The sequence below is a fragment of the Streptomyces sp. NPDC048650 genome, from assembly GCF_043199095.1.
Lineage (GTDB): Bacteria > Actinomycetota > Actinomycetes > Streptomycetales > Streptomycetaceae > Streptomyces.
Map to the genome: position 1 here is coordinate 281,704 of NZ_JBICVM010000007.1, position 115,343 is coordinate 397,046.

92 protein-coding genes, 2 tRNA genes and 3 pseudogenes (2 of these 97 only partly in view) are annotated in these 115,343 nt (G+C 71.6%); 52 read left to right on the forward strand and 45 right to left on the reverse strand.

All coding sequences use genetic code 11. The features are described from left to right. On the reverse strand, nt 1-45 hold the 5' portion of the coding sequence (locus ACGFML_RS21845) for a Zn-ribbon domain-containing OB-fold protein (protein ID WP_393546406.1). Its footprint begins 429 nt before the window's first position; only the first 45 of its 474 coding nucleotides appear in the window; its start codon is at nt 43-45; its stop codon lies beyond the left edge, outside the window. Between the two features lie 48 nt (nt 46-93). Next, entirely contained in the window at nt 94-1,245 is a 1,152-nt protein-coding gene (locus ACGFML_RS21850; RefSeq protein ID WP_393546031.1) for a lipid-transfer protein, read from the reverse strand. A 121-nt stretch (nt 1,246-1,366) separates the two neighbouring features. On the opposite strand from ACGFML_RS21850, the gene ACGFML_RS21855 reads away from it, so the two are divergent. Next, nucleotides 1,367-2,989 carry a FadD3 family acyl-CoA ligase gene (locus ACGFML_RS21855; RefSeq protein WP_393546033.1) on the forward strand — a complete coding sequence of 541 codons (1,623 nt, stop codon included), beginning with the start codon at nt 1,367-1,369 and terminating at the stop codon, nt 2,987-2,989. Nucleotides 2,990-3,185: 196 nt separating this feature from the next. Here the strand turns inward: ACGFML_RS21855 and ACGFML_RS21860 are convergent, their stop codons facing one another. The 5 genes from ACGFML_RS21860 to ACGFML_RS21880 all read right to left on the reverse strand — a co-directional run bounded on the left by ACGFML_RS21860 (nt 3,186) and on the right by ACGFML_RS21880 (nt 9,395). After that, nucleotides 3,186-3,782, reverse strand: a complete 597-nt coding sequence (locus ACGFML_RS21860) for a TIGR03086 family metal-binding protein (RefSeq protein ID WP_393546035.1) — start codon at nt 3,780-3,782, stop codon at nt 3,186-3,188. Between the two features lie 138 nt (nt 3,783-3,920). After that, entirely contained in the window at nt 3,921-5,504 is a 1,584-nt protein-coding gene (locus tag ACGFML_RS21865) for a class I adenylate-forming enzyme family protein (RefSeq protein ID WP_393546037.1), read from the reverse strand. Between the two features lie 151 nt (nt 5,505-5,655). Further along, entirely contained in the window at nt 5,656-5,868 is a 213-nt protein-coding gene (locus tag ACGFML_RS21870; protein ID WP_393546039.1) for a hypothetical protein, read from the reverse strand. A gap of 204 nt (nt 5,869-6,072) precedes the next feature. Continuing rightward, nucleotides 6,073-6,243, reverse strand: a complete 171-nt coding sequence (locus tag ACGFML_RS21875) for a hypothetical protein (protein ID WP_393546041.1) — start codon at nt 6,241-6,243, stop codon at nt 6,073-6,075. A 209-nt stretch (nt 6,244-6,452) separates the two neighbouring features. Further along, nucleotides 6,453-9,395: a BTAD domain-containing putative transcriptional regulator gene (locus tag ACGFML_RS21880; RefSeq protein WP_393546043.1), complete on the reverse strand. Its 2,943-nt coding sequence runs from the start codon at nt 9,393-9,395 to the stop codon at nt 6,453-6,455. A gap of 368 nt (nt 9,396-9,763) precedes the next feature. Here ACGFML_RS21880 and ACGFML_RS21885 point away from each other — a divergent pair, with 368 nt between their 5' ends. After that, nucleotides 9,764-11,038 carry an amidohydrolase family protein gene (locus ACGFML_RS21885; protein WP_393546045.1) on the forward strand — a complete coding sequence of 425 codons (1,275 nt, stop codon included), beginning with the start codon at nt 9,764-9,766 and terminating at the stop codon, nt 11,036-11,038. Between the two features lie 27 nt (nt 11,039-11,065). Here ACGFML_RS21885 and ACGFML_RS21890 read toward each other — a convergent pair. Continuing rightward, nucleotides 11,066-11,275, reverse strand: a pseudogene (locus ACGFML_RS21890) (UTRA domain-containing protein); the annotation flags it as partial. Nucleotides 11,276-11,425: 150 nt separating this feature from the next. Here ACGFML_RS21890 and ACGFML_RS21895 point away from each other — a divergent pair. Continuing rightward, entirely contained in the window at nt 11,426-11,758 is a 333-nt protein-coding gene (locus ACGFML_RS21895) for a hypothetical protein (RefSeq protein ID WP_393546047.1), read from the forward strand. A gap of 38 nt (nt 11,759-11,796) precedes the next feature. On the opposite strand, the gene ACGFML_RS21900 is transcribed toward ACGFML_RS21895, so the two are convergent. Next, nucleotides 11,797-11,982, reverse strand: a complete 186-nt coding sequence (locus ACGFML_RS21900; protein WP_393546049.1) for a hypothetical protein — start codon at nt 11,980-11,982, stop codon at nt 11,797-11,799. A gap of 231 nt (nt 11,983-12,213) precedes the next feature. Here ACGFML_RS21900 and ACGFML_RS21905 point away from each other — a divergent pair, with 231 nt between their 5' ends. The 6 genes from ACGFML_RS21905 to ACGFML_RS21930 all read left to right on the forward strand — a co-directional run bounded on the left by ACGFML_RS21905 (nt 12,214) and on the right by ACGFML_RS21930 (nt 20,650). After that, on the forward strand, nt 12,214-13,164 hold the full coding sequence (locus tag ACGFML_RS21905; RefSeq protein ID WP_393546051.1) for a TIGR03619 family F420-dependent LLM class oxidoreductase: 951 nt from the start codon (nt 12,214-12,216) through the stop codon (nt 13,162-13,164). A gap of 66 nt (nt 13,165-13,230) precedes the next feature. Continuing rightward, nucleotides 13,231-14,028 (forward strand): SDR family NAD(P)-dependent oxidoreductase, encoded by a 798-nt coding sequence (locus ACGFML_RS21910; RefSeq protein WP_393546053.1) that lies wholly within the window; start codon nt 13,231-13,233, stop codon nt 14,026-14,028. Between the two features lie 313 nt (nt 14,029-14,341). Continuing rightward, on the forward strand, nt 14,342-15,472 hold the full coding sequence (locus ACGFML_RS21915) for an LLM class flavin-dependent oxidoreductase (RefSeq protein WP_393546055.1): 1,131 nt from the start codon (nt 14,342-14,344) through the stop codon (nt 15,470-15,472). 90 nt (nt 15,473-15,562) lie between these two features. After that, nucleotides 15,563-17,302, forward strand: a complete 1,740-nt coding sequence (locus tag ACGFML_RS21920; RefSeq protein ID WP_393546057.1) for an amidohydrolase family protein — start codon at nt 15,563-15,565, stop codon at nt 17,300-17,302. Beyond that, nucleotides 17,299-18,783: an aldehyde dehydrogenase family protein gene (locus ACGFML_RS21925; RefSeq protein ID WP_393546059.1), complete on the forward strand. Its 1,485-nt coding sequence runs from the start codon at nt 17,299-17,301 to the stop codon at nt 18,781-18,783. The genes ACGFML_RS21920 and ACGFML_RS21925 overlap by 4 nt, the downstream gene beginning before the upstream one ends. Nucleotides 18,784-19,084: 301 nt before the next feature. After that, the gene (locus ACGFML_RS21930; RefSeq protein WP_393546061.1) at nt 19,085-20,650 is read left to right on the forward strand and encodes an APC family permease; all 1,566 of its coding nucleotides are present in this window, start codon (nt 19,085-19,087) and stop codon (nt 20,648-20,650) included. A 130-nt stretch (nt 20,651-20,780) separates the two neighbouring features. On the opposite strand, the gene ACGFML_RS21935 is transcribed toward ACGFML_RS21930, so the two are convergent. Further along, a complete protein-coding gene (locus ACGFML_RS21935) occupies nt 20,781-22,337 on the reverse strand; it encodes a CehA/McbA family metallohydrolase (RefSeq protein WP_393546063.1) in 1,557 nt (518 codons plus the stop codon). Between the two features lie 179 nt (nt 22,338-22,516). Between ACGFML_RS21935 and ACGFML_RS21940 the strand changes: the two genes are divergently transcribed. From ACGFML_RS21940 to ACGFML_RS21950, 3 genes are all read left to right on the forward strand, one after another. Then, nucleotides 22,517-23,341, forward strand: a complete 825-nt coding sequence (locus tag ACGFML_RS21940; protein WP_393546065.1) for a TIGR03619 family F420-dependent LLM class oxidoreductase — start codon at nt 22,517-22,519, stop codon at nt 23,339-23,341. Nucleotides 23,342-23,558: 217 nt separating this feature from the next. Beyond that, nucleotides 23,559-23,960, forward strand: coding sequence for a VOC family protein (locus tag ACGFML_RS21945; protein WP_393546067.1), 402 nt, complete (start codon nt 23,559-23,561; stop codon nt 23,958-23,960). Between the two features lie 146 nt (nt 23,961-24,106). After that, nucleotides 24,107-26,776 carry a bifunctional FO biosynthesis protein CofGH gene (locus ACGFML_RS21950; protein WP_393546068.1) on the forward strand — a complete coding sequence of 890 codons (2,670 nt, stop codon included), beginning with the start codon at nt 24,107-24,109 and terminating at the stop codon, nt 26,774-26,776. Nucleotides 26,777-26,851: 75 nt separating this feature from the next. Here ACGFML_RS21950 and ACGFML_RS21955 read toward each other — a convergent pair whose 3' ends face one another. Continuing rightward, nucleotides 26,852-27,064, reverse strand: a complete 213-nt coding sequence (locus ACGFML_RS21955; RefSeq protein WP_393546070.1) for a DUF397 domain-containing protein — start codon at nt 27,062-27,064, stop codon at nt 26,852-26,854. Continuing rightward, nucleotides 27,061-27,900: a helix-turn-helix domain-containing protein gene (locus tag ACGFML_RS21960; RefSeq protein ID WP_393546072.1), complete on the reverse strand. Its 840-nt coding sequence runs from the start codon at nt 27,898-27,900 to the stop codon at nt 27,061-27,063. The genes ACGFML_RS21955 and ACGFML_RS21960 overlap by 4 nt, the downstream gene beginning before the upstream one ends. A 446-nt stretch (nt 27,901-28,346) precedes the next feature. Here ACGFML_RS21960 and ACGFML_RS21965 point away from each other — a divergent pair, with 446 nt between their 5' ends. Next, nucleotides 28,347-28,718 (forward strand): ATP-binding protein, encoded by a 372-nt coding sequence (locus tag ACGFML_RS21965; RefSeq protein ID WP_393546408.1) that lies wholly within the window; start codon nt 28,347-28,349, stop codon nt 28,716-28,718. An 18-nt stretch (nt 28,719-28,736) separates the two neighbouring features. Here the strand turns inward: ACGFML_RS21965 and ACGFML_RS21970 are convergent, their stop codons facing one another. Together ACGFML_RS21970 and ACGFML_RS21975 are read right to left on the reverse strand one after the other, a co-directional pair. Further along, the gene (locus ACGFML_RS21970) at nt 28,737-28,991 is read right to left on the reverse strand and encodes a hypothetical protein (RefSeq protein WP_393546074.1); all 255 of its coding nucleotides are present in this window, start codon (nt 28,989-28,991) and stop codon (nt 28,737-28,739) included. A 67-nt stretch (nt 28,992-29,058) separates the two neighbouring features. Next, nucleotides 29,059-30,018, reverse strand: a complete 960-nt coding sequence (locus ACGFML_RS21975; RefSeq protein WP_393546076.1) for a D-2-hydroxyacid dehydrogenase family protein — start codon at nt 30,016-30,018, stop codon at nt 29,059-29,061. Between the two features lie 297 nt (nt 30,019-30,315). Here ACGFML_RS21975 and ACGFML_RS21980 point away from each other — a divergent pair, with 297 nt between their 5' ends. After that, nucleotides 30,316-31,437: an ADP-ribosylglycohydrolase family protein gene (locus ACGFML_RS21980; protein WP_393546078.1), complete on the forward strand. Its 1,122-nt coding sequence runs from the start codon at nt 30,316-30,318 to the stop codon at nt 31,435-31,437. 47 nt (nt 31,438-31,484) lie between these two features. On the opposite strand, the gene ACGFML_RS21985 is transcribed toward ACGFML_RS21980, so the two are convergent. The 3 genes from ACGFML_RS21985 to ACGFML_RS21995 form a co-directional block, all read right to left on the reverse strand. Then, complete coding sequence (locus ACGFML_RS21985) at nt 31,485-33,065, reverse strand: sodium:solute symporter family protein (RefSeq protein ID WP_393546080.1); 1,581 nt, start codon at nt 33,063-33,065, stop codon at nt 31,485-31,487. 368 nt (nt 33,066-33,433) lie between these two features. Then, nucleotides 33,434-34,219, reverse strand: coding sequence for an SDR family oxidoreductase (locus ACGFML_RS21990; RefSeq protein WP_393546082.1), 786 nt, complete (start codon nt 34,217-34,219; stop codon nt 33,434-33,436). 120 nt (nt 34,220-34,339) lie between these two features. Continuing rightward, nucleotides 34,340-35,563, reverse strand: a complete 1,224-nt coding sequence (locus ACGFML_RS21995; protein ID WP_393546083.1) for a PLP-dependent aminotransferase family protein — start codon at nt 35,561-35,563, stop codon at nt 34,340-34,342. Nucleotides 35,564-35,767: 204 nt separating this feature from the next. On the opposite strand from ACGFML_RS21995, the gene ACGFML_RS22000 reads away from it, so the two are divergent. Continuing rightward, nucleotides 35,768-36,700: a hypothetical protein gene (locus ACGFML_RS22000; RefSeq protein ID WP_393546085.1), complete on the forward strand. Its 933-nt coding sequence runs from the start codon at nt 35,768-35,770 to the stop codon at nt 36,698-36,700. A 119-nt stretch (nt 36,701-36,819) separates the two neighbouring features. Here ACGFML_RS22000 and ACGFML_RS22005 read toward each other — a convergent pair whose 3' ends face one another. The 3 genes from ACGFML_RS22005 to ACGFML_RS22015 form a co-directional block, all read right to left on the reverse strand. Continuing rightward, complete coding sequence (locus ACGFML_RS22005) at nt 36,820-37,029, reverse strand: DUF397 domain-containing protein (RefSeq protein WP_393546087.1); 210 nt, start codon at nt 37,027-37,029, stop codon at nt 36,820-36,822. 217 nt (nt 37,030-37,246) lie between these two features. Further along, entirely contained in the window at nt 37,247-38,113 is an 867-nt protein-coding gene (locus ACGFML_RS22010) for a helix-turn-helix domain-containing protein (RefSeq protein ID WP_393546089.1), read from the reverse strand. 242 nt (nt 38,114-38,355) lie between these two features. Continuing rightward, nucleotides 38,356-39,111, reverse strand: coding sequence for a GPP34 family phosphoprotein (locus tag ACGFML_RS22015; protein ID WP_393546091.1), 756 nt, complete (start codon nt 39,109-39,111; stop codon nt 38,356-38,358). A gap of 191 nt (nt 39,112-39,302) precedes the next feature. Between ACGFML_RS22015 and ACGFML_RS22020 the strand changes: the two genes are divergently transcribed. Both ACGFML_RS22020 and ACGFML_RS22025 read left to right on the forward strand, forming a co-directional pair. Continuing rightward, on the forward strand, nt 39,303-42,248 hold the full coding sequence (locus ACGFML_RS22020) for a D-alanyl-D-alanine carboxypeptidase (protein ID WP_393546093.1): 2,946 nt from the start codon (nt 39,303-39,305) through the stop codon (nt 42,246-42,248). 196 nt (nt 42,249-42,444) lie between these two features. Further along, the gene (locus ACGFML_RS22025) at nt 42,445-43,899 is read left to right on the forward strand and encodes a glycosyltransferase family 39 protein (protein WP_393546095.1); all 1,455 of its coding nucleotides are present in this window, start codon (nt 42,445-42,447) and stop codon (nt 43,897-43,899) included. Here the strand turns inward: ACGFML_RS22025 and ACGFML_RS22030 are convergent. Further along, nucleotides 43,896-44,723, reverse strand: coding sequence for an ATP-grasp domain-containing protein (locus ACGFML_RS22030; RefSeq protein WP_393546097.1), 828 nt, complete (start codon nt 44,721-44,723; stop codon nt 43,896-43,898). The genes ACGFML_RS22025 and ACGFML_RS22030 overlap by 4 nt on opposite strands. A gap of 170 nt (nt 44,724-44,893) precedes the next feature. Then, the gene (locus ACGFML_RS22035) at nt 44,894-45,646 is read right to left on the reverse strand and encodes a helix-turn-helix domain-containing protein (protein ID WP_393546098.1); all 753 of its coding nucleotides are present in this window, start codon (nt 45,644-45,646) and stop codon (nt 44,894-44,896) included. 64 nt (nt 45,647-45,710) lie between these two features. Between ACGFML_RS22035 and ACGFML_RS22040 the strand changes: the two genes are divergently transcribed. Next, entirely contained in the window at nt 45,711-46,679 is a 969-nt protein-coding gene (locus ACGFML_RS22040; protein WP_393546100.1) for an isocitrate lyase/phosphoenolpyruvate mutase family protein, read from the forward strand. Here the strand turns inward: ACGFML_RS22040 and ACGFML_RS22045 are convergent. Further along, complete coding sequence (locus tag ACGFML_RS22045; protein WP_393546102.1) at nt 46,616-46,945, reverse strand: hypothetical protein; 330 nt, start codon at nt 46,943-46,945, stop codon at nt 46,616-46,618. The two genes, ACGFML_RS22040 and ACGFML_RS22045, sit on opposite strands and share 64 nt — an antisense overlap. 249 nt (nt 46,946-47,194) lie before the next feature. Here ACGFML_RS22045 and ACGFML_RS22050 point away from each other — a divergent pair, with 249 nt between their 5' ends. Both ACGFML_RS22050 and ACGFML_RS22055 read left to right on the forward strand, forming a co-directional pair. Beyond that, complete coding sequence (locus tag ACGFML_RS22050) at nt 47,195-48,013, forward strand: hypothetical protein (protein ID WP_393546104.1); 819 nt, start codon at nt 47,195-47,197, stop codon at nt 48,011-48,013. After that, nucleotides 48,010-49,296 (forward strand): sensor histidine kinase, encoded by a 1,287-nt coding sequence (locus ACGFML_RS22055; protein WP_393546106.1) that lies wholly within the window; start codon nt 48,010-48,012, stop codon nt 49,294-49,296. The genes ACGFML_RS22050 and ACGFML_RS22055 overlap by 4 nt, the downstream gene beginning before the upstream one ends. A gap of 189 nt (nt 49,297-49,485) precedes the next feature. On the opposite strand, the gene recQ is transcribed toward ACGFML_RS22055, so the two are convergent. After that, nucleotides 49,486-51,540 carry a DNA helicase RecQ gene (recQ, locus tag ACGFML_RS22060; RefSeq protein ID WP_393546108.1) on the reverse strand — a complete coding sequence of 685 codons (2,055 nt, stop codon included), beginning with the start codon at nt 51,538-51,540 and terminating at the stop codon, nt 49,486-49,488. A 283-nt stretch (nt 51,541-51,823) separates the two neighbouring features. Between recQ and ACGFML_RS22065 the strand changes: the two genes are divergently transcribed. Together ACGFML_RS22065 and ACGFML_RS22070 are read left to right on the forward strand one after the other, a co-directional pair. Next, on the forward strand, nt 51,824-52,258 hold the full coding sequence (locus ACGFML_RS22065) for a MazG nucleotide pyrophosphohydrolase domain-containing protein (RefSeq protein ID WP_393546110.1): 435 nt from the start codon (nt 51,824-51,826) through the stop codon (nt 52,256-52,258). Between the two features lie 42 nt (nt 52,259-52,300). Beyond that, entirely contained in the window at nt 52,301-52,990 is a 690-nt protein-coding gene (locus ACGFML_RS22070) for a M24 family metallopeptidase (protein WP_393546112.1), read from the forward strand. Between the two features lie 68 nt (nt 52,991-53,058). On the opposite strand, the gene ACGFML_RS22075 is transcribed toward ACGFML_RS22070, so the two are convergent. Continuing rightward, nucleotides 53,059-53,334: a hypothetical protein gene (locus ACGFML_RS22075; RefSeq protein WP_393546114.1), complete on the reverse strand. Its 276-nt coding sequence runs from the start codon at nt 53,332-53,334 to the stop codon at nt 53,059-53,061. A 95-nt stretch (nt 53,335-53,429) separates the two neighbouring features. Between ACGFML_RS22075 and ACGFML_RS22080 the strand changes: the two are divergent. Next, nucleotides 53,430-53,819, forward strand: a pseudogene (locus ACGFML_RS22080) (transposase); the annotation flags it as partial. Between the two features lie 71 nt (nt 53,820-53,890). On the opposite strand, the gene ACGFML_RS22085 reads toward ACGFML_RS22080, so the two are convergent. After that, complete coding sequence (locus ACGFML_RS22085; protein ID WP_393546116.1) at nt 53,891-54,676, reverse strand: amidohydrolase family protein; 786 nt, start codon at nt 54,674-54,676, stop codon at nt 53,891-53,893. Nucleotides 54,677-54,784: 108 nt separating this feature from the next. Between ACGFML_RS22085 and ACGFML_RS22090 the strand changes: the two genes are divergently transcribed. After that, nucleotides 54,785-55,138: a MerR family transcriptional regulator gene (locus tag ACGFML_RS22090; protein WP_393546118.1), complete on the forward strand. Its 354-nt coding sequence runs from the start codon at nt 54,785-54,787 to the stop codon at nt 55,136-55,138. A gap of 183 nt (nt 55,139-55,321) precedes the next feature. Here the strand turns inward: ACGFML_RS22090 and ACGFML_RS22095 are convergent, their stop codons facing one another. Both ACGFML_RS22095 and ACGFML_RS22100 read right to left on the reverse strand, forming a co-directional pair. Then, nucleotides 55,322-55,582: a hypothetical protein gene (locus ACGFML_RS22095; RefSeq protein WP_393546120.1), complete on the reverse strand. Its 261-nt coding sequence runs from the start codon at nt 55,580-55,582 to the stop codon at nt 55,322-55,324. 75 nt (nt 55,583-55,657) lie between these two features. Continuing rightward, nucleotides 55,658-56,779: a hypothetical protein gene (locus ACGFML_RS22100; protein WP_393546122.1), complete on the reverse strand. Its 1,122-nt coding sequence runs from the start codon at nt 56,777-56,779 to the stop codon at nt 55,658-55,660. Between ACGFML_RS22100 and ACGFML_RS22105 the strand changes: the two genes are divergently transcribed. Then, entirely contained in the window at nt 56,774-57,004 is a 231-nt protein-coding gene (locus tag ACGFML_RS22105; RefSeq protein ID WP_393546123.1) for a hypothetical protein, read from the forward strand. The genes ACGFML_RS22100 and ACGFML_RS22105 overlap by 6 nt on opposite strands. 922 nt (nt 57,005-57,926) lie before the next feature. Here ACGFML_RS22105 and ACGFML_RS22110 read toward each other — a convergent pair. From ACGFML_RS22110 to ACGFML_RS22135, 6 genes are all read right to left on the reverse strand, one after another. After that, a tRNA-OTHER gene (locus tag ACGFML_RS22110) sits at nt 57,927-58,004 on the reverse strand. Between the two features lie 142 nt (nt 58,005-58,146). Then, nucleotides 58,147-59,922 carry a YDG/SRA domain-containing protein gene (locus tag ACGFML_RS22115; protein ID WP_393546125.1) on the reverse strand — a complete coding sequence of 592 codons (1,776 nt, stop codon included), beginning with the start codon at nt 59,920-59,922 and terminating at the stop codon, nt 58,147-58,149. Continuing rightward, nucleotides 59,919-60,509 (reverse strand): hypothetical protein, encoded by a 591-nt coding sequence (locus ACGFML_RS22120; protein WP_393546127.1) that lies wholly within the window; start codon nt 60,507-60,509, stop codon nt 59,919-59,921. The genes ACGFML_RS22115 and ACGFML_RS22120 overlap by 4 nt, the downstream gene beginning before the upstream one ends. A 384-nt stretch (nt 60,510-60,893) precedes the next feature. Beyond that, nucleotides 60,894-61,493: a hypothetical protein gene (locus ACGFML_RS22125; RefSeq protein WP_393546129.1), complete on the reverse strand. Its 600-nt coding sequence runs from the start codon at nt 61,491-61,493 to the stop codon at nt 60,894-60,896. A 34-nt stretch (nt 61,494-61,527) separates the two neighbouring features. Next, nucleotides 61,528-62,157 carry a hypothetical protein gene (locus ACGFML_RS22130; protein ID WP_393546438.1) on the reverse strand — a complete coding sequence of 210 codons (630 nt, stop codon included), beginning with the start codon at nt 62,155-62,157 and terminating at the stop codon, nt 61,528-61,530. A 127-nt stretch (nt 62,158-62,284) separates the two neighbouring features. Beyond that, a tRNA-Arg gene (locus tag ACGFML_RS22135) sits at nt 62,285-62,360 on the reverse strand. A 513-nt stretch (nt 62,361-62,873) separates the two neighbouring features. On the opposite strand from ACGFML_RS22135, the gene ACGFML_RS22140 reads away from it, so the two are divergent. Continuing rightward, the gene (locus ACGFML_RS22140; RefSeq protein ID WP_393546131.1) at nt 62,874-63,035 is read left to right on the forward strand and encodes a hypothetical protein; all 162 of its coding nucleotides are present in this window, start codon (nt 62,874-62,876) and stop codon (nt 63,033-63,035) included. 10 nt (nt 63,036-63,045) lie between these two features. Here the strand turns inward: ACGFML_RS22140 and ACGFML_RS22145 are convergent, their stop codons facing one another. Continuing rightward, a complete protein-coding gene (locus tag ACGFML_RS22145) occupies nt 63,046-66,147 on the reverse strand; it encodes a BTAD domain-containing putative transcriptional regulator (RefSeq protein WP_393546133.1) in 3,102 nt (1,033 codons plus the stop codon). 258 nt (nt 66,148-66,405) lie between these two features. Here ACGFML_RS22145 and ACGFML_RS22150 point away from each other — a divergent pair, with 258 nt between their 5' ends. From ACGFML_RS22150 to ACGFML_RS22225, 16 genes are all read left to right on the forward strand, one after another. After that, entirely contained in the window at nt 66,406-66,594 is a 189-nt protein-coding gene (locus tag ACGFML_RS22150) for a lysine biosynthesis protein LysW (protein ID WP_393546134.1), read from the forward strand. Continuing rightward, on the forward strand, nt 66,591-67,460 hold the full coding sequence (locus ACGFML_RS22155; RefSeq protein WP_393546136.1) for a RimK family alpha-L-glutamate ligase: 870 nt from the start codon (nt 66,591-66,593) through the stop codon (nt 67,458-67,460). Before ACGFML_RS22150 ends, ACGFML_RS22155 begins: the two co-directional genes overlap by 4 nt. Before the next feature lie 14 nt (nt 67,461-67,474). Next, entirely contained in the window at nt 67,475-68,104 is a 630-nt protein-coding gene (locus ACGFML_RS22160; RefSeq protein WP_393546138.1) for a degT/DnrJ/EryC1/StrS aminotransferase, read from the forward strand. After that, nucleotides 68,101-69,420, forward strand: a complete 1,320-nt coding sequence (locus ACGFML_RS22165) for a DegT/DnrJ/EryC1/StrS family aminotransferase (RefSeq protein ID WP_393546140.1) — start codon at nt 68,101-68,103, stop codon at nt 69,418-69,420. The genes ACGFML_RS22160 and ACGFML_RS22165 overlap by 4 nt, the downstream gene beginning before the upstream one ends. Continuing rightward, nucleotides 69,413-70,480: an N-acetyl-gamma-glutamyl-phosphate reductase gene (argC, locus tag ACGFML_RS22170; protein WP_393546142.1), complete on the forward strand. Its 1,068-nt coding sequence runs from the start codon at nt 69,413-69,415 to the stop codon at nt 70,478-70,480. Before ACGFML_RS22165 ends, argC begins: the two co-directional genes overlap by 8 nt. Continuing rightward, the gene (locus ACGFML_RS22175) at nt 70,477-72,333 is read left to right on the forward strand and encodes a M20/M25/M40 family metallo-hydrolase (protein WP_393546143.1); all 1,857 of its coding nucleotides are present in this window, start codon (nt 70,477-70,479) and stop codon (nt 72,331-72,333) included. The genes argC and ACGFML_RS22175 overlap by 4 nt, the downstream gene beginning before the upstream one ends. After that, nucleotides 72,330-73,148, forward strand: coding sequence for a 1-deoxy-D-xylulose-5-phosphate synthase N-terminal domain-containing protein (locus ACGFML_RS22180; protein ID WP_393546145.1), 819 nt, complete (start codon nt 72,330-72,332; stop codon nt 73,146-73,148). The genes ACGFML_RS22175 and ACGFML_RS22180 overlap by 4 nt, the downstream gene beginning before the upstream one ends. Next, the gene (locus ACGFML_RS22185) at nt 73,145-74,092 is read left to right on the forward strand and encodes a transketolase family protein (RefSeq protein WP_393546147.1); all 948 of its coding nucleotides are present in this window, start codon (nt 73,145-73,147) and stop codon (nt 74,090-74,092) included. Before ACGFML_RS22180 ends, ACGFML_RS22185 begins: the two co-directional genes overlap by 4 nt. Nucleotides 74,093-74,169: 77 nt before the next feature. After that, nucleotides 74,170-75,432, forward strand: a complete 1,263-nt coding sequence (locus ACGFML_RS22190; RefSeq protein ID WP_393546149.1) for an ATP-grasp domain-containing protein — start codon at nt 74,170-74,172, stop codon at nt 75,430-75,432. After that, a complete protein-coding gene (locus ACGFML_RS22195) occupies nt 75,432-76,724 on the forward strand; it encodes a hydrolase (RefSeq protein WP_393546151.1) in 1,293 nt (430 codons plus the stop codon). Before ACGFML_RS22190 ends, ACGFML_RS22195 begins: the two co-directional genes overlap by 1 nt. After that, nucleotides 76,721-77,965 (forward strand): MFS transporter, encoded by a 1,245-nt coding sequence (locus ACGFML_RS22200; protein WP_393546152.1) that lies wholly within the window; start codon nt 76,721-76,723, stop codon nt 77,963-77,965. Before ACGFML_RS22195 ends, ACGFML_RS22200 begins: the two co-directional genes overlap by 4 nt. Beyond that, a complete protein-coding gene (locus tag ACGFML_RS22205; RefSeq protein WP_393546154.1) occupies nt 77,958-78,926 on the forward strand; it encodes an NAD-dependent epimerase/dehydratase family protein in 969 nt (322 codons plus the stop codon). The genes ACGFML_RS22200 and ACGFML_RS22205 overlap by 8 nt, the downstream gene beginning before the upstream one ends. Next, nucleotides 78,926-79,222, forward strand: coding sequence for a putative quinol monooxygenase (locus ACGFML_RS22210; protein ID WP_393546156.1), 297 nt, complete (start codon nt 78,926-78,928; stop codon nt 79,220-79,222). The genes ACGFML_RS22205 and ACGFML_RS22210 overlap by 1 nt, the downstream gene beginning before the upstream one ends. Before the next feature lie 135 nt (nt 79,223-79,357). Beyond that, nucleotides 79,358-88,537: a type I polyketide synthase gene (locus tag ACGFML_RS22215; protein WP_393546158.1), complete on the forward strand. Its 9,180-nt coding sequence runs from the start codon at nt 79,358-79,360 to the stop codon at nt 88,535-88,537. 25 nt (nt 88,538-88,562) lie between these two features. Beyond that, on the forward strand, nt 88,563-95,300 hold the full coding sequence (locus ACGFML_RS22220; RefSeq protein ID WP_393546159.1) for an amino acid adenylation domain-containing protein: 6,738 nt from the start codon (nt 88,563-88,565) through the stop codon (nt 95,298-95,300). Between the two features lie 55 nt (nt 95,301-95,355). Next, complete coding sequence (locus tag ACGFML_RS22225) at nt 95,356-96,486, forward strand: acyl-CoA dehydrogenase family protein (RefSeq protein WP_393546161.1); 1,131 nt, start codon at nt 95,356-95,358, stop codon at nt 96,484-96,486. Nucleotides 96,487-96,502: 16 nt separating this feature from the next. Here ACGFML_RS22225 and ACGFML_RS22230 read toward each other — a convergent pair whose 3' ends face one another. Together ACGFML_RS22230 and ACGFML_RS22235 are read right to left on the reverse strand one after the other, a co-directional pair. Further along, on the reverse strand, nt 96,503-96,802 hold the full coding sequence (locus ACGFML_RS22230; protein ID WP_393546163.1) for a hypothetical protein: 300 nt from the start codon (nt 96,800-96,802) through the stop codon (nt 96,503-96,505). Continuing rightward, nucleotides 96,799-96,960, reverse strand: a complete 162-nt coding sequence (locus ACGFML_RS22235) for a hypothetical protein (RefSeq protein WP_393546165.1) — start codon at nt 96,958-96,960, stop codon at nt 96,799-96,801. The genes ACGFML_RS22230 and ACGFML_RS22235 overlap by 4 nt, the downstream gene beginning before the upstream one ends. Before the next feature lie 138 nt (nt 96,961-97,098). Between ACGFML_RS22235 and ACGFML_RS22240 the strand changes: the two genes are divergently transcribed. Beyond that, a complete protein-coding gene (locus ACGFML_RS22240) occupies nt 97,099-97,755 on the forward strand; it encodes a TetR family transcriptional regulator (protein WP_393546167.1) in 657 nt (218 codons plus the stop codon). 26 nt (nt 97,756-97,781) lie between these two features. Here the strand turns inward: ACGFML_RS22240 and ACGFML_RS22245 are convergent, their stop codons facing one another. Continuing rightward, nucleotides 97,782-99,032 (reverse strand): M6 family metalloprotease domain-containing protein, encoded by a 1,251-nt coding sequence (locus ACGFML_RS22245; RefSeq protein WP_393546169.1) that lies wholly within the window; start codon nt 99,030-99,032, stop codon nt 97,782-97,784. Nucleotides 99,033-99,298: 266 nt separating this feature from the next. Between ACGFML_RS22245 and ACGFML_RS22250 the strand changes: the two genes are divergently transcribed. Together ACGFML_RS22250 and ACGFML_RS22255 are read left to right on the forward strand one after the other, a co-directional pair. Then, nucleotides 99,299-99,946 carry a TetR/AcrR family transcriptional regulator gene (locus tag ACGFML_RS22250; RefSeq protein WP_393546410.1) on the forward strand — a complete coding sequence of 216 codons (648 nt, stop codon included), beginning with the start codon at nt 99,299-99,301 and terminating at the stop codon, nt 99,944-99,946. Between the two features lie 248 nt (nt 99,947-100,194). Continuing rightward, nucleotides 100,195-101,724, forward strand: a complete 1,530-nt coding sequence (locus tag ACGFML_RS22255; RefSeq protein WP_393546171.1) for an MFS transporter — start codon at nt 100,195-100,197, stop codon at nt 101,722-101,724. A gap of 110 nt (nt 101,725-101,834) precedes the next feature. Here the strand turns inward: ACGFML_RS22255 and ACGFML_RS22260 are convergent, their stop codons facing one another. Beyond that, a complete protein-coding gene (locus ACGFML_RS22260) occupies nt 101,835-102,332 on the reverse strand; it encodes a MarR family winged helix-turn-helix transcriptional regulator (protein ID WP_393546173.1) in 498 nt (165 codons plus the stop codon). Nucleotides 102,333-102,516: 184 nt separating this feature from the next. Then, the gene (locus ACGFML_RS22265) at nt 102,517-103,566 is read right to left on the reverse strand and encodes a questin oxidase family protein (RefSeq protein WP_393546175.1); all 1,050 of its coding nucleotides are present in this window, start codon (nt 103,564-103,566) and stop codon (nt 102,517-102,519) included. A gap of 402 nt (nt 103,567-103,968) precedes the next feature. Between ACGFML_RS22265 and ACGFML_RS22270 the strand changes: the two genes are divergently transcribed. Continuing rightward, nucleotides 103,969-104,394, forward strand: coding sequence for a pyridoxamine 5'-phosphate oxidase family protein (locus ACGFML_RS22270; RefSeq protein ID WP_393546177.1), 426 nt, complete (start codon nt 103,969-103,971; stop codon nt 104,392-104,394). A gap of 88 nt (nt 104,395-104,482) precedes the next feature. On the opposite strand, the gene ACGFML_RS22275 is transcribed toward ACGFML_RS22270, so the two are convergent. After that, nucleotides 104,483-105,028: a hypothetical protein gene (locus ACGFML_RS22275; RefSeq protein ID WP_393546179.1), complete on the reverse strand. Its 546-nt coding sequence runs from the start codon at nt 105,026-105,028 to the stop codon at nt 104,483-104,485. Between the two features lie 315 nt (nt 105,029-105,343). Next, nucleotides 105,344-105,886, reverse strand: a pseudogene (locus tag ACGFML_RS22280) (GNAT family N-acetyltransferase); the annotation flags it as partial. Nucleotides 105,887-106,061: 175 nt separating this feature from the next. Here ACGFML_RS22280 and ACGFML_RS22285 point away from each other — a divergent pair. The 5 genes from ACGFML_RS22285 (at nt 106,062) to ACGFML_RS22305 (ending at nt 111,885) form a co-directional block, all read left to right on the forward strand. Continuing rightward, the gene (locus tag ACGFML_RS22285; RefSeq protein ID WP_393546181.1) at nt 106,062-107,063 is read left to right on the forward strand and encodes an RNA polymerase sigma factor RpoD/SigA; all 1,002 of its coding nucleotides are present in this window, start codon (nt 106,062-106,064) and stop codon (nt 107,061-107,063) included. Between the two features lie 467 nt (nt 107,064-107,530). After that, a complete protein-coding gene (locus tag ACGFML_RS22290) occupies nt 107,531-108,304 on the forward strand; it encodes a DeoR/GlpR family DNA-binding transcription regulator (protein WP_393546183.1) in 774 nt (257 codons plus the stop codon). Beyond that, entirely contained in the window at nt 108,301-109,248 is a 948-nt protein-coding gene (pfkB, locus tag ACGFML_RS22295) for a 1-phosphofructokinase (protein ID WP_393546185.1), read from the forward strand. The genes ACGFML_RS22290 and pfkB overlap by 4 nt, the downstream gene beginning before the upstream one ends. A 64-nt stretch (nt 109,249-109,312) precedes the next feature. After that, a complete protein-coding gene (locus tag ACGFML_RS22300) occupies nt 109,313-111,445 on the forward strand; it encodes a fructose-specific PTS transporter subunit EIIC (protein WP_393546187.1) in 2,133 nt (710 codons plus the stop codon). Between the two features lie 101 nt (nt 111,446-111,546). Further along, complete coding sequence (locus ACGFML_RS22305; protein ID WP_393546189.1) at nt 111,547-111,885, forward strand: hypothetical protein; 339 nt, start codon at nt 111,547-111,549, stop codon at nt 111,883-111,885. 156 nt (nt 111,886-112,041) lie between these two features. On the opposite strand, the gene ACGFML_RS22310 is transcribed toward ACGFML_RS22305, so the two are convergent. Together ACGFML_RS22310 and ACGFML_RS22315 are read right to left on the reverse strand one after the other, a co-directional pair. Next, complete coding sequence (locus tag ACGFML_RS22310) at nt 112,042-113,370, reverse strand: Ig-like domain-containing protein (RefSeq protein WP_393546191.1); 1,329 nt, start codon at nt 113,368-113,370, stop codon at nt 112,042-112,044. A gap of 81 nt (nt 113,371-113,451) precedes the next feature. Continuing rightward, complete coding sequence (locus tag ACGFML_RS22315) at nt 113,452-114,645, reverse strand: CaiB/BaiF CoA transferase family protein (protein WP_393546193.1); 1,194 nt, start codon at nt 114,643-114,645, stop codon at nt 113,452-113,454. Between the two features lie 279 nt (nt 114,646-114,924). Between ACGFML_RS22315 and ACGFML_RS22320 the strand changes: the two genes are divergently transcribed. Continuing rightward, nucleotides 114,925-115,185 (forward strand): hypothetical protein, encoded by a 261-nt coding sequence (locus ACGFML_RS22320; protein WP_393546195.1) that lies wholly within the window; start codon nt 114,925-114,927, stop codon nt 115,183-115,185. Nucleotides 115,186-115,236: 51 nt separating this feature from the next. Here ACGFML_RS22320 and ACGFML_RS22325 read toward each other — a convergent pair whose 3' ends face one another. After that, on the reverse strand, nt 115,237-115,343 hold the final stretch of the coding sequence (locus ACGFML_RS22325; protein ID WP_393546197.1) for a YIP1 family protein. The gene runs 508 nt beyond the window's last position; only the last 107 of its 615 coding nucleotides appear in the window; the start codon falls outside the window, past its right edge — the gene reads right to left on this strand; it ends in the stop codon at nt 115,237-115,239.

The following is a 115,343-nucleotide window of genomic DNA, read 5'->3' on the forward strand; positions in this document are numbered from 1 at the left end:
GCCGGCGTCGCTGTCGGCGGCGGGGGCGGGGGCGGCGGGGGCCATGCCGGCGGGCAGGGCGGCACGGACGGACTCACCAGTGCTCATGGGCAGTCAACTCCTCAGCAGCAGGGCCGAGGTGGGGACTCCCTCGCCCGCGGTGACCAGACAGGTGGCGGCGTCCGGGACCTGGGCGGTGCTGGTGCCGCGCAGCTGCTTGACGCCTTCGTTGATGAGGTTGAAACCGTGGACGTACGCCTCGGAGAGGCCGCCGCCGCCGGTGTTGAGGGGGAGCCGGCCGCCGATCTCCAGGGCGCCGCCTTCGGTGAACGCCGCGCCCTCACCGCGTCCGCAGAAGCCGTAGCCCTCCAGGGAGAGGGGGATGAGGGGGGTGAACGCGTCGTAGATCTGGGCCACGTCGACGTTCTGCGGCCCGAAGTCGGCGCCCTTCCACAGCCGGCGGGCGGCGGTGTGGGCGGGCCCGGCGAGCGGGTCGTCGTTCCAGTAGTTGACCATGCCGTGGTGCTGTGCGGGCAGGCCCTGGGCGACGGCATGGACGTAGACGGGCCGCTGCCGGCAGTCGCGGGCGCGCTCGGCCGGGACCACGACGCAGGCCAGCGCGCCGTCCGTCTCCAGGCAGTTGTCGAACAGGCAGAGCGGTTCGCTGATCCAGCGTGCGGTCATGTACATCTCGCGGGTCAGCGGGCGCTCGTACATCATCGCGTCGGGGTTCTGGTTGGCCCGGTTGCGGCAGGCGAGCGCGACGTTGAAGAGGTGGTCGCGGGTGGCGCCGTACTCGTGCATGTAGCGGCGGGCCAGCATGCCGATCTCGTCGGCGGGGCGCAGCAGCCCGAAGGGGCGGGTCCACTGCGCCGGGGTCGGGAGCTGCACCTGGGTGTTCTTCCAGGGCCGTGGGCCCGAACCGCGCTTGCGCGAGCGCCAGGCGACACCGACGTTCGCCTGCCCGGTGGCGATGGCGGCGGCGAGATGCGCCACCGTCGCACAGGAACCCCCGCCGCCGTAGCCGACCTTGGAGAAGTGGGTGACATCGCCGGCGCCGATGGCCTTGGCGATCTCCACCTCGTCGGTCTCCTCCATGGTGTACGAGGCGAACGCATCCACCTCCGACGCCGCGATCCCCGCATCGTCCAGCGCCGCCACGATCGCCCGACAGGCCAAGGTCTTTTCGGATTCCGGGAGTTGTTTGGCAAAAGGCGTCTGTCCGATGCCGGCTATCGCCGTAGCGTCCTTGAGGGTCGCCCCCATCGCCACCTCCGTGGTCGGCCGTCAGTGCTGACAGCCGAGGAGGCTACCGCTAATCTGACGGGTAGTCAGCTAGTGGGCGGACAGCTCTTTTTCGGCCGGCTCTTTCGCGGGAGGCAGCGCGATGCACGGTGATCTGGATCTGCGGGCGGACCTGGAGTACGGCTCCCTGGCCCGACTGGTGCGCACGGCCGCGGAGCGCTACGGGCCCCAGGAGGCCGTGGTCGAGGGCCGCAACCGGATCTCGTACGCCGAGCTGGGCGAGCGGGTAGAGCGGGCCGCCGCCGCCTGTATCGCCGCCGGGGTCGCGCCCGGCGACCGCGTCGCCGTCTGGGCGCCCAACACCCTCGACTGGATCGTCGCCGCCCTGGGCGCGGTGACGGCCGGCGCCGTCCTCGTCCCCGTCAACACCCGCTTCAAGGGCGCCGAGACCGCCGACGTGCTGCGCCGCACCCGCGCCCGGCTCCTCTTCGTCACCGGCACCTTCCTCGGCACGTCCTATGTCGCCTCACTGCGCCGCGCCACCCGGGAGGGCACCGGCACCGGCCCGCTGCCGGGACTGCCGCATCTGGAGCGGATCGTGGTCCTCGCCGAGGACGCCCCGACCGACTTCACCGCGTGGCCGGAGTTCCTCGCCGCCGGCGCCTCCGTGCCCGCCGCGACGGTCCGCGCCCGGGCCGACTCCCTGGGCCCGGACGACCCCTCCGACATCATCTACACCTCCGGCACCACCGGCCATTCCAAGGGGGCGGTGATCACCCACGCCCAGACCCTGCGCGCCTACGCCCTCTGGAGCGAACTCGCCGGCCTCCGGCAGGGCGACCGCTACCTGATCGTCAACCCCTTCTTCCACACCTTCGGCTACAAGGCCGGCATCGTCGCCTGCCTGCTGCGCGGCGCGACGATGATCCCCCAGCCGGTCTTCGGCGTGGAGACCGCGCTCGCCAATATCGCCGCCGAGCGGATCTCCGTACTCCCCGGGCCGCCCACCCTCCACCAGCAGATCCTCGACCACCCGGCCCGCGCGCTGCACGACCTCTCCGCACTCCGCCTCGTCGTCACCGGCGCGGCGGTCGTCCCCCTGCAGCTGGTCGAGCGGCTGCGCAGCGAACTGAAGATCTCCACCGTCCTTACGGCGTACGGCCTTTCGGAGAGCTCCGGCATCGTCACGATGTGCCGCCGCGGCGACCCGCCCGAGGTCATCGCCTCGACGTCGGGCCGCGCCCTGCCGGGCACCGAGGTCCGGGTCGCCGACGCCGCGGGCCGCCCGATGCCGTCCGGAGCGGCGGGCGAGGTCCAGGTCCGCGGCTACCACGTCATGTCCGGCTACTTCGAGGACCCGGCCGCCACGGCCCGCGCCCTCACCCCCGACGGCTGGCTGCGCACCGGCGACGTCGGCGTCCTCGACGCCGACGGCAACCTCCGTATCACCGACCGCATCAAGGACATGTTCATCGTCGGCGGCTTCAACGCCTATCCGGCCGAGATAGAGCAACTCCTGCTCCGCCACCCGGACATCGCCGATGCTGCCGTCATCGGCATCCCGGACGGCCGGCTGGGCGAGGTCGGCAAGGTCTTCGCGGTCCGCCGGGCCGGCTCGGCGCTCACCGCCGACGGCCTGATCGCCTGGTCCCGCCGTGAGATGGCCAACTACAAGGTGCCGCGCGAGGTGGCGTTCGTCGCGGAACTGCCGCGGAACGCGAGCGGCAAGGTGGTCAAGAGGCAGCTGCGCGAAGGGGCCAGGTGACCCGGTCGTCCGCCGGCCCCGTCCCCCGCGCCCGCGCCGCCGCTCGCATCCGCGCCGCGCACCCGTCGTCCACCGGCCAGGACCCCACCGCCGGTTCCGCGGCCCCGCACCGGTCCGCCGGTCCGGGCGGCCCGTCCCGGTCACTGCCCCGCCGCCCGCCGGCGTGCGGGTCACGCGCCGGGCTGCGACCCGGGAGTCACGGCTTGGCCGGCGTCCAGTCCGGCCGCCGGCCGCTGAGCGCCACCACCCGGTCGAGGAGCGAAGCATCCGCCGGCACCGGGACCGGCGCGGCGAACATCGCCCCGGGGGTGCCGCCCGACTCCTCGGCCCAGGATGTGAGCAGCGCGAGGGAGACGCCGAGATCGGCCGGCTCGGGCGCGTACGCCTGGCCGGTGGCGCGCGCCAGGTCCCAGCCGTGCAGCACCAGCTCGTTGAGCGCGACCCGGCCCGCGACGGCGGCGGGCAGCGGGACGCCGCCCGCCTGGGTCTCGCCGTCCCATGCCTCCGGGGTGCGCCAGGCCGCCGCCAGCTCGGCCAGATTCCGGTCCAGGTCGGCGCGCCAGCCGGGCGTCACATCCGGCAACGAGGAGCCTGGCGGTGTGCTGGTCGAGGGTCCGATGTCCTTGCGCGCCGCGTCACGGAAGGCGCCGGTCAGGCCGACGAGATGGCCCAGGAGGTGCCGCACCGCGTATCCCTCGCACGCCGTGGGCGCGTCCAGCTGCTCCTCGGCGGTGTTCTCCGCCAGCTCTGCCACCAGCTGGGTCTGCGCGCCGAAGTCGATCATCTCGGTCATGTTCCGGTCCTTCCGTCCTGCCGGGGAGCTGTCCACGCGGCTGCCAGGGGCGGGCCACTGCCCGCCCCGGCCCACCGCGCTCCTCCCAGTGAAGACTCCTCCGGCCCCCGGAACCCATCGCCACACCGTCGACACCCCCTATGACGTGTCCTGGGGGGTGTCGACGCCCGGCCCGGCGTAGCGCTCCCGCAGAGCGGTCTTGAGCACCTTGTTCAGTGGCCCGCCGCGCGGCAGCCGGTCGGTGATCTCCAGCTGTTCGGGCAGCTTCTGCGTCATCAGACCGGCGGCCCGCAGATGGCCGGTGAGCCCCGCCAGGGTCAGCGGCCCGGCGGCCGGGTCGGCGGGGGTGACCACCGCGCAGACCCGCTCCCCGCGCTCCCGGTCCGGCAGCCCGATGACGGCGACGTCGTCCACCGCCGGATGGGTGCGCACCAGCTCCTCGACCTCCTGGGCCGAGATGTTCTCGCCCTTGCGGATGATGATGTCCTTGAGCCGCCCGGTCAGCACGAGATGCCCGTCGGGGCGCAGATACCCCAGGTCACCGGTGTGGAAGGAGCCGTCCTCGCCGAACGCCTCGGCCGTCAGGGCCGGATCGGTGTAGCGCCGGAACAGCATCGTCCCCCGGAGCGTCACCTCGCCCGGTTCCCCGGTGGCGGCCTCGCCGCCGTCCGCCCGCACGATCCGGACCCGGGCACCGGCCACGGGTCGGCCCACCGTTGTGCCCAGCTGCTCATCGCTGTCGTACGGCGTCCCCATGGTGATCATCGGGCACTCCGTCATGCCGTACCCGTGGACGATCGCGCAGTCCAGCTCCCGCCCCGCCGCCGCGTACAGCTCCGGCGGCAGCGGCGCCCCGCCGCCGGAGAGCAGCCGCAACGACGGGATCAGCCGCCCCACGCCCGGCGACTGTGCCCGGTACCGCCGCGACTCCTCCGCGAACGCCTGGTAGAACGCCGTGCTCCCGCCCGCCATGGTCACCCCGAGCCGACGGTAGACCGCGGCCGCCCGGTCCGCCTCGAACGTCTCCAGCACCACCGCCGGAAAGCCGCTGACCAGCATCGCGATGACGTAGTCGGGCCCCGCTATGTGCGCATACGGGAAAGCGATCGAGCCGATGTCGTCAGCCGACATCCCCAGCGCGGTGGCCAGTCCCACTCCGCCGGCGATGAGCGAGGCGTCGGTGTGCTCGACGCCCTTGGGGGAGGAGGTCGTACCGGAGGTGTAGTAGATCCATGTCGCCCGCCCGTCGGCGCCCGCGGGCACCGGAGCCGGCAGACCTCCCGGATCGCCCGTCGGCAGTCCGTCCGCCGTCGAGACGACCCGCACCCCCTCGCGGGCCAGGCTCCGCGCCATCGCGCCGTAGTCGAAACCCCGCCACGCCCCCGGTACGAGCACGAAATCGGCCGCCGACTCCGCCAGTATGAAGCCGACTTCCCGCTCCCGGTGCAGCGGGATGACGGGTGTCTGCACGGCCCCCAGCCGGGCCAGCGCCAACGAGAGGACCACGGTCTCCACCCGCGTCGGCAGCTGCCACATCACCCGCGTGCCGGACCCGATCCCCAGCCCCCGCAGCCCGGCGGCGACCCGCAGCGCCCCGTCCCGCACCTGGTCGAAGGTGACGCTGCGCCCGTCCTCGTCGAAGAACATGGGGCGCCCGGCCGAGGCGCGCGCCCGGTGGTCGACCAGTTCCCAGAGGGTGTGGATGCGGGCGGGGTCGAACATGGCGCCTCCTCGCGGATCGCGGGTGGCGTGACTCTAGCACCGGAACTGACGAAGCGTCAGATGTCGGGAGTGGGCGGGGCGACGGCCGAAACCGCGTCCGGCGGGGGCTGAGCCGGTGGCTCAACCCCCGCCGGACGCGGTTTCGAAGAGGTCAGGGTGTGTGGCTGTCCCCTGCCGTCAGCGAGGGGAGTGACGTCAGCGGAGTGTGGCTGTCCGACGGGGCCACGGGGCGGTGGTTGTCCCCGGCGATGACGTTGCCGCCGGAGTCGGCCGGGCGTCCCTGAGCCGTCGCCGGTGCCGCAACGGCGACGGCCGCCGCTGCCGCTATCGCGGCGATGGCCAGGGATTTCTTGATTCGGGTCACTGTGCTCCTCCGTCAGGGGCGCGTGGGTCGTTTGTGTGACGCTAGCGTTGACTAAGACGTACGTTCGATGAATGGCCGGAATGCGCCGGACGGTGGCGCGATGCGGTATGACGTCCGGCATGCCGCAGGGGCCGGCCCCGATGGCTCCCCTCCATGCCATCGCGACCGGCCCCTGCGATCCCCCGAAGACTCGGTGGTGGGCCGTTACCGGGGCTCGATGATGGGGGTGTGGTTGTCCCCCGTCGTCACCATCTCGCCCGGCTTGCGGGGTGCCTTCTTCTTGCCGATTCCCGGTGCGGCAACCGGGGTGTGATTGTCCATCGGCTTGATGACTTCACGCTCGTTCGGCTCTGGAGCCCTGTTCTCGGTGGCCACGTTCATCAACTCCTGTGTGTGGGCGCTTGGTGGTCCACCCGGCCGGCAACTCCCCCGAGGGTCGCCGGACGGGTGAACCAGGCCGTACACCTTACGGTGGGGCCGTGGCCGAGCCGCTTGCCCCCCGAGGCGGCGGATCGGTGAGTAAGAGAATGGCCTGTCGCGATGAACGATCGATAAACGTCTCGGGGAACGGCTCTGACGTGCAGCTATACGACGTTGAGCGGCCGGAGGAGGTCCTGGACCGTGGTGCGCTCGGGCGACCCCAGCTGGGCATAAACGGCAAGGGCCTCCTGCCAGCAGGCCCGTGCACGGCCGCTGTGTCCCACCTCGTTGAGCGCACGACCCAGCAACGTCAGGATGTTCGCCCGCCACCAGTCGCCGCTCACGCCGCGCAGCGCGGTGAGTGCCTGGTCGGCGCTGGTGGCCGCCTCGGCGGGCCGGTGGTCCGCGAGGAAGATCTCCGCCAGCCTGAAATGCGTCATACCGACCCAGAACCGCTGCCTGCTGTCCTGGAAGATGGCCAGCGCCTCGGTGAGCTGATGCGTGGCATCGTCGCGCCGGTTCGCGCGGGCGTACGCCAGGCCCAGCGCGTACATGCCGTTGGCCAGCCGCCGGGTCGCCCCGAGCTGCCGGTATATCGCGATGCCTTCCCTGGCGAGCTGAATCGCGCTGTCCAGACGGCCGGTGTGCAGGTGAACGCGGGACAGGTTGCACAGCGCGCTCGCCTCGGACTGCTTGTTGCGGTCGTCGCGGAAGGCGGCCAGCGCCTGGGCGAGGTAGGCCTCGGCGTCGTCGAAACGCTGCTGGATGGACGCGATGATGCCGCGGTCGTTCGGTGCGTACGACGACGCGAAGGGGTCCTCGGTCGCCAGGCCGAGCAGCATCGACGACTTGGCGTGGTCGTCCGCCTCGTCGAGGCGGCCGGCCAGTGTGTGGACGTTGGCGAGCGCGGTGTGGATACGCGCTTCGGCGTGCTGGTCCGCGCCTTCGCGGGCGGCCTCCAGCAGAGAGTTGTTGACCTGTTCGTACTGAAGGGCGTCGGCACCGGACTCGGCGAGGTCCCGGGTCAGCAGCAGCAGGTCCACCGCGCGCCGCAGGGAGCTCGGCCCTCGCGACTGCTGAGCACACGCCAGGATGCAGGCGGCTTCACCGAACAGCCAGCTCAGTGCCGCCGTACGGTCGGTGAAGGTCAGTCCGGGGTGGTGCGGGGACTCCATGTGGTCCACCAGCCGGTCCCCCGGCCGCTCCAGCGCGTACATCCCGGCGGCCGTCGCCAGGTAGAAGTCCAGCAACCGCGACAACGCCGCCGCCCGCTCCGACTGCGGATGCTCGTCGCGCTCCGCGCACGACCGCGCGTACAGCCGCACCAGGTCGTGGAAGCGGTAGCGCCCGGGTGCGGCGGACTCCAAGAGGCTGGCGTCCACGAGGGATTCGATGAGGTCCTCCGCGTCGTCGCCGTCCAGGTCGAGGATCGCCGCGGCCGCCGGTAGCGAGATGTCCGGGCCGTCGGCCAGTCCCAGGAGGCGGAAGGCGCGGGCCTGCTGCGGCTCCAGCTGGCCGTAGCCCAGCTCGAAGGTCGCCTTGACGGCCAGGTCGCCGGCCCGCAGTTCGTCCAGGCGGCGGCGTTCGTCGGCGAGTTTGCGGGCCAGGGTGGAGACGGTCCAGGTGCGGCGGGAGGCCAGGCGGGAGGCGGCGATGCGGATGGCGAGGGGCAGGAAGCCGCAGGCGCCGACGACGGCCATGGCGGCCTGGCGTTCGGAGGTGACGCGTTCCTCGCCGACGATGCGGGTGAAGAGGGCCAGTGCCTCCTCGGGGCTCATCACGTCCAGGTCGATGAGGTGGGCGCCCGCCAGGTCGATCATGCGGGCGCGGCTGGTGATGAGGGCGGCGCAGCCCTCCGTGCCGGGCAGCAGCTGCCGGACCTGTGCCGCGTCGCGGGCGTTGTCCAGGAGGGCCAGGACGCGCCGACCGGCCAGCGTGGAGCGGTAGAGGGCGGAGCGTTCCTCCAGGCCGTCGGGGATGGCCGAGTCGGGGGTGCCCAGGGAGCGCAGGAAGGCGCCGAGGACGGCCTCGGGCTCGGACGGGGCGTGGCCGGCGCCCTGGAGGTCGACGTAGAGCTGACCGTCGGGGAAGTGCTCGCGGGCGGCGTGGGCGACATGGACGGCGAGGGTCGTCTTGCCGACGCCGCCGATACCGGTGAGCGCGGAGACCGCCATCACGCTGCCCTCGGCGGTGGCGAGTTGATCGCCCAGCTCGGCGACGAAGGCCGTGCGGCCGGTGAAGTCGGCCACGGTGGCCGGCAACTGCTGGGGCCGTACGAGGCCGCGGTCCGCGCTGCCGGTGCCGTCGGTGACGACGGGCGGCGCGTCCAGGTCGCTGTCCGCGCGCAGGATGCGCTGCTGGAGGTCGGAGAGCGAGGCGCAGGGCTCGACGCCGAGTTCGTCGTCCAGCAGCTTGCGAGTGTCGGTGTAGACCGCCAGCGCCTCCGCCTGCCGCCCGCTGCGGTACAGCGCCAGCATCAGCAGTTCGCGCAGTCGCTCGCGCAGGGGGTGGGCGGCGGTGAGGGCGGTCAGTTCGGAGACGGCCTCGGCGTGGCTGCCCAGTTCCAGGTCGAGTTCCAGCAGCGTCTCCACCAGGGACAGCCGCCACTCGTTGAGGCGGGTGCGCTGGGTCTCGGCGTAGGGGCCCGGAAGGCCGGCCAGGGGTTCGCCGTCCCACAGGTCCAGTGCACGGTCGAGCAGTTCGCGGGCGCGGCTGGGGTCTCCGGCGGTCCTGGCCTTCTCCGCCTCGGCGGCGAACTGCTCGGCGTGGTCGTGGTCGAGGTCCAGCGGCCGGCTGTTCGTCGACCGGATCGCGTATCCGCCGGACTCACTGACCAGGGTGTTGGCGTCCGAGCCGAGCGCCTTGCGGAACCGGGAGGCGTAGGTGCGCACCGCGGCCAGCGCGGCGTGCGGGGGTTCGTCGCCCCACAGCGCGTCGACCAGCTCGGCCGCGGTGGCGGTGCGCCCGCCCCGCAGCAGCAGTGCGGCCAGCAGGGCGCGTTGCTGCGGTGAGCCCGCCGCCAGCGCCGTGTCGCCGCGCCAGGCCCGTACGGGACCGAGCACGGTGAAGCGGAGCCGCCCCTGCCCCTGCCCCGTACCGTCGTCCATCATCTCCCCCTGCTCTGTCCCGGTCGTCTACACACTGTTCACACACGTAAGCCGTGCGCAACGGTCAGTCTGCCTTGTCAGGGCCCCTTGCGTCAGTAGGGGTCCCCAGCGTCCACAAAGCCTCCCCGGGAGCTGGCGGACGCCGGCGGAGGAGGCGCATCAGGGGCGCGGAGTCTCGGACTCCGTACGCCCTCCGTGCGCCTCCCCAAGGTTCTGCACGCGAACAGGGCGGCGCACGGTTCTCGTTCGGCGCGACCCGGGGCCGAAGAAACGCCCCGGGCGCCCCGCCCCGGTGCCCCCTTCCCGCCGCCGCCGGCGATCCGCTCCCGTTACTGACGGCCCGTCAGATCAGCGCTACCGTAGCGCGTATGGACACCACGCAGAGCAAGGAGAGCGCCCCGGACGCCTCGCCCGCAGCGGGCGTCACGGACTTCCCCCGGATCATCTCGGTGGACGACCACACGGTGGAGCCGCCGCACGTCTGGCGGGACCGGCTCCCGTCGAAGTACCACGGCACCGGTCCGCGCATCGTCCGGGCACCCGTGAAGGACATGACGTTCGTGGGCGGCAGGTTCGCCCCGAAGATGGGCGCCCCGGGTGACGAGGGCCCGCCGGCCGACTGGTGGGTCTACGAGGACCTGCACCGTCCGCTCACCCGCCTGGACACCGCCGTCGGCTGCTCACGCGACGAGATCAGGCTGGAGGGCATCACCTACGAACAGATGCGGCCGGGTTCCTTCAGCGTGCCCGAGCGGTTGGCCGACATGGACGTCAACCACGTCCAGTCCGCGCTCTGCTTCCCCACCTTCCCGCGCTTTTGCGGCCAGACCTTCACCGAGGCCAAGGACCGCGAGCTGGGGCTGCTGGGGGTGCGGGCGTACAACGACTGGATGGTGGAGGAGTGGTGCGGCCCCCAGGCGCGGGGCCGGCTGATCCCGCTCGCCCTCGTCCCCCTCTGGGACGCGGAACTGGCCGCCACCGAAGTGCGGCGCAACGCGGCCCGCGGCGTCCGGGCGGTCTGCTTCAGCGAGATACCGCCGCACCTGGGCCTGCCCAGCATCCACACCGACTACTGGGACCCGTTCCTGCGCGCCTGCGACGAGACCGGCACCGTCATCGCCATGCACATCGGCTCCTCGTCGAGGATGCCCTCCACCTCCGCCGACGCCCCGCCCGCCGTCGGCTCCACCATCACCTTCGCCAACTGCTGCTTCTCGATGGTCGACTGGCTGATGAGCGGCAAGTTCGACCGCTTCCCGAACCTGAGGATCATGTACGCCGAGGGCCAGATCGGCTGGATCCCATACATCCTGGAGCGCGCGGACGTGGTCTGGGAGGAGAACCGGGGGTGGGGAGGCGTCGCGGACAAGGTGCTGCGGCCGCCGTCCGAACTGTTCGCGGAACATGTCTACGGATGCTTCTTCGACGACGCCTTCGGCCTGAAGAGCCTGGACGCGATCGGCGTCGGCAACGTCCTGTACGAGACCGACTACCCGCACTCGGACTCGACCTGGCCGAAGTCGCGAGAGGTGGGCGAGACGCAGATGGGGCACCTGGCGCCGGACGTGGTGGAGCGGATCGTGCGGGGCAACGCGATCGAGCTGCTGGGGCTGACGGGGGAGGGGCTCTGGGCGGGGGCGTAGCGGCTCACGCCTCCGGGAGGGTGGATTTCACTCCGGCGTGAACTCGTATTGGAGCTCGTAGAGGTGGCCCGCCTTGACCATGACGGTGACCTCGACGGGCAGCTCGTGATCGCTGTGAACGACGCGCAGGGTCCGGAGGACGGGCAGGTTGCTGGAGAGGTGGAGAGCCTCGTACTGCTCTTGAGTGGGCACGCGTGCCGAGACCCGGTCGATGCTGAACCTGGGCGGGTGTCCCAGCGGCTGTTTCGGCCGGCAACTGGCCGCCACCGGCTGGCCGAGCCGTACCCCGCAGCGCGGCGAAGGGGGTTTGGTGCCTCGCGCCTTCCGCATCGCCGTGCACGGTCCGGACATCGGCCCCCGGCCGCTCCGCGGGGCGGGGGTGGCCGCGTGAGGGGGGAACCACAGACGGCGCGACTGCTGCCGTGGTCGACCCCGGACGGTAAGACCTGCCTCCTGGTGGGGGAGGGCACGGGATTCCTCTCCCGTGTCGCGGACAGCGTGGAGTCCGTTCGGCTCGGCATGGCGGACGATCTCCTCGGCCACGCGGGCGAGATGCTCGGCGATCGCAAGGCGACGGCGGAGGAGCTGCGATTCCTCGGGCGTCGCCTGACCGAGGCCCTGCGGGACGTGTGCCGCGTGGCCGAGAGCCGGGGCGCTTCTCGGCCCGGGCCGGAGCGTGCGCCCCACGGCGACGACGGCGTCGTCACCGGACCCGACTGAGCCCCGGCAGGCGCCCGAGTCCGGACGGGGAGCGGGTGTCACGCCGTCGCACCGCCTGATCGGATGGCTCTCCGCTGCCGTGCGTTCGGTGGCGTGGTCCACGCTTCGGCCGCGCCCACCGAATCCGCGCCGGCCCGGTCCTCGAGGTCCCAGCGGATCGCCACCTCGACGCCGTCCGCGCCGCCCAGGTCGTCGGCCGGCGCGGCGGCCACCAGGCCGGACACCCCGCCCCTCCACGCCGAGGACGGCAGTATCGGTGCGGTCGGGTGTGCAACGCCGTGACCGTGGCGGCCCGTTGCAGGCGCGGGTCCAGCGGGTGATGTCTCGCCCCGCGCCGCCGCCTTCTCTGCCGTGTCGCCCCTCTTGCCTGATGGTGTGTCAGCCACGACGATGGCCCCGCACAGTAATTGACGGACCGTCAGATATTTGCGGAGTGTCCGGGAGGAGCTGTCCGGATGGTGTGGATGCCGCCCGAGGGGCGATTGGCGTACGGAATGCAGCTACCGGTGCAGTCGCAGAGCACCCTTTATGCGGAGAGCTGGGAGGCGGCGGCCGGGCCGGCGGATCTGGTGGAGATCGCACGGGTCGCCGACCGGCACGGATTCGCGTACATCGCCTGCTGCGAGCACATCGCGATTCCCCGCCGGCTGGCCGGGGCGATGGGCACGGTCTGGTACGACCCGGTCGCCACCCTCGCCCACCTCGCCGCCGTCACCGAGCGGGTCCGGCTGCTCAGCCATGTCGCGGTCGTCGGCCTCAAGCATCCGCTGATCAGCGCGAAGCAGTACGCCACGCTGGACCACCTCTCCGGCGGGCGGCTGATCCTGGGTGTGGGCGCCGGGCACGTACCGGAGGAGTTCGAGGTGCTCGGGGTGGAGTTCGGGCGGCGGGGCGTGCTGCTGGACGAGACCGTCGACGCGCTCAAGGCGGCGCTGGGGCCGGAGGAGTTCGCCGACTTCACGGGGAAGCAGTTCGCCTTCTCCGGGCTCGGGCAGGCGCCGCGGCCGGCGCAGACGCCTCGGCCGCCGATCTGGGTGGGCGGCTCGTCGCCCGCGGCGGTGCGCCGGGCAGCGGTCCGCGGCGACGGATGGCTGCCCCAGGGCGACCGACGGGACCAGCTGCCGGGCCGAATGGCCAAGCTGCTGGCCCTCCGGGAGGCCGCCGGGATCGAGGAGCCGATCGTGATCGGGACCATCGCCGAGCCGCTGTACGTGGGGGAGCCGGGGTGGGACGTGGGGCGGCGGACCCTGACGGGGGCGCCGGAGCGGATCGCCGCATCGTTGCGGGAGTACCGCGCGATGGGTGTGGCCCAGATACAGGTGCGGTTCCGCAGTCGGAGCCGCAGTGAACTGACCGATCAGATGGCCGCGTTCGCGCAGGGGGTCGCCGCGCATCTCGACGACTGAAGCGAGTGGGGCCGGGGTGGGTGCGGCGCCGACCGCCGTGCCGCACCAGAACGCTGGGAGGCGGGCATGGGAAAGCTGGCAGGCCGGGTCGTCCTCATCACGGGCGCGGCACGGGGGCAGGGTGAGCAGGAGGCGCGGCTCTTCGTGGCCGAAGGGGCGCGGGTGGTGCTCTGCGACGTGCTGGACGGGCCGGGCGAAGCGCTGGCCAAGGAGCTGGGGGAGGAGCGGGCCCGGTATGTCCACCTGGATGTGAGCCAGGAGGCGGACTGGGAGGCCGCGGTGGCCGCCGCGAAGGCCGCGTACGGGAAGATCGACGGCCTGGTCAACAACGCCGGGATCCTGCGGTTCAACGAGTTGGTCAGCACGCCGCTGGCGGAGTTCCAGCAGGTGGTGCAGGTCAACCAGGTCGGTGCGTTCCTGGGGATGAAGGCGGTGACGCCCGAGTTGGTGGCGGCCGGCGGGGGGACGGTCGTGAACACCGCCTCGTACACGGCCCTGACGGGGATGGCGTATCTGACGTCGTACGCCGCCACCAAGGCCGCCATCGTCGCCATGACGCGGGTGGCGGCGATGGAGCTGGCCGGGAAGGGCATCCGGGTCAACGCGATGTGCCCGGGGGCGGTCGATACGCCGATGACCAACCCGGACCGGGTGGCCGCGGACGGCGGGCCGAAGGCGGCGGACGCGGCGGGCAGCGCGGCGCTGGACGAGTTCTACGGGAAGGTCGTCCCGATGGGGCGGATCGGGCAGCCGGAGGAGGTCGCCAGGCTGGCCCTCTTCCTGTCGTGCGAGGACTCGTCGTACGTCACCGGGCAGCCGTTCGTCATCGACGGCGGATGGCTGGCGGGCGTCTCGGTCTTCTGAGGTCGCCAAGCGCCCTTCGGGGGCACCAGGGCCCTATCTGACGGTGCGTCAGCTATTGACGACGGATGCGGGCGATGCCAGAGTCGGGCGGTGTCCTCGACCTGACGTACCGTCAGATGTGCGCCGGTCGGGCGCCGTCAGTCAAGGGCTCGCCCCCGGCCCGCCGGCCCCGCCGCCCGCGGCCGGGTGGATTGTCAGTGGGTCCGGCTACCGTCGATTCGTGACGGAGCGTATGGCGAACGTCGACGGAACGTTGTCAATGATCGGTGATCTTCCGGGGGGCGACCCCCGCACCCCGAAGGAGTGAGCACCCATGGAATTCGGGCTCTTCGTGCAGGGATATGTGCCGGCCGCGCGGGCCGAGACGGATCCCGAGGCCGAGCACCACGCACTGATGGAGGAGGCCGAGTACGTCATCCAGGCGGACAGGTCCGGCTTCAAATACGCCTGGGCCTCCGAGCACCACTTCCTGGAGGAGTACTCCCACCTCTCCGCGAACGACGTCTTCCTCGGCTATCTCGCGCACGCCACCGAGCGCATCCACCTCGGCTCCGGCATCTTCAACCCGCTCGCCCCGGTCAACCACCCGGTGAAGGTCGCCGAGAAGGTCGCCATGCTCGACCACCTCTCCGCGGGCCGCTTCGAGTTCGGCTCCGGGCGGGGTGCGGGCAGCCACGAAATCCTCGGCTTCATGCCGGGTGTGACGGACATGAACCACACCAAGGAGATCTGGGAAGAGACCATCGCGGAATTCCCCAAGATGTGGCTCCAGGACGAATACGTCGGCTTCAAGGGCAAGCACTGGGAGCTGCCACCGCGCAAGGTGCTGCCCAAGCCGTACGGCGCGTCGCACCCGGCGATGTGGTACGCCGCCGGGTCGCCGTCCTCGTACGCGATGGCGGGCCGGAAGGGCCTGGGCGTGCTCGGCTTCAGCGTGCAGAAGGTCTCCGACATGGAGTGGGTCGTCGAGTCGTACAAGACGGCCGTCAAGGAGGCCGAGGCGGTCGGGGACTTCGTCAACGACAACGTCATGGTGACGTCGACGGCCATCTGCGCGGAGACGCACCAGAAAGCGGTGGAGATCGCGGTGGGCGGCGGGCTCAACTACCTCCAGTCGCTGCTCTTCCGCTACCACGACACCTTCCCGCGGCCCGACGGCATACCGGAGTGGCCCGAGCTCCTCCCCGAGTACACCGAGGAGATCATCGAGCTGCTGATCGCCGAGGAGCTGATGATCTGCGGGGACCCGGACGAGGTGCTGCGGCAGTGCAAGCGGTGGGAGCAGGCCGGCGCCGACCAGCTCTCCTTCGGACTGCCGATCGGGGTCGGGTCCGAGGACACCCTCAACACCATCAAGCTGATCGGTGAGCACGTCATCCCGAAGATCGACACCGACCCGGTGCACCGCACCACGCGCTTCCGCCGGGCGGCGGGCACCCCCTAGACCGTTTCGCACCCGCCCGCCCGCGCTCCACGAGGGCGGCGCCACGGCCCGGCGCCGCCCCACGAACCGCACCGAGAAAGGGATCCCGCCATGCTCGACCACCTCATCAAGGGCGCGACCGTCGTGGACGGGACGGGCGCGCCCTCGTACGCCGCCGACCTCGGCATCCGGGACGGGCGGATCGCCGTCGTCGCGGAGCCCGGGACGGTCACCGAGGAGGCCCGCAGCAGCGAGGACGCCCATGGGCTCGTCCTCGCACCCGGCTTCGTCGATCCGCACACGCACTACGACGCCCAGCTGTTCTGGGACCCGTACGCCACCCCCTCGCTGAACCACGGCGTGACCACCGTCGCCGGCGGCAACTGCGGCTTCACCCTGGCCCCGCTGCACCCCGATCGCCCCGAGGACGCCGACTACACCCGGCGGATGATGAGCAGGGTCGAGGGCATGTCGCTGGTCGCCCTGGAGGAGGGCGCACCCTGGAACTGGCACTCCTTCGGCGAGTATCTGGACGCGCTGGAGGGGCGGATCGCCGTCAACGCGGGCTTCATGGTGGGCCATTGCGCCCTGCGCCGGTACGTCATGGGGGCGGACGCGGTGGGCGGCCGTCCGACCCCGGAGCAACTCGCCGACATGCTCCGGCTGTTCCACGACGCGATGGACGCCGGGGCCTGGGGGCTGTCCACCACGCAGTCCGCCACCCACTCCGACGGCGACGGCGAACCGGTCGCCTCGCGCCACGCCCGCCCCGACGAACTGCTCGCCCTCTCCCGCGCGGTGGGCGACCACGAAGGCACCCAGATCGAGGCGATCGTCTCGGGCTGCCTCGACCAGTTCGACGACGACGAGATCGGCCTGTTCGTCGAGATGTCGGCGACCGCCGGACGCCCGCTGAACTGGAACGTCCTCACCATCGACGCGGCGGTGCCCGAGCGCGTACCCCGCCAGCTGACCGCCAGCGAACGCGCCCGCCGGGCAGGCGGCCGGATAGTGGCGCTGACCATGCCGATCCTGACCCCCATGAACATGTCGCTGGGCACCTTCTGCGCCCTCAACCTCATACCCGGCTGGGGCGAGATCCTGGGCCTTCCGGTCCCCGAGCGGATCGCCCGGCTGCGCGACGCGGACGTACGGGCCGAGATGCTGCGCCGCGCGGACAGCAAGGAGGCCGGGGTCTTCCGCCGCCTGGCGAACTTCGCGCGCTACGTCATCGGTGACACCTACTCCGCGGCGAACGACAAGCTCACCGGGCGTGTGGTGGAGGACATCGCCGCCGAACGCGGCCAGGACCCGTTCCACTGCCTGGTGGAGATCTGCGCCCAGGACGATCTGCAGACGGTCCTGTGGCCGATGCCGACCGACAACGACCCGGACAGCTGGGCGCTGCGGCAGGCGACCTGGCAGCACGAGGACGTGCTGCTCGGCGGCTCGGACGCCGGCGCGCACCTGGACCGGATGTGCGGGGCCCCGTACACCACCCGGTTCCTCGGGGACTGCCTGCGCGGCCGCAAGCTCGTCGGGCTGGAGCGGGCCGTGCAGATGCTGACCGACGACCCGGCCCGGCTGTTCGGGCTGCGCGAGCGCGGCCGCATAGCCGAGGGCCACCACGCCGACCTGGTGCTCTTCGACCCGGAGCGGATCGACGCCGGGCCCGCCACCCTCGTGCACGACCTGCCGGGTGACAGCCCCCGGCTCGACTCGAAGGCGATCGGGGTGGTGAGCGTGCGGGTCAACGGCGTCGAGACCATCCGGGACGACAGGGTGACCGGGGCGGTCCCGGGGACGGTCCTGCGGTCGGGGCGGGACACGAGGACGGTGAGCACCCGGTGAGCGGAGCGGGCGGGGTGGGCGGGGTGGGCGGCGCCGAGCGGCTGTTCATCGACGGGGAGTGGGTGGCGCCGGAGGGTGGCCACTACGACGTGATCAACCCGGCGACCGAGGAGGTCGTCGGGCGGGCCCCGGAGGCGAGCCGGGCGCAGGTGACGGCGGCGGTGGCCGCGGCCCGGGACGCGTTCGAGGGCTGGTCGCGCACCGCGCCGGCGGAGCGCTCGGCGATCCTGGACCGCGCCGCCGAGGTGATGCGCCGCGAGTTCGTCCGGTACGCGGAGCTGGCGCGGGCGGAGAGCGGCGCGACGACGGGCACCGCCCGCGGGATGCAGGTGGGGGTCGCGGTCGCCCGCTTCAAGCGGTACGCCCGCGGTGCCCTGGAGCCGGTGGAGACCCCGGTGGTGCCGCAGGTCAACGAAGCCGGACCGATGGGGCGGGCGGGCATCTTCGGCGCGCTCGCGGTGCGCCGCCCGGTCGGCGTCGTCACCTGCATCACTTCGTACAACAACCCCTGGGCGAACCCGGCGGGGAAGGTGGCGCCCGCGCTGGCGATGGGCAATACGGTCGTGGTCAAGCCGGCGCCGCAGGATCCGCTGTCGGTATACCGGATGGCCGAGGTGCTGGCGGAGGCCGGGGTGCCGCCGGGGGTGGTCAATGTCGTCACCGGCGCGCGGCCGGAGGTCGGCGAGGCGGCGGTCGCCGCGGACGGCGTGGACATGGTCAGCTTCACCGGATCCACGGCAGTCGGCCGGCAGATCGCCGAGGAGTGCGGCCGGGGTATGAAGCGCCAGCTGATGGAGCTGGGCGGCAAGGGCGCGGCGCTGGTCTTCGACGACGCCGACCTGGCGAGCGCGGTGTCCGGCATCGGCACCACCTTCTCCTTCTACAGCGGGCAGATCTGTACGGCGCCGACGCGGGTGCTGGCGCAGCGCGGGATCTACGACCGCCTGGTGGCAGGGCTGGCCCGGTACGCCGGGAAGCTGACGGTCGGGGACCCGGCGGATCCGGGCACGATCGTCGGCCCGGTGATCTCCGCCGCGCACCGGGACCGGATCGAGGCGTATGTCGAGCTGGCCCTGAAGGAGGGCGCGCGGCTGGTCACGGGGGGCGAGCGCCCGGCGCGGGAGCGCGGCTTCTATGTGGCGCCGACCCTCTTCGCGGACTGCACACAGGCGATGCGGGTGGTGCGCGAGGAGATCTTCGGCCCGGTGGTCGTGGTGGTCCCCTTCGACGACGAGGAAGAGGGCATCGCGCTGGCCAACGACAGCGACTACGGGCTGCTGGACTACATCTGGTCCGGCGATGTGGCCCGCGCCTTCCGGGTCGCGGGGCGGCTGCGGGCGGGTGGCGTCGGCATCAACACGGTCGGCCGGAACATGGAGGCGCCGTTCGGCGGGTTCAAGCGCAGCGGGGTCGGCCGCGACGTGGGTTCGTATGCGCTCCATGCCTACAGCGAGCTGCAGTCGATCGTGTGGCCGGGGTGAGAAGTGGGCCACACGGCCGGGGAGGGAGGGCGGTCGTAGAGCCGGAGTGCGACCCCCCTTGCACGCCGCGCGGAAAATTTCCAGAGAACGGACGGGAAAATTTTGAACTATCCCAAAACGGACATGGCTGCGGTTCCCGCAGAGCGGAAGACGCGAGTGAAGGCCATTGAGTCGAAGGTGGATCTCGAATAGCCCGAAGAATTGATGTGCTGTGAGGCTGAATTTGCCTGCATAGTTAAGGTGCTTCCATGCGGAGGTTCATCCTCCGGATACGGAAACAGCAGGGCTTAACGTCCTGTTCATGGTTCAAGTAGACCCCCGGCCGCAGACCGGAGACACGGTAACGAGCGCGGGCGGAAGCGGCAGCGACACCCGCAGCAAGGGCCTCAGCGGTAACTCCGTAGGGCTGCTCGGCAGCGCGGTCATCGGCATCTCGACCGTCGCACCCGTCTACTGCCTCACCTCCACGCTCGGCCCCACCGTCGGCGAGGTCGGCGTGCAGATGCCCGCGGTCTTCCTCGCCGGGTTCCTGCCGATGCTGCTGGTGGCCTTCGCCTACCGCGAGCTCAACAAAGCCGTCCCCGACTGCGGTACGTCCTTCACCTGGACGGTCAAGGCCTTCGGCCCGCGCGTCGGCTGGATGTGCGGATGGGGGTTGGTGATCGCGACGATCATCGTGCTCTCCAACCTCGCCGGGGTCGCCACCTCGTTCTTCTACCTCCTGCTCGGCGAGCTCACCGGCAGCCCGGCCATCGCCGGCCTGGACGGCAACAAAGTCGCCCACGTCCTGACCTGTCTGGCCTTCATCGCCGCCGCCACGGCCATCAGCTACCGCGGGATGACCGCCACCAAGGGCGTGCAGTACGCCCTGGTCGGCCTGCAGCTCGCCGTGCTTGCGGTGTTCGTCGTGATGGCCGTCGTCAAGGCGCAGTCCGGCGATCTGGCCGGCTCCCTGCACTTCTCGGTGACCTGGCTCGACCCCTTCGCGGTCAAGTCCTTCTCCGCCTTCACGGCCGGCCTGTCGCTGTCGATCTTCATGTTCTGGGGCTGGGACACCTGCCTGACCGTGAACGAGGAGACCGCGGGCAGCGAGAAGACGCCCGGCCGCGCCGCCCTGCTGGCCATGATCGTGCTGATCGGCTCCTATCTGCTGACCGCCGTCGCCGCGCAGATGTTCTCCGGCGTGGGCCACAAGGGCCTGGGGCTGGGCAACCCGGGCACCGCCGACAACGTCTTCGCCGCCCTGGCCAGCCCCGTCATGGGCACCGTGCTCGGCGTCCTGCTCTTCGTCGCGGTCCTCGCCTCGGCCGCCGCCAGCCTGCAGACCACCTTCATCCCGGTGGCCCGCACCGTCCTGGCGATGAGCACCTACGAGGCCCTGCCGGCCTCCTTCGCGAAGATCCATCCGCGGTTCCGCTCCCCGGGCAAGGCGACCGTCGCGGCGGGCACCGCCACCGGCGTCTTCTACGCCGTGATGAGCTTCCTGAGCGAGAACGTCCTCATCGACACCATCTACGCGCTCGGCCTCATGATCTGCTTCTACTACTCGATCACGGCCTTCGCCTGCGCCTGGTTCTTCCGCCGCGACCTGCGCAACTCGGTCCGCGACCTGCTGTTCAAGGGCGTCTTCCCGGCCCTGGGCGGCATCCTGCTCGCGGCCGTCTTCTTCAAGACCCTGCTCGACATGTGGAACCCCTCCTACGGCTCCGGCAGCTCGGTCTTCGGCGTCGGCTCGGTCTTCGTGATCGGTGTCGGCCTGCTGCTGATCGGTGCCGTCATCATGCTGGTGATGCAGCGCCGCAGCCCGGCGTTCTTCCGCGGCGAGGTGCTGACGCGGACCACCCCGGCGATGGTCGTGGAGGACTGACAAGGCCGGCGGGGCCCGTCATCTGCGGGCGGGCCCCGCTGTTGTCGGCCGGGCCCGGAGCGATCCGGGCCCGGCCGTGGCATCAGAGCCGCCACGCCGCGGATCTCGCGGTTCACGAGGGCGGTGACGGTCAGGCCCGCCCCAGGAACACCGGGTTGGTCATCGCCGCCATGGGGCCCGGCAGCCCCGCCGTGGTGGCCGGATGGCGGACCTCGGCGCGCAGATAGGCGGCGTGGTCGGGAGTGGTGTGCCAGCTCACGGTCCCCGCACCGGATTTCGGGAGCGGGGAGGAGTACACCAGCCCCTGGTCGGTGACGAACGAGACCGTGCAGCCCGGGGCGCCCGAGACCGTCAGGCGTGCGGTGACCCCGGCCGTCCCGGCGACCGCCAGGCGTTCGGCGATGCCGGCGTGCTCCCCGCGCTCGCCGGTGACCGCGAAGGCGAGATCGACCGCCGAGGACTCGGCGATCCAGACCCGGCCGGCCCGGATGCCGTCCTGAAGCGCCCGCCGCGAGAGGTCCTCGGCCAGGACGACGGTCTGCGGCAGGCCCACGACGTCCGGATCGCGATGCGCGTCGCTGTGCCCGACGGCCGGCAGCCAGGCCGCCCTGCCGCGGGTGTGCGCGACCAGGGTGTTGTCCCACTCGGCGAGGGTGACCTCGTCATCGGGCGTGTACGGGCCGTTCCAGACCTCCACCGCGTCCGCGTCGTTCAGGCCGAACTTCCAGCTGCACCCGATGCAGGTGGCGTGCGGGTGCGCCGGGATGACGAGCCCGCCGGCCCGGCGGACGGCGCGTGCGTACGCGCCGAAGGCGTTGTCACGGGCCCGGTAGCGCCAGTCGATGAAGACCCCGGGGTCGGTGCCCATCGCGACCACGTGGCCGTTGCGGGTGGTGATCTCCTCGCCCGTCAGGATCAGCAGGTCATCGCCCCACAGGCCCTCCCAGGCGCGGTGCGCGGAGGTGGTGTTGTGCTCGGAGGTGGTCAGGAAGTCCAGCCCTGCGGCGCGGGCCAGCGCCGCGATCTCGGCCGGGGTGCGCTTGCCGTCGGAGTGGACGGAGTGCAGATGGTTGTCGCCGCGGTACCAGGCGCGGCCGCGGCCCCGGGCGCGCTCGGGAGGGTAGACCGGGGTGGGGGTGCGGCCCGGTGCGCCGTACCGGAGGGTGACCGTGACGTCGTAGGCCAGCCCCTGTGGTGCGACGGTGTACGGGCCGAGCGCGATGTGCCACGTCCCGGCGTTGACGGGGCCCGGGAGATAGCCGGGGGTGGCGTCGTCGGCGCGCAGGAAGAACTCCGCGCGCGCCCCGCCCGACCAGCCGCGGAACCCCGCGCCGCCGAGCGCCGTGCCGCGTTCGTCGAAGATGCCGATGTCGCAGGCGTTTGTGGGCGTGCCCTCGGGGACCGACGGTCTGTCGTACTGGTAGGCGACGGCGATCTCCCGGACGCCGTCCGGCACTTCGATCGGGAGATAGACGAAGTCCGGTGCGCCGGCGGGCAGCCGGCCGGTGATCCGGCGGGTCCGTTCGGCGCCGCCCGCGCCGCCCGCGCCGCCCGCGCCGCCCGCGCCGCCCGCGCCGTTCGTGTCCGCGGCCCCGGATGCCGCGTCGGCGAAGCTCACCGTGCCGAGCGTCAGCGCGCCCGCCGCGCCCGCACCCGCCGAGAGCCTCAGAACCTCGCGTCGTTCCATCCCCGCCCCCTACCGTCTGCCACCGCCGCATGTCGCGGCGTATCGGCTCGCTGTCACCGCGTTTCGCCCTGTGAAAACCGTTGTACGCACGAGTGACACGGAGGGAAAGGGCTGTGGATAACCAGCGGTCGGTAAGGCACCATGCGGTCACCCACACGCCTGACGGAGGTGTCCCCACCATGCGGATCGCGACCACGATTTTCCTGACGGACGAGACGATCCGGCCCGACCGGCTGGCCCGTGAGCTGGAACAACGTGGCTTCGCCGGGCTCTATCTCCCCGAGCACACCCACATCCCCGCCAGCCGGGACACCCCGGCGCCCATGGGCGAGCCACTGCCCCGCGAATACGGCCGCACCCTCGACCCGTTCATCGCGCTCGGCCAGGCCGCAGCGGTCACCGAGCGACTGGGCCTGGGCACCGGCATCACCCTGGTCACCCAGCACGACCCGGTGGACCTCGCCAAGCAGATCGCCACCCTCGACTTCCTCTCCGGTGGCCGCTTCACCTTCGGCGTCGGCTACGGCTGGAACGTCGAGGAGGCCGCCGACCACGGGGTGGAGTGGTCCACCCGGCGCGCGCTGACCCGCGATCGGATGGCGCTGATGCGGGCCCTGTGGGCCGACGCACCGACCGCCTACCAGGGCGAGTTCGGCTCCGTGCGGGCCTCCCTCGCCTTCCCCAAGCCGGTGCACGGAGCGCCGCGCACCCTGATCGGGGGGTCGGCCGGGCCCAAGCTCTTCGGACAGATCGCCGAGTTCGCGGACGGCTGGCTGCCGATCGGGGGGCGCGGGCTGACCGAAACCGTTCCGGTGCTGCGGCAGGTCTGGACGGACGCCGGACGCGACGGCGAGCCCGTGGTGGTGCCGTACGCGGTCCGGCCCTCGCCCGGGAAGCTGGCGCACTACCGCGAGCTGGACGTCCCGGAGGTGGTGCTGCAATTGCCGCCGGCCGGCGAGTCGGAGGTGCTGCGGACGCTGGACGACTTCGCGCAGTACCTGTGAGGGGGCGGCGGGCTTCGGCCAGGAGGCGGCGCGGCGCCTAGGACCATCGGCGTACGGCCGTACGCGGGGGTCGGTACCGCAGACCGATCCGCGCCCGTCCCGGCCGGTCGTAGCGTGGGTAGTGGCGGTTCCGCAGCGCGCCACGGACCGGCCCACCGCTGTTGTGTCGCCGCAGCATTCCGCCGTATCCGCAGATCAACGGTCCAAGGAGATCCACATGCCCAGCCTCGACCACACGATCGTGCACAGCACCGACCGTTTCGCCTCCGCACGCTTCCTCGCCGGCCTTCTGGACGCGCCCGAACCGAAGGAGTTCGGCCCGTTCGCCGCCGTCGCGATGGACAACGGCGTGACCCTCGACTACGCCGAGGAGCTCGTCCCGGACAAGGAGTTCGTGCCGACGCACTACGCGTTCCTGGTGACCGAAGCCGAGTTCGACGCGATCTTCGCGCGCATAGAGGAGCGGGGGCTGCCGTACTGGGCCGACCCCCGGCACACCCAGGCGCAGCAGCTCAACACCCGGGACGGCGGCCGCGGTCTGTATCTCGACGACCCCGACGGCCACAACCTGGAGTTCCTCACCCGGACGTATTCGGACGAGCTGCTGGCCGGGCTGTAACCACCCGCCGCGGGGGTGTGCCCGCCCACCGCCGGGAAGTGCCCCGGACCCACGCGGAGGGAACCTCCATCTGACGTGATCAGCGGCACACCGGCGGTCCGTTCTCCGGCGGCGGCTGTGTCGGAGCGCGCTCGTATGCTCGGAGGATGACTTCCAGCGCGCAGGGACCTGACCGGGGATCTGACCAGCGGCACGACCACGGGTCCGGCCGAGCGGCGGACGGTGCGCCGGCCGCCGACGACCGTCCGGAACGCCCGACCGCGAACGCCATGCGCCGGGCGCTCAAGCGGGCCCGCGACGGCGTGGCCCTGGACCCCGCCGAGGCCACGGTGCTGCTCCAGGCCCGCGGCGAGGACCTGACGGACCTCTGCGCCTCGGCGGCCCGGGTCCGGGACGCGGGCCTGGAGGCCGCCGGGCGCCCCGGAGTCATGACGTACTCGCGCGGCGTGTTCATCCCCCTGACCCGCCTGTGCCGGGACACATGCCACTACTGCACCTTCGTCACCGTCCCCGGCAAGCTCCGCCGCGACGGCCACGGAATGTTCATGTCGCCCGACGAAGTGCTCGACATCGCCCGCCGCGGCGCCGAGATGGGCTGCAAGGAAGCCCTGTTCACGCTCGGCGACAAGCCGGAGGAACGCTGGCCCGAGGCCCGCGAATGGCTGGAGGCGCACGGCTACGACGACACGCTCTCGTACGTACGCGCCATGGCCATCCGCGTCCTGGAGGAGACCGGGCTGCTGCCGCACCTCAACCCCGGGGTGCTGTCCTGGACGGACTTCCAGCGGCTCAAGCCCGTCGCCCCGTCCCTGGGGATGATGCTGGAGACCACCGCCGAGCGGCTGTGGAGCGAGCCCGGCGGCCCGCACTACGGCTCGCCCGACAAGGAACCCGCCGTCCGGCTGCGCGTCCTGGAGGACGCCGGCCGCTCCAACGTCCCCTTCACCACCGGGCTGCTCATCGGGATCGGCGAAAACTACGCGGAGCGCGCCGAGTCCCTCTTCGCGCTGCGCCGCATCCAGCGCGCCTACCACGGCATCCAGGAACTGATCATGCAGAACTTCCGCGCCAAGCCGGACACGGCCATGCGCGGAATGCCGGACGCCGAACTGGAGGAGCTGGCCGCCACCGTCGCCGTGGCCCGGCACATCATGGGGCCGTCCGCCCGTATCCAGGCGCCGCCCAACCTGGTCGACGGGGAGTACGCGATGCTCATCGGCGCCGGCATCGACGACTGGGGCGGGGTCTCGCCGCTGACCCTGGACCACGTCAACCCCGAGCGGCCGTGGCCGCAGATCGACGACCTGGCGGCGCACACCGCCACCTGCGGCTTCACGCTGCGCGAACGGCTGCCCATCTACCCCGAGTTCCTCCAGCGCGGTGAGCCCTGGCTCGACCCACGGCTGCTGCCGCACGTCCGCGCCCTGGCCGACCCGGAGACGGGCCTGGCCCAGGAGGACGCGCTCGCGGTGGGCCTGCCCTGGCAGGAGCCCGACGAGGGGTTCTCGATGGCCGGATCGGGCCGGACGGACCTGCACCACACCATCGACACCGAGGGCCGGACGTCGGACCGCCGCGACGACTTCGACGAGGTCTACGGCGACTGGGAGGCGCTGCGCGAGGCCGCCGCCCCCGGGATGGTGCCCTCCCGGATCGACGCGGACGTGCGGCAGGCCCTGTCGCAGGCCGCCGACGACCCCACCCGACTCACCGACGACGAGGCGCTGGCCCTGTTGCACGCCGACGGCCCGGCCCTGGACGCGCTCTGCGGTATCGCCGACGACCTGCGCCGCGCCACGGTGGGCGACGACGTCACCTACATCGTCACCCGCAACATCAACTTCACCAACGTCTGCTACACCGGCTGCCGTTTCTGCGCCTTCGCCCAGCGCCGCACGGACGCCGACGCCTACACCCTGTCCCTCTCCCAGGTGGCCGACCGCGCCCAACAGGCGTGGGACGTCGGCGCGGTGGAGGTCTGCATGCAGGGCGGCATCCACCCGGATCTGCCCGGCACGGCGTACTTCGACATCGCCCGCGCCGTCAAGGAACGCGTCCCCGGGATGCACGTACACGCCTTCTCGCCGATGGAGGTCGTCAACGGCGCGACCCGCACCGGGCTGTCGATCCGCGAGTGGCTCACCGAGGCCAAGGCCGCCGGCCTGGACACCATTCCCGGCACCGCCGCCGAGATCCTCGACGACGAGGTCCGCTGGATCCTGACCAAGGGAAAGCTGCCCACCGCCACCTGGGTCGAGGTCATCAAGACCGCCCATGAGCTGGGCATCCGCTCCTCCTCGACGATGATGTACGGCCATGTCGACCAGCCTCGTCACTGGCTCGGCCACCTCCGCCTCCTGGCCCGGATCCAGCAGGAGACCGGCGGCTTCACCGAATTCGTCACCCTCCCCTTCATCCACACCAACGCCCCCGTCTATCTGGCCGGCATCGCCCGCCCGGGCCCCACCACCCGCGACAACCGCGCCGTGACGGCGATGGCCCGGGTGCTCCTCCACCCGCACATCACCAACATCCAGACCAGCTGGGTCAAGCTGGGCACCGAAGGCGCCGCCGAGATGCTCCGCTCGGGCGCCAACGACCTGGGCGGCACCCTGATGGAGGAGACCATCTCCCGGATGGCGGGCTCCGGTTACGGCTCGTACCGCTCCATCCAGGACCTGATCACGATCGCCGACGCGGCGGGGCGACCGGCCAGGCCGCGTTCGACGACCTACGGCCCGGTGACGCCGGAGCGGCAGGCCGCGGCGCTGGCCTCGGACGGCCATCTGCCGGAGCTGCTGCCGGTGGTGGAGTAGGCGGACGCAGGCGCATCCGCTCAGGAAGGGAGCGGATGCGCCGAGGCGTGCGGTGCGCCGTGGAGGGGCGGCCGGTCAGCCGATGGGCCGCACGCCCGCCACGAAGGCCGCGAACGCCGCTGCGGGGAAGTCCAGCACGGGGCCGCTCGGGTCCTTGGAGTCACGGACGGCGACTCGCTGGTAGAGGTCGGCCACATCGACGCATTCGTTGCCTTCGCCCCCGCTGTAGCTGCTCTTGAACCACGCCGGGCCCGGTATGTCGGTTCCGGACGGCGTGCGTTCAGTCATGGGGACAGCTCCTGTCGGGCTTTGGTCAGCAGCTGCAACGACGCCGTGGCGTCGGCTGCCTGCGAGCGTAGGTAGTCGAAGGTGAGCTTATAGGCGGAGACGTCTTCGGCATCATCGAGATACAGGCCACGACGGCGCATCTCGATGTAGACCACGGCCATGGAGTTGAGCGGGTTGCGTTCATCGTTCCTGCCGAGGATCACGAAGTGGCCGGCTCCTGCGGCATGGGCGCCTGCGCTGAACGGCAGGATCTGGATCTCGACCGTGGGGCTCTGCGCCATCTCGTGGAGGTGGTCCAGTTGCTCCGCCATCACCTGCGAGTTGCCGACGGTCCGGCGAAGGACTGCTTCGTCCAGCACCGCCCACAGTTGGAGTGGGGGTTCCCGTCGGAGGATGCTCTGGCGTTGGATCCGGGCGTCCACCATCCCTTCGATCGCATCATTCGGGCTGCGCACTTCGCGCGCCTGATGGATGGCGAGGGCGTAGTCCCGGGTCTGCAACAGACCAGGAATGACCGTGTTGGCGTAGAGGTGCTCGTACTCGGCTTCGTGCTCGAAGGACACCAGCGGGTCCATCCACTCCGGCACCGCACCGTTTCCGACCCACCAGCCGTCGGTCTGCGTCCGTGCCACGCGCACCAAGGCTTCGCGTTCACTCGCAGATGCACCGCAGGCATCAGCGATCGCCTTGACCGTCGCCCAACGAATCCGGGCCCGGTCCTGCCACATCTCGTAGCGGCTCACCGTCGCCTTGCTGACTCCGGCCAACTCGGCAACCTGCGTCTGCATCAGGCCGCTGCGCTCGCGCAGAGCGATCAGGCCGCGGGCGATCTGCATACGTCCCGCAAGAGGGAGTTGACCCCGTGCCCGACCTCATCAGCAGGACCCGCACCCGCCTCCGTGCCCTCCTGGAGGCCGCGCGATGAACACCGACGACCCGGATGTGCGGCTGCTGCCCCGGACCCTCGGCGACGGCCGCCCCTGCTACGTCCGCACGGACGGCATCGGGCCCGTGTCCCGGCTGGCCCATCGCATCGAAGCCGTGCAGCTGGGGCTCGCGGGCAGGTCCTCGGGCAGGCGCGGGAGGTGCTCGGCCGGACCGGCGTGCATCCGACGTCCGAACTCGGATTACTTGCGGCCCAGTTGATGGAGGCGCTGCATGACGTGCTGCTCATCGTCGAGGGCCGGGGCACCCGGCTCGCCTCGCCGGATGATGACGAGGAGGGCGACGACGAGGAGGGGGCGACGGCCCCGCTGCGCCCCAGGCGTCGAGACTGCTCTCGCTGCCGGGCGGGGAACCGGCTTCCGCGGGGGCTGCCCGGCGGTTCGTACGGGAGGTGAGCGGGTCCTGGGGGCTGCCCGTGGAAGCGGCGGAGGCGCTGGAGGCCGTCGCGGGGGAACTCGTGGCCAACGCGGTGGAGCACAGCGACAGCCGGTTCATCGCTGTCGGGCTGTGCGGATCGCGCGCCGCCCGGGTGGCGGGTGTGCGGGTGACGGACGAGGGGCCGGGCGGGGCGTCCGTACCGGAGAAGCCGTCCGCCGAGCAGGAGCACGGGCGCGGATTGCTGATCGTACAGGCGCTCGCCGAGCGCTGGGGACAGCGGAAGGGGGACGACGGGCACACCGTCTGGGCCGAGATCGCCGTCGGCCCGTAGGCCGCTGCAGGGCCGCGGTCAGTCCCCGTCGTACTCCGACTCGTGCTGAAGGATGCACTGCTGCCACTGGGACAGCGCCTCCTCACGGTCGCCTCCGGTGTCCTGGGCGGCGACGATCAGCGCGTCGGCGGCCATCGCTGCCAGCCGTACGGCGATGTGGCAGACGTCGCGCTGGGGGAGCGGCCGGAGGAGTTCCACCGCGCCGTCGCTGTCGCCGGAGAGGGCGGAAGCGACGACGGCCATGGTGGTGCGGTCCCACTCGTACTCGGACATGTGAGGAGCATGCCCACCTTGCGCCGCCGCGATAGTCGAACGGATGAGCCCACCGGAACGGCCCGCCTCACCCCAGCTGCCGCAGCACCCGGCCCGCCATGAACGCCGTGACGTTCTCCACCGCCTGCTCGAAATACCCCTGGTAGTTGCGCCGGGTGACGTAGCCGAGGTGCGGCACCGCGAGGACGTTCGGGAGGGTGCGCAGCGGGTGGCCGGCGGGTAGTGGCTCCTGCTCGAAGACGTCCAGGCCGGCGCCGGCGATGCGGTCCTCGCGCAGCGCCTGGAGCAGGGCGGGCTGGTCGACGATGGCGGCGCGGGAGGTGTTGACGAGGTAGGCCGTGCGGCGCATCCGGCGGAGTTCGGGGGCCCCGATCAGGCCGCGGGTGCGGTCGCCGAGCACGAGATGGACGGAGACGAAGTCGCTGGTCTCCAGGAGCTCTTCCTTGGTGGCGGTCGCCCGCACACTGGCCTGTGCGGCGCGCTCCGCGGTCAGGTGGGTGCTCCAGGCGACGACGTCCATCCCGAAGGCCAGACCGACCCGGGCGACCCGGGTGCCGATCTTCCCGAGGCCGAGCAGCCCCAGCCGGCGGCCGTACAGATCGGCGCCGAGCGTGCTCTGCCAGGGCCCGTCCGCGCGCATCGCGGCGCTCTCGGTGGCCACATTGCGGGCCAGGCCGAGGATCAGCGCCCAGGTCAGCTCGACGGGCGGTTCGGTGTTGCTGTCCGTGCCGCAGACGGTGACGCCGTGCCGCGCTGCGGCCGCCAGGTCGATGGAGGCGTTGCGCATACCGGAGGTGACCAGCAGCCGCAGGCGCGGGAGCCGGGCGAGGAGTGAGGCGGGGAATGGGGTGCGCTCGCGCATCGCGACGACGATCTCGCAGTCGCCGATCGCCTCGACCGCCTCGTCCTCGGAGGCGAAGGGGTGCCGCAGCGTCCGGACGGCCACGGTGCCCTCCAGCGGCGACCAGTCGGCCGTGTCGAGGGCGACGCCCTGGTAGTCGTCGAGTACGGCGCAGTGCACTGGCATCGGGCGTTCTCCCGGTGTGGTCGGGGGCGGTACCGGGCCGCAATCACGGCAATCTCCGCGGGTCGCCGCGGCGGTCGTGGGGGACTCCTCACATTACGATCCTGGGCTCAATCTGATCATTCTTGGTCGATTACAGTGCTGTGGCGGGGAGCCTGCAAGGACCCGGGACGTCGTGAGTGTGTGGAGGGGCGCAGTGAGCGGGTGCAGCGAGCGAGCCCTTGAAGGGTGCGCGCCGCGCGAATGCGAGGCCGAGCGGGTGTGGAGGTCCCCCCGGCCGAAGGCTGGGGGAGGTGCGGCATGAACACGGCGGCAGGCAGCACCGCGATCTGGGGCCGTGTCGAACAGCAGGACTTCCGCAGCCGGGTGCGCGGCTGCCTGCTCGGGGGCGCCATCGGTGACGCTCTCGGGGCGGGCATCGAATTCGACTCCCTGGACGCGATCCGCGAGGCGCACGGCCAGGAGGGCGTGACGGACTTCGTGCCCGCCTTCGGGCGGCGCGGCGCGGTCACCGACGACACCCAGATGACCCTGTTCACGGTGGACGGCCTGATCCGGGCCCAGGTGCGTCGTGACACCGGTGCCTGGCACCCGCCCACCGACGTCCACCGCGCCCATCTGCGCTGGGCCGTCACTCAGCGCGACTGGGGACCGGACGAGCGTCGCAAGGACGACGGTTGGCTCGCCCGTGAGGAGTGGCTCTACGCCCGGCGGGCTCCCGGCCGGGCCTGCCTGAGCGGCCTCGGCGACGAGGTGATGGGCACGCTGGAGAAGCCCAAGAACCCCGACTCCAAGGGCTGCGGCGCGGTGATGCGCTCCGCGCCGTTCGGACTGCTGGTCGGCTGGGAGTCGCAGCTGGTGTTCCAGCTGGCCGCCGAATGCGCGGCGCAGAGCCACGGCCACCCCACCGGCTATCTGGCGGCCGGCGCCTTCGCCGTCATCAGCCATTGCCTGGCCCGCGGTGAGGACCTCGACGGCGCCGTCCAGAAGACGCTGGCCCATCTGGCCACCCGCCCCGGCCACGAGGAGACGACCGACGCCCTCAAGCGCGCGCTCGGCGCCGTACGCCAGGGCATGCCGACACCCGCCCGGGTCGAGTCGCTGGGCGAGGGCTGGACGGCGGAGGAGGCCCTGTCGATCGGCGTGTACTGCGCGCTGGTCGCCGAGGACATCCGGCACGGCCTGCTGCTCGCCGTCAACCACGGCGGCGACAGCGACTCCACGGGAGCCATCTGCGGAAACCTGCTGGGCACCCTGCACGGCGAGACGGCGCTGCCGCCGGACTGGCTGGTCGAGCTGGAGGGCCGGGAGACGATCCTGCAACTGGCCGACGACTTCTCGATGGAGATGACACAGGGACCGGCGCTGCACGGCCCGGCCGGCTCGTCGCCGGGCTGGCTCGCGCGCTACCCGCGGGCGTAGCGCCCCCGTACCCGGCCGGGCAGTGTCCGGGGCCCTCCCGGCCGTCGTCACAGCGGATCGGACGCGCCGCCCTCCCTCGCAACCGGCACGTCGCCGCCCGGCGCCGGCGTGCCCTGGTGCGGGACCGGCAGGGCGTCGGACGTGTCCCCGTCGTCCCCCGCATTGATCCGCGCCAGCAGCGCGTCCCGCTCCGGCGTCCCCTCCGGCCGGATCCACCCCACCAGAAGGAAGAGCACCAGCGAGGTGGCGACCGGCGACACGATCTGCACCTGCAACTGCACCCCGTCCAGCCCGTAGTTGGTCAGCCAGAAGGCGAACAGCCCCGCCGCCCAGGACGTCAGCGCCGCGGTGGGCCCCGACTTGCGGAACACCGGGAGCATGCCCAGCAGGAACGGGATGGAGATCGGCCCGACGAGCCCGGCCACCCACTTGATGACAACGGTGATGATGTCCTTGAAGGCCGGCGAATCGACCTGTGTGGCTATCGCCATCGACAGCGCGAGGAACGTCACCGTCGACAGCCGCGCCGCCAGCAGCCCGGCCCGATGGCCCCAGCCCCGCGCCCGGGCCGACAGCGCCGGGGCGATGTCGCGGGTGAAGACCGCCGAGATGGCGTTGGCGTCCGAGGAGCACATCGCCATCGTGTGGGAGAAGAAGCCCACGACGACCAGCCCCAGCAGGCCGTGCGGCAGGAGCCGTTCGGTCAGCAGCGCATACGAGTCCGACGCGTCCGGCTTCTGGGCCTTCACCAGCAGCGGCGCGACCCACATCGGGAAGAACAGCACCGCGGGCCACACGAACCACAGCGCCGCCGACAGCCGCGCCGAGCGCTTGGCCTGCCGGGCGCTGCCGGTGGCCATGAAGCGCTGGGCCTGGTTCCACATGCCGCCGCTGTACTCGAAGGTCTTGATGAAGAGATAGGCGAGCAGGAAGGTGAGGGTGTACGGGCCGACGGTCGGCTGGGCGTGGCCGTCCGGCAGCCTGTCCCATACGGTCCACAGCGAGCTGACGCCGCCCAGTTCGCCCATGACGGTGACCAGCATCGCGACCCCGGCCAGCAGCTGGATGACGAACTGCCCCAGCTCGGTGAGCGCGTCCGCCCACAGGCCGCCGACCGTACAGTAGATGCCGGTGATCACGCCGGTGATGAGGATGCCCTGGTTGAGGGACATGCCGGTGAAGACGGACAACAGGGTCGCGATGGCGGCCCACTTGGCGCCCACGTCCACGATCTTGAGCAGCACGCCGGACCAGGCGAGTGCCTGCTGTGTCGGCAGGTTGTAGCGGCTCTTGAGGTATTCCAGCGGCGAGGCGACCCCGAGCCGCGATCGCAGCCGGTTGAGCCGCCCCGCGAACAGCTGGGCCCCGATGGCGATACCGATGGCGATCGGGAAGGACCAGGTCACGTAGGAGGTGACGCCGTACTGATAGGCGATGCCGGCGTACCCGGTGAACATCACGGCGCTGTAGCCGGACATGTGGTGCGAGATGCCGGACAGCCACCACGGCATCCTGCCGCCGGCGGTGAAGAAGTCGCTGACGTCGTCCACCCGTTTGTGGGACCACATGCCGATCGCGACCATCACACCGAAATAGCCGATGAGCACGGTCCAGTCGAGACTGTTCATGCCCCCTCCAGGGGTCCGCCTTGTGAACGTGCCGATGACGTTCCAGATCAGGAAGCACTTCGCCGTGGCGTCCTGTGGGGCGGTGCCCCCGCGCGGGAGTGGGGACTTCGGGGATTGAACCGTTCGTTGCGTGGGGCGGTCAAGACATCAATGGTCATGGATATGAACCACGATCAGTAAAGCGAACGATTTTACTTTCCCTTGACTGTCGTGGGCGTTGTCCCGGCCAGGTCGCCGAACCCACCATGAACGGACACTTCGCCGGGCTCCGTTGCGCCCGAACGCACCGCGGCCGCACAGGAGCGGGATCCTGTGCGGCCGACCGCAGAAGAGGGGAGGGCGTGCCTCGAAAGGCCCGACGCGCCCAACTAGCGCATCAGCTCACCCGCGTTGACCAGCAACGACTGGCCCGTGATGGCGCGTGCCCGGTCGGAGGCCAGGAAGGCCGCGGTGTCGGCCACGTCGGCGTCCGTCGCCAGTTCCGGCAGTGCCATCCGCTCGGTGAGCCGGGCCAGCACCTGCGACTCCGGTACGCCCTCCACGTCCGCGGTGAACCGTACGTACGCCTGGACCGGCGGGCCCCACATCCACCCCGGTTGCACGGTGTTCACTCGGATCCGGTCCGGCCCCAGCTCGCGCGCCAGCGAGTACATCGCAGAGATCAGCCCGCCCTTGGATGCCGCATACGCCGCCTGCTGCACCTGCGAGGGCGCGGCGAGCGACGACTGGGTGCCGATCATCACCACCGACCCGCCGCCGCGCGCGGTGAGCGACGGCAGGCAGGCGCGGGTCATCCGCAGCGTGCCGAAGAGGTTGACGTCGACGACGTCGCGCCAGGACTCGAAGTCCGCATCCCGGAGACCGCCGAAGAGCGAGTCGAGCGCGGCGACATGGATCACCGCGTCGATGCCCCCGAACCGCTCCACGGCGAGCGCGGCCAGCGCCTCGCACTGCGCTTCGTCGCCGATGTCGGTCGCCCGCCAGGCCGTACGCTCCCCCGAAGGGTCGATCTCCGAGGCGGACTTGGCGAGGTTCTCCGCGGTCCGGGCCCCCAGGACGACCGACGCGCCGTCCCGGACGCACGCCGCCGCGACCTGATGGCCGAGTCCGGCCCCGACGCCCGAGACGACCACGGTCTTGTTCTGGAGCAGCATATGCGCCTCCCGGGCTGTATCTGACGCAACGTCAGGTAGGCCGTCAGGGTAGGGCCGGAGCGCGGAGAAGGCCAGAGGGGCGCCCCACGCCCGCCATGCGCCCGTCCCGGCGACCGCCCGTCACCCGTACCGGCGAGCGCCCTCCAACGCCTTCCGCAGCCGGGCCAGGCCCTCGTGGATCTCGTCCGGCGCGTGGGTGACGAAGGACAGCCGGACGGCGGTGGCGTCCGGCGTCCCGGCGAAGAACGGCGCTCCCGGCACATAGGCCACGTCGTGCCGGACGACCTCCGGCAGCAGTGCCGCCGCGTCGTAACCGGCCGGCAGCGTCGCCCACACGAACATCCCGCCCGCCGGACGGTTCCACCGCGAACCCTCGGGGAGCGCGGCGGCGAGCCCGTCCACCAGGGCGTTCCGTCGCTCCAGATAGGCGCTGCGCACCCGGGCCAGATGCGCGTCCAGGTCGGCGGCCGCCAAGTACCGGGCGGCGGCGGCCTGGTCGATGGTCGAGGTGTGCAGATCGGCGGCCTGCTTGGCGACGGTGCAGGCCCGCCGCAGCGCGGCCGGGGCGCGCAGGGTGCCCAGGCGCAGGCCGGGCGCCATCACCTTCGAGAAGGAGCCGAGCAGCGCCGTACGGTCCTCCGCCCCCGGGAAGGACGCGAGCCACCGCTGGGGCGTGCCCTCGAAGCGCAACTCCCCGTAGGGGTCGTCCTCGGCGATCCACAGCCCGCGGCGCGCGGCGATCTCGGCGACCGCCGCCCGTCGCTCGGCCGTCAGGGTGCGGCCGGTGGGGTTCTGGAAGGTCGGGATGACGTAGAGCAGCTTGGGGTTCTCCCGCCCGGCGATCTCGTCCAGCGCGGCCGGGTCCAGACCCTCGTCGTCGGTCGGCACCGGCACCACCCGGGCACCGGCGAGCGAGAAGATCTGCAGCGCCGCGAGGTAGCAGGGGTCCTCGACCAGCACCACGTCGCCCGGCTCCAGCAGCGCGGTGGACAGCAGCGACAGCCCCTGCTGCGAGCCGGTGGTCACCAGGAGGTCGTCGGCGCCGGTGGGCAGTCCGCGCGCGGTGGTGCGCGCCGCGATGGCCGCGCGCAGCGCCGGATCGCCCTCGCTGGTGGAGTACTGCAGCGCCCGGCGCGGCTCCCGGTCCAGCACATGGCGGAAGGCCGCCGCTATGCCCGCCACGTCGAAGAGTTCGGGGGCGGGCAGTCCACCGGCGAACGAGATGACCTCGGGTCGCGCGGTGAGCGCCAGGATGTCGCGTACCGGCGAACTGCCGGTGCGCGCCGCGCGGGCGGCGAGCTCGGGGACGGGGGCGGCGGTGCGGGCAGGGACGGCGTCCGGCATGACGGCTCCAATCGCTCGGATTGCGGGCTGCGCCGGCCGACGTATGCGGAGTTAACCGGTGTGAGCCGCAGATGGCGGGGAGCTTAGGCGGCCCGTGACCGGTGTGCACGGCTGCCCGCATGGTGGGCGGCCCGACGGCCGCGCGCTCCCCGGCCGTGCACACCCCCTCCCGTTCTGACGCAACGTCAGCTACATCTGTCTGTCATGACCGAGCCCACCGAGCCCACCGAGCCCACCGAACCCGCCGAGCCTGCCGAGACCGCCGAGACCGCCGAACCCGCCGAGACCATCGAGGGCAACGCCCACGCCGCCACGAGTGCGACCTACGCCGAACTGGCCGCCGTCGGCCCCTACGGAGTGCGCCCGGGGCATGCGCTGATCACCATGGTCGAGCCGCATCCGGGCCATGAGCACGCCTACAACCGCTGGTACGAGGACGATCACTTCATCGCCGGCGCGATGGCCATGCCGTGGATCTTCGCGGGTCGCCGCTGGGTCGCCACCCGCGAACTCCAGCTCCTGCGCACCCCGGAGAACTCCGCCGTCGCCCGGCCGGTCACCGCCGGCTGCTATCTCTCCACCTACTGGCTCACCGAAGGCCGCTACGACGAGCACATGAAGTGGACCGTCGGCATCAACCAACGCCTCAACCGCGACGGGCGGGTCCACCAGGACCGTACCCATGTCTTCACGGCCTTCCAGGACCACGAGGCGACGGTCTATCGGGACGGCGCGGCCGGTCCGCGTGACTTCCACGCACTGGACCACCCCTACGCCGGCCTGGTGCTGGAGGTGATCGACGCGGACGGCCCCCAGCGGCGCGCGGAGCTGCTGGAGTGGCTGCGCACCCGACACCTGCCGCGGCGGCTGGCGGGCTCACCTGCGGCGATGGTGACGGTCTTCCGGCCCACCCCGCTGCCGGGCGACCGGATGTCGTACGTGCGGCAGGTCGAGGGCGTCGACACCCGGCTGACCCTGTTGTGGTTCCTGGAGGACGATCCGTGCGCGGTGTGGGCCGCGCACTTCGCCGACCGCGAGGCGGCGGTCGCGGCGTCCGGCCTGGGCCGGGTGGAGCTGGTGGCGCCGTTCCTGCCGACCGTCCCGGGCACGGACCGGTATGTGGACGAACTGCGCTGAGGGGAGTGGGGGTTCCCCACGGGCGGGCATGGCCGAGCCCCCTCGGCCGGGACGGCGATCCAGTCGAGAGGGCTCGTGTCCGCGCGGGCGGGCGCGGACGGGGGTGCATGAGGCTCAGCTCACGCCAGGTCGAACGAGCCGCCGGCCACGTCCGACACGAAGCTGCTCCAGGCGGAGTTGTCGAACGTGAGGCGCGGACCGCTGGGGTCCTTGGAGTCACGCACCGCGATGGCTTCCGAGGTGGGCACGGCCATCTCCACGCACGCGCCGTTGCCACCGGAGTACGAGGACTTCGTCCAGGAGAACGCGGAATTGGGCTGCACAGCCATTTTCACTCCAACTCACTCTGAGTTACCGCGGATTCGGTACTGCTGACGCTACGCGCCAACATCACGAGTCGCAGGAGCCGTTCACCCTTCCGAATGTCATATTCCTTGATCTCTTTTCACGGCGGGTGGTGCCGGTGTACCGTGCGATCCGGCTATCCGGAACGGGGTATTCCATCCCCCTCTGCATCATTTTTCCTATGCTCCCCGACCGCCCCATTCACCCCATGGCGTCCGCGTGTTCCTTGGCCGCCGCGGCGATGAACTCCCGGCTCTGGTCGGCGTTCAGCGCCTGTGCGCGAAGGTGCTCGTACATGATCGTGTATTTGTGCACATCGTTGGTCTTCTCCAAATACAGATCACTGGTGACACCCTCGATGTACACCACGCTCGAATCCGAGGCGTCATCGAATTCCAGGATGGAGAACGTCCCCGACATTCCGGCGTGCGCGCCCGTGTCGTACGGCAGCACTTGCACCGTCACCTGCGGCAGATTGCTCATCTCGACCAGGTGCTCCAGCTGCTCGCGCATGATCAGGTGGCTTCCGACCACCCGCCGGAGCGCGCTCTCGTCCAGCACCACCCACAGCCGCAGCGGACGCTTGGGGTCGTCGACCCGCTCCTGGCGACGCATCCGCACCTGGATGCGCTTCTCCAGACTCTCCGGCGCCAGCTCGGGGACGGCGCCGGGGATGACCGCCTCGGCGTAGCCGGGGGTCTGCAGCAGTCCGGGCACCAGCAGGGATTCGTAGACCCGCAGTGAGGCCGCCTCGGTCTCCAGGCCGATGTAGACGCTGTACGGGATGTCTCCGAAGGCGTGCCACCAGCCTTGCTGGCGCGAATCCTTGGCCATCTGCATCAGCGAATCGACTATGCGGTGATCGTCCACTTCGTAGACCCCGCACAGGTCACGGACATCGCGCTGGCTGATGCTGCGGCGACCGTTCTCGAGCCTGCTGATCTTCGACTGGGAGACCAGCAGTCGCTCGGCCACCTGCTCCGCCGTCATGCCCTTGTCCTCGCGGAGCCTGCGCAGCTCCTGGCCCAGCCGGCGTCGCCTGACGGTCGGGTTGATGTTGGACGCCACGGGTAGTGCACCTCCGGCTCCGTACTGCTGTCGTGTTCTGTCCAGCAGGGTGCCACTTCGTTGCCACGCCGCGCAGTCGAATGCACACAGAAGGCGAGCGGGCGTGCGCGTGGGGTGGCGGTCCGGCCGTCGTCCAGAACGGCCGGTCCGCCACCCCACGCGTTCTTGCCGCGGCTCCCGAACGGATCTGCGGGACAAAGGGATACGGATGTTGAGGGTGCGTGTGGTGCTGCCCTACCGCGTCAGCGGGCGCCGACGCGGGCCATGCTGCCGTGACCGTGCCGCGACTGCGCCGGCATGCCCGCCGGCTCCGTGGCCCGGGCCGGCTGTCGTACGGATGCCGGTCCCGCGGCCTGTGCCCTACGGGGCTGTGCCACGGCGCCGTTCTGCACATCCATGACGGCGTGTGCGACCAGCCCGCCCATCGGGTCGTGCCGGATCAGATCCCGGAGGCGGGAGCGTGATGAGCGCCCTTCGTTCCCCGGGTAGAGGTGCTTGCCGAGTCCGACCGCGTGGGCCAGTGCGGCGAGCGCCGCGGTCCGCGGGTCCGGTGGTACGCCGGTGCGGATCGCGTTGTCCAGCCGGGCCCTGATTTCCCGGCTGATGGCCGTCTCCGTCGCTTGGTAGCGCGTCGTCGGCAGCACCCCGCACATCTGGCCTGCCACGGCATGCACCATGCCGCACCGTTCCAGATGCGTGAGATACGTCTGGCGCAGCCCCAGTCGGGGCCCGCCGATCCAGTGGACCGCGCGCACCGGACTGCCGCGTCGGCGCAGCAGTTCGAGCGCGGAGTCCAGAGTCGGATCTCCTGTCGGCCGTGACATCACCACGGCGATACGATCCCCGTCTGGGGCTATCCGTCCTGCCAGAGCCAGCTCTACTAGCTGGGCCCCGGCCAGGCCGAGGTCGAGCGACTGCGGCTGCGCTGTGGTGCCCGTGGTCGGGTCCAAAGCGAGCAGCAGAAGCTCCTCCGGAATTGTTCTGCGGCTCCTGCCCATCCATGCCTCCCCGCGTGGATGAATGACAGGGTGACCCCTCTCACATTCATCTGTCGAGGGTGCGTGGGTGGTTCGGTAGGGAACCGGCAGGTATGTCGTTCTCGTCTAGCGCGTCGGCAACATATTCCGTGGGGCACGGTGCGTAGCCGGTTCGCGTGGCGGCGAGATGGCGCCGCGCGGACACAGGACACTTGGGAACACTGGCTGTGGTGGAGCAGGGCGACGTAGTGAAGGAGACATCGGTGGCGGGCGAGTCCCCCGACAAGTCGGACAAGAAGCAGTCGTCGGGCAAGACGGCGGGGAGCGAACGCGATCCGCGCCTGTCCGTCTTCCGTGGGGACTCGGAAGCGGCGGACAGGGCTGCGGCGGCGAAGTCGGGCGGGGGTCCCGCGAAGCCCGCTGCGAAGTCGTCCGCGAAGCCTTCGTCCGCGAAGTCTTCGGGAGCGGCGGACACGGCCGAGGCCGACGGGGCGGAGGCGCCCGACGAGCCGGTGGCCGGGGCCGACTCCCCGGCGAGCCCTGAGGTGCCGCAGGAGGCCGCGGCGGGGAACGGTGGCGCCAAGGGCGGCGATGACCGCCTGCGGGCCGCTGTGGCGGCCTGGGTCGCGGACAAGGGTGACGCGGGCGGCAGCGGCGCGGAGGCGGATGCGGAGGTCGAGCCGGCGGCGGAGGCCGACGGTGAGGGCGAGCCGGGGAACGGTGAGGGCGAGCCGGGGACCGGCGCCGAATCCGAGTCCGAATCCGAGCCCGAGTCCGAATCTGAATCCGAGGCGGAGGCGGAGTCGGAGGCTCCTGGCCGGGCCAGGACTGAGGCCAAGGCCCAGGGCAAGGCCGACGTCGAGGCTCCGGCCGACACCAAGGCCGAGGGCAAGATCGAGGCCGACGCCGAAGCGGACCCGAAGGGCGCCGAGGGCGCGGCGAAGGCCGACGCCAAGACTGCCGCGCCGGCGGCGACGGAGGACGCCGAGGCGGAGCCGGAGGCGGCTGCCGAGGGCGACCGCCCTGCCGAGCCCAAGGCCGAGCCCAAGGCCGAGCCCAAGGGTGAGTCCAAGGGTGAGTCCGATTCCAAGGCCAAGGTCGAGCCCAAGGCCAAGTCCAAGGGCGATTCCAAGCCCGTGGATCAGCCCACGGCCGTGTTCAAGACGGTCGACCCCGGGAAGGGCAAGGGCGGCGGCGAGGCGGCGGCCGATGAGGCGCCCGTCGATGACGCGACCCGGACGTTTGCCATCGCGAAGCCCAAGGGGAAGGGTGCGGCCGGCGAGAGGGCGGTGGACCAGCCCACCACCGCGTTCAAGATCACGCCGCCCGGTGGTGCCAAGGACACGTCCGGTGCCAAGGGGGGCGACAAGGCCGAGGCCAAGGCCGGTCCCAAGGGCGACGGCAAGGCCGGTCCCAAGGGCGACGGCAAGGCCGGCGACAAGGGCAAGGCCCCGACCGACGCGAAGGCCCCGACCGACGCGAAGGGCGCGACCGACGCCAAGGCCGCCCCCAAGGGCAAGGAGCAGCCCAAGCGCACGGAGCGGGATGCTGAGCGGACCAGCCAGTTCGTGGCGCTGAAGTCGACGGACGACGGTGCGGCGGAGAAGTCCCTCGGGAAGACGGCGGACCGTACCCCCGCCCGTACCTCCGCCAAGGCCCCCGCCAAGGCCCCCGATAAGGCACCTGCCAAGGCACCTGCCAAGGCCCCCGACAAGACGCCCGACAAGGCCCCCGCCAAGGGTCCCGGGGCGCTGCCCCCCGAGGCGCCGGCCGCCACTGCCGCCGCCCCGGCCCCGCCGCGCGAGGAGTCCGGCGCGCTGCCCGAGTCCGAGCGGACCCGGCAGCAGCCGCTGCCGCCGCTCGACCTCCTGGCCAGTCTCACCAACACCCCGCCGCCGCCCGAGACCACGCTGCGCACGGTCGTCCGCCGGTTCAAGATCTGGACGCCGCTGGCGGTGCTGCTGGCGGTCATCTTCGTGGTCGTCCAGGCGGTGCGGCCGCTGCCCAACCCGACGCTCGTCCTTGGTGACGCCAAGTCCTCGTTCACCTTCGAGGGTGGCAAGCTCACCATCCCGTGGCCCGAGCAGGGGCAGGCGGCGGTCAAGGTGGTGGGCTCCGGCGAGCTGGGGACGTTCGGCGAGCAGAAGCCGGTACCGACCGCGAGCGTCGCCAAGATCATGACGGCCTACGTCATCCTCAAGGGCCACCCGCTCAAGAAGGACGACAAGGGCCCGGACATCGAGGTCGACGCCACGGCGGTGGCCGAGGGCGGTTCCACGGACGAGTCGCGGATCGAGGGGCTCAAGGCGGGGCAGCGGTTCAGCGAGCAGGACATGCTCAAGATGCTGATGATCCCGTCCGGCAACAACATCGCCCGGCTGCTGGCCCGTTGGGACAGCAAGTCCGACAATGTGGCGGCGTTCGTCAAGAAGATGAACGATGCCGCCAAGGACCTGGGCATGAAGAAGACCACCTACACCGACCCCAGCGGCCTGGACCCCAAGACCGTGAGCACCGCCGTCGACCAGCTCAAGCTGGCCGAGGCCGTCATGAAGTTCGATGCCTTCCGGCCGATCGTGGCCATGACCAATGCCGAGATCCACGGCCTGCCGGGGCGGATCAACAACAACAATGACAATCTGCTGCTGGCCGGGCTGAGCATCAAGGGCATCAAGACCGGTTCCAGCACAGCGGCCGGCGGCACGCTGTCCTGGGCGGCCTACAAAACCGTGGGCGGCAAGGACCGGATGATCCTCGGCACGATGATGGACCAGCACTTCAAGGGTCTGGATCCCAACGCCTCCAACAGCCTCACCATGGTCAAGGACAACAGCAAGAAGGTCATCGAGACGGTACGCAACGCGCTGACCTCGGCCACGGCGGTGAAGAGGGGCCAGATCGTCGGCTACGTCGACGACGGCCTGGGCGGGCAGACGCCGGTCGTCGCCACCAAGGACCTCAAGGCGGCCGGAGTTTCGGGCCAGAAGCTGAAGTTGAGCATCGGCGGCGACAGGACCGTCCCGCACACCGCCAAGGCCGGCACCGAGGTCGGTGTGCTGACGGTCGGCAACGGGCAGAGTGCGCAGAAGGTGCCGGTGGCCCTGCAGAAGGACCTCGTCGAGCCGACGTTCGGGTCGAAGCTGACGCGGATCGGCTGAACTGCGCGGCGGGGCTCCCGGATCCCACGTGGGGTCCGGGAGCCCCGTTAGTCTTGCGAGCCCCCCGGCGCCCGCTCCTCCCCGTCCCGGGCGGCCGTACGAATCACCGGAGCCCGTCATCGACGCAGCGCAAGCAGAGCAGACGACGTTCGCGTCCGCCCTGGCCGCCCGTGGTACCTGGGCGGCACCGGGAGCGGTGGTACTGACGCCCGCCGCACTGATACTGCTCCTGGGGGCCTGGGGGATCCGCCGCCAGGACGCCATATGGCGCGACGAGGCGGTCACTTACGACATGGCGCACCGCGCCCTCGCCGATCTGTGGCCGACGCTGCAGCACGTCGATGTCGTCCACGGCCTCTACTACGCGCTGATGCATCTCTGGTTCGCCGCCTTCGACGCGTCCCTGGGCGGCGCCCTCGGCGCGGTGGCCGGCCTGCGGCTGCCCTCCGTCGCCGCCATGACCGCCGCCGCTGCCGGCGTCGCCCTGCTGGGACACCGCCTGGTGGGGCGCCGCGCGGGCCTGTTCGCCGGCGTCGCCTTCGCCCTCGTCCCCGTCGTGCAGCAGTACGCGCAGGAGGGCCGCTCCTACGCGATGGTCTGCGCGCTGGTCGTCTGGGCGACGTACGCCCTGGTGTCGGCCACCGCCGACCCGTGCCGCCGACGGTGGTGCACCTACGCGGCCCTGATGCTGTGCGCCTGCCTGCTGCACGAGTTCGCCGCGCTGGCGCTGCCCGCCCACGGCGCCGCCGTCGTCGTGGCACGTCTGCCCCGCCGGGTGCGGCGCGCCTGGACGCTCGCCGCCGCCGCCGTGCTGGCCGCACTCGCCCCGCTCGCCGTCTTCAGCACCCGTCAGGCGTCGCAGCTCGGCTGGCTCATGTGGCCGGACCCCGTACAGCTGTTGACGTTCGCGGTGCTGGCGGTGGTGGGCGCCGGCTGTGCGCGGGTGCGGGTGCGCTCGCGCGGCCCGATCGGCCTGCGTGCCCTCGGTCTGCCGCTGCTCCTGCTCCCCACTCTGTTCCTGTTCTTCCTCTCCTACGCCGAACCGGCCTACGTCGACCGCTATGTCCTCTACTACGTCGCCGGCTTCGCCCTCCTCGCCGGCGCCGCGCTGGCCCGACTGCTGCGGCCGGCGGGCGAACAGGGCCAGACCCGCGCGCGGCGGCTGTGGTGGACGGCCGTACCGGCGCTCGTGGTGGTCGCGCTGCTGCCCGTCGACGTCCATCTGCGCAGCCCGGAAAGCCGGGTCGACGACGTCGCCGCGATCGGCCGCACCGTACGCGAGATGGCCGCGCCCGGGGACGGACTGCTGTTCCTGCCCGCCCGGCGCCGCATCTGGCTCGCGCCGCAGCCGCACGCGTTCCGCGGTCTGACCGATCTCGCCCTGGCCAAGAGCCCGGTGGACTCCCGCACGCTCTACGGCACCGAGCGCTCCGGCGACACCATCCGCGACCGGATACTCGCCACCCGGCGCATCATCGTCGCCGGTGACCCGGACGGACAGCCGGCCGACCTCACCGACCAGGAGATCGCCAAACGCACCACCCTGCGCCACGCGTTCGAGGTCTGCGCCAGCGCCGAGGTGCACGGGGCCCGGATCACCCGCTACGCGCGGCCGGGGGCGTGCCGGACGGGCCGGGGGACGGCTCCCTAGGAGGTGTCCCCGAGGCGGCAGGAGGCGTCCCCGTGGGGCGTCGCCCCCGGGGCCGGGCGCAGATAGCGCCGGTCGCCGTCCGCCACGCGGGCGAGGGGGCCCGCGGCGCGTCGTACCACCTCCAGTACGCCGTCCGGGTCGGCGGCGTAACTGTGCGCGAACCACGGCATGTTGGCCTCCACGACCGCCCAGCGGCCGTCGTCCAGCAGTCCCACGTCGACCGTGGCCGCGGTGGGGAGCGGGGCGTGCTCGGCCAGCCGGGCGGCGAAGGCGCGGACATCCGGCGCGAGCGGGTCCGCGGGCAGCGGCGCCGGGTCCAGGCGTCCGTGGACGGCGTAGCGGGTGGCCGCGGTGAGGGTGCCGTCCAGGAGGAACAGCCGGTACTCGGCGGCGAAGGAGACGACGTCCGAGACCAGCACGGGGGTCCGCGGCGCGGCGGGCGGCAGCTGCTTGCCGTCCGTATGGACGCCGGGCGGGAAGGACTTGTCGCTCGGCGGTTTGACGAAGAAGGCGCGGCCGGGGCGGCGCCGGGCCGCCTCCGCGTGTGTCATCAGCTCGACCCGCCGGTGCAGGAGGGAGGGGGGCAGCCGGGCCAGCCAGTCGTCCGGCGGCTCCAGCAGGCCCAGGCGCAGCGGCCCGGCCACGCGGTCGGCGAGGTGCGGGCCGCCGTACCAGTGCACCGCCCGCCCGGTCAGTGTCCGCACGGCGTCCGGTCCGGTCAGCACGGCCGTCGCCAGGCCGCGCCGGGTGGCCGCTTCGGTCAGCAGCAGGGCGGTGCTGGTGCGCTGTGCCGAGATCAACAGGAGGGGGCCGGGGGCGCTCACTGCGGTGGCTCGACCAGGGCGAGATCTTCGGGGCCGGTGGGGCGCCGGAGGGTGCGGGTGGCGGGCGCGGGCCCGTCGCGGCGTGGCGCGGACCTCCCGGGTGTCTCGGTCATGGCCGTACGGTACGGGGGACCACCCGGCAACAGCCTCCCCTTTCCCGGGCCCTCCGGTCACATCAGCCCCGCCGCGGCGCCGTCGATGCCGAGCAGTTCGTGCAGCGCCTCCGCGCCGTCCGGCGTGAGGCGAACGGCCCGGCCGCTGCCGATCCGGCGGACCCAGCGGCGCTCCAGCAGGCGGTCGCAGAGCCGGGCACCGGCCGTGCCCGCGAGATGCGGGCGGCGCTCGGTCCAGTCCAGGCAGCCGCGGGCCTGGGGCCGGCGCCCGGCGCGCAGGGCGGCCGGATCGATCCCCAGGCCGTCGGTGAGCCAGCCGCGCCCGGCGTCGGTGAGCGCGAAACCGCCGGACTGGTCGACCAGCCCGCGTGTGGTCATGGCGTCCGTGATGGCCACGCCGAGCCGCCCGGCCAGATGGTCGTAGCAGGTGCGGCCGCGTGCGAGCGCCGCGGACGCCCCGGCGGCGCGCAGCCCCCGGGGCGGGGCGGTGGGCGGGTCCAGGTGGGCGGTCAGGGACTCGATGAGCTCGGCCACGCGGGGGCTCGCGAGCCGGACGTACCGGTGGCGGCCCTGGCGGTGCTCGACCAGCAGCCCGCCCTCCGTCAGCCGGGTCAGGTGCTCGCTCGCGGTCGACGGGGCGACCTGCGCGTAGGCCGCCAGCTCGCCGGCCGTCCAGGCCCGCCCGTCGATCAGCGCCAGGCAGAACACGGCCCGGGTGCGGTCGGCCAGCAGTCCGGCCAGCCGGGCGAGCTCGGTGCCGTGGGCCAGGCCGTCGGCGCCGGCCGGGGCGTTCGCCGGAGGGTGTGTCATACGGTCCATTGTCCGCCGTGACACTTCGGCGGCGGCCGAACGGAGCCGCGCCTACGGTTCGCGTATGAGCCGTCCGAGCCGTCCGAGCCGTCCGAGCCGTCCGAGCCGTCCGAACAGCCTGAGCCGTACGAGCCCGCCGGGCCCCGCCGCCCCGGCCACCGCCTTCCGTGCCCTGCACCGCGGCGGCGAGCCGCTGGTACTGCCCAACGCCTGGGACGTCGCCTCGGCCCTCGCGCTCGCCGACGCCGGGTTCCCGGCCGTCGGGACGACGAGCCTGGGTGTCGCCGCGGCGCACGGAGAACCCGACGGGCAGGGCCTGGCCGGGGTGCGGGACGCGACGGTGGCTCTGGCGCGGCGGCTCGGGGACCGGCTGCCGTGCCCGTACACGGTCGACATCGAGGGCGGATACGGCGGTGACGGGGACGGGGCGGCCGACCGGGTGGCCGACCTGGTGGCGGAGCTGGCGGCGGTCGGAGCGGCCGGTATCAACCTGGAGGACGGGCTCCCCGGTGGCGAAGGGCTGCAACCCGCCGCCCGGCAGGCCGAGTTGATCGTCGCGGTGAAGGAACGCGCGCCCGGTGTCTTCCTCAACGCCCGGATCGACACCCACTGGCTGGTGGACGCGCCGCCTCCGCTCTCCGCCGCGCTCGACCGCGCCGAGACGTATCTGGCGGCGGGCGCGGACGGCATCTTCGTGCCGGGTGTCGTGGCGGACGACGAGATGTCCGCCCTGGTGTCCGCCGTCCCCGCGCCGTTGAACATCCTCTTCGCGCCCGGGCGCCACACCGTCAGCCGTCTGGCGGATCTCGGCGTACGCCGTATCAGCACCGGCTCGTTGCTCTTCCGTACGGCCCTGGGGGCCGCCCTCGCGGCGGCGGAGTCGGTGCGGTCGGGAGAGGGGCAGTCCGGGGAGCCGGGCGGTGCCGGCGTGGTGGAGTACGCGCAGGTTCAGCGGCTGCTGGAGGCGGGTCAGGCGCGCTGCGCACGGCCTTCCCGGCGCGCACCGGCCGGTCGGGCGGACCGGGCCGGGTAGCCCTCGTGGCGGCGGCGGAGGACGGCGACACCCACGCCCGCGGCGCCGAGTGCGCCCATCCCGCCGATGAGTCCGGCCCTGGGCAGGTGCCCGATCCTCTCGGCCACGCCGGCCAGTCCCTTGTCCGGCAGCATGATCTGGGTCCGGCTGCCCGCGGGTGCGGTGGAGTCGGCGGCGACGGCGGCCCCGGCGGGAAGCACCAACGCGGCCAGCGCGCAGGTCGCGACGGCGACGGTACGGATCACGGAGCGGCGCTGGGCCGGCATGGGTACTCCTCGTCGGGGCGGCTCGGGCCGCCCTGGGGGTGCGGCGTCGGTCACTACGCTACGGAGCGTCCTTAACGGCGACCCATACGTTGTGTAACAGTCACCAAGATCTCTGCTGTAGGTCGTGTGACGCGGCCACCTTCGGTAGCTTGGTCAAGCTATGCCTTATATCAAGCTATGCACCATAAGGGGCATAGCTGGCGTATGTGGCGCATTGCGTGAGGTGTGGAGGCGAAGGGTGGCGGTGCCATGCTGCGGTCGCGGTGGCGCTCCCGCCCTCCTCTGACCTCCCTTGCCGCCCTTGTCTCCCTTGCCGCCCTGGCCCCGCTCCTCGGCCTGCTCGCGGGGTGCGCGGGCGTGGAAGGGCCGGAGAGCGAGGGCCGGGCGCGGGACGTCAAGGCCCCGCTCGCCCTGTGGCCGGAGTATTCGCCCGCCCCGCCCCGCCGTGAGGAGAACCCTGCCGCGCGCAAGCCCGTACCGGGCCTCCCGCGCGTTCCCGGCGGCAGCATGGCGGCCGCGGACCCGCTCACCGTCCTCGACGCCGACATCTCCGCGGGCGGCGGCACCCCGCCCGCCCCGAAGGCCGTGCGCCGCCCCGTCCTGCACGACCTCACCGCCGACGGCAAGCCCGACCTGATCATGGCCGTCGACTTGGATCCTCGGAACAGCGAGCTGCGCGTCTACAGCGTCCAGAAGCAGGTCGTCACCCGTGTGCTGGTGCTGCGCGGGGTGCTGGCCGGGGTCGAGCTGGCGGCGGGGCACCTCGTCATCCGCGAGCCCACCAAGGACCCGCGCTACGTCAGCGTCACCGACTACACCTGGGACAACGGCGAGCTGGGCCTGTGGGATCTCACCCTCGACGACGCCAGGACCCCGCAGACCCCCTCGCAGCACCCGACGCCCACTCCCGCCTCCGTGTCGTCGCCCGCCTCCGCGCCCGCTTCCGCCTCCGTGTCGTCGCCCGCCTCCGTGCCCGCTTCCGCCTCCGTGTCGTCGCCCGCCTCCGTGCCCGCTCCCGCCTCCGTGCCGTCCCCCGCCTCTGCGTCGTCGCCCGGGGCGGGTTCGTGAGGCGTCCTTCGGTGTCCCTCCGTTGGAAGATCGCGCTGACCGTGACGGCGGTGTGCTGTGCGGTCGCGGCCGTCCTCGGGGTGCTCGTGCACAACGCGGTGGCCCGGCAGACCGTCGGCCAGGTCCGCAAGGAGACGCGTACGGACCTCGACACCGCGCTCGTCCTCTTCGAGTACGGCACCTCCCGCGAGGGCATCAACTCCGTCCTCGACCCCTCCGAACTGCCGCCGCAGTTGCGCGAGTTGGTGCGCCGAGGAGATCGGGGCAGCATGGTCGGGACATATCGCGGGCGGTCGGTGATGTGGGCGGCGGCGCCCGCGGGCGATCAGATCCTGGCCGTGTGGTCGCCGTACGGGAGCACCCGGCGGTCCCTGGACTCGCTCGATACGGCGATCCTCGGCTCGGCCGTCCTGGCCGCCGCGGCCGTCGCACTCGCCGGGCTCTTCCTCGCCCACCGCATCAGCCGGCGGCTCGGCACGACCGCGGCGGTTGCCCGCCGCATCACCGCCGGCGATCTCGACGCGCGGGTCGGCACCAGCCGGGGCTGGAAGCGGCGGCGCGGCCCCGCGGGCCACGACGAGGTGGCGGCGGTGGCCGCGGCGCTCGACTCGGTGGCCGGGTCCCTGCAGAGTCGCCTCCAGGCCGAACAGCGCTTCACCGCCGACGTCGCCCATGAACTGCGGACGCCGCTGACCGGCATCCTCGCCTCGGCCGAACTGCTGCCGGAGGGGCGCCCGAAGGAGATGATCAACGACCGACTGCGGGCGCTGCACCGGCTGACCGAGGACCTGCTGGAGATCTCCCGGCTGGACTCCGGCACCGAGCACGCCGACCTCGCCGCCTGCGAACTCGACGTGCTGGTCACCCGAGTGGTGCGCGCCACCGGCCTGGACACCGAGGTGCGGATCAGCGCCGACGCCGAGGGGGATGCGGTCGTCGAGACGGACCGCCGCCGCCTGGACCGCATCGTCACCAACCTCGTCATCAACGCCCACCGGCACGGCCGGCCCCCGGTCGTGGTCACCGTCAGCGCATCGCCCGACCACACCCTGGCCGTCGAGGTGCGCGATCACGGGCCGGGCTACCCCGACGAGCTGCTGCACCACGGCCCGCAGCGCTTCCGTACCGACGCCCCCGACCGCGGCAAGGGGCACGGTCTCGGCCTGACCATCGCGACCGGCCAGGCCGCCGTCCTCGGCATCGATCTGCGCTTCGCCAACGCCCCCGACGGCGGCGCCCGCACGACGATTCACCTGCCGCGCCCCCCGGAGTTGGGTCCCTGACAGCCCCTGACAGCCCCTGACAGCCCCTGACGGCCCCTGACAGCCCCCGGCACCCCCTGATGGCCGCTGACGAGACGGTCACAGGTTCGCCGATGGTCGCCGATGGTCGCCGTTGATCACAGGTTGTTCACCGGGGATCGCCGGTGGCCGCCTGGGACCGTCAGGGCTGCCGCCCAGCCGCACTCGCCCCTACCAGTCGATCTCCGCGTAGGCGTCGTCGTCCGGCGCCGGCCCCTCCCGGTCCTCCGCCGGCGGTTCCTCCCACTCCGGCTCCGGCGCGTGCGCCGCGTCATCCGCCCCCGCCGGAGCGACACCCGCCGGACGGGCATGCGCCGGAGCGACACCCGTCGGACCGGTCTCCGGCGGTGCCGCGCCGTCCTCGCCCGCCAGCACGCCGAGGATCTGCTCGCCGTACTTCGCCAGCTTGTTCTCGCCGACGCCGTTCAGCGTGCCCAGCGCGGCCGTCGTCGCCGGGCGGGCGGTGGCGATCTCCCGCAACGTGGCGTCGTGGAAGATCACATAGGCGGGCACACCCTGCTCCTTGGCAGCGCGGCCCCGCCAGGCCCGCAGCGCCTCGAACACCCCCAGCGCCTCCGCGGGCAGATCCACCGGTGCCCGCTTGCCCTTCGCTTTGGACTTCGCCGCGCGCGGTGCCTTCTCCGGCTCCCGCCGCATCGGCACTTCGCGCTGACCGCGCAGCACCTCGCCGCTCGTGTCGGTCAGCACCAGCGTGCCGTAGTCCCCCTCGACGGCGAGCAGCCCCTGGGCCAGCAACTGCCGCACCACGCCGCGCCATTCGGCCTCGCGGAGGTCGTCGCCCACCCCGAAGACGCTCAGCCCGTCATGGTCGAACTGGATGACCTTCGCGGTCTTCCGCCCCATCAGGATGTCGATGAGCTGACCCGCCCCGAACTTCTGCCGCCGCTCGCGCTGCAGCCGCACGATCGTCGACATCAGCTTCTGTGCCGGCACCGTGCCGTCCCAGGTCTGCGGCGGGGCGAGGCAGGTGTCGCAGTTGCCGCAGGGGCCGCTCTCCTGCCCGAAGTACTCCAGCAACCGCACCCGCCGACACTGCACCGTCTCGCACAGCGCGAGCATCGCGTCGAGATGGGCGGACAGCCGGCGCCGGTGCGCGTCGTCCCCCTCCGATCCGTCGATCATCTTGCGCTGCTGCACCACGTCCTGCAGCCCGTACGCCAGCCAGGCGGTCGACGGCTGGCCGTCACGCCCCGCGCGGCCGGTCTCCTGGTAGTAGCCCTCGACGGACTTCGGCAGATCCAGATGCGCCACGAACCGCACGTCCGGCTTGTCGATCCCCATCCCGAAGGCGATGGTCGCGACGACCACCAGCCCTTCCTCGCGCAGGAACCGGGACTGGTTCCCGGCGCGCGTACGGGGGTCGAGCCCCGCGTGGTACGGCACCGCGGCGATGCCGTTGTCCACCAGGAACTGGGCGGTCTTCTCCACCGACGCCCGCGAGAGGCAGTACACGATCCCCGCGTCCCCGGCGTGCTCGTTGCGCAGCAGCTCCAGCAACTGCTTCTTCGGCTCGCTCTTCGTCGCGATCCGGTACTGGATGTTGGGCCGGTCGAAGCTCGCGACGAAATGCCGGGCCCGGTCCATCCGCAGCCGTGCGCTGATCTCCTGGTGCGTCGCCTCCGTCGCCGTCGCGGTCAGCGCGATCCGCGGCACCTCCGGCCAGCGCTCGTGCAGCATCGACAGGGCCAGGTAGTCCGGCCGGAAGTCGTGCCCCCACTGCGCGACGCAGTGTGCCTCGTCGATCGCGAAGAGCGAGACCTTCCCCCGGTCCAGCAGGCTCAGCGTCTGCTCCACCCGCAGCCGCTCCGGCGCCAGATACAGCAGGTCCAGCTCCCCGGCCAGAAACTCGGCCTCGACCAGCCGCCGCTCCTCCAGATCCTGCGTCGAATTGAGGAACCCGGCCCGCACTCCCAGCGCCCGCAGCGCGTCGACCTGGTCCTGCATCAACGCGATCAGCGGCGAGATGACGACCCCCACACCGCTTCTGACCAGCGAGGGAATCTGATAGCACAGCGACTTGCCGCCGCCGGTCGGCATCAGGACGACCGCGTCCCCGCCCCCTATGACGTGCTCGATGATCTCCTGCTGACTGCCACGGAACGCGTCATAGCCGAACACCCGGCGCAGCACCTGCACCGCCTCGTTCACGTCCGAAACGCCTTCCGCATCCATGTCCTCGACCACTTCCACGTCCGCCAGTGCCATCCCTGAAGCGTACGAGCTCGGCGGGCGGTGCCGCTGAGCCTGTGGATAAACCGGCGCCCCGCCCCGAGAACATCCATCACGGCGCCGTCGCGCCTGCCGGCCTCGCACCCACGGGGACACGGGCGGCCCCTCGACGAGTCCGCGCAGCAGCCGGGAGACGGACACGACCGTCGGGGCGGCGGGCAGGCACCTGCCCGCCTGTGACGTGACACACAAAGGGCGCAGGCGGACGAGCCGCACGGCGCCCGGAGAGGCCGCCGTCGTGAGCCGGTACCGTCGGGCCATGGAGTCCTCACCCGCCGCCCTGGTCCATGAATTCCACCGTGCTTGCGGGCTCGCCGCGCACGCCACGCCCACCGAGGTCCCCGCCGAGCTGGCAGCCCTCCGCCGCGACCTGCTGATCGAAGAGGCCCGGGAGGTCGCCGAGGTGTCGGTGGGCGCCCCGCTCGACCGGCTCGCCCACGAGCTGGCCGACCTGGTCTACGTGGCGTACGGCACCGCGCTGACCCACGGCATCGACCTGGACGAGGTGATCGCCGAGGTCCACCGCGCCAACCTGTCGAAGCGCGGCCCGGACGGCCGGGTCGCCCGGCGCGCGGACGGCAAGGTCCTCAAGGGCGGGAACTACCGCGCCCCGGACGTCTCGGCGGTGCTGCGGCGCCAGGGCTGGCCCGCCACTGGCGGAGAGTCGGTCACGGCGGACGGCGAGGCCGGCTGAGGGAGTTGGCCACCCGGCCCGGCCGACCTTAGGTTCGGCCCCATGACGACTGAAACCGTCCGCGTCGAGCGGCTGCTCCAGGCCCAGGCCAACGCCGAGGCACTCTTCGAGGAGGTCGTGGCCCGCGACCTGGTGACACCCGGCCAGAGCGAGCGCGAGGTCAGCGACCGCATCCGCGACCTGGCCAACGAGATGTTCGGGACCACCCGCCACTGGCACAAACGCATCGTGCGGAGCGGTCCCAACACGCTGATGCCCTACCGGGAGAACCCGCCCAACAGAACCATCGAGGCGGACGACATCGCCTTCGCGGACTTCGGCCCGATCTTCGAGGAGTTCGAGGCCGACTTCGGACGCACCTATGTCCTCGGTGACGACCCCGTCAAGCGACGGCTGCGGGACGACCTCCCGAAGATCTTCGTGGCCGGCCGAAAGGTCTTCGAGGCCGACCCGGACATCACCGGCAAGCAGCTCTACGCGCAGGTCGAAGCCCTGGCGGCGGACGCCGGCTGGACCCTGGGCGGCTGGCACGCGGGCCATCTGGTCGGCGAGTTCCCACACGAGAAGATCGACGGCGCCGACATCGAGTCGTACATCGCCCCGGACAACGACACCCCGCTGCGCCGGACGGACAAGACGGGCCGCCGCTGCCACTGGATCCAGGAGATCCATCTCGTCGACACGGAGCGGGGCTTCGGCGGCTTCTACGAGCAACTGCTGGACCTCGGCTGACACCGCCCCGCCGCAGCCGCCTCCCGGGCGCGCCCGCCACCGGGAGCCGGCCGCGGTACGGGGCACCCTCAGGCCCGGGCGGGCCGGTAGTCCCAGAAGCAGTAGGCACAGGCGCCCCGCCCCTCCGCCCGCGCCGTGGCCAGCGGAATGCGGCGCGGGCTGTGCAGTTCCATGCCGAGACGGGCGGCGTATTCCTGCCCTTCCTGGAGGGCCTTGCAGGCCGAGGAACGGTGGAAGACCTGGCCCTGAGCCGTGGTGTGGACGAACTTGGTCAGGCCCTGAGGGACGGGAGCACAATCGACGCACTGCTGGACTATCAAGTCATGAACGCATCGCTCATCCATCACCCCATTCTAGTCGTCATCGCCACCTAAATCCCCTGAAAACAAGGGCAGTTGCCCATCTTCGCGGTGTCTGCGCGGCCGCGATGGCCCGGCCCGCCGGAGCCAACTGTCACGACTCCCCGCTGCTCGCCCCGGCCCTGGACCGTCCGGACGGCCTGGGACCGCTGCCGGAGGACATCACCGTGCACCTGGACGCTGGCTACGACTCGGACAAGACCCCTGTCCTGCTCGACGAACGCGGCCTGCGCGGTCGCATTGCACACATGGGTGAGAAGGCGCCGATACAGGCAAGTCAGAGGTGGCATGTCGAACGGACCCATGCCTGGCAGAACGCCTTCCACCGTCTCGCCCGCTGTTACGAGCGTCGGGCCACCGTCATCGACGCCTTCTTCGACCTGGCCGACACCATCATCACCGTGCGTAGTCTGATCCGTCGGGCATGGACGACCCACCGCTGGGACGAACGCCCGAACCGCCGCCCATGAGCACCCTTGTCTGCGCGACCTCTTCATCCCAAGGTGCACTGTTCCTCGTACGGTCGGAGCCGTGCGTGCGGTCAGAGACCGAGCAACTCCGCGAGGGTGCCGCCGAGGACACGATCACGCAGCGCACCTGGTCGAGTCACTCGTTCGACGGTGGCGCGGGCGAGAACCGGGTCGCCGTAGGGTGCGTCTGAACCGAACAGTGTGCGGTCGGGCACCTCGTTGATGGCCAGTCGCACCGCGAAGATGATGTTCGCTGTCGACAGTTCCAAGTACATGTTCGGGGTTTCCCGGACCAACTCGATAGCCTTCAACCAGTTCATTCCGCCGAGTTGGCCGATCACCAGGGGGACAGTGGGGTGACGGCGCGCGAGACCGGCCAGGGTCGCCAGGTCAGCCGCCGTGGTCGGCGCGAACCCGTGCACGACAACCGGCAGCCCGCCGTGATCGGCGGCTGCCTGCAGAACCGGCTCGATCTGACCGGCCCCATCAGGTGGCGGGGTCAGCTCACCGATGCCCCGAAAGCCCCGGCCGACGACCTCCCGCTCGACGTCCGCCGCTATCTGCTGGGCCGGCATGTCCAGGCGTACCTTGCCGAAGCCGATGAAGCGCTCGGGGTATGCCGCGCATGCCGAGTCGAGTTCCCGCCACGCGGCCTGGTAGCTGTCCGGACCGTTGGACCGTCCGCTGACCGTCTCGTCCAGCACCCTCATCTCGCGCCGGAACGAGGCCAGATCGGTGGCCCGTTCGGGATGCGGCCGGGTGCCGAACAATACGGCGCGGTCGACTCCTGCCTCGTCCAGCAGGGCGATGTGGCTGCGCACGGGATCGTGGACATGGCTGTGCGCGTCGATAATCAACGAATTCTCCTGGTCATGAACGGCGACGGCGGCGGAATACGGCCGCTGGGCCCAGTGTTGAACGTTGGCACCGTGGCAAGGTCAAGCCGAGCGGAGAAACGAGGGGCGATGCTGATCGGGCAGTTGGCCAAACGCACCGGGACGAGCGAGCGCCTGCTCCGGTATTACGAACGTGTCGGCTTGCTCACCGCGAACCGCCAGGCCAACGGATACCGCGATTACGACGACGCCGCCGAGCAGACGGTCGGGCGGATTCGCGCCCTGTTGGCGGCCGGGTTGTCCACCAACCTGATCCGGCAAGTGCTGCCCTGTGGCAACGCGGACGGCTCGCTGCGTCCGTGCCCTGGAGTGCTGGACAAGCTCCGAGCCCAGCTCGCTCACCTGGACCAGCGCGCGAACGAGTTGTCGCAAGCTCGGCAGACCCTGCGACAGGCGATTGCGGCCACCGAGCAGGTCGAGTAACCACGGCCCGCGCAGCCGCTGCCTGAGAATGAGAAGGCTGCCAGGGCAGCAGCGCCGAAAATCGGTCCCGCAACGGTTCGATCAGCCAGGTCCCCCGGTGATCACAGAGCGTGGCAACTCCGTGATCATCAAGACCTGTGCTTGCTTCCTTTTGGGTTGCCCCACGCCTATCTGCGCGACCTCCTAATCGGCAACGCTGGCGGAGATCTGGTAGTCAAGGCACGGATCGGGCGGCCCGCAGTGCAGGATCTCCTCCACTGCGGGCCAGACGTCGAGGGGTACGTCGTAGCAGTAGGTCATCCAAGGGTCGTCGGCATCCGGGGTGATCACTTCGCGAAGCGCGACGATGTGCTCCCGGCTGATGGTGTGCTGGGTGCGCAGGAACTCGTCCTGCTTGCTGAAACCGTCCAAGGTCCACACGACGTGGGGTACTTCCTCGATCATGGAATTCCACCTGATGGGGCTGCCACATGCGGACGGGCGCACTGCGTCGGTGAACCGCAGTCGGCGGTCCGTGGCTCAGGAAGCGAGCAGCTTTCCCGGCAGCTTGATCTTCTTGGCGGTCGGCGACGAAGGAGCGACGAGCGCCGCCGCGTCTTCCGAGAAGACCAGCCAGCCCTGCTTCGTACGCTGAATGCCTTCCGCGTCCATCAGCCCTGACAAGGTGGCGCGGTGCGTCTCCTTTCCCGACTTGGCGTCGAGCGTGATGAGACTTTCGGTGCCCTTGTGGAAGACCGCGGCGGTGATCGTGTCCCCGTCCACTGCCAGCTGGTCAACGCGGCCTCCGTCGGCGGTGACCACTGTGGTGTTGCCCGTGCGGTCCACCGAGAGCTTGCCGGAGCCCGTCGAGCTGCCGCCTCCGGCCTTGGCGGGGCCGGCCAGCACCGGGTGACCGTCGTCGCAGGCGAGTTGCTGGACAGCGAAGCCCTTGGGAGCGGCGGACTCGTTGTAGACCGTGCCATCGAGCAGGTCAACCGTGCTCACCCGTGTCTCGCCCTTGTTGTCCTTAGCGTCCCGAGTCAGGCACAGCGAGTCGGACGTGGGGCTGGAACCGGCGAGTGAGATGGCGCCCGGCAATTTCAGGGTGCGTGCGGTGGTCCACCCACCGGACTTCCGGACCAGCACCGCGCTGCTGTGGCCCTTCCACTTGTCGCCGCCCTTCCCTTCATCGGCCGGCCCGGGGACGGCGGCGACGAAGCTCTTCGCCGGGTACAGCCCGTGCAGAGGCTCGACACCTGCACTCTGGCCGGCGACGGAGTGCTCCTTCTCGTCGAGCTGGTACAGCCGGTCGGGCTTGCCCCCCTTGCGCGGTACGGAGATCACCCACTGGCCGTTGGCGAGTTCGGCTATCTGAGGGGCGAGGGTGTCGTCGTCGTCCGCCTGTGACGGTACGACCGTGAGCGCCTCCGCCTTCCCCTTCTTCGGGTTGACGCCGACGACCGTCAGCTGGCCACCCACCTTGGCCAGGGCGAAGGCCTGGGCCCCCTTCCAGTCCGATCCGAGGTCAACGCCGCCGGGCTCCGCGGTGCAGGCCGTGGTCATGACGGCGGTCAGCAGCGCAACGGCCGCCAACGACATCACGCCACTGCGACGTGCGGGCCTGACGCGGGCCGAGGTGTGGGGGGTGTGGGGCCTGTGCACGGGTTTCCAGTCCTTCATTGCATCGGTGTGGGCAAGCACTGCTGTACGCCGTGCCGGCGCCAGCACGCCGACTACGACTACGACTACGACTACGACTACGAGTGTGACTACGACTACGAGAGTGACTACGACTACGACTACGAGTACGAGCAGCCCGGGCAGCATCAGCGATGTGCCGATGCTGGGGGAGGGGAACTGCACCGTCGACATAGGTCGTCGACATAAATCGTCGACATAGGGGGCGGGGCGGTCCTCATGGCTGCGCAGCACCGCGGCTCCTGCGCTGCTCAGGCCGGCGCCCGGCACCGTGCCGAGCACTGCGGCGGTCACCCCGGCCAAGGCCATTTCCACGCGCGAGCGCCATCAGCGGCTCCGTAACCCCGGGGCGCCTCCGTGAAGCATCGGGGCACAGGCATCATTCGATCTGAAGGGCGACCACCCGCTGCGCCGCCGAGCGCTGCCTGCTCCTCTCGGAGCGGCGATGAGCAGTCCGGCGCTGAGGTCGGCGGTCGCCACCGCACCCTTCATAAAACGCGAACGAAAGTTTTCTTCTTCATTGATCCCCAGTCCATGTGGGCGCACATGGACGTACTTTCCCCGATTTCCCCGTTGAGCGCCCGGTTGGTCCAGCGGACACCAATTAGCCCTCGTGGTCAGCGAGAGCGCCAGGTGATCTTGCCAGTCAGGTGAGCGACGAGTCAACTGGGCCGGAGCGCCGCCAATTGATTCACCTGGCGCAATGCTGGATTCGATGGGCTAACGGTTCATTGCGCGACCCTTTCGCCCGTGGGGGCGAGTTGGAGATGCTTGACGGTGCCGGCGGACTGGCCGATCTCCTGGCAAAACCAAGGGCACGGAAGCGGCCGGTACGGGTCGCGACGAGCTATCAGCACCTCGTCGGCAGGCGATCAGGAGATCGCCGATCACGTCGACCGGCTGGTCAACTGATCAAGAAAGCGAAGAAGTCAAAGCGCCCCAGGGGAAGGGGAATCGCCCCAGGGAGGCGACACCTACTGATCTGCCACGGATCGGATCTGCGCGACCCCTGCGGTGGCGTGATCCCGACCGGAGAACGATTGAGGCCCAGGCTTCCGGTTCTTCACCGAATGGCCCGGGCCCTCGTCGTACCCGTCGCATAAGCGGCGCATGGTGCCCCGGCAGGATTCGAACCTGCGGCACCCGCTTCAGGGGGCTCTGGTGAGGACGGCACTGACCTGGGCAGGGCCCACCCTGCGGGATGACGAAGCCGACTGCCCGCCGAAGTCCACGGCTCTCCCGCCGAGCCCTTGCCATCTGGCATTGCCCGGTACGACCGTGACTCATCGTCCGATCTGCCATGCGTCTGGCTCACGCTGACCAGCACTGCCTTAGGAGTTCGGTCCAGTTCCCGCTGTCACATTGCGCGGCGCTGGTTCCGTAACGTCGGTCTGTGTGCCGGAGCGTATCGAGATGCGTTGGCGTTCCGCCTCGGTGGTGTCGAGCGTGGATGTCGGCATCGCTGCGTTACTCCACCGGTTGCGATGCTGCTTCACACACTCCAGATCGATGACGTGCTGAGGATGAGTATTCAACATGCCCACCTCTTCGCCGGCCCGGATGACGCTGAGGTCGTCGCCGAGGACGATGGCGCCGGAATCCAGCATCACGTGACAGTTCGGGCAGAGGCATAGCGCATTTCCAGTTGCGTCCGGACCGTTGTGTGGGCTTTCCAGCGACCGGATATATGCACCTTCGCTGTAGCTTCCGCCCGGCACTTCGATACGTACGCTGCAGAGCTGGCAGCGGTTGTCGTGCCACTCTCTTACCTGGCGACGTACAGAACTGCTTCGCACGATTCGCTGCACAGCAGCGGGCACTCGTTCGGACTTATTGGCCACTGTTCTTGTCCGTGCATTAGCGCGTTTAACTTTGGACTCCGTCAAAACCTCAAGCGTTTCCTGCTGTTGCGTTTTCGGTAGCGGAGTACCCTCACACGCTTCTAGTCGAAATTGCCATATCAAGAAGCCATCTAGGCTGGTCTTGCTGCCGTAGCTAGTCACACGATAGAGGCCGTCGTATCGGTAGCCCTTGCTGGGGGCATAGGGCGACCCGCTCTGCCAGCCACGGATAACGCGGACAGGGAGTCCGTCGAGGCAACTGGTTACCAGGGCTGCATTGCCGGAGTCGTCCAGGGACTGGTCGCTGATCTGGTTGCCGGCCTGATCTTGTCCACCATGGCCGGTATAGATGATGACTTCGCCATTGTCCTCGTCGTCTTTGTAACCGCCGGAGATGACGATGGACTCTGCGCCAGTCTTCCTGGTTCCACAGATGCCCGCTTGAAGAGGGCGATGCACCCCCGCATCGTGTGCCTGGCGCCGCGTGCTGAAGTGGTGGCCGGGCTGAATGTTGGACACTTCGCTCATGGAGCGGGGTGGAACGGCTCGGCGGCGTTTGGTAAGTATGAGGTTTCCTGCAGCGTTGATTGCGCGACGCTGAGGTCGAGGAAGCCCACGTGAGATGAGGGCCAGCTCCACCTCTCGGAAAACCTCATCCAAGGTGAGCGATTCTTCACCCTGCAGTGCCGCCAACAGAGCATGGGTGAAGGCTGTGTATTTTGCGCCTGTCGGCGCGTATGCGGTTGCGTTCGCTGTGGTCGAGGTCATTGTGTAGGTGCCGGCGACATCGATTTGTCCGGTGATCGCTCCGCGACTGTCCGACATCGCCTCGAACGCGCGACCTGAGAAACAGCAGTCCAACACGAGTATACGAATGGCCGCGGGGCTGGTTGCGAGCTCCTCGCGGAGCGCGTCGAAAGGGAGCGCTGTCCACCGCAATTGATCCGGATTCGTGGAGGACAAGGACAGATAGAGTCGGCCGCGATCATCGACCAGGCCGTGCCCGCTGTAGTACACGAACAACACGTCTGTAGCTTCCGCACTACGCGCGAGAGCTTGGCCGATTTCCGAAGCGGATGAGGGATCGCGAAGAAGCGTGCAGTGCTCGGCAGTGAGAGAGCCGGTTGTTGGGCCGGTGAGCGCCGCCCGAATGCCCTCTAGGTTGCCTGAAACGGCTGGTATGGATGGCAAGCCATCCGCCTCAACGAAGTTGCTGGCACCGATCAGTACTGCTCGCGACCGGGCCGGATCGAGGTAGCGAGTCACGCTCCTTCCTCCGTGTGCATTATGCGCTCTATTTCTCTCGTGAGCGCTTGGGCGTCGACCCGCTTGGCGTCGACTTCAATGCTCTGTCCATTGCGGGCAGTTACTGTGAACTTGACATCCGAGCGACGCTGCGAGATCCATGTCGTCAATGAGCTCGCCAACGCGGCCCCGATGCCTCCGGAGCCGAGGGCTACGGTGAGTGCATCGACCAACCCACCCATCTCGTCTGAGCCAATTGGGGCACGCTCCAGCCGAACCAGCCCGCGCAGTGCATCGTCCCCCTGCAACCAAGCAAGCAGGGAACGCAGTTCGTCAGCTCCGTTGTCAGTACGGAGCCGCAGCAGTTGAGAGTCTCGATATACCACGTGCCTATCTTGCCGGGTGCCAATTGAGTGCGCATCAGCTTCCGCCTGGGCAGCACGAAAAATCCGGGGAGCGTTACTCACCGTCGCCAGGGGTGCGCGAACGGTAATTTCGTTAGGGGCCGGCGTGCGACACATCGCTGATGTACGGGCGCGGCGCAAACGCGTTCGCCACCTACCCTGGCCTCGCCCGCGCCAAGGGGCAGAACCACATCTGGCTGCCATTGGCAGCCCTCGAGGGCGAACAGACCCTGGCTGAACGCGGCGCGCCCCGCAGTGAGAAGGTGACAGCGCGCTTGGGATGGCGCTGCTCGTCGACCTGATTGAGGAGTCTGGTGCGCATCTTCTCGGTCTTGGGCCAGGTCTCGGCCTGCTAGGTGAGGCGGATTTCCCTCTTCGTGAGCGGGCCGAGGCCGGGATCGCGGCGCTGACCTGGGCCGGACCCAGCCCCCCGCGGGATCACCAAGCCAGCTGCCCGCCAGAGTCCCCCGCTGACCGGCCGTGCCCCTGCCATCTGGCACGGATCTGGCACGGATCTGGCACGGCCCGGTACGGTCGATCGCATGATCTCGGACCCCGGAACGATTCCAGGCACACCGATGCTCTGAGTCAATCCTCCCCGACCTGCGCACCGGCGGCGCGTGCCAGCGCCCGCGCTTCGGGGCTGACGCCCCGTTTGCGAGGGGACATGCGTGAGTCCGTCGCTTCCCGTTGGGCGACCCGCAGGAGGTTCTGCGGCCCGGGAGTCGCCACGACACCCACATACCGGGGGTTGCCGGCGAACCATGCCGTGGTGAGCCGGCCGGACTTGACCGCGCGCACCCAGAAGTGTCGCCCGGTCCCGATCATGCCGCCGCACCCGAGGCTCACGGTCTTTTCCGGTCGATCCGGGTTCGGGACGACGAACTGCGTGCTGCCGTTCTTCTTCGACCTGACCTCGGCGATGCCCACCTGCCACGGGTATACGCGCAGCACCCGGCGGGTTCCCGTCAGAGCAGCGACCGCGATCAGCGCGAGCAGGGCGTACCAGATGCCGACGAGCAGCACGGGCAACCACAGCACCAGCAGCCAGGCGGGCGTCATGACAACAGCGAACAGCCAGGCGAAGAAGCTCAGGATCCAGCCCAGCAGTGCCGCACACCGGAACAACGCAGTACGGCGCCACGCGTGGTGGGTGGCTGGGTCTTCCCAGGCCGTCTTGTGGTGCATTGGGGGCATCACCTCTGTCATCACAAGTCCCTGATCAGCCGAACACCTCTCGTGCGGCGGCGACTTCCCGGGCCTCCGGCATGTGCTCGCGCAGCTGCGGCGGAAGAGGGTTGTCGAAGCTCACCATGCGGGCGATGCCGTGGAACATGTCACGGTAGTGCTCATGGTTGGAGCAGGCCGTCGTACTCAGCGCGAGCACGGCAACTCGGCGCCCTTCGGGGTGCGGGAGGTAGCCGGTCATCTGGAAGACCTTCTCGCCCTCGCGCTCGGTCAGGCTCTCCACCACGGCCGCCGGACCGCACGGCAGGTCGATCAGTTCGGCCTCACGCGACCCAGAGGAGGCCAGCGCGGCCTTTGCGGCCGCGAGCTTCGGCGGGGTCCAGGGCATCTCCTCCCACTTGATCAGGAACACAGAGCGCAGAACGTCGCCCGACTCGTCGTCGTGCACACCCATCGAGAGGTGGACGGCGCCGGTCCGTGCCGGCAGACCTCCCATGGCTCGAGCTTCGTCCAGGCTGGAGCGGAACGATCCGTACTGCTCCTCAGGTACCAGTGCGGCGAGCAGCTCCAGTCCGTCCGCTGCTCCGGACGTGTCCGGAACCGGTGCCAGCGGCACCTCGACGAACCCGGGCGGGGACGTGTATGCCCACGTCGTCCATGACACGCAGCGGGAGGCGACCAGTCACATGGACCGGCTGCTCAAGCGCCGTCTGCCGGCCGCCTGAGACGCGGCTGCCGTCAATTGGTGTCGTCAAAGGCCCCAGACCATGATCGGTCCGGGGCCTTTTGGCTGGTGCCCCCGGCAGGATTCGAACCTGCGACACCCGCTTTAGGAGAGCGGTGCTCTATCCCCTGAGCTACGGAGGCGGGGCCTTGCGTAAAGGGTGGATGGATACTCTGCGTGATGCCCCATCCGGTTGCGGCAAGGAAGCGGACCGTCGCGAACGGCGGTCCCAGACAGGGTAGCGGATGGGTCTGGGGTGTGGTTCACGCCGCGGCTCAGTTCATGATCGCGAGAGTTCTCGGCGGTCGTTGCTGAGGTCTGTTGTCTCGCTGCTGAGTCCGGCGTCTCGCGTCTGAGGTGTGGTGCCTCGCGTCGCGACGTGAGTGAGACCGCACGCGAGTGAGACCGCACGCGAGTGAGACCGCACGCGAGTGAGACCGCACGCGAGTGAGGCCGCACGCGAGTGAGGCCGCTCTCGTCCGGAGCGTGTTCTTCAGGGGTGCTGCCGAGCCCCGATCCGGTACGCGCGTGTCTGCTGTGCGGGCTCTCGGTCCCTGCCCAGGTGGTGGTGCTGGTATCCGGACGGAACAGAAACGGACTGCCATTCCGCGACGATCTGTTCCGTTCGAGAGGATCATGCACATCAAGGGGGAAACATGCGTAGTAAGCCGACCGGCCTGACCGCACTGATCGGCATTGTCGCCATGGCCGTTGCCTTCGGGACCGGAGTGATGGTGCACAACTCCGAGGCCGACGGGGCTGGGATGGGTGTGCACATTCTGGCCACCAATGAGGGGCCGGGTTTCAGCCACCGATGAGGGGCCTGGGCTACTGACTGATGCCGTGCGCCTGAGTGCTGGAGCAAAAGGAGCCAGGGGGGCAGCACACAGGCGCACGGCCGGGCGAGCCCAGGATGACGCGGGGAATGTTCATGGCAGCGAACAGTTCCTCGGCGCCGCGCAAGTGCTCACGGGCGGCTTCCTGCATTCCCAGCGACGTCTCGGCTTTTGCCATGCCGTGCAGTCCGTGCGCGATACCCATGCGGTATCCGATACCCAGTGCCCTCTGATGGGCACTTCGGTGCAGGCCGAGCGCCTTCTCGTGGTCCCCTCCGCGTTGGTGGACCAGCCCTGCGATGTTCTCGACCTCGCACTGCCACGTCACCGTGCCCAGAGGGCCGACTAGGGCCAGTGCCTGATCGACGTACGTCATCACCTCGTCGCCCTGTCCGTTCCGCTGGTGCAGTACGGCGCGCAGGGCCAGGGACATGGCCCGGTTCCTGGGCATCACGGAGTCTTCGCCGAGTGCCAGCGCCCGGTCGAGGTGCCTCTGGGCCGATGCGTCGTCGCCTCCGTCCAGGTGCGCTATGACCAGGTCGTTGAGGGCGGCTACTTCGTGCTCCCGCTCTCCGACTTCCTGGCAGAGCATGACGGCCCGTTCGGCGGCAGCGATCGCTTCCGTGGTCCGGCCCTGCCACAGGTGCAGGGTGCTGAGATTGCAGAGCGCGATGGATTCCCGCCTGAGGGTTCCGAACTCGCGGTGGAGCGCGATTCCCCGCAACAGGAGGTCGTATCCCTCGGAAAGGCTGCCCAGCACGATGTGTGCCCAGCCGAGCAGGTCCAGGAAGGCTGCCTCGCTGACGGGGTCCCCGTGCGAGCGGGCCACCCGCAGCCCTTCTTCCGCGGACTCCGTCGCCAACCGGAACTCTCCGAGTATCTGGTGAGCCGAGGCCAGGTTTGCCAGGCTCAGACACAGGGCCTGGGTGTCCGCCGCCCGGCGGGCCGCGGTCACCGCGACCTCCGCCAGCTCGCGGAAGTCCTGGATGGCTCCCTGCGCATGCAGGTGGAGCACCGTGTTTCTGGCCAAGTAACTGGCTAAACGGTGAAAGTCGTGTCTCTGCCCCAGTCGGACGGTGGCCTGAAGGCCCCTGCTCTCCCGGTCGTACCACCGGCGGGCGGCCTGTGCGTCACCGAACGCCGGCAGCCCCGGCGCGTTGCCGGTCGGAGCGGACGCACACCGGCGCAGACCGGGAAAGAGGATCCGGCACGCCTCGTTGGTGGCACCCAGGTAGTAGTTCAGCAGCCGGCCGACCGCGGTGTCCTTCTCGTGCCGCACGGAATCGTCCCAGAGGCTGCGGGCAAAGCTGCGGATGAGGTCGTGGAAGGAGTACCGCCCTGCCTCGTGCTGCTGCAGTAGTTGCGAGTCGAGCAGGTCTTCCAGCATCTGCTCCGCGTCTTTGGGCGTCATGTCCGTGAGAGCCGCGGCCGCATGAGGGTCGAAGTTCGGCCCGGGGTGTACTCCGAGGAGCATGAACGCCCGGCGGTGGTCCTCGCCCAGGGCCTCGTAGGAGAGCTGAATGGTCGTGGCGACGCTGCGTTCGGTGGAGCGGAGCTCCGTGAGCAGGGCACCCTCCTCGCGGAGCCGGTCGACGAAGTACTGCAGCGTCCAACGGGGGCGATTGTGGAGCCTGGCGGTGGCGATGCGCAGTGCGAGCGGCAGATGCCCGCAGAGGTTGGCCAGTGACTTCGCGGCTTCAGGGTCGGCGGCCACGCGTTCCTCGCCGAGCGTGTGGGTGAGCAGCGCCGCGCTGTCCTGCGGCGCCAGTGTGCCCAGTGATATCCAGTGCGCCCCGTCGAGGTCGAGCAGTCGGCGACGGCTGGCGACAAGGACCAGGCACTCGGACGTGACGGGCAGGAGCGGGCGGATCTGAGCGGCCTCGGCCGCGTTGTCGAGGATGAGGAGCAGTCTCCGCGAGGCCGAGGCGGCCTGCCACATCGCGAGACGGCTCTCGGTGTCATCGGGGACGGCGCTGTCGGGTGTCCCCAGGGCGCGCAGCAGTATGCGCGTCGCCTCCTCGGGTGCGAGGGGGCGCTCGCCCGGGGTGAAGCCGCGCAGATCGATGTAGAGCTGCCCGTCCGGATACGAGGCGGCCAAGCGGTGAGCCGCACGCACGATGAGGGTGGTCTTGCCGGCGCCGCCCATCCCGTCGACGGCGACGATCCGCACCCCTTCGCCCGCCTGCCCCCGATCGAGCAGATACTTGAGTTCCAGGTGACGGCCGGTGAAGTCCGGTAGTTCGTACGGCAGGGTGCACGGGGCGTTCTCGGCGGCTCGCGCCCCATCGGACGGTCGGGAGGAAGAGGCCGAGGGCGCTTGTGCGGGCGTGTCCAGTTCGGGGCTGGCCCGCAGGATCTTCTCGAACAGGCCGGCCAGTTCGGGACAGGGGCTGATCCCGAGCTCCTCCGCCAGCAGATCGCGCACGGCGGCGTACTCGTGGAGCGCCTCGGCCTGCCGACCGGCACGGTACAGAGCGATCATCAGCTGGGCGCGCAGCCCCTCGCGCAGCGGGTGGGCGTCGGCGAACTCGCGTATTTCGCTGACGATGTCGCTGTCCTCGCCCAGTTGGAGCCTGAGTGCGAAGAGCTCCTCCGCCGCGGCCAGTCGCCGTTCCTCCAGGACGGTGGACGCCGCGTCGAGGACCGGGCCGCCCGTTCCGTTCAGCACCGGGCCCCGCCACAGCGCGAGGGCTTTCCGCAGCTCCCCGGCCGCCGTACCGAGCTCGCCGTCGGAGCGGTCGGATGTGGCGATCTGGACATGGCGGGAGAAGAGGTGCAGGTCGACCTGGAGCGGTTCCACGGACACGCGGTACCCCGCGTCCTCGGTCACGATCAGCGCCGGACCATCGGGTATGCGCCGCCGAAGGTCGGCAATGGCCTTGCGGACCTGCTGTTTGGCGGTATCGGGTGCGGTTTCTCCCCAAGCTGTCTCAATGAGGCGCTCGGTGGACACCGTCCGCCCGGACTCCAGGAGCAGAGACGTCAAAATGCGCTCCTGAAGCGGCCCGCCGAGCTTGATCCGCTGCCCGTCGGCCAGGCATTCCAGGGATCCGAGAACGTTGAAGCGCAGTCCGCGAATTTCTGTATATGTCAATGTGCACCCCCCATGTGCTGTCTGGAAAATACCAGTTCAAGGCGACTACCGCAGCGAGCGGTACCGGACCGGTAGGTGAGCGGTATCACCGCCAGGCAGGCTCCTTTCAGCCACCGAAAGTGGCGCTCCTCCGTGCATCCCGAGGCATCCACCGGTGCCGGAGGCGGAGGACCCGGAATGCGCTCGGACCGAAACCCCTGCGCAACTCACGGCGCCGGCACATCCTGCGACGCCACTCCACACAAAGGAGTCATCGTCATGACACTTGCGACCACTGTCGCCAGCTGTCTCGTATGCGACACCGAATTCGAGGTGCGCGAGGACTGGGAGAAGGGCGAGATAACCGAGTGCGGGGCCTGCGGCCAGGAACACGAGGTCGTCGAGAAGTCCGCAGCGGGCGTACGCCTGGACCTTGCCCCTGAGGTGGAAGAGGACTGGGGCGAGTGACAACCTCCGACCAGGTCCTGCTCTCGGTCACGATGCTGCGTCCGGAGGAGAAGCTGCTCCTCGGCGCACTGCGTGACGAGGGCCTGACGGCGCGACCGCTGCTCATGGAGGATCTGGCCGAGATCGTGGCGGGCCACACCGGCCCGCCCGCTCTCGCCCTGATCAGGAACCTTTCCCACCGGGATGCGATCAGCGTCTCGCGACGCCTGGAACACGCCGGAGTTCCCACCCTCAACCGCGCGGCGACGATTGAGACGTGCAACGACAAGGGTCTGCAGTCGTTGCTCTTCGCGCAGCACGGAATTCCGCACCCCGACACCCGACACGCCTTCAGCCTCGACCAGGTCCGCAAGACCGTCGCCGACATGGGCATGCCCGCCGTGGTCAAGCCCGTCAGCGGTTCCTGGGGACGGGGCGTCAGCAAGATGACCCACCTCGACTGTGTGGAGGCGTGGGCCGCGGGCCGCGAGTCCACCGATGCCGCCGGGAAGCAGTTCCCCGTCGTCGTGCAGGAGTACGTCGACAAGCCCGGCCACGATCTGCGGGTGGTGGTCGTCGGGCGGACCCCGGTGGTGGCCATCCAGCGGGTGTCGGACGACTGGCGCACCAACACCCACCTGGGCGCCGAAGTCCAGCGCATCGAGGTCACCGCGGAGATGGAGAAGCTCTGCGGTCAGGTCGTCGACGCCCTCGGCCCCGGCTTCTACGGGGTGGACCTGGTCGAGGACCGGACCGCGGGCGAGCTGCTCGTGCTCGAAGTGAACGCCAATCCCGAATTCGCCCGTTCCTCCGCGCAACACGGAGTGAACGTGGCTGGCCACCTCGCCGCCTACGTCGCGGAGACCCTCACGGCCTCAGCCGTGTGACACGGAGAAGATCCATGGAACTGTTCGACACCGCAACGGTGCTCGCCCGCGTCCTCACCACCGGCGTGGTCATGAGCATCGAGAAGAGTGACCGGGAACTGCCCGGCCTCGAACGACTGCTGACCAAGCAGAGCGGACGCGCCCGGGCCGTGCTCGTCAACAGCCGCACCGCCGCGATCCACGCGGCGCTCGCCGGCCAGGGCATCGGACACGGCGACACCGCCGCCGTGTCCGAGCCGGACGCGGCAACCGGCCGCTTCCTCAGCTGGCTCGGCGTCAGTGTCGAGGACCGGGGGCCGGCCGCGTACGACTACGTGGCGCTGGATTCCGCGAACGCCGACCGACTGGGCGAGCTGACCCGGGCCGCCACCGCCCCCGCCCTCGTCGTGGACCTCACCGGACTCGGCTTCGGACCGGCCGCCGCCGTCCTCACCGACGACGACAGCGTCTGGGCCCGGGCCGAGCGACTGAAGATCTTCGGTGCCTACGACCTGCGCACGATGTGGACGCAGGAAGAGGCCGACGCCTCCTTGGTGCCCGGGGTCCAGTTCAACTACCGGCTCAGCCCCCTCGTGGCCGCTTGCGTGCGGATGGCCCTGACCCAGGCGGCACGTCCTGCCACTCTCACCGGAGCACGCTCATGATCACTGATTTCCCGGCAGTACCACTGCCCCTGCCCGATCCTGCCGAACGCGACCTCGAACTCGCCGCCCTCGGCGGCGGGGCCATGATCCCCAAGGCGTCGCGTCGCACCCTCTTCCCGATCATCACCAAGGAAGACGTCTTCAACCTGATGGTCGCCCAGCGGCAGGCGCCCGAGAAGGTCGTCGCCGACTTCGCCGAGGCGTACCGCTCCTACGTCGGCGCGGCGTACGCACTGCCCACGGCCAGCGGCACCTCCAGCCTGCACATGGCCCTCGTGGGCGCCGGTGTGCAGCCCGGCGACGAGGTCATCGTGCCGGCGTTCACCTTCATCGCGACCGCGCAGGCCGTCGTCGCCGCGCACGCGATCCCCGTGTTCGTCGACATCGACCCCGTCACCTACTGCATGGACCCCAACGCCGCGGCCGCCGCGATCACCGACCGCACCCGCGCCCTCATGCCGGTGCACGTGCACGGCCTGCCCGCCGACGTGTCGGCCCTGCGCGCCCTCGCCGACCGGCACGGCATCGCCCTCGTCGAGGACGCCTCGCACGCCCACTCCGCGAAGATCGGCGAGCAGGTGGCCGGCTCCCTCGGGGATGCCGCCGGCCAGAGCCTGATGGCCGACAAGAACTTCCCGCTCGGCGGCGAGGGCGGCATCGCGTTCTTCGCCACCGAGGAGAGCTACGACCGGGCCCGGGCCTACCTGGAGCACCACGGCATCGACTACGGCATGTCGTGGGTCGCGGCGGCCTTCGGCGCCAGCCAGCTCCAGCGGCTGCCGTACTACGACGAGATCCGGGCCCGCAACGCCGCGCTGCTGGGTGAAGCCCTGCGCGAGACCGGCCTGTTCACCCCGCCGCACGTACCCAGCGGGCACGTCCACGCGTACAACATGTACCGCACCACCCTGCACCCCGAGGCCGTGGGCCTGGGCGACATACCGGTGTTCGCGGTCAAGGAGGCCGTGCACGAGCTCCTGGTCGCCGAGGGCGTCCCGGCCCGCGAGTGGCAGAACACCCCGATCGCGTGTCACCTGCCCTTCCAGCACCGGGACGGCTTCGGTAACGGCTACCCCTTCACCCTCAACCCCGGTGCCGTGCGCGACTACCGGCCCGAGGACTTCCCGGTCACCCTCGGCATGCTCGACAGCACCCTCGTCCTCTGCCGCGAGCTGCGCTCCCCGGTGGAGTACGAGCGGATCCTGCGCTACGCCGACGCCTTCCGGAAGGTCGCTCGTCGTCCGGACGCCATTCGCAAGCTCGTCGAGAGCAGCGACTACCGTCGCCCCTACGACAAGGCGGCCCGCCTTGGCTGAGGCAGCGCACGAGAAGCTCCGCGTCGCCGTCCTCGGCGCCAGCGGCTACACCGGCGGCGAGGTGATCAGGCTCCTCCTGGAGCACCCGCAGGTGGAACTCGCGTTCCTCTCGGCGGAGCGCGCCGCGGGCACCACCGTCGGCAGCAGCCACCCCTGGCTGCGCAACCACCCCAAGGCGGCCGGTCTCACCTTCCGGCCGCTGGCCGAGTTCGCGGACACCGACACCGTCGATGTCGCCTTCGGCTGCCTGCCCACCGGCACACTGCCCGAGCAGCTGCCGCTGGTCGCCGACCGGGCCAAGCGCGTGCTGAACCTGGGCGGTGACTTCCGGCTCCGCGACGAGAAGGAGGTCAGCAGGTACTACCCGGGGACGGCGTCCCACCCGCCACTGGAGGACTTCGCCTACTACGTACCGGAGTTGAGTGCCGGCATCCCCGAGAGCCGGTTCGTCAGCCTGCCGGGGTGCATGGCCGTCACCACGGTCTACGCCCTGTACCCGCTGTTCGCCGGCGCCGATCCGCTGGTCGCCGACCGGGTGGTGGTCGACGCCAAGACCGGGTCCACCGGCGGCGGCCGCGGGAGCGGTGAGCCGCCGGCCGAGCGCAGCGGCAACTTCCGGGTGCACAAGCTGCACGGCCACCGGCACGCGCCGGAGGTCCAGCAGGCCCTCGCCGACTTCACGGGCGCGGCTGTCGATCTGAGGTTCTCCACGCACAGCCTGGACGTGGCGCGCGGCATCATGGTGACCGCGTACTCCGAGCTGCGGCCCGGAGTCTCCGCCCTGGACGTCAAGCGCGCCTACGCCAAGGCGTACGTCGGCAAGCCGTTCGTGCGGGTCCGCCCGGCGCCCAAGGCTCCGCAGGACTTCCCCATGCTCAAGGCCGTCACCGGCTCGAACGTCGCCGAGGTGGCGGTCGCCGTCCGCGACGGTCAGTGCGTCACGGTGGCCGCCCTCGACAACCTGATCAAGGGCGCGGCAGGCCAGGCCATCCAGGCCATGAACCTCATCCACGGCTTCGACGAGGCGGCCGGGCTGCCGATCACGGCGGTGTCGCCATGACCCGACCGCTGTATGTCATCAAGGTCGGCAGTGCCACGCTCGACCGCGAGGCCATCCACAAGGAGATCGCCGACGTCGCCGCCCGCGGTGCCCGAGTGCTCGTGGTGGCGGGCGGGGCCACCGGCATCGAACGCCACTACGCGGCCATCGACCGCCCGGTCCCCACGCTCCGGCTGACCAACGGCGACGTGGTGCGCTACTGCCCTCCTGAGGAGATGGACCACCTCGTCGACGCCTACGAGCGGGTCACCCTGCCCGCCGTGGCACGCGGCCTGCGGGCGCTGGGCCTGAGGGCGTTCACGGCCGTCGCCGCGCGCGGCGACCTGGTCGCCGGCCGGGGCAACCGCCCGCTGAAGGCGCTGTCCGCCGAGGGCCGCCCCGTCGTGGTCCGGGACCACCGGGCGGGCGTACCCGCCGACGTCGACACCGAGGCGCTGAACGCCCTGCTCGACGCGTACGACGTGGTCTGCCTGTCCCCACCCGTCGCGGACCGGGACGGTGGCGCTCCACTGAACGTGGACGCCGACGTACTGGCCGCGGTGCTCGCGGTCGCCCTGGACGCCGACCACCTCCGGCTGGTCACCGGCACCGCGGGACTGCTGACCGACCCGGACGCCCCGGACTCGACGCTGCGTGATGCCCATCCGGGCGACGGGGCGCGGTACGCCGGCGGGCGGATGCGTCAGAAGGTGCGCGCAGCCGAGATCGCTCTGACGGGCAGCAGCGCCGACGTGGCCATCACCGGCCCGCACACCATGAGCGAGATGTCGGGGTGGACCCGGTTCTGGCGCACCCGGGGGCCCGCCGACGACCTCGACCTGCTCACTCGCGCGGTCTGTGTGCCCTCGGTCTCCGGCGACGAGGCGGAACTCGCCTCCTGTCTCGCCGAGTGGTGCCGCGAGCGGGGCATCGAGGCCCACATCGACCCGGCGGGCAATCTCGTCGCGTCCCGGGGCACCGGATCCCGGCGACTGCTGCTCCTGGGCCACCTCGACACGGTTCCCCACCGCTGGCCCGCCGAATGGCGTGACGGTGAGCTGTGGGGGCGCGGCAGCGTCGACGCCAAGGGCAGCCTCGCCGCCTTCCTCGAGGTGCTTGCGGACGCCGCCGTGCCCGAGGACGGCCAACTGGTCGTGGTCGGCGCGGTCGAGGAGGAGATCTCCTCCTCGAAGGGGGCGTTCCACGTCCGCGACCACCACGCGGCCGATGCGGTCGTCATCGGTGAACCCAGCGGCTCGGGGAAGCTGACCCTCGGCTACTTCGGGCTCTTCAAACTGGCGGTGACCGCCTCGGTGCCCACCGGCCACTCGGCCGGCATGGATGCGGTGTCGGCCCCGGACCGTCTGATCCGCGCCCTCGGAGAGATCCGCGCATCGGTCCTCGAGCAGGCGCCCGAGGCGCTCAGCGCGGTCATCGACATCCGCTGCGAGCGTGGCCGGGAGCGCGACCGGGCACACGGAACCCTCAACTTCCGGGTGCCGCCGGGAGCCGATCTCGAGGCGCTGCGCACCGCCGCGCTCCAACACGTCGGCGACGACGTCGAGATCGAGGCGCTGCGCGCCACTCCGGGCCACCAGGGCGGCCGGTCGGGCCCCCTGGCCAAGGCCTTCACCCGGGCCTTCGCCGAGGCCGGGGTCAGGCCCCGGTTCGTGGTGAAGAAGGGGACGTCGGACATGAACACCCTGGCGACCACCTGGCACGACGTGCCGATGGTGGCGTACGGGCCGGGCGACTCCGCCCTCGACCACACCGACGAGGAGCGCATCGGCGGCGAGGAGTACCGCGCCGCCCGCGCGCTGCTCGCCGACGCGGTGAACCGCTGGTTCGCCCTTCCGGAAGGGAGCCACCGATGACTGCCGTGCTCGACAGTCCCACCGGCGCCGAGGCACTCGCGTCCACCCTGGCCGAACGGGCCCTGGAGGCCCGGCGGCTGGTCGTCGACATGGCGGCGTCCGAGCGCGGCTGCCATCTGGGCGGCAGCCTGTCGGTGCTCGACATCCTGATCGCCGCCCTGCACCGGGCCTCCGCCGCGGACGGCACGGAGGTCGTGCTGAGCAAGGGGCACGCCGCCGCCGGTCTGTACGCCGCGCTGCACGTCACCGGCATGCTGCCGGAGAACCCCGCGCCGCTGTACGGCCGGGCGGGCCAGCCCTACACCGGCCATCCGGGGCCCAAGGTGCCCGGTGTCCGGTTCCCCACCGGGAGCCTCGGGCACGGCGTCCCGTACGCGGCGGGCTGGGCCCTGGCCCGCCGGATCGGCGGACAGAGCGGCCTGGGCATCGCCGTCGCAGGCGACGGCGAGCTCCAGGAAGGGTTGGTCTGGGAGACCTGCCAGGTGGCAGCGGCGCGGGAACTGGGCAACTTCGTGCTCGTCGTGGACCGCAACGGCGGGCAGAACGACGGGCTCGTCGCGGACATCTCGCCGCTGCCGCACCTCACCGAGCGGTTCGCCGCCTTCGGGTTCGAGGTCGCGGAGGTCGACGGGCACGATCCGGCCGCCCTGACCGAGCTGTTCGCCACGGACCGGTCGGCCGCCCGCCGCCCTCTCGCCGTCGTCGCCCACACCGTCAAGGGCAAGGGTGTGCCGGCGGTGGAGGGCAAGGCCGGCTCTCACTACGTGACCATCGACGCCCTGCGCGCCGCGAAGTGGAAGCGAGCGATCCGATGACTCTCTCCGGCCGTGACGCCTACCGGGACGAGCTGACCACCCTCGCCGCGGAGGACACCGCCCTCGTCTGCCTGGAGGCGGACCTCGGGGGCAAGAAGCATCCTTTCCAGACCGCGCACCCGGACCGGTTCTTCAACGTGGGTATCGCCGAGGGCGCGATGATCGACATGGCGGCGGGCCTGGCCGCCGGCGGGTACAAGCCGTTCGTCAGCACCTTCGCCCCCTTCGCGGCGCTGCGGGCCGCGGAGAGCCTGAAGCTCACGCTGGGCTATCTGGGCGCCGGGGTCACCGTCGTGGCACCGTACGCGGGCGTGTCCGGTGCCTGGTTCGGCACTACCCACCACTGCCTGGAGGACCTCGCGGTGCTCCGCAGCGTCCCCGGCGTGACCATCGCGGCGCCGTACGGCGAGGCCGAGATGCGTGCGGTGGTCCGGTCCGCGGTACGCAACGGCAGGCCGCACTACATCCGCACGGGCCGGAACGCCGCGTACGAGTCGCTGAATCCACCCGGCGCCGAACTTCCCCTGGTCACCTGGGAGTTCCGGGCGGATCCCGATGACGTCTGCTTGGTGTCGGTGGGCGAGGAGGGCACTCGCCTGGCGTTGGCCGCGCGCTCCGCCACCGGGGTCTCCCACGCGCATCTGGTCTATGTGGACCACGAGCACCTGGCCGAGGCGGCCGCGGAACTGGCAGGCCGGCACACCCGGTTCGTCGTCGTCGAGGAACACCGCAGCCAGGGCGGAGTGGCCGAAGCGCTTGCACTGCTGCTGCCCCGGTGCGAGGTGGCAGGTGTGAACGCGGGCCACGACTGGCCCGCCGAGGGCGGCGACCACCACGAGGTCATGGCCCGCCTCGGCTTCGATCTGCCCGCCGTGCTGTCCGCGGTGGCCCGGATGCGCACGGACGCCTCGGGTCCGGTACCCGTGGGCGGCTGCGTCCGCTGACCCTCGCCGTCTCTCTGCATTCGCCCCGAAACCCCCCGAAATTCGCCCCGAAACCCCCCGAAGACAAGGAACTTCCCATGCATATCCTCATGATCGAGTGCAACCCGAACGGCATCGCGGGCATCGCCAACGCCCTGGAGCTCGGGCACGACGTGACCTTCGTGTCCGTCGACCCCGACTTCTACCTGGGTGCCTCGCCGCTGGCCGAGGCCGCGTTCGCGCACCCCCGGTGCAATGTGATCAAGAGCGGGACGGTGTTCTCCATCGACGAGCTGGAGCGGCTCGCCAAGGAGGTGCACGCGGCGAAGCCGGTGCACGGCGTCATGACGTACAGCGAGTACCACACGGTGCACGCGGCGTCGGTGGCCCGCTCCCTCGGCCTGCCGGGCATGAGCGTCGAGGGGGCCCTCAACGCCCGCCACAAGCACCGCACCCGGCTCGCCCTGCGGGACTCCGACGTGCGTCAGCCGCGGTTCGTGCACGTCGCCGAGCCCACGTCCGGCGACGCCATGGAGGCCGCGGTCCGTGAGATCGGCTTCCCGTGCGTGGTGAAGCCCTCCGACGGCACCGCGAGCCTGCACGTGCTGCTGCTCCGCGACGAGGAGGAGCTCGCCGCGTACCTTGCGGAGCTGGCGTCGGTCGGCGACTACGGGCGCGGAGTCACCCGTATCCCGGACATCGTGGTCGAGGAGTTCGTCGAGGGCGCGCTGGTCTCCGTCGAGGCCTGTGTGCTCCAGGGCGGCGAGATCGTCAACCTCGGCATAACGGACCGCAATCTGAGCGGCTTCCCGTACTTCATCGAGATGGGCCTCACCTACTTCCGCGGCCACCCGCTCCAGGACGAGCTGTTCGCGATGAACGAGGAGGTCCTCAAGGGCATCGGCATCGACTTCGGCTTCATCCACGCCGAGTACATCCTCGCCGCGGACGGCCCGGTGCTGTGCGAGGTCAACGGCCGGCTCACGGGCGGCATCGTGCCGCAGCTGATGGAGCTCTCCAGCGGCGTCAACGCCTACCTGGAGGTGATCCGCCAGGCCCTCGGCGAGCGTCCCGAGCTGCCGATCCCCGGCGACGTCATCGCCAGCGGCCACTGGTTCGGCTCCCCGGTCGAGGGCGAGCTGGTCTCCATCGGCTTCGACCGGATCAAGGACGCTCCGGGCTTCAACGAGGCCCTCGCGTACGCCAAGCCGGGTCGTACCGTGTCCCGCCTGTCGAAGAGCAACTTCGACTGGCTCGGCCACCTCATCTTCACCGGTCGGGACCGGGACGAGGCGGCCGGACGCGTCCAGGCCGCCCTGGACGACATCGAGTTCACCATTTCCGTGCAGGTGGCCCGGTGATGCGTGTCGCCATTCCGGAGCTGGACCCGACGGCGGTCTTCGACGTCGCGGTCGAGGACGGGCACTTCTCCCGTATCCGGCCCGTCGCCGAGCGGACAGCCGAGGACCCGGCGACGCCCGAGCTGTGGCCGGGCTTCGTCGAGACCCACGCCCATGTGAGCCTTCCCGCCAACTTCGACGACTCGCCGGACGATCCCCGTATCGTCGCGCTGCAGTACCTGTACAGCGGAGTCACGCACGTCGTCGACATGTTCGGATTCCCGCTGGTCAAGGAGGTTTGGGAGGAGGGCCGCGCGGAATCGGCGCTGCCTTGCCCGGAGCTGGTGCACTGCGGTTACGCGGTCACCGCCATGACGAACGCCGCCGGCCTCACCGGCCACGGCGTCGAGTTCCCGGCCCCGGTGCACATGATCGCCACCGAGACCGACCTCGAACACGCGATACGTTCCAACGTCGAACGTGGCGGCACCTTCCTCAAGGTGATGTTCACGGACGGCACCGAACAGCCGGGCAGCCCGGTGAAGTTCTCCCGGCTGTCCCGGCGGGTGCTCGAGTTCACCGCCCGGATCGCCGCGGAGCGCGGCATCACCGCCGTCATCGACTGCAACACCCTCCAGGAGACCCGCTGGGCCTACGAGTGCGGCTTCCGCCTCTTCGCCCACACCGTGCGGGACCGGACGCTCGACGCGGCCGACTGGAAGGAGTTCGAGGGTGCCCGGTTCATCTCCACCCTGGCCGGTCTGCGCACCATGATCATGACGGGCGAGGAGTTCGGGGCGGAGTACGGGCGCGAGGGCTTCGCCGAGACCCAGGACATCCGCAACCTGGAGTTCGCCCAGGCCATCGAGAAGCCCTACGGCATCGAGTTCGGCTGCCAGGAGACCCGCACGGCAGCGCTGGCCGACATGCGCCGCAACGCCCTGGCCATCCTGCGCGAGGGCAAGTTGCTGATCGGTACCGACTCGGGCAACACAGGCGCGTTCCACGGCTACTCCTTCCTGAGCGAACTCGACCTGCTGCGCGGCGACGACGCCTCGCTCGAGGGGCCGTTGCGGCACCAGGCGACGATCGGGGGCCGCCGCTACTTCGACGAGCTGAGCGGCGACCCGAGCGGGACCCATCCGCTGGACGTCGGCGCGGCCGCCACCTACAACCTGCATGCCCCGGGCCGGCCGCTGTCCGCCCTGCCGCTGAGCACGGTCGTCAGGGGTGTGCCGATCGACCGGCCGGCCGTCGTGCGTGCCATCGCCGAGCTGCGTGCCGCCGGAACGGACCGGAAGGAGGAGTTTTGATCAAGGAACGCAAACGCGCACTCATCGGCGTGACCGGGGGCATCCTCCTGGCGAACGCGGGGAGTTACATCTGGTTCCCCGTGCTCGTCGCCACCCTCGGCGGGACCGACAGCGGCTTCTGGGCGGGCGTGGTCATGTGTATGACGTACGTCGGCCGGCTGCTCGCCACCTTCTGCTACGAAGGGATCGCGGCACGCGCCGGTGTCCGTGGGGGCGTGTTCCTCGGTACCGCGCTGGAAGCCGTGGCGCTCGGGCTCATGGGGTTCACCGACGGAGTGCTCGCGTACAGCGTGCTGGCGTTCTTCATCGGCTTCGGATCGGGTACCTCCTTCCCGGGGTTGAAGAACGTCCTGGTCTCCTTTCCCGAGGACGAACGCCCCAAGGCGTTCTCCGCGTTCCAGATGGCGGGGCAGGTCGGCCTCTTCGGTGGTGCGCTGCTGGGCGCCGTACTGGCCGAGGTGGAGCTGCGGACCCTGTTCTCGGTGGTGTTCGCGTTCTTCATCGGCTTCTGCCTGATCGCCTCGGCGCTGATTCCCCGGGGCGGCTTCGAAGGTGCGGCGGCCGCCGGCAGCCGCGCCCCGCTGTTCAGCCTGACGGCGTTCAAGGGCATCGAAGTGCGCGGTGCCACCCGGTACTTCCTGCTGTCCGCCGCGTTCTGGTTCCTGTCCCTGGGCTTCGTGGTCGGCATCCCGCTGCACATGGAGGCGTACGTCCCGGGGTGGGCGCCGTCGTCGCCGTTCTGGATCACGGGTCTCAGCATCCTGGTGCTCCAGTACCCGCTGTTCAAGCTGTTCAACAAGCGATTCAGCCCGGGGGCGGTCATGGCCGTCGGCCTGGCCGGGATGACCCTCGCGTTCGTCGCCTTCGGGGCCGGCCGCACCGGCCCCTGGGTGGTGGTCGGCTGTCTGACGGTGGTGCTCGGAGAGATTCTCTTCGTGCCGTCGTTCGACCTCTGGATCGCCCGCAGGGTTCCCGAGCACCGACTGGCCAAGGCCATGGGCGCGATGCACTTCTTCCGCAGCGCGGGGAACATGGTCGGCTCCCTCGCCGCGGGGATCCTGTTCGACCTGTCGCGCTCGCTCGATGTGGCGGGTGGCAACTGGTACGTCGCGGCCCTGCTGGCGGCGGGCTGTGCGCTCATCTGCCTGAGCGGCCGGAAGTCCGGCGCGGCCGACGAAACCCGGCAGACCGAGGACACAGAAGGCACGGAGAACGAAGAAAAGGTGAGGGAGAATGTCTGAAATCTGCGTCATCGGGGGCACCCGGTACTTCGGCAAGGTGCTGGTCCAAAAGCTGTTGGACGACGGGCACCGGGTCACCATCGTCAATCGCGGGCAGACCCCCGACCCCTTCGGCGACGCGGTGCGGCGGCTGCGCGCCGACATCAACGTCCCCGGAGAGTTGACCGCCGCGGTGGCGGGGGAGCGGTTCGACGCGGTGGTCCACCAGATGTGCTACACGCCGAACGCCGCCCTGGAGGTGTGCGAGGCCTTCGGCGACCGGGTCGGGAAGATCGTCATGACCAGCACCATCGAGGTGTACAACAAGGACACCTTCCGCTGGCGCTTCCCGGCCCCGCCGTTCGGTTCCCGCGCCCGCGAGGAGGAGCTCGACCCGGCGGCCTACGACTTCGACACCGACCTGCCCTGGTACGCCCCCGGGTACCTGGACGCCCACTACGGCGAGGGAAAGCGCCAGGCCGAGGCGGCGCTGACCCGCTCGGCGAAGGTGCCGGTGCTGCTGGCCCGGGTCGCCCATGTCCTGGCCGCGGAGGGCGACTTCACCGGTCGGCTGCTGTTCCACCTCGACCACGTCCGGGACGGGCGGCCCGTCGTCGCCCACACGGCGCCCGGCCGGACCTCACTGGTACGGGCCGACGAGGCCGCCGGCTTCCTCGCCTGGGCGGCTCTCTCCGATGCCACCGGAGCGGTCAACGTCGCGTCTCCGGACACCGCCGACGTCTATGACGTCTGCGCCGCGGTGGAGAGCGCGACGGGACTCACGGCCCACGTGGTCGAGAAGGAAGAGCCCTCCGGCGACCCCGACCTGTCCCCGTTCTCCTGCCCGTCCGACTTCGGCATGGCGAGCGACCGGGCGGCAGCCCTCGGCTACCACTTCACCCCGATCGCCCAGTGGCTCCCCGCGGTCGCCCGCAACGCCATGGCCGACCGGGCCGACTCCCCCCACTCCAAGGAGCAGTGATGTTCGACCTCATCGTCATCGTCCGGGTCCCCGAGACCGACGACATCGCGCCGGTGGCCGATGCCCTGGCCCGCATGCGACCCCTGTGTCTCACCGAGGACGGCTGCGTCAGCTGGGAGGCGTACCAGTCGGAGGGCGATCCGGGCCGCTTCGTCCTCGTCGAGCGCTGGGCGAGCCGCACCCACTGGGAGGCCCACGACTCCGGCGACGCCATCCAGAAGATCTACCTCCAGGAGATCATGCCGCGCATCGAACGCGAGGTGCACCCGAGCAGCCCGGTAGGCGGCGCGCAGTAGCAGATGACCGGGCGACGGGGTGTGGGCCGTCTTCACCAACGGCCCCACCCGCCGTCGCGGGACCCGCCGATCCGGCAAGAACACCGGCAAGAACACCGGCAAGAACACCGGCAAGAACACTGGGGTGCATCAACGATGGGAATTGCTGGTCACGGCATACGTGATCTGCCGTCACGCGCGGTCGCGGTCGTCGGGATCGGCTGCCGGTTCCCGCAGGCGGACGGGCCGGAGGCGTTCTGGCGGCTGCTGCGCGGCGGCTGTGACGCGATCACCGATCGGTGTGGCGGCCGGGGCCCGGCGCGCGGGGGGTTCCTCGATCGGGTGGACGCCTTCGATCCCGAGTTCTTCGGTATCTCGCGGCGCGAGGCCGTGACCATGGACCCGCAGCAGCGGTTGGCCCTCGAACTGGCCTGGGAGGCCGTCGAGCACGCCAGGACCCTGCCGGGCGACCTCGCGGGCAGCCGGACGGGCGTGTTCCTGGGGGTGATCGCCGACGACTACGCGGCGCTGCTGCGCGGCCAGGGGTCCGACGCGGTGACCGGGCACACGCTGACCGGGTTGCAGCGTGGCGTGATCGCCAACCGGATCTCCTACGCCCTGGGCCTGAACGGCCCGAGTCTGGTGGTGGACACCGGACAGTCGTCGTCGCTGGCCGCCGTGCACCTGGCGTGCGCGAGCCTGCGGGACGGCGAGTCCGACCTGGCTCTGGCCGGTGGTGTGAGCCTGATCCTCGCGCCGGACAGCACCCTGGCGCTGGAGCGGGCCGGGACGCTGTCTGCGGACGGGCGCTGCTTCACCTTCGACGCCCGCGCGAACGGTTACGTCCGGGGCGAGGGCGGCGGGGTCGTCGTCCTCAAGCTCCTGGAAGCCGCCGTCCGGGACGGCGACCGCATCCATGCCGTCATCCGCGGCAGCGCCCTGAACAACGACGGCGCGACCGAGACGCTGCCGACGCCGGGCCGTGCGGCGCAGGAGCGGGTGCTGCTCGCCGCCTGTGCCGACGCGGGCGTCGAGCCGGGCGAGGTCGGGTACGTCGAGTTGCACGGGTCGGGGACGCGGGTCGGCGACCCGATCGAGGCCGCCGCGCTCGGTGCGACGCTGGGTTCGGCCCACGCGCGCGACGCCCCGCTCCTGGTCGGGTCGGTGAAGACGAACATCGGTCATCTGGAGGGCGCGGCCGGGATCGCGGGGTTCGTCAAGGCCGTCCTGTGTGTCGGCGAACGCGAACTCGTTCCCAGCCTGAACCACGCCGAGCCCGGTGAGCGGATCCCGCTCGACGAGCTGCGTCTGCGGGTGAACACCGAGACCCGGCCCTGGCCGTCGCCGCAGGGGCCGCTGGTCGCGGGGGTCAGCTCGTTCGGGATCGGCGGAACCAACTGCCACGTGATCCTCTCGGACTGGCAGGGCGCGGAGCGGGCCGGCGGCGAAGACGATGCCGGGGTGCTGCCCTGGGTGCTGTCGGGGCGTGACGAACCCGCGCTGCGTGACCAGGCCGCACGGCTGCGCGCTCATGTGGCGGCGCGCCCGGAGCTGGCCCCGGCCTCGGTGGGCCGGTCGCTGGCCGTCACCCGCACCACGTTCGAACACCGCGCCGTCGTCGTCGCCGACGGCCGGGACGGATTCCTCGCCGAACTGGCGGCACGGTCGGCCGGGCAGCCGTCGGCGGCCGTGGTGGAGGGCCGTCACGAGGGGCCCCCGGTCCGGCCGGTATTCGTCTTTCCCGGCCAGGGCTCGCAGTGGGCGGGCATGGCAGCGGAGTTGATCGAATCCTCCCCGGTCTTCGCCGATCGGCTCGGTGAATGCGCCGACGCCCTCCGCCCCTACCTGGACTGGTCGCCGATCGATGTCCTGCGCGGTGTCCCCGGTGCGCCGCCGCTGGAGGCCGACGAGGTGATCCAGCCCGCGTTGTGGGCGGTGATGGTGTCGTTGGCCGCGCTGTGGCGCTCGGCCGGCGTGGAGCCCGCCGCCGTGGTGGGCCACTCGCAGGGCGAGATCGCCGCCGCCACCGCCATGGGCGCCCTGTCGCTCCGGGACGGCGCGCGGATCGTGGCCCTGCGCAGCCGGGTGCTGAACCGGATCGCGGGCCGTGGCGGGTTGCTGTCGGTGGAACTGCCGGTCGAACGGGTGGGGCGGGACCTCGCGAGGGTGGCGGCTTCGCTGTCGATCGCGGCGGTCAACGGCCCCGCGCACACGGTGGTCGCGGGTCCGGTCGCCGCGCTCGACACGCTGGCCGCCCACTACGGGCAGGAGGTGCGGACCCGGCGGCTTCCGATCGACTACGCCTCGCACAGCGCGGAGGTCGAGGAACTGCGGGAGGAATTGCTCACCGCCTTCGCCGGGATCGCCCCGCGCTCCATCGGCGTGCCGTTCCACTCGACCGTCACCGCCGAACCGATCGACACCGCCGAGCTGGACGCCGGGTACTGGTTCCGCAACCTGCGCGAGCCGGTGCGGTTCGGACCGGCCGTCGAGGAACTGCTGAACTCGGGCCACACGACGTTCCTGGAGGTCAGCCCGCATCCGGTGCTGGCGATGGGTATCCGGCAGGCGATCGACCTGTACGGCGGCGACGGCGCCGCGCTGAGCACGCTCCGGCGCGGCCACGGGGACCGCCACCGGTTCCTCACGGCGGCGGCCGAGTCGTTCGTCCGCGGCGTCGCGGTGGACTGGGCCGCGCTGCTGCCCGGTTCGCCGCCGCTGACCGACCTGCCGACCTACCCGTTCCAGCGCCGCTCCTACTGGCCGTCCGGGGTGCCCGGGGTCGCCGAGCCGGCGCCCGAAGCAACTCCGGCGCCAGTCACGGGAGTTGACGGGCGAACGGTGCTGGAGCTGGTCCAGAGCCGCACGGCGGTCGTGCTGGGCGCCGGATCGGCCGGCGACGTCAGGCCCGGCCGGACGTTCCGGGAGATGGGCCTGGACTCGGCCATGACGCTCGAACTGCGCGACCGGCTGTCGGCCGCGACGGGGCTGAATCTGGAGAGCACCCTCCTGTACGACCACCCGAGCCCGGCCGCCCTGGCCGCGGCGATCGGTGAGCTGAAGGCGGGCGCGTCCACCGGTGGTTCGCCGGCGGTCGTGCGGGAGCGGGCGGATGCCGCCGACGACGCCGACGATGCCCACGACGCCGACGACCCCGTGGTCATCGTCGGCATGGCCTGTCGGTTCCCCGGCGGGGTGCGCTCGCCCGATGACCTGTGGAACCTGGTCGACGCCGGAACCGACGCCGTCGGCGGCTTCCCCGACGACCGGGGCTGGGATCTGGCGACGCTCCATCACCCGGATCCGCAACGCCTCGGCACGTCCTACGTCCGCCAGGGCGGCTTCATACCGGACGTGACGGACTTCGACGCGGAGTTCTTCGGGATCAGCCCGCGGGAAGCCCTCGCCATGGACCCGCAGCAACGGCTCCTCCTGGAAGTCGCGTGGGAGGCGCTGGAGCGTGCCGGGATCGACCCCTCGACGCTCAAGGGCAGCCGGACCGGCGTGTTCGCCGGGGCGATGCACTCCGGCTACGGGCCGAGCATGGAAGCCGCCGGGCACGGCGTCGCGGGACACCTGCTGACCGGCACCAGCGCGAGCGTGATCTCCGGGCGGATCGCCTATGTCCTCGGCCTGAACGGGCCCGCGCTGACCGTGGACACCGCTTGCTCGGCGTCGCTGGTCGCGTTGCACCAGGCGGTGCGGGCGGTGCGGGCCGGAGAATGCTCGCTCGCCCTGGCCGGCGGCGTCACGGTGATGGCGACCCCCGGCATGTTCGTGGAGCTCTCCCGCCAGCGGGTGCTGGCAGCCGACGGCCGCTGCAAGGCATTCTCCGCCCGGGCGGACGGCACCGGGTGGGGCGAGGGCGCGGGCATGCTCGTGGTCGAACGGCTCTCGGACGCCCGGCGGCACAGCCACCCCGTCCTCGCGGTCATCGCCGGAAGTGCCATCAACTCCGACGGCGCCTCCAACGGGCTGTCCGCGCCGAGCGGCGTCGCCCAGCAGCGCGTCATCGCGGACGCGCTCGCCGATGCCGAGCTCGTGCCGCAGCAGGTCGACGCCGTGGAGGCGCACGGGACGGGCACCGCCCTCGGCGACCCGATCGAGGCCAACGCCCTGCTGGCCGCCTACGGGCGTGATCGGGACCGGCCACTGTGGCTGGGGTCCCTCAAATCCAACATCGGACATGCGCAGGCGGCGGCGGGCGTCGGCGGCGTCATCAAGATGGTCCAGGCCATCCGGAACGCGGCCCTGCCCGCCACCCTGCACGTCGACGAGCCGTCCCCGCACGTGGACTGGTCGGCCGGGACGGTGGCCCTGCTCGACCGGGCCCGTCCCTGGCCGGACACCGGCGAGCTCCGGCGTGGCGGCGTTTCCTCGTTCGGAATCAGTGGCACCAACGCCCACGTGATCCTGGCGGAGCCGCCGGCCGAGGCCGAGGCCGAGTCCGCCGTCGAGCCGGTGCGGCCGCCCGTGGTGCCGGTCGTCCTGTCGGCCCGGACACCGGACGCGCTGCGCGAGCAGGCGCGGGTGCTGGCCGCCGAACCGCTCGACCCGGTCGGCGCGGCGCCGGCCCTGACCGCGCGGGCCTCCCTCGACGAGCGCGCAGTGGTGATCGCCCGGGACCGGCACGAGGCCGGCCGGGCCCTGGACGCGCTGGCCCGTGCCGAAGAGGCCCCCGGCGTGGTCACCGGCCGTGCGGGCGAGCCCGGCCGGACCGTTCTGGTCTTTCCCGGACAGGGCGGCCAGTGGCGGGGCATGGCGTCGGCTCTCGCCGCCGAAAGCCCCGTCTTCGCCGCCCGCCTGGCCGAGTGCGAGCGCGCGCTCGCGCCGTACGTCGACTGGTCGCTGGCCGACGTCCTGGACGGCGCGCCCCTGCTCGACCGGATCGACGTCGTGCAGCCCGCTCTGTGGGCCGTGATGGTGTCGCTGGCCGAGCTGTGGCGGTCGGCCGGGGTCGTCCCGGACGCCGTGGTCGGCCACTCGCAGGGCGAGATCGCCGCCGCCGTCGTGGCCGGGGCGCTCTCCCTCGACGACGGCGCCCGCGCCATCGCGTTGCGCAGCGGCGTGGCCGTCGACCTGATGGGCAAGGGGGCGATGGCCGTGATCCCGCTGCCCGCGGAGCGGGTGCGGGAACGACTCGGCACGCTGAGCATCGCCGCGATCAACGGACCGGCCACCACCGCGGTGGCCGGAGCCCCGGACGCGATCGCCGAGCTGGTCGACACCTACCGGGCCGAGGGCGTCAACGCCCGTGTGATCCCGGCGGCCTTCGCCTCGCACTGCCCGGCGGTCGAACCGATCCGCGAGAAGATCCTGGCCGAGCTGGCGTCGCTGGTGCCGCGCACCGGCGAGATCGCGCTGATGTCCTCGGTCACCGCCGACTGGCAGGAGGGCGGTGAGCTCGACGCGGCCTACTGGTACCGGAACCTGCGGCACACCGTGCGCTTCCAGGAGGCGGTCGAAGCGCTCATCGCGTCCGGCCACACCACGTTCGTCGAGGTCGGCCCGCACCCGGTGCTGGCCGGCAGCATCGGCCAGATCCTCGAGGAGACCGAGGCCGACGGGATCGTGACCGGCTCGCTGCGCCGCGACGACGGGGGACTGCACCGGTTCCTCACCTCCGCCGCCGAGGCGTACGTCCAGGGCCTGCCCATCGCGTGGGAGCGGCTCACCGGAACCGCCGCCGCCCACGTCGACCTGCCCACCTACCCCTTCCGACGTCGCCGCTACTGGCTCACGGGCACGGCCGGGCCGTCCGGCACGGCCGACCTCGGCCAGGCCCCGGCCGGTCATCCCCTGCTCGGCGCGGCCGTCGAACTCGGCGACGGTGAGACGGTGTTCACCGGGCGGCTGTCGACCCGCACCCATCCCTGGCTGGCCGACCACACCCTGTCGGGGACGGTCGTCGTACCGAGCACCGCGCTCCTGGAACTGGCACTGCACGCGGGCGCGAGGTCCGGCACGGCGCGGATCGAGGAACTGACGGTCGCCACGCCGATGGAACTCCCGGCGGACGGCGCCGTCGACCTGCGCGTCCGGGTGGCGGGCGAGGACGGCAACGGGCTGCGGACCTGCCGGATATCGGGCCGGGCGACCGACGGCGAGTGGATCGAGCATGCCACCGGAACCCTCGGCCCCGACACGGCCACGGCACCGGCCCCCGAGGACTGGCCTCCGGCCGGCGCGAGACCGGTACCACCGGCCCGCATGTACGAGGACCTCGGCCTGCAGGGGTACGGGCACGGTCCGGTGTTCCAGGGGCTGCGGGCCGCCTGGCGGCGCGACGGCGAGCAGTTCTCCGAGGCCGCCCTGCCCGAGCCGGAGGACACGCACGCCGGTGCCTACCACCTGCACCCCGCCCTGCTGGACGCGTCCCTGCACGGCCTGATCGCCGACGCCTCGGGCCCCGCGGGCCAGTGCATGCAGCCGCTGCGCTGGCGCGGAGTGTCCCTGTTCGGTACGGGTGGCCGAGCGTCCCTGCGGGTGCACGCGGCGCCTGCCGTGGACGGAGGCCGCCCGCTGACCCTGTTCGACGCCTCGGGAGACCCGGCGGGCCTCGTCGATTCGCTGGAGTTGCGCCCGGTCGCTGCGGGCCGCCCGGCCGACCCCACCGCCGTGGCGCGCGGTTCCCTGTTCGCGCTGGGCTGGGAAACGCTGCCCGGGCCGGCGGCCGGAACGCCGCGCGGCAGGGTTCCGATCCCCTGGGACGCCCTCGACCTGGACGCGCTGCTCGCGGCGGGCGCGCCACCCGAGCACGTCGTCGTGGCCTGCCCGGCCGGCGAGGACGGAACCGACCCGGCGACGGCGGCCAGGAACGCGGCCCACCGAACGCGGGGGCTGCTCGGCCGATGGCTCGCCGAGGACCGACTCGCCGGATCCTGCCTGGTGTTGGTGACTCATGGGGCCGTTGCCGCCCGGACCGGCGAGACCGTCCGGGACCTCGCGCAGGCGGCGGTCTGGGGCCTGGTGCGGACAGCGCAGGTCGAGCACCCGGGCCGGTTCGCCCTGGTCGACCTCGCTCCTGACGCGGCCGAGGTTCCGGCCCGGGCACTGGCGTCGGACGAGAACCAGGTGGCGGTCCGTGACGGCGCCGTCCTGGCGCCCCGGCTCGTGCCCGCAGCGGGTGACCCCGCGCTCCAGCTCCCCGACGACACCCGTGCCTGGCGCCTCGACCTCACCGAGCGCGGCACCCTCACCGCCCTCAAGGTCCGGCCCACCCCCGAGGCCGCCGCCGAACCCGGCCCCGGCCAGGTCCGGATCGCGGTTCGCGCCGCCGGGCTCAACTTCCACGACGTCCTGGGCGCGCTCGACATGCACCCCGGTGACCCCGGCCCGCTCGGCCTGGAAGGCGCGGGCGTGGTCACCGCGACCGGGCCCGGTGCCACCGGCCTGACCGTCGGCGATCGCGTCATGGGCCTCTTCCCGGCCGCGTTCGGCAACGTGGCCCAGGCCGACCACCGCACCCTCGTCAAGATGCCCGCCGGCTGGTCGTTCACCCGGGCCGCCGCCGTACCGGTCGCCCATCTGACCGCCCTGCACGCTCTGATCGAGCTGGGCGGCGTGAGCGCCGGCGCCCGCGTCCTGATCCATGCCGGGGCCGGTGGCGTCGGCATGGCCGCCGTCCAGCTCGCCCGGCACCTGGGCGCGGAGGTCTACGCGACCGCGAGTCCCGCCAAGTGGGCCGCGCTGCGTGCCCTCGGCGTCGACGACGACCACCTCGCGTCGTCCCGCGAGCCCGGATTCGGCGCACGCTTCGGCGCGGGTGGCCGGCGCATGGCGGTCGTCCTGAACTCGCTGACCGGCGAGCTCGTCGACGAGTCGCTGCGGCTGCTGCGTCCCGGCGGGCTCCTGGTCGAACTGGGCAGGACCGATCCGCGCGATCCGGCCGAGGTGGCCGCCGCGTACCCCGGTGCGCGCTACCAGGCGTTCAACCTCCTCCAGTTGCCGCCCGAGCACCTCGCCCGCCTTCTGAACCGAGCGGTCGAGCTGTTCGCCGAGGGCGCGTTCACCTGGCCCGCCGTCACCGACATGGACGTCCGGCGCGCACCGGAAGCCTTCGGCCTGCTGCGTCAGGGCACCCACGTCGGCAAGGTCGTGCTCACCGTCCCGCCGATCCTCGACCCGGACGGAACCGTGCTGATCACCGGCGGGACCGGCGCCGTCGGCCGGGCCGTCGCCCGGCACCTGGTCACCGAACACGGCGCGCGACGGCTCCTGTTGGCCGGACGCCGGGGCGGCGACGCGCCCGGAGCGGCCGAGCTGGCGTCCGACCTGAACGGGCTCGGCGCCGAGGTGACGTTCGCGGCGGTGGACGTCGCCGACCGGGACGCCGTCGCCGCGATGATCGAGGCCGTCCCCGACCGGCACCCGCTGACCGCCGTGGTCCACGCCGCGGGCGTCGTGGACGACGCGCCGATCACCTCGCTCACTGCCGAACAGATCGACCGGGTGATGCGCGTCAAAGCCGACGGGGCCTGGCATCTGCACGAGTTGACCGCGGGCCACCCGCTCACCGCGTTCGTCCTGGTCTCCTCGATCATGGGGATGCTCGGCGGCGCCGGGCAGGGCGGCTACACCGCGGCCAACGCGTTCCTCGACGCGCTCGCCCGGTACCGCCGCACGCAGGGCCTGCCCGCCCTCGCGCTGGCCTGGGGCCTGTGGGACGACCCGGACGGCATGATGGGCGCCCTCACCGCCGCCGACCGGGCCCGTTTCGCCCGGGCCGGGCTCGTGGAGGTGGCTCCCGACCACGGCCTGGCCCTGCTGGAGGCGGCACTGCCGTCACCGCACGCAGTCCTGGCGCCCGCACGGCTCGACCGCGAGATCCTGCGCAACCTCGGAGCGGACCTTCCGCCGGTCCTTCGCGAGGTCGTGGCGGCCGCCGGAGCGGGCCGGCCCGGGCACGTGCCCGTACACCGACAACACCGGCCGCTGCGGGACGAGTTGGCCGGCCTGGCCGCCGGTGAACGCGCCGGGGTCCTGGCCGACCTGGTCCGGACCCACATGGCCGCCGTCCTGGGCTCCCGGCCCGAGGCGATCCCGGACGACAGGCCGTTCGGCGAGCTCGGGCTCGACTCGCTCACCTCGGTCGAGTTCCGCAACCGCCTCAACACGGCGACGGCCCTCAAACTGCCCGTCACCCTGCTGTTCGAGGCGCCGACGCTTCCCGAGCTCGTCGCCGTCCTGGACGCCGAACTCGTCCCCTCCCAGGAGGTACCGGCCGCCCCGGCGGACGCCTCCGGGGACGGCGAGGCGGACGTGGCGGCGCTCGTCGAGGCCGCGACCGCCGAGGAACTGCTCGACTTCATCGACCGTGAGCTCTCCCGCTCCTGACCCGCCTACGGAGGACCGATCCGTCATGGGATCAGAAACACACGAGAAGCTGCTCGGTTACCTCAAGCGCCTCACCCTCGACCTGCACCAGGCGCGCGAGCGCGTGCGCGAGCTGGAGGAGGCCGACCGCGAGCCGATCGCGATCGTCGGCATGGCGTGCCGGTATCCGGGCGGGGTCGACTCGCCGGCCGCCCTGTGGCGGCTGCTGGCCTCCGGCGGGGAGACCGTGGGCGCGTTCCCCCGTGACCGGGGCTGGGACGACGGCCTGCACGCCCCCGAGAGCGGCGGCCGGAGCCTGACGGGCTCCGGCGGCTTCCTCTACGACGCGGCGGACTTCGACGCCGGCTTCTTCGGCATCAGCCCGCGCGAGGCCCTGGCCATGGACCCGCAGCAAAGGCTGCTGCTGGAGACCGCCTGGCGGGCCTTCGAGGACGCCGGGATCGACCCGGAGTCGGTGCGCGACACCGAGACCGGCGTGTTCACCGGGCTGTCCTGCAACGACTACGGGCTGGGGCGCGGCGACGTGCCCGAGGAGGCCGAGGGCTTCCTGACGACCGGGACGGCGGGCGGCGTCGCGTCCGGCCGGCTCTCCTACACCCTCGGCCTGCGCGGCCCGGCGATCACCGTGGAGACGGCCTGCTCGTCCTCGCTGGTCGCGCTGCACCTGGCCGTCCAGTCGCTGCGCCGCGGCGAGTGCACGATGGCGCTGGCGGGCGGCGCGACGGTCATGGCCACACCGCAGCTGTTCACCGAGTTCACCCGCATGCAGGGGCTGTCACCGGACGGCCGGTGCCGCCCTTTCTCGGCCGCCGCCGACGGCAGCGGGTTCTCCGAGGGTGTGGGCGTGCTGCTGGTGGAACGGCTGTCCGACGCGCGACGGCTCGGCCACCCCGTGCTGGCCGTGGTGCGCGGCAGCGCGGTGAACCAGGACGGCACCAGCAACGGCTTCACCGCACCGAGCGGGTCCGCGCAACAGCGGGTCATCCGACAGGCGTTGAACGACGCGCGGCTGTCGCCCGGTGACATCCAGGTGGTGGAGGCGAGCAGCACCGGCACCCCGCTCGGCGACCCGATCGAGGCGCGCGCCCTGCTGGCCGCCTACGGGCGTGAGCGGGACCAGCCGTTGCGGCTCGGCTCGCTGAAGCCCAACATCGGGCACTCCCAGGCGGCGGCGGGTGTCGCCGGGGTCATGAAGACGGTGCTGTCGATGCGGTACGGCAGGCTCCCCGCCACCTTGCACGTGGACGAGCCCACCCCGCATGTCGACTGGTCGGCGGGCGCGGTCGAGCTCGTCGCCGAGGAGAGCGCGTGGCCCCGGACGGCAGGGCCGAAACGCGCCGCGGTGTCCTCGCAGGGCATCAGCGGCACCAACGCGCACGTGATCATCGAAGAAGCTCCCGCCCTCCCCGAACAGGCGCCGTCCGCCGAGGAGTCCCGGCCCGCCGAGCAGGACGGGCCACGCCTGCTGACCCTCTCGGCCAAGACACCGACCGCGCTCGCCGAGCTCACCGCGCGCTACGCCGAGCTGCTCGCCGACGGCGCCGACGGCGCCGACCGCGATCCCCTCGCGTCGATCTGCCGGACCACGAGCCTGGGGCGGGCGCACTTCACGCACCGGCTCTCGGCCGTCGCGTCCTCGCGCGCCGAGCTGCGGGACCTCCTCACGCGAACGCGCCCGGACGAGGGGCCGCCGCCCGGGGTCCGCGTCGGCGCGCGGGCCCCGGAGACCAGCCGGGGCCCGGTGTTCCTCTTCACCGGCAGCCCGGACTCGCTGTCCGCCGCCGCGGCCGCCGAGCTGGCCGCGGCCGAGCCGGTCTTCCGCCGCGCCGTGGACCGATGCGCCGAGGCGGGCGGCGGCCGGCCCTCGCCGTTCGCCGTCGCGTACGCGCTCGCCGAGCTGTGGCGGTCGTGGGGCGTGGCGCCCGCCGCCGTCCGCGGCCACGGCACCGGCGAGCCGGTGGCCGCGTGCGTCACGGGCACGATGAGCCTGGAGGACGCGCTGCGGGCGGCGGCCCGGACTCCGGCGGATGCCGGCGAGCCGGAGTCGTTCACCGACGAGATCGCCGCGCTGCTGCGCGAGGGGCACCGGACCTTCGTGGAGATCGGGCCCGCCTCGCCGCTCCTCGACCAGGTTCGGACGACCGCGCACACCGTGTTCCTGCCGTCGCTGCGCGAGGGAGCGGACGCCCGGCGCACCCTCCTCGACAGCCTCGGCGTGCTGTACACCCGCGGCGCCCGGATCGACTGGACGGGCGTGCACGGCGAGTGCGCCGGGCCGCCTGCGTCGCTGCCCGGATACCCCTTCCAGCGCGAGCGCTACTGGCTCTGGACGGGAGGCGGCCGCGGGGGACAGGCACCGGCTCACGGCGGGCCGCTGGTCGCGCAGGTACGGCTCGTCGGCGCCGACGGCACGCCCGTGGCGCTCGCCGACGGCGTACGCCTGGAAGCGGTGCCCGGCGCGGCCGGCTCCGCCGCGCCGGAAACGGGCGGGCCGGCCGCGCCCGCGGCGGACGGGGCCGCCGCGCCCGAGACCGCGAACGCCGCCGAGGCGGCGGTCGGCATCGTCGGCCGGGCGCGCGGCGCGGCCGTCACCGGCGACGACCTGCACCTGTCGCTGCGGAGCCTGGGCATCGACTCGCTGATCGCGATGGAAATCCGGCAGACCCTCGCCCGGCGGCTCGGCGTCGACCTTCCGCTGCCCGACCTGCTGGACGGCCGGAGCGTCGCCGACATCGCGCAGACCGTCCAGGCGGCCCGCGGCGGCGCGGACCGGACCGAGGAGCCCGGGACGACGCTGGTCGCCGACCCGGCGGCCCGCCACGAGCCGTTCCCGCTCACCGACCTCCAGCAGGCCTATCTGGTCGGCCGGACCGACGCGTTCGAGCTCGGCAACGTATCCACCTCCTTCCTCGTCGAGATCGACCTGGAGGAGACCGACCTCGAGCGGCTCGCCGGCTCCTTCCGGCACCTCGTCGACCGGCACGACATGCTCCGCGCGGTCGTGTCCGGGGACGGGCACCAGCGGGTGCTCGCCGAGGTCCCCGACTACCGGATCGCCACGGTCGACCTGCGGACGTGCGACGACGCCGAACGGGCCCGCCGACTGGCGGAGATCCACGAGGAGATGCGGCACCAGGTCTTCGACACCGAGGTCTGGCCACTGTTCGACATCCGGGCGACGTTGCTCGACGCGCAAACGACCCGGCTGCACCTCGGTTTCGACGCGCTGATCATGGACGGCCGGAGCTCCGGGGTGCTGTTCCAGGAGTGGGCACAGGCCTACCGCTCCGGGACGCCCACGGCGCCCGCCCCTGCCCTCACCTACCGCGACTACGTGCTCGCCGCCACCGAGACGGATGCCGCGCGGCGCGAGAAGTCGCTCGCCTACTGGCAGGCACGCGTCGCCTCCCTCCCGCCCGCGCCCCGCCTGCCGCTGCGACCGGGATCCGCGCCACGGCAGCCGGTGTTCACCCACCGGACGGGCCGGATCGAGCCCGCGGCGTGGCAGCGCTTCAAGGAGAACGCCGCCGCGGCGGGCATCTCCCCTTCGGCGTCCCTGTGCACCGCGTATGCGCAGGTCCTTGCCGCCTGGAGCGCCTCGCCGCGCTTCACGCTCAACCTGCTGGCGTTCAACCGGCGGCCGCTGCACGAGGACGTCGGCAGGGTCATCGGAAACCTCAGCGCGACCACCCTGCTGGAAGTCGACGCCACCCCCGCCCAGGACTTCACCTCGGGCGCCGCGCGGCTGCAGAACCAGTTGCTGACCGACCTCGACCATGGGCACGTCAGCGGCGTCGAGGTGCTGCGCGAGCTCAACCGCACCCGGGGCGGGACCGGTCTGGCGAGCATGCCCGTGGTCTTCACCAGCACGATCGGCTTCTCGGGACGGGGCGACGGTGAGCGCGGCGCGCTCACGGCACTGACCACGCTCGGCGCCGGTGGCAGCCTGGTGTCCAGCTCGGTACGGACGCCGCAGGTGTGGCTCGACCACCAGGCCCTGGAGGAGGCCGGGGAACTGGTCCTCAACTGGGACGTGGTGGAGGAGATGTTCCCCGACGGCGTCGTCGACGGGATGTGGGACGCCTACCTGGACCTGGTGCGGGACCTGTGCGGCGAGGGGGCGTGGCGGCGCCCGCCGTCGGTGCTCGCGCCGACGGCCGACCTGGAGATGCGGAGGGCGGCCAACGCCACGGACGCCCCCGTCCCCTCCGAACTGCTGCACGACGCGTTCCTGCGGCAGGCCGAGAGCCGGCCGAACGCCCCCGCCGTCATCACCGCCGCTCGGACCCTCGACTACGGCGAGGTGGACCGCCGCTCCGACCGGATCGCCCGGTGGCTGATCGACCGCGGCGCCGGCCCGGGCGTGCTCGTCGCCATCGTGATGGACAAGAGCTGGGAGCAGGTCGTCGCGGCGTTGGGCATCCTCAAGGCCGGGGCCGCCTATGTGCCGGTGGACGCCGCCATGCCCGGCCGCCGACTTCGGATGATCATGGAGACCGCCGGTATCGAGCTGGTGCTGACCCGGTCGGCGGTCGCCGACGGGCTCGACCTGCCGGACGGAACCCGCTCGCTGCATGTCGACACCGAGCCGGCGGACACCGGTGCGAGCGGCCCCCTGCCGCCTTCCCCGGCCGGGCCCGACGATCTCGCCTACGTCATCTTCACCTCGGGTTCCACCGGGGTCCCGAAGGGCGTGATGATCGAGCACGCCGGCGCGGTCAACACGATCCAGGACATCAACGACCGCTTCGACGTGACCGCACGCGACCGCGTCCTGGCCCTGTCCGCGCTCCACTTCGACCTCTCGGTCTACGACGTGTTCGGCCTGCTCGCGGTCGGCGGAGCCCTGGTCCTGCCCGACGCGTCGGCACAGCGCGAACCGGCCGCCTGGCTGGAGTTGGTGAACCGGCACCGCGTGACGCTCTGGAACAGCGTCCCCGCGCTGATGGACATGTTCGTCGCACACTCCCAGGCCCTCGCGCCGGTGCCGTCGCTGCGCGTGGTGATGATGAGCGGCGACTGGATCCCCGTCACCCTCCCCGGAGTCCTCGCCCCGACCCTGCCGAACGCGCGGACCTGGAGCCTCGGCGGCGCGACCGAGGCGTCCATCTGGTCGATCCAGTACCCGATCACCCACGTGGCCCCGGACCGGACGAGCATCCCGTACGGCAGGCCGATGCGAAACCAGCGCTTCCATGTGCTGGACGAGGCGTTGCGGCCGCGCCCGACCTGGGTCCCCGGCGACCTGTACATCGCCGGTGTCGGCCTCGCCCGCGGCTACCTCGGCGACGAGGCGAAGACGCGCGCGGCGTTCCTGCGCCACCCGGTGACGGGCGAGCGGCTCTACCGGACCGGTGACCACGGCCGCTACCTGCCGGACGGCACCATCGAGTTTCTGGGGCGCGCGGATTCCCAGGTGAAGGTCCAGGGGCATCGGATCGAGCTCGGCGAGGTCGAGGCCGCGCTGCTGCGCCGGCCGGACGTCCGCGCGGCGGCCGTGGTGGCCGAGGGCGAACGGGGCGGCCCCCGGCGGCTCGTGGGGTACGCCGTGACGGGTACCTCCGAGGACGAGCTGCGCGAGGCGCTCGGCCGGGAACTGCCCGGCTACATGGTGCCCGCCCGCATCGTCCTCCTGGACGAACTGCCGCTGACCGGCAACGGCAAGGTGGACCGCGGCCGGCTGCCGTCGCTCGAAGAGGGAGCCCCACGCTCCGTTGCGGCGGTCGCACCGCGCGATGCGACCGAACGGCTCCTCGCCGAGATCTGGGCCGAGTTCTTCGCACCCGCCGACGGGACCGTCGGCGTCACCGCGAACTTCTTCGACCTCGGCGGCGACTCGATGCTCGCGGTGCGGATGATGGCCCGGATCCGGCAGCGCACCGGCCGGTCGCTGCCGGTGGCCACGCTGCTCGCCCGGCCGACCGTCGCGTCGCTCGCCGAGGCGCTGCGCGATCCGCTCGGCGACGAAGGCCGGGCGGCCCTGGTCACGCTCCGGGACACCGGGGCCCGGCCACCGCTGATCCTCGTCCACCCGGTCGGCGGCGACGTGCTCTGCTACGCCGGGCTCGGCGCCCTCCTGGACGACGACCAGCCGCTTCACGCCCTTCAGTACCCCGACCTCGAACCGGCGCCGCAGACCGTCGCCGCCCTGGCCGCGCACTACGCCGACGCGATCACCGAACGGTTCCCGGACGGCCCGTACCGGCTCGGCGGCTGGTCCATGGGCGGCGTGATCGCCCTGGAGACCGCCCACCTGCTCACCGGGCGGGGCGGGACGGTCGAGCTCGTCGCGGCGGTGGATCTGCTCGAACCGCCCGGCCGCGCCGAACCCGCCGCCGACGCGGCGCTGCTGGCTCGCTTCGCCCGCGACCTGGCCGGTCTTGCGGGAGGCGACTGGAACCCCGAGCCGGCCGAGTTCGAGCCCACGGGCGACCGGTCCCCGGTCGAGGAACTGCTGACGCGGGCCCGGCACGCCGCCGTCCTGCCGGACGACATCGACGCCGCCACCCTGGAACGGCTCGCGGGCCGGTTCCTGCGCCTCAGCCGCGCGCTGGCCGACCACGAGCCCGCCGCGTACCGGGGCAGGGTCCGGCTCCTGCAAGCCATGGACGGGGCCACCGCCGCGACCACCCGGCAGTGGCTGGACCTCCTCGGCGACCGGGCCGAGAGCGTCGACGTGCCCGGCGACCACTACAGCGTCATGCGCTCGCCGAACCTCCGGACGCTGGCGGCCGAGCTCGGCAAGGCCCTGGACGACCTGTGATCCGAACCCGCCGAACCCGCCGAACCAAGAGAAGCAGCCGAACCAGGAGGACCGGATGACCACCGTGGAACTGCCGACCCGGGCCGAGGCGGGCCTCACCGCCGCATCGGTCATGGACCGCGTACGGGCGTACGCCTCGGACCTCCCGGCATACGCGCCGGAGATCGAGCAGGTGGGCCGGATTCCCGGTGATGTCCTCGACGGCCTGAAGGCCACCGGGCTGTTGCGCGCCGCTCTGCCACCGGCGCTGGGCGGTGTCGAGATGACCGTGCCGGAGATCACGCGGGCCGTCGACCTGTTGGCGGAGGGGGACGCCTCGGTCGCCTGGTGCGCGGCCGTCGCGCTGAACGCCGCGCTGGCCGTGGTCTCGCTGCCCCCGGAGGTGTTCACCGAGCTGTTCCCCGACCCGGACCTGATCACCGCGACGGTGCTGCCGCCGACCGGGCGGGCGGTCCGGCGGGGCGGCGGCTACCTCCTGTCGGGCCGCTGGACCTACGGCAGCGGGATCACCCACGCCGACCGGGTGATGGCCGGGTTCCAGATCCCGGAAGGCGCCCCGAGGATCGCCGTCTTCGACGCCGCGCACGCGCGGGTGCTCGACACCTGGAACACCACCGGGCTGCGCGGCACCGGCTCCCACGACTTCGAGGTCGCCGATCTGTTCGTCCCGGAACGGCACACGTTCGGGCTCGTGCCGTCCGGCACCCGGCAGGAGCCGCTCCATCTGCGCGCCGACAACCTCGCCCTCAAGATGGCGGGCGTGCCACTGGGTATCGGCAGGCGCGCGTGGAGCGCCGCCAGGGAGATCCTCGCCGCCAGGTCTTCCGCGCTGCCCTGGCCGGGCGTCCCGGCCGACCTCGCGCACGCCGAGTCGCTGATCGGCGCGGCGGACGCCTACGTGTACGCGACGCTGGAGAACGCCTGGGCCGCACAGGCGGCGGGCCTGGCGCCCGAACGCGGCACGGCCGCGCTGGCCCGCCGGTTCGCGCACCGGGCCTGCCGGGAGGCGGTCCAGCTCCTGTACGACGCCGTGGGATCGGCCGCGGTCTACACCGAGCGCACCCCGCTCGACCGGTGCCTGCGCGACCTCATCACCGCGAGCCGCCATGTCGCGTCCTCGGAGAAGATCCTCGACGGGGTCGGCGACCTGCGGCTCGGGGGCGACCCTGCCTCACCCCACCTCTGATCCGAGCAGGGGCCGGTCAGCCTCCGATGTGCCAGCTGAGGGTGCCGTCGCTGGTGGCGAGGGTGGCGAGGAGGATCAGGTCGGCGGCGCCGAGGGCGAGGCCGAGGAGGGCGCGGCCGCGGCGGTTGGTGCCGCGGGCCAGGGCCAGGCCGGCGAGGACCAGGGCGCAGGGGCCGAGGACCACGTTGAGGACCAGGGTGCCGAGCAGGCCGAGGACGAAGGAGGCCACTGCCATGCCGTCGGCGTGCGGGCGCGGCTGCCGGGTGGCGCGGGCGGCCTTCGTGGCGTGCGGGGTGGCTTCGGCGAGCGTGGTCATCGGGCGGTCCCCTCGTGGTGGCGGCGTTCGCGGAGCGTGAAGACGAGCAGCCAGCCGGCGATGACGGCGGCCGCGACGAGGGTGACCGGGAGGGGGAGGTGTGCCGCGGTGCCCAGCGTCATCCCCAACAGGAGGAGGGCTGCGACGAGGAAGAGCATGATCCTGCCTTTCCGACTCATGTCGTTCCGGCGGACAGGTGTACCGCCAGACTCAGAGGACAGTTGTTCACTGAGTTCCTCCAGTCTAGGGCCACCCGCGAGTGGAGGAGTTCGGAGAACGGTTGTTTACTGGATGACATGAGTCACACCGTGGGAGTCCGCCAGGCCCAGAAGCAGAAGACCCGGCAGGCGCTGCTCGACGCGGCGCTCGGCCTGCTGGCCGAACAGAGTCTGAGCAGCCTGGGGCTACGGGAGGTCACGCGGGTGGTGGGGATCGCCCCGACCGCGTTCTACCGGCACTTCAAGGACCTCGGCGAGCTGGGTGTCGCCCTGGTGGAGGAGGCGCTGGGGAGTCTGCACGCGATGGTGCGCGCGATCCTCGTCGAGCAGGCCGCGGCCGAGGAGCGGATCGACCGCACGATCGCCGTCGTCGTCCGCCATGTGCGCGAACACCCCGCGCACGTACGGTTCGTGGCGCGCGAGCGGCACGGCGGTGTGCGGGCCGTGCGGCAGGCCATCGCGGGCGAACTGGACCGGTTCGCGGAGGAGGTGGCGGATGCCCTCAAGTCCCAGCCGGTGTCCGAGGGCTGGCGGGACGAGGATGTACGGATGCTGGCGGAGCTGTACGTGGACCGGCTGGTGACAACGGCCGCGGCGCTGCTGGACGCCGACGACGGCGGCGCGGGGGAGGGTGAACGGGCGGTGCGCACGGCGCGGCGCCAGTTGCGGCTCATCGCCGTCGGGCGCCGGCATTGGCGGGAGGAAGGGGACGGAAAAGGAGCGGCGGAGGGGTAGGGGCGGCCGGGGGCGACCGGTCGTCCCTATCCGGCGCGGGCCGGCGTGGCCCGGATGCGATAGGTGCCGTCCGGGTTCTCGCCGAGGACGGTGACCGCGGCGCCGCTCCTGTGGTCGGTGTAGCCGGCGCCGGGGAGGAAGGTGGCGTCGGTCAGGCCCGCCTCGACGTGCTTGTCGGGGGCGAAGCACCCGCCGCTGCCGGGCGTGGCGTCGATGACCCGCAGCGGGCCGCGGCCCGAGGTGACGTGGGTGGTCACGCGGTAGACCAGGACGCCGGGGCGGCAGACCGTCGGGTCGAGGGGGCCGCGGGTGCGGGCCTCGGCGACCAGGGCGGAGTGCGGGGAGGTCGGTATGACCACGATCTTGGTGCCGCCAGGTACCGGCATCGGGGTGAGGGTGTGGTCGGACGGTGCCCCGCGGGGCGAGGCGCAGTGCACTTGACCGGCGGCCAGCCAGCCCAGCTTCCATTTGTGCCAGCCGAGGAAGTCGTTGCCCGGGCCCCAGTCCTCGTCCATCGGATCCCAGTGGCCGACCGGGGTCACGACGCGGCGGCCGTCCGTGTAGTAGAGGTCGGGGAGGCCGAAGGCATGCCCGTTCTCGTGATTGAGCACGCGGTAGGCGCTGTCCCCCGACTGTCGGCTCCAGATGAAGGACGCGTTGCGGAAGGGCACCCGGTCCGCCGTCTGCAACCCCATGTCGCCGCCGCTGAAGGTGACCGACAGGACCGTACGGGCCGCCGGCGGGCCCGCGTTGGGCGCGGCCAGGACGTTGATGACGTCGTATGCGCGGAAGTCGACCCTGCCGTCGACGGCACGCACGATCTCCCGGGACAGGGCGTGGTATCCGGTGTTCGACCCCGGCTCGAAGTTCGCGCCGCGCGTGACCCCGTACGCGGCCAGGGGGCGCGACATGCGGAGCCACCTCAGCAGCGGCTCGGGGCGGTAGGTGAGCCTGCCGTACGAGCTGGCGCGGAAGTGGTGTGCGGCGGCCGGGAAGAACTCGGCGAAGCGGGCCCGCGGGGTGATCGTGGCGCGGGCGTCGGGGAAGTCGATGAAGAGGGTGAGCGCCCGGACCGTGCCGTGTGAGCGGGCGTAGCCGGAGGGTGTGGTCGCGGCTTCGGCGACATCGTCCTTGATGCCGCCCAGCGCGCACCGGCCGCTCGGCGCCGCTCCGGGCGCAGTGGTGTCGGCCGCCGCGGTGGGCGGTATGCCCGTGGCCCCCGCGATGAGCGCGGTCGCCGCACTCATCGCCAGGGCCGCGGATATCTTCAGCCTCATGCTGATCACTCTGTGTGGCGACGCGGTGACCCGCGCGCCGGGTTAGGTCATCCGGAGGGTGCGCCGCGGGCGGAGTGACCCAGATCACCTCCGCGGAGGGAAATATCCGGGGAGGTGGTCCCCGTTTCACCGTGCGTACGGATGAAGCGGGGAGCCCTTCCCCGGTTCGTCCCGCCAACAGCTCGGCGACCGAGAAGCCATGAGAGGAGTGTGCCGTGGTGACCGCCACCGAATCCGCCGCGACCGGATCCGCCGCCACCGGCGTCGTGACCGCCGCCGGCCGGACGGAGCCCGCACAGCCGCGCCTGCGCGCGGATGCGCTGCGCAACCGGGAACGGATCATCGCGGCCGCCCGCGAGACCATGGTCGAATTCGGGCCCGACGTCCCGCTCGATGAAATCGCTCGACGTGCAGGCGTGGGAAATGCGACGCTCTATCGTCACTTTGCGGATCGACTGGAGTTGATCCACCACGTCACGCTCTCCGTCATGGCCCGTACCGCGGACCGCGCCGAGAGCGCGCTTGCCGAGGAGTCCGATGCATTCCAGGCGCTGCGGCGCTTTGTCCACGCTGCGGTGGAGGAGCGGATCGGGGCGCTGTGCCCGCTGCTCTCGGACAGCATCGACCTGAGCCACCCCGACCTGCTCGCCGCGCGCGAACGCCTGGAGGCGGCCATCGAGGCCGTCATGCGTGCCGCGCGCGACAGCGGCCAGCTGCGTACCGACATCGCCGTCGGTGATCTGATGGTCGCGCTCACCCAGCTCACCCGCCCGCTCCCGGGCAGCGGCTGTATCGACTTCGACAAGTTCGTGCACCGGCACCTGCAGCTGTTCCTGGACGGTCTGCTGACCCCCGCACGGTCCGAACTCCCGGGCGCCGCCGCCACGTTGGCCGACCTCAGGCGTCACACCTGAGCAACGTCGCGCCGCCCGTACCCACGCTTTTCCGTCCACGTCCCGTCACACCCGTCCCGTAACGCACGACTCGTCATGCGCATCGCGTTCCGCGCGCCTCGTCCCACGCGTCCCGTCATACACATCTCGTTCCGCATGTCCTGACACGCACGTCCCGACAGGCATGTCCTGACACGCATGTCCTGACACACCCGTCCCGTCACACACGTCCCGTGATTCGCTCACCGCACCATGAGGTGGACCCCGCCATGCCTGAAACGGCTCCTTCCGTCGATCCCCGGCGCTGGAAAGCGCTGATATTCATCGCCCTCGCCCAACTGATGGTCGTCCTCGACGCGACGATCGTGAACATCGCGCTGCCCTCCGCCCAGGCGGACCTGGGCATCAGCGACGCCAACCGGCAGTGGGTCATCACGGCCTACGCCCTGGCCTTCGGCGGGCTGCTGCTCTTCGGCGGCCGGATCGCCGACCTGTGGGGCCGCAGGCGCACCTTCGTCATCGGCCTGACCGGCTTCGCGCTCGCCTCGGCGCTCGGCGGTGCCGCGGGGGACCAGGCGATGCTGCTGGGCGCGCGGGCGCTCCAGGGGTTCTTCGGTGCGCTGCTGGCTCCGGCCGCGCTGTCCCTGCTGGCCGTGACCTTCACCGAGGCCAGGGAGCGGGCCAAGGCGTTCGGCATCTTCGGCGCGATCGCCGGTGGCGGCGGCGCCGTCGGCCTGATCCTCGGCGGTGTGCTGACCGAGTACATGAACTGGCGCTGGACCTTCTTCGTCAACATCCCGTTCGCCGTGGTCGCCGCGACCGGCGCCGTCCTGGTCATCCGCGAGCCCTCGCAGGGCCGCAACCCCTCCCGTCTGGACGTCCCCGGCGTCATCCTGGCCACGCTCGGCCTGGTCTCGCTGGTCTACGGCTTCACCCGCGCCGAGTCGGACGGCTGGCTGGCCGGCCCGACGGTGGGCCTGTTCGTCGCGGCCGTCGTGCTGCTGCTGGCGTTCGTGCTGGTCGAGTCCAAGGTGAAGGCCCCGCTGCTGCCCCTGCGGGTGGTCGCCGAGCGGAACCGCGGCGGCGTCTACGCGTCCCTCGGGCTGGCGATCATCGGCATGTTCGGTCTCTTCCTCTTCCTGACCTACTACCTCCAGATCGTGAAGGGGTACACCCCGGTCGCGACCGGTCTGGCGTTCCTGCCGATGATCGTCGGCATGATCACCGGCTCGACGCAGATCGGCGCCCGTCTGATGACCCGCGTCCGGCCGCGCCTTCTGATGGCGCCCGGTTTCGTCGCCGCCGCCGCCGGCATGCTGGTGCTGACCCGGATCGACCTGGACACGTCGTACCCGGCGCTGATCCTGCCGGCGTTCCTGCTGCTGGGGCTGGGTATGGGTACGGCGTTCATGCCGGCCATGTCGCTCGCCACGCACGGCGTCCAGGCGCGCGACGCCGGCGTCGCCTCCGCGATGGTGAACACCTCGCAGCAGGTGGGCGGCGCGATCGGTACGGCGCTGCTGAACACCATCGCGGCCAGCGCCACCACCGCGTACGCCACCTCGCACGCGGCCGGCGCGACCTCGCGGAAGCTGCTCGCGATGGAGTCGATGGTGCACGGCTACACCGCCGCCATCTGGTGGGCGGTCGGCATCCTCGTCCTGGCGGCCGTGATCGCCTTTGTCTTCGTCAACACCGGCCATCAGGGCGGCTCTTCGCCGGCGGCCTCGTCGGCCGACGGCGAAGGTGCGGGCGCGGACGTGGACGCGGAGGTCCCGGTCCCGGTCATGGTGCACTGAGTCCGGTCACGGTGCGCCGAGGGGCGCGCGGGGGCGGCGGGGCGGTCGTGCCCCGTCGCCCCGTGCCGGGCCCCTCGGCGGTCGCTCGAAGGCGTCGACGCCCCGTTCCGTTACCGGAGCCAGGGGAGGTCGGCGCCTTTCGGCTGAAGTCCGTCGGCCATCGCCCGGCAGATCTCTGCCAGATGGCCGATCTGCTCGGGAGAGAGTCGGTCGAAGATCGAGGCCCGGACGGCGGCGACATGGCCGGGCGCGGCCTTCTCCAGGACCCGCATTCCCTCGTCCGTGAGGTAGGCGTTCTGGCCCCGCTTGTCGGACGGGCACTCTTCGCGATGCACCCAGCCGTTCCTCTCCAGCCGGGCGACGGCGTGCGAGAGGCGGGAGCGCGTGATCTTGGCGTTCTGGGCCAGTTCGGTCATCCGCATCCGACGTCGCGGCGCCCGGGAGAGCTGGACGAGCAGGCCGTAATAGACGTGCGGCATCCCGGCGTCACGCTGCAGCTGGCGGTCCAGGTGGTCCTCCAGAAGCGTGGTGGCATGGAGGTAGCACTGCCAGGCGTATTGCTCCTCGTCGCTGAGCCAGCGTGGCTCGGCTGCGGGTTCGATGCTCATACCATCCACTGTCTCACCATTGGGTGAATTATTGAATATTTAACAACGACGAACGGGCCGGAAAGCGAAGACGTGGGCCGCCATCGGACCGGAAGCGGTGGAGATGCCCCGCGCCCGGTCCGGCGGCGGTCGAAATCTTCTGCGCCCCGGATCCTCAAGGTGTGCGGCGCGGCCCAGGTCCCGGTCAGGCTTCCGGTGCGATCAGCTCCAGGGCGCGGAGGGCGGCGGACAGGGCGCGCTCGTCGCCGTCGGGGGTCCAGGAGGCCACGTCCAGGGCGGTGTCGGCCAGCTTGATCGCGTGGGCGTCGCCGTGCGTGGTGGCCCGCTCGAAGACCTCCTGCGGGGTGAGGGCGCCGGCCCGCAGCGGCGGCAGTGGCTCGGCGGACGAGTAGACGGAGGTCAGGGCGGCACTGGCGGCCCAGGCCACGCCCAGGGAGGGCGCCCACAGCTCGCGGGGCAGTGCTGGGAGGGTGCGCAGGACGGCGTTCGGGGCGGTGGCGGCGTGTACCAGCAGCACCGCGTCGCCGTGGCCGTGGTCGAGGTAGCGGTGGGTCGCGGCCCGGACGACGGCGGCCAGCTGGTCGCGGGCCGCGTCGGGGCCGTGCGGGGCGCGTACCGACTCGGCGGCCGCCAGCCAGCCTTCCGTGCCGGGCAGTTGGGCCAGTCCGTCGAGCGGGCGGACCCGCTGGTCCGCCACGCGGGGGAGGGCGGCGAGCGCGGCGGCGGGCGTGGCGGTGCCGGCGGGGTGCACGGACACCGGGAGAGGCGTGTGCCGGGCCGCCCAGTAGCCGAGGGCGTGCGCCAACTCCGCGACACGGGGAGCCTCTTCGCCCTCCGCCAGCAGGACGCGTACGGCGTGGCCGACGCGGATCACGGGGTGTGTGGCGGCGCCCGCGATACCGGGGAGCAGGCGCGGCCACCAGGTGGCCAGCACCGCGCGCCAGGGGCGTTCGGCCACCTGGCGCGCCAGATACGCGGTCCAGTCGGTCACGCGGCGCGGATCGCCGAGCGCCTGCTGCCAGTTGGTGTCGTCGAGGGGGGACTGCGGGCTCGGTACGTCCTCCAGCCGGTCGGTGTAGTCGTCGAGCCAGCGGTGCACGGTACGGGACTGGCCGTGCCGGACCAGGGCCTCCACCGCCATCGGGCCGTGATTGCTCAGGAATCCGCGGAATTCGGGGCCGGTGCTGTGCAGCCGCTCCAGGGCCTCGTCGAGAGTGCCGCTCGTCGTGTCCATGGCCCGAGGCTAGGTCGGCGTCGGGCGGCGCGTAACGGGCTGCGGCCCTACGCCGCTGGTCGTAATGCCGCAGGCGAGGGGCGTGCGCACGGGATACCGGTGGAGTACCGGTGGCCGGCGGGACGCTGAAGTCGCGGGTGCGGACGGGACGGTGGAGGCGGGGAGCGAAGCCGGACGGTGGAGGTGGGGAGCGAAGCCGGGGGTGCGGTGCCGGCGGGCTGAGTGGCGGTACGGCGGGGGTGTGTGAGCGTGGAAGGAGGGAGGGCCACCACCGGCGCCGGTCCTGGTGAGCCGGTCCCGGTGAGCCGGCCCTGGGGGCCCGGTGGTGCGGAGTCGATGACGCCGACGCGATCGGGCCCGAGGGGCGGAGTTCCCGCGGGGGCCGGAGACGAGGAGTGCGTGATGCCGCTGTCCTGTGAAGAGCGCCGGCAGTTCCTGGCCGAGCCGCTGGTCGCGGTGCTGTCCGTGGCGGCGGGGAGCGAGCGCGGGCCGGTGACGGCACCCGTCTGGTACGCCTACCGCCCCGGCGGTGACGTCTTCCTCTTCACCGGCCGTACGTCGCGCAAGGCCCGGCTGATAGCGGAGACCGGCCGCTTCACGCTGACGGTGCAGATCACCGCACCGACGTACCGCTATGCGGCGGTCGAGGGCCCGGCCGTGTTCGTCGAGGTGACACCGGAGCTGGTCGACGACGTCGCCGGCCGCTATCTGCCCGCGGAGAAGGTGGCCGAATACGCCGCGGGGGTGCTGGAGCTCGGGAAGGAACTGATCGGCATACGGCTCCACCCGGAGCGGTGGAACGCGGCGGACCTGGGCCCGTCGCGCTGAGCCGGAATCCGGGAGCGGATCCGGGAGCGGAGCGGAGCGGGCGGTCGAGGGGCCGGCTTCGGGCCGCCGCCGACCGCCCGGTGGTGCGTCAGCGGACCGCGTGCGCGCGGCGCGGCACGGGGCTGCGGCCGGCCGCGTGCGGCCGGTGGCTGCCGTGGGGCTCACGGACGCGGTGGCCTCGGAAGATGTACAGCGAGACGACGAACATCACGGCGCCCATGCCGAGGCCGAAGCCGCACGACTTGAGGATCGACTCCCCGCCCAGGCTGTAGACCCAGCCCATGGAGAGTCCGAAGAGCGCGCCGTACGACAGCGCCCGGGTCTCGGTGATCATCGTCCTCTGGAAGTGGACCAGATACAGTCCCAGCGCCCCGCTGACCACGGCCGCGCACAGTCCGTACAGCATGGCCGGGCCACCCTTGGTGCCGTCGGAGTGCGTGCGGAAGATCGTGAAGAGACCGAAGGCGACCGCGACGATCACCGGCATCGCCACGGTTGCCGGTACCCGGCGGGTGGTGCCCGGGAGCTTGAAGCCACTCTGCGGGGCGCTGCCGCTCGCGCCGTGTTCCGGTTCGACGGTGCCGTGCGAGCGCGCGGCATCGTGTGCCGCGGCCCGGTGCGGGTGCGTTGCCATGACGGGCTCCTCTCGCTTGCCCCGCCTTCCGGGAGGCAGTCGAAACAGCTCTCCGTCCCAGGCGACACCCGAGGGCGGCGGCCGTCAACCGGAGCAGCGGACGGGCAGGTCGGGCGAGGCGGTCGGACACCGCGGTTGGTACGCGGCGGTCGGGACACCGTGGTCGGACGCCGTGACCGGACACCGCGGACGGACAGGCCGTCAGCCGGTGTCCTGGGCCGGGTCGCGGCCCGTGCGCCGACCCTTGTCGTGGTCCGTACGCTGGTCCGTGCGCCGACTTTTCTCGTCGTCCGTACGCTGGTCCGTGCGCCTGCCCAGATCCTTCTGGTACCAGGCGACATCCCAGTAGCGGCCGAATTTGCGGCCCACCTCGGTGTACGTGCCGACATGCCGGAAGCCGAACCGGGTATGCAGACGATGGGAGGCCGCGTTGGGCTGGGTGATACCCGCGAAGGCGCGGTGCACGTCCTCGGTGGCCAGCGCCTCGAAGAGGGCCGTGTACAGCAGCGTGCCGATGCCGCGCCCGAGAGCGTGCGGGGCGCAGTAGACGGTGACCTCGACGGACGGGGCGTAGGCCGCCTTCGGGCGGAAGGCGCTGCTGGTCGCATAGCCGAGCAGCGGGCCGCCGGTCCGTGGACCGGTGGCCGCCGGGAGCGTTCCCGCCTCCTGCGCAACCAGAAGGCGGTGCGGGCCGTCTTCGGGGTGGGAGAGCAACCACGAGCGGCGCTGCTCGGGAGTGAAGGGCTCCGTGTCGAACGTGTTGGACGTCTCACGGATGTAGTGGTTGTAGAGCTCCGTGAGGGCCGGAAGGTCCGTCTCGGCACCCGCTCTGACCTGCACTTCCCTGCTTTCGGACATAGTCCGCCCTCCCTCGCGGGAATGCAGGGTACTGCATGATCACAAAAATAGGGTCGCGGCGTGGGAATTCTGTCCGGATTCCAGCCGTTGTTTCCTTCGGACGGGTCACTCGGAGAACCATCGGGTCTCCCGCCCCACCGTCCCGCGACCGACTCATCGCTAAGGGAGCACACGCATGGCAACCCGTGCCGTCGCCCGTCGTCAGGAAAGCAGCAGCGGTTCTGGCGGGGCCCACAGTGTTCGCGCCGTAGGCGGGGAGATCGCCGACCGCGACCTGGTCGGCATGTACCTCGACGAGATCGCGCGCACGCCCCTGCTCGACGCCGCGAAGGAGGTCGAGCTGTCCCAGACCATCGAGGCGGGCGTCTACGCCCAGCAGATCCTGGACGGCGAGGTCACCGACGGCAATGCCGCAGGTGCCGACCGCGCGGAGCTCGAGGCGCTGGCCGCCGAGAGCGCCAAGGCCAAGGACGTCTTCATCCGTTCCAACCTGCGGCTGGTCGTCGCCGTGGCCCGTCGGTACCCGCGGGCCGGTCTGCCGCTGCTGGATCTGATCCAGGAGGGCAACGCCGGTCTGGTACGTGCCGTGGAGAAGTTCGACTATGCCAAGGGATTCAAGTTCTCCACCTATGCGACATGGTGGATCCGCCAGGCCATCACCCGCTCCATAGCCGACCAGTCCCGCACGATCCGGCTGCCCGTGCACCTCGTCGAGGAGCTCGGCCGCATCCGCCGGGTGCAGCGCGAGTTCAACCGCGAGAACGGCCGCGACCCGGAGCCCGAGGAGGTCGCCGGCGAGCTGGGGTCCACACCCGCCCGGGTCACCGACGTGCTGGACTGGGCCCGCGACCCGGTCAGCCTCAACATGTCCGTGGACGACGACGGCGACACCCAGTTCGGCGATCTGCTGGAGGACACCTCCGCGGCCTCGCCCGAGCAGTCGGTGCTCACGCTGCTGCGCAGCGAGGAGCTGGAGGACCTCATCGACCGCCTCGACCACCGCACCGCTTCCATCATCAAGGCGCGGTACGGCATCGAGGACGGCCGTGAGCGCACTCTCACCGAGGTCGGCAAGCAGCACGGTCTGACGCGTGAGCGGATCCGCCAGATCGAGAAGCACGCACTGCTGGAGCTGAAGCGGATGGCGCGGGACACGGGGTTCGACGCGGCGGCGTAGCGCCGGGCTCCCCGCGGGGGCCGTGGGCCGGACTCCGGTACGGCTTGCCCCTGCCACGGTTTGGCCGCTGTCGCGGCTTGCCCCCCGCCCCCGAGATCTGCGCGGCCGGGCTTATCTGCCGACCTGCGGTCCTGCCGACCTGCCGAGCGCGGGCCCCGGCGTCAGAAATGACGCCGGGGCTTTTCTGTGTCCCGAGGCCGCCGGGCCGCGCCGCACCCGTATCCGTGCCCGCATCCGCATCCGTCCCCGTCCCCGTCCCCGTGCCCGCATCCGCATCCGCATCCGTCCCCGTCCCCGTCCCCGTGCCCGTCCCCGTGCCTGTGCTGGAGACCCCGCGATGGACGCGAGAGGACCACTCGATGTCCGTTTGAGTCCGCTGACTGTCCGAACGCGTTTACTTCACGAAGATCCGGGCGTAGCATCCCGCTGAAACCACAGGTTCGGGCAGGGAATGGACGCAAACGCTGATGTACGCACCGGAGCGCCAACAGGAGATCCTGCGGCTCGCCCGTGAGGGCGGGCGGGTCGACGTGCTCTCCCTCGCGGAGGAATTCCAGGTCACCGCCGAGACCGTACGGCGCGATCTGAAGGCCCTGGACCGGGCCGGGCTGGTCCGCAGGGTGCACGGCGGCGCCATCCCGGCCGGCCGGCTGGACTTCGAGCCCGACCTCGCCGAGCGCGACGCACAGGCCGCCGACGAGAAGCAGCGCATCGCGCGGGCCGCGCTCGCCGAGCTCCCCGGGGGCGACACGGGCTCCGGCAGCGTGATCCTGGACGCCGGCACGACCGCCGCCCGGCTCGCCGCCGAGATCCCCCTGGAGGCCGAGCTCACCGTCGTCACCCATGGCCTCCCGGTCGCCGCTCGGCTGGCCGACCATCCCGGGCTCACCCTCCACCTCGTGGGCGGCCGGATCCGGCACCGTACGCGGGCCGCAGTCGACGACTGGGCGCTGCGCGCCTACCGGGAGATCAACGCCGATGTGCTCTTCCTCGCCACCAACGGCTTCTCCCTCGAGGGCGGCCTGACCACACCCGACCTGGCGGAGGCCGCCGTGAAGCGGGCGCTGATCGCCGCCGCCCGCCGGGTCGTCCTCCTCGCCGACTCCGCCAAATTCGGGCAGCAGCACTTCGCCCGCTTCGGCGGCCTCTCGGACGTGGACCTGCTCATCACCGACACCGGGCTGAGCCCCGACGACGCCCTCGCCATCGAGCACGCGGGCACGGAAGTAGTACGCGCATGATCCTCACCGTCACCCCCAATCCCAGCCTGGACCGCACCTACGAGATCCCGGCCCTGGACCGCGGGGCCGTACTCCGGGCCACCGCTGACCGCATCGACCCGGGCGGCAAGGGCGTCAACGTCTCGCGGGCGCTGGCCGCCGCCGGGCACCGCACCCTCGCCGTACTGCCGCTCGGCGGTCCCGCGGGCGCGGCGTTGGCCGGGCTGCTGGGCGCCGAGGGCATCGAGGTGGCGGGTGTGCCGGTGGCCGGTCAGACCCGCTCCAACATCTCGGTCGCCGAACCGGACGGCACCCTCACCAAGATCAACGCTGCTGGGCCCGAGCTCACCGCCCAGGAGTCGGAGGCGCTGCTCGCGACGGTCGCCGAGCGTTCGTCGGGCGCCGACTGGATCGCCTGCTGCGGCAGCCTGCCGCGGGGCCTGGCGCCCGAGTGGTACGCCGAACTGGTCGCACGGGCCCACCGGGCCGGCGCCCGGATCGCCCTGGACACCTCCGGGCCGTCGCTGACCGCGGCGCTGGCCGGACGCCCGGACGTCGTCAAGCCGAACGCCGAGGAACTCGCCCAGGCCGTCGGCCGTCCGCTCGCCACCCTCGGCGACGCGGTCAAGGCGGCCGAGGAACTGCGCGCGGCGGGCGCCCGCGCCGTACTGGCCTCGCTGGGCGCCGACGGCCAACTGCTGGTCGACGCGGACGGCGCCCACTACGGCAGCGCGCCGGTGACCGCCGTGCGCAGCAACGTCGGCGCTGGGGACGCCTCGTTGGCCGGGTTCCTGGCAGCGGGCGGCACCGGCGTACCGGCGCTGGCCGCGGCGGTGGCGCACGGCGCGGCCGCCGTCCAGCTCCCGGGGAGTCTGATGCCGACGCCGACGGACCTGGTTCCGGCGGCGGTCACGACGACCGACGACGTGCCCTGGGAGCACGAGCTCACGGAGCCGGTGACATGACCGGCGTCCTCCACACCCCGTCCCCACCGCTGTTTCGGCGGTCACGCGCGCAAGGGAGCCCGCGATGAGTGAGCTGATCACCGCGGAACTGGTCGACCTCGACCTGTCCGCGACCACCAAGGAGGCCGCCGCCCGCTCGCTGGCGGAACGCATGATCGCCGCCGGTCGCGTGACCGACCTGGACGGCTTCCTCGCGGACGTGGCCGCGCGCGAGGCACAGATGCCCACCGGCCTGGACGGCGGCATCGGCATCCCGCACTGCCGCAGCACCCATGTCACCGAACCGACGCTGGCGTTCGGGCGCAGCGCCCAGGGAATCGACTTCGGCGCGCCGGACGGCCCGGCCGACCTGGTCTTCCTCATCGCGGCCCCGGCGGGTGGCGATGTGGACCATCTGTCGATCCTGTCGACGCTCGCCCGTCATCTGATGGACGAGGCGTTCACGGGGGCACTGCGCTCGGCGACCGAGCCGGGGCGCGCGGCGGCCCTCATACGGGGGGAGGACCCGGAGTCCGCCCCCTCCGCCCCGGAGTCCGCCCCCTCCGCCCCGGAGTCCGCCCCCTCCGAGCCCGATTTCACCCCCTCCGAGCCGGAAGCCGGGTTCGAGCCCGAGGCCGCCTCCGAGGTCGCCGGCTCCGAGCCGGTATCCGCCCCTGCGCCCGAGGCCGGGTCCGAGGCCGGGTCGGAGCCCGAACCGTCGCCGGGGCGCGGCCCCTTCCGGATCGTGGCCGTCACCTCCTGCCCCACCGGTATCGCGCACACCTACATGGCCGCCGAGTCGCTGGAGAAGGCCGGCCGGGCCGCGGGTGTCGAGCTGGTCGTGGAGACGCAGGGCTCGGCGGGCTTCAAGCGACTCGACCCGCGGCGCGTCGCGGAAGCGGACGGCGTGATCCTCGCGCATGACGTCGAGGTGCGGGACAAGGAGCGGTTCGCGGGCAAGCCGACGGTCGACGTCGGGGTGAAGGCGGGCATCAGCCGCCCCGCCGAACTCATCGCCGAGGTACGGGAGAAGGCCGAGCGGGGGGAGGCCGGCGCCCCGACCCCGGCCACCGCCCCCATGGACAAGGGCGCCGACACGGCCGCCACCGGCTACGCCACCCGCCTGCGCACCTGGCTGATGACCGGCGTCAGCCACATGGTGCCGTTCGTCGCCGCGGGTGGTCTCCTGATCGCCCTCGCCTTCGCCATCGGCGGCTACACGGTCGACAAGGCGCCTTCCGTCGCCGACCACTTCGTCTGGACCGAGTCCGGCAGCTGGGCCGCCCTGCTCTTCCAGGTCGGCAGCGTCGCCTTCGGCTTCCTCGTCCCGGTGCTGGCCGGTTTCATCGCGTACGGGATGGCCGACCGCCCCGGCCTCGTGCCGGGCTTCGTCGGCGGCGCCATCGCGCTCACCGTCAACGCGGGCTTCCTCGGCGGCCTGATCGCCGGCCTGCTCGCGGGCGCGGTGGTGCGGGCGATCCAACGCGTCGACGTCCCGGCGCCGTTGCGCGGCATCATGCCCGTCGTCGTCATCCCGCTGCTCTCCTCGGCGGTCGTCGGCTTCCTGATGTTCCTGGTGGTCGGCAAGCCGATCGCCGCGCTGCAGAAGGGGCTGACCGACTGGCTGTCCGGCCTGACCGGCGCCAACGCCGTCATCCTGGGTGCGCTGCTCGGGCTGATGATGTGCTTCGACCTCGGCGGCCCGCTGAACAAGGTCGCCTACGCCTTCGCGGTCGGCGGCCTCGCCAACCCCAACGAGGGAAGCCTGAAGGTGATGGCCGCGGTGATGGCGGCCGGTATGGTCCCGCCGCTGGCGATGGCGCTGGCCACGACCGTACGCGGCCGGCTGTTCACCCGGACCGAGCGGGAGAACGGCAAGGCGGCCTGGGTACTGGGCGCCTCCTTCATCACCGAGGGCGCGATCCCCTTCGCCGCCGCCGACCCGCTGCGCGTCATCCCCTCCGCGATGGCCGGCGGCGCGGTCACCGGTGCCCTCTCGATGGCCTTCGGCTGCACCCTGCGCGCCCCGCACGGCGGCATCTTCGTCGTCCCGCTGATCGGCCGGCCGCTCCTGTACCTGGTGGCCGTCGCGGCGGGTACGGCCGTCAGCGCGGCCCTGGTGATCGGGCTCAAGGGCCTGCGCGGGACCTCCGCGGCGGGTGGCCGGGCGGCGGCGGAGGCCGGCTCCCCGGACCGGGACGTGCCGGTGGCGGCGTAGGGCCCCGGGCGGGGGCGGGCCCGGCCCCGCCCCCGGGGCCCCGGCCCCGCCCGGCTCCGGCGAGCTCTTGGGACTCCGTCGTCCGCGGCTAGGTTGCTGCGATGGCGAAGATATTCGGCGGCGACGGCAACGAACTTCCGCCGCTCGAGCTCGAGGGCGGGAACCTCGGCCCGGCGGAGGAGTACCGACAGCGTCAGGTGCAGTCCTGGTCGCGGCTTCCGGTCCCGTTCGCCCTCCTCGTTCCCTGGGTCTGGCTCTACGTCACCGTCACCTCCGGCCCGTCCGTGCTGCCCGCGGTGCTCGCCGTGGTCCTGACACACGCCGCACTGGTGGTGGCCTGGGCAGGGCGCAGTAGCGGACGGCGGGTCCTCACCTGGGCGGGCTTGGCCGGCTATCCGACCGCCCTCGCCCTGTGCCTGCTGCTGGCGAAGGCCCTCTGAGGCGGGCGGCACGGGGCGGCCACCACCGCCCGCAGAATCCGTGGCACAGGCGCACAGGCGCACAGGCCCGGCAGCCGCCGCGAGGGTGCGCAAACGCGGCGGTGGCCGGCCCCATTCCGGGGCCGGCCACCGCCGCGCTCAGAGCCGGAGTGCCGATCAGACGGCGCTGCCCGCCTGCCAGTCCGACCACGACAGGTTCCAGCCGTTGAGGCCGTTGTCGGGCTGGACGGTCTGGTCCTTGGAGTTCTTCACGACGACGACATCGCCGACCAGCGACTCGTTGAAGAACCACTTGCCCGGGGTGTCGCCACCGCCGCCCTTGCTGTCCCGCAGCCCGACGCAGCCGTGGCTGGTGCCGGAGTTGCCGAAGACGGACGAGGCGCCCCAGTAGTTGCCGTGGATGAAGGTGCCGGACGACGACAGCCGCATGGCGTGCGGAACGTCCTTGATGTCGTACTCACCGCCGAAGCCGACCGTCGAGCCGTCCATCCGGGTCTGCTCGAACTTCTCCGAGATCACCATCTGGCCGTTGTAGGTCGGGTGGTCGGGGCTGCCGCCGGAGATCGGGATGGACTTGTAGGTCTTGCCGTCCCGCTTGACCGTCATGGTCTGGCTGTTCATGTCGACGGTGGAGACCTGCGAGCGCCCGATGGTGAAGGAGACCGTCTTGGACTGCACGCCGGTGATGCCCTGGCCGCCCTTCACCCCGTCCAGGTCGATCTTCATCGTGATCTTGGAGCCGGCCTTCCAGTAGTCCTCGGGCCGGAAGTCCAGGCGCTGGGTGCCGAACCAGTGGCCGACGACCTGCTGGCCGCTGCTGGAGGTCACCTTGATGTGGGACTGGACGTCCTTCTTGTTCGTGATCGCCTTGTCGAAGGTGAAGGACACCGGCATGCCGACGCCGACGGTCTTGCCGTCGTCGGGGGTGTAGCTGCCGATGAAGCTGTTGGCCGAGGAGACGGTGGTGAACGTCGCGTTCTCGGTGGCCGAACGGCCCTTGGCGTCCTTGGCATTCGCCGTGATCTTGTACTTGGTGCCCCGTTCCAGCTGGACCCCGGGCTTCCAGGAGGTCTTGTCGGCCGATATGGCTCCGGCCACCGGCGCGCCGGAGTCGGCCACGGTGAGCTTCACATCGGTCAACTTGCCGCCGGTGACCTTCACCCCGGTGTCGTTGATGCTGGCGTCGGTGGCGCCGTCCTTCGACGACACCTTGATCTTCGCGTCCGAGGCGTCCTTGGCGGCCGCGGCGTCCGCGCCGGCCTGGCCGTTCTTGTCGTCATGGCCGCCGGCCTCGGCGTCCCCGCCACAGGCCGAGAGGGTCAGTGCACCCGCCGCCAGAAGGGCGGTCAGGGCCAGCGTGCGGCGGGCCCGGCGGGCACGGCGCGAGGTGCCCGACGCGGGCTGCCCGGCTGGCTGGAGCGGCTGGTGGGCGGTGCGGGACCAAGCGGGCGCGGGGTTGTCCGGCGATGTCACGAGCTGCTCCATACAAGGGTGTTGTGATTCCGTGCTGGTAAACAGCACCTACGGGCGGATTTGGTTGCGGGTACGGCCACTCTGTGATGAAGGTCACAGTTGTGGTGGCAGGGGGTGGTCGGCGGGCCCCCGCAACCAGGTTCGCAGCGGTGAGCCGTGTTCGTCCAGGCGGGGTGGCGCCTGAGGTGGGGTCACCGGGGTCCCCGAGAGGCGGAGTGGGCTGGTCACTTGGGGGATACGGCCCTCGCCGACCGGGGTGACCGGGTCGAGCCCGAGGCGCGACGCCAACTCCAGGGCCTCGGAGAGCGTATTGACCGGCCCGCACGGCACGGAGGCGGCACCCAGCCGCTCGGTCCAGCCCCGAGGGGTGTCGGCGGCCAGACGCTCCTCCAGGGCGGTGATGAGGTCTTCGCGGTTCTCCACCCGGTCCTGGTTGCGGGCGAAGCGCATGTCGTCGGCCAGTTCCGGTGCGCCCAGCGTCTGCGCCAGTGCCCGGAATTGCCGGTCGTTGCCGACCGCCACCGCGAGCAGCCCGCCCCGGCAGGCCAGCGTCTCGTACGGGGCGATGCTCGGGTGGCGATTGCCCATCGGCCCCGGATCGCGCCCGGTGGCCAGGTGGCCGGACGCCTGGTTGACCAGCGAGCCGAGCAGCGACGACAGCAGATTGACCTCCACCAGCTGGCCCTCGCCGGTGCGGTCGCGGTGCCGCAGCGCCGCCAGGATGCCGGTCGTGGCGTCCTTGGCGGTCAGGACGTCCACCAGGGCGACACCCACCTTCAGGGGCGTACCGCCCGGCTCCCCGGTGATGCTCATCAGTCCGCCGACGGCCTGCACCACGAAGTCGTAGCCCGGCAGGTGGGCGCCCTCGCCGGAGCCGAAGCCGGTGATGGTGCAGTGCACCAGGCCGGGGTTGGCGGCGCGGGTGGCCGTGTGGTCCAGGCCGTACCGGGCGAGCGAGCCGGGGCGGAAGTTCTCGATGAGGACGTCGGCCCGGCGGGCCAGTTCGCGGGCGGCGGTCGCGTCGTCCGGATCGCCGAGGTCCAGCGCGAGGCCCCGCTTGGAGCGGTTGGCGGCGTCGAAGTACGCGGCGGTCCGGTCGGCGGCGAACGGCGGCCCCCAGGCGCGGGTGTCGTCGCCGGTGCCGGGCCGCTCCACCTTGATCACCTCGGCGCCCAGGTCGGCGAGCGTCGCGGCGGCCAGCGGCCCGGCCAGCACCCGGCTGAAGTCGGCCACCAGGACGCCTTCCAGGGCGCGGGGCGAGGGCTGCGGCGGGAACTGCTGCGGCACGTGCGTACTCCTCACGTCACGGACAGGGTGTCGCCATGGTCGGGGGCGATCTTCGCGGAGGGGAAGGGGCCGGGGTGTCCAAGGGGGAACGCTCGACCCCGCCGCGCCGGAAGGTGGCGGAGCCCCGGCGGGGACCGGCCGGAGAGCAAGGGGCCGAAATGTCATAGGAGATGGGTCACTTCGGCAATTACGGCGCTAGATCCCCTGTCGGAGCCGTCGGCCGTGGTGTCCAATGGAACAGGCCAGTCCGTCTCTGCTCCGCCCGTCCTGGAGGACCGTATGCTCCCCTCCGTCTCGATTCTGCAGCAGGTCACGCTCGCCGCACTGCTCGTCGCCACCGTCGCCTGGGCCGTCGCACTGGTCAGACTTCTCCGCCGGGCCCGCCAGCAGGCCGCCGCCGGGCGCGGCCGGCCCCGGCTGCTCGGCTCGGTGCCGCGGCAGACCGGACCTGCCGGCCCGCCGTCGGAGAGCGTGGAGCTGAGCGCCGCCGAACGCGAAGCGTTCGCGGGGCTCGTACGGCAGCTGACCGGCCGCGGCTAGGGGGACACCCCGAGGGCCCGATCCCGACGAACGCCCCTGGAAGGTGTCCCCCTAGCGGACCGGCCCCAGCCGCAGCAGCGCCAGCGCCGCCAGCATCTGCACCGACACCGTGGCCGCCGACTTCAGCGTCGACAGATGATGCTGACCCCTTATCAGCA

Bases quoted from the DNA above. Each gene is read 5' to 3' on its own strand.
- ACGFML_RS22305 (WP_393546189.1), top strand. From the start codon at position 111,547: ATGGCGAAGATATTCGGCGGCGACGGCAACGAACTTCCGCCGCTCGAG.
- ACGFML_RS22255 (WP_393546171.1), top strand. From the start codon at position 100,195: ATGCCTGAAACGGCTCCTTCCGTCGATCCCCGGCGCTGGAAAGCGCTG.
- ACGFML_RS21930 (WP_393546061.1), top strand. From the start codon at position 19,085: ATGGTTCAAGTAGACCCCCGGCCGCAGACCGGAGACACGGTAACGAGC.
- ACGFML_RS22205 (WP_393546154.1), top strand. From the start codon at position 77,958: ATGTCTGAAATCTGCGTCATCGGGGGCACCCGGTACTTCGGCAAGGTG.
- ACGFML_RS22245 (WP_393546169.1), bottom strand. From the start codon at position 99,032: ATGAGGCTGAAGATATCCGCGGCCCTGGCGATGAGTGCGGCGACCGCG.
- ACGFML_RS22220 (WP_393546159.1), top strand. From the start codon at position 88,563: ATGGGATCAGAAACACACGAGAAGCTGCTCGGTTACCTCAAGCGCCTC.
- ACGFML_RS21935 (WP_393546063.1), bottom strand. From the start codon at position 22,337: ATGGAACGACGCGAGGTTCTGAGGCTCTCGGCGGGTGCGGGCGCGGCG.
- ACGFML_RS21960 (WP_393546072.1), bottom strand. From the start codon at position 27,900: ATGCAGATCGCCCGCGGCCTGATCGCTCTGCGCGAGCGCAGCGGCCTG.
- ACGFML_RS22165 (WP_393546140.1), top strand. From the start codon at position 68,101: ATGATCACTGATTTCCCGGCAGTACCACTGCCCCTGCCCGATCCTGCC.
- ACGFML_RS22050 (WP_393546104.1), top strand. From the start codon at position 47,195: ATGCTGCGGTCGCGGTGGCGCTCCCGCCCTCCTCTGACCTCCCTTGCC.
- ACGFML_RS22160 (WP_393546138.1), top strand. From the start codon at position 67,475: ATGGAACTGTTCGACACCGCAACGGTGCTCGCCCGCGTCCTCACCACC.
- ACGFML_RS22215 (WP_393546158.1), top strand. From the start codon at position 79,358: ATGGGAATTGCTGGTCACGGCATACGTGATCTGCCGTCACGCGCGGTC.
- ACGFML_RS21970 (WP_393546074.1), bottom strand. From the start codon at position 28,991: ATGTCCGAGTACGAGTGGGACCGCACCACCATGGCCGTCGTCGCTTCC.
- ACGFML_RS22230 (WP_393546163.1), bottom strand. From the start codon at position 96,802: ATGACCACGCTCGCCGAAGCCACCCCGCACGCCACGAAGGCCGCCCGC.
- ACGFML_RS22175 (WP_393546143.1), top strand. From the start codon at position 70,477: ATGACCCGACCGCTGTATGTCATCAAGGTCGGCAGTGCCACGCTCGAC.
- ACGFML_RS22045 (WP_393546102.1), bottom strand. From the start codon at position 46,945: ATGCCGGCCCAGCGCCGCTCCGTGATCCGTACCGTCGCCGTCGCGACC.
- ACGFML_RS21885 (WP_393546045.1), top strand. From the start codon at position 9,764: ATGGACACCACGCAGAGCAAGGAGAGCGCCCCGGACGCCTCGCCCGCA.
- ACGFML_RS22120 (WP_393546127.1), bottom strand. From the start codon at position 60,509: ATGGCAGCCAGATGTGGTTCTGCCCCTTGGCGCGGGCGAGGCCAGGGT.
- ACGFML_RS22000 (WP_393546085.1), top strand. From the start codon at position 35,768: ATGACCGAGCCCACCGAGCCCACCGAGCCCACCGAACCCGCCGAGCCT.
- ACGFML_RS22320 (WP_393546195.1), top strand. From the start codon at position 114,925: ATGCTCCCCTCCGTCTCGATTCTGCAGCAGGTCACGCTCGCCGCACTG.
- ACGFML_RS21940 (WP_393546065.1), top strand. From the start codon at position 22,517: ATGCGGATCGCGACCACGATTTTCCTGACGGACGAGACGATCCGGCCC.
- ACGFML_RS22015 (WP_393546091.1), bottom strand. From the start codon at position 39,111: ATGGGCAGGAGCCGCAGAACAATTCCGGAGGAGCTTCTGCTGCTCGCT.
- ACGFML_RS21975 (WP_393546076.1), bottom strand. From the start codon at position 30,018: ATGCCAGTGCACTGCGCCGTACTCGACGACTACCAGGGCGTCGCCCTC.
- ACGFML_RS22235 (WP_393546165.1), bottom strand. From the start codon at position 96,960: ATGCTCTTCCTCGTCGCAGCCCTCCTCCTGTTGGGGATGACGCTGGGC.
- ACGFML_RS22150 (WP_393546134.1), top strand. From the start codon at position 66,406: ATGACACTTGCGACCACTGTCGCCAGCTGTCTCGTATGCGACACCGAA.
- ACGFML_RS22005 (WP_393546087.1), bottom strand. From the start codon at position 37,029: ATGGCTGTGCAGCCCAATTCCGCGTTCTCCTGGACGAAGTCCTCGTAC.
- ACGFML_RS21950 (WP_393546068.1), top strand. From the start codon at position 24,107: ATGACTTCCAGCGCGCAGGGACCTGACCGGGGATCTGACCAGCGGCAC.
- ACGFML_RS22040 (WP_393546100.1), top strand. From the start codon at position 45,711: ATGAGCCGTCCGAGCCGTCCGAGCCGTCCGAGCCGTCCGAGCCGTCCG.
- ACGFML_RS22125 (WP_393546129.1), bottom strand. From the start codon at position 61,493: ATGCACCACAAGACGGCCTGGGAAGACCCAGCCACCCACCACGCGTGG.
- ACGFML_RS22075 (WP_393546114.1), bottom strand. From the start codon at position 53,334: ATGGATGAGCGATGCGTTCATGACTTGATAGTCCAGCAGTGCGTCGAT.
- ACGFML_RS22265 (WP_393546175.1), bottom strand. From the start codon at position 103,566: ATGGACACGACGAGCGGCACTCTCGACGAGGCCCTGGAGCGGCTGCAC.
- ACGFML_RS22065 (WP_393546110.1), top strand. From the start codon at position 51,824: ATGGAGTCCTCACCCGCCGCCCTGGTCCATGAATTCCACCGTGCTTGC.
- ACGFML_RS22270 (WP_393546177.1), top strand. From the start codon at position 103,969: ATGCCGCTGTCCTGTGAAGAGCGCCGGCAGTTCCTGGCCGAGCCGCTG.
- ACGFML_RS22190 (WP_393546149.1), top strand. From the start codon at position 74,170: ATGCATATCCTCATGATCGAGTGCAACCCGAACGGCATCGCGGGCATC.
- ACGFML_RS22035 (WP_393546098.1), bottom strand. From the start codon at position 45,646: ATGACACACCCTCCGGCGAACGCCCCGGCCGGCGCCGACGGCCTGGCC.
- ACGFML_RS21920 (WP_393546057.1), top strand. From the start codon at position 15,563: ATGCTCGACCACCTCATCAAGGGCGCGACCGTCGTGGACGGGACGGGC.
- ACGFML_RS21915 (WP_393546055.1), top strand. From the start codon at position 14,342: ATGGAATTCGGGCTCTTCGTGCAGGGATATGTGCCGGCCGCGCGGGCC.
- ACGFML_RS22225 (WP_393546161.1), top strand. From the start codon at position 95,356: ATGACCACCGTGGAACTGCCGACCCGGGCCGAGGCGGGCCTCACCGCC.
- ACGFML_RS21990 (WP_393546082.1), bottom strand. From the start codon at position 34,219: ATGCTGCTCCAGAACAAGACCGTGGTCGTCTCGGGCGTCGGGGCCGGA.
- ACGFML_RS21945 (WP_393546067.1), top strand. From the start codon at position 23,559: ATGCCCAGCCTCGACCACACGATCGTGCACAGCACCGACCGTTTCGCC.
- ACGFML_RS22300 (WP_393546187.1), top strand. From the start codon at position 109,313: ATGAGTGAGCTGATCACCGCGGAACTGGTCGACCTCGACCTGTCCGCG.
- pfkB (WP_393546185.1), top strand. From the start codon at position 108,301: ATGATCCTCACCGTCACCCCCAATCCCAGCCTGGACCGCACCTACGAG.
- ACGFML_RS21955 (WP_393546070.1), bottom strand. From the start codon at position 27,064: ATGACTGAACGCACGCCGTCCGGAACCGACATACCGGGCCCGGCGTGG.
- ACGFML_RS21855 (WP_393546033.1), top strand. From the start codon at position 1,367: ATGCACGGTGATCTGGATCTGCGGGCGGACCTGGAGTACGGCTCCCTG.
- ACGFML_RS21995 (WP_393546083.1), bottom strand. From the start codon at position 35,563: ATGCCGGACGCCGTCCCTGCCCGCACCGCCGCCCCCGTCCCCGAGCTC.
- ACGFML_RS21850 (WP_393546031.1), bottom strand. From the start codon at position 1,245: ATGGGGGCGACCCTCAAGGACGCTACGGCGATAGCCGGCATCGGACAG.
- ACGFML_RS22185 (WP_393546147.1), top strand. From the start codon at position 73,145: ATGACTCTCTCCGGCCGTGACGCCTACCGGGACGAGCTGACCACCCTC.
- ACGFML_RS22240 (WP_393546167.1), top strand. From the start codon at position 97,099: ATGAGTCACACCGTGGGAGTCCGCCAGGCCCAGAAGCAGAAGACCCGG.
- ACGFML_RS21985 (WP_393546080.1), bottom strand. From the start codon at position 33,065: ATGAACAGTCTCGACTGGACCGTGCTCATCGGCTATTTCGGTGTGATG.
- ACGFML_RS21980 (WP_393546078.1), top strand. From the start codon at position 30,316: ATGAACACGGCGGCAGGCAGCACCGCGATCTGGGGCCGTGTCGAACAG.
- ACGFML_RS22095 (WP_393546120.1), bottom strand. From the start codon at position 55,582: ATGATCGAGGAAGTACCCCACGTCGTGTGGACCTTGGACGGTTTCAGC.
- ACGFML_RS22290 (WP_393546183.1), top strand. From the start codon at position 107,531: ATGTACGCACCGGAGCGCCAACAGGAGATCCTGCGGCTCGCCCGTGAG.
- ACGFML_RS22070 (WP_393546112.1), top strand. From the start codon at position 52,301: ATGACGACTGAAACCGTCCGCGTCGAGCGGCTGCTCCAGGCCCAGGCC.
- ACGFML_RS22260 (WP_393546173.1), bottom strand. From the start codon at position 102,332: ATGAGCATCGAACCCGCAGCCGAGCCACGCTGGCTCAGCGACGAGGAG.
- ACGFML_RS22285 (WP_393546181.1), top strand. From the start codon at position 106,062: ATGGCAACCCGTGCCGTCGCCCGTCGTCAGGAAAGCAGCAGCGGTTCT.
- ACGFML_RS22310 (WP_393546191.1), bottom strand. From the start codon at position 113,370: ATGGAGCAGCTCGTGACATCGCCGGACAACCCCGCGCCCGCTTGGTCC.
- ACGFML_RS22210 (WP_393546156.1), top strand. From the start codon at position 78,926: ATGTTCGACCTCATCGTCATCGTCCGGGTCCCCGAGACCGACGACATC.
- ACGFML_RS21865 (WP_393546037.1), bottom strand. From the start codon at position 5,504: ATGTTCGACCCCGCCCGCATCCACACCCTCTGGGAACTGGTCGACCAC.
- ACGFML_RS22140 (WP_393546131.1), top strand. From the start codon at position 62,874: ATGCGTAGTAAGCCGACCGGCCTGACCGCACTGATCGGCATTGTCGCC.
- ACGFML_RS21905 (WP_393546051.1), top strand. From the start codon at position 12,214: ATGGTGTGGATGCCGCCCGAGGGGCGATTGGCGTACGGAATGCAGCTA.
- ACGFML_RS22275 (WP_393546179.1), bottom strand. From the start codon at position 105,028: ATGGCAACGCACCCGCACCGGGCCGCGGCACACGATGCCGCGCGCTCG.
- ACGFML_RS22195 (WP_393546151.1), top strand. From the start codon at position 75,432: ATGCGTGTCGCCATTCCGGAGCTGGACCCGACGGCGGTCTTCGACGTC.
- ACGFML_RS21880 (WP_393546043.1), bottom strand. From the start codon at position 9,395: ATGGACGACGGTACGGGGCAGGGGCAGGGGCGGCTCCGCTTCACCGTG.
- ACGFML_RS22090 (WP_393546118.1), top strand. From the start codon at position 54,785: ATGCTGATCGGGCAGTTGGCCAAACGCACCGGGACGAGCGAGCGCCTG.
- ACGFML_RS21910 (WP_393546053.1), top strand. From the start codon at position 13,231: ATGGGAAAGCTGGCAGGCCGGGTCGTCCTCATCACGGGCGCGGCACGG.
- ACGFML_RS21860 (WP_393546035.1), bottom strand. From the start codon at position 3,782: ATGACCGAGATGATCGACTTCGGCGCGCAGACCCAGCTGGTGGCAGAG.
- recQ (WP_393546108.1), bottom strand. From the start codon at position 51,540: ATGGCACTGGCGGACGTGGAAGTGGTCGAGGACATGGATGCGGAAGGC.
- ACGFML_RS22180 (WP_393546145.1), top strand. From the start codon at position 72,330: ATGACTGCCGTGCTCGACAGTCCCACCGGCGCCGAGGCACTCGCGTCC.